Annotated in this window: 79 protein-coding genes and 3 pseudogenes; 40 read left to right on the plus strand and 42 right to left on the minus strand. The window is 72.1% G+C overall.

Going from position 1 to position 95,841, the window contains the following annotated elements; genetic code table 11:
* Positions 1 to 2 precede the first annotated feature (2 nt).
* Complete coding sequence (locus tag ACFWPQ_RS41495) at positions 3 to 893, minus strand: (2Fe-2S)-binding protein (RefSeq protein WP_384047152.1); 891 nt, start codon at positions 891 to 893, stop codon at positions 3 to 5.
* A gap of 163 nt (positions 894 to 1,056) precedes the next feature.
* On the opposite strand from ACFWPQ_RS41495, the gene ACFWPQ_RS41500 reads away from it, so the two are divergent.
* Positions 1,057 to 1,824 (plus strand): GntR family transcriptional regulator, encoded by a 768-nt coding sequence (locus ACFWPQ_RS41500; protein ID WP_384047155.1) that lies wholly within the window; start codon positions 1,057 to 1,059, stop codon positions 1,822 to 1,824.
* Positions 1,825 to 1,980: 156 nt separating this feature from the next.
* On the opposite strand, the gene ACFWPQ_RS41505 is transcribed toward ACFWPQ_RS41500, so the two are convergent.
* Together ACFWPQ_RS41505 and ACFWPQ_RS41510 are read right to left on the minus strand one after the other, a co-directional pair.
* Positions 1,981 to 2,748: a hypothetical protein gene (locus tag ACFWPQ_RS41505; RefSeq protein ID WP_384047158.1), complete on the minus strand. Its 768-nt coding sequence runs from the start codon at positions 2,746 to 2,748 to the stop codon at positions 1,981 to 1,983.
* A 168-nt stretch (positions 2,749 to 2,916) separates the two neighbouring features.
* Positions 2,917 to 4,590, minus strand: a complete 1,674-nt coding sequence (locus ACFWPQ_RS41510; RefSeq protein ID WP_384047162.1) for a PucR family transcriptional regulator — start codon at positions 4,588 to 4,590, stop codon at positions 2,917 to 2,919.
* A 374-nt stretch (positions 4,591 to 4,964) separates the two neighbouring features.
* Here ACFWPQ_RS41510 and ACFWPQ_RS41515 point away from each other — a divergent pair, with 374 nt between their 5' ends.
* The 5 genes from ACFWPQ_RS41515 to ACFWPQ_RS41535 all read left to right on the plus strand — a co-directional run bounded on the left by ACFWPQ_RS41515 (position 4,965) and on the right by ACFWPQ_RS41535 (position 11,691).
* On the plus strand, positions 4,965 to 5,855 hold the full coding sequence (locus tag ACFWPQ_RS41515; protein WP_384047165.1) for an FAD binding domain-containing protein: 891 nt from the start codon (positions 4,965 to 4,967) through the stop codon (positions 5,853 to 5,855).
* The gene (locus ACFWPQ_RS41520) at positions 5,855 to 6,442 is read left to right on the plus strand and encodes a (2Fe-2S)-binding protein (RefSeq protein WP_384047167.1); all 588 of its coding nucleotides are present in this window, start codon (positions 5,855 to 5,857) and stop codon (positions 6,440 to 6,442) included. Before ACFWPQ_RS41515 ends, ACFWPQ_RS41520 begins: the two co-directional genes overlap by 1 nt.
* Before the next feature lie 5 nt (positions 6,443 to 6,447).
* Positions 6,448 to 8,844 carry a xanthine dehydrogenase family protein molybdopterin-binding subunit gene (locus ACFWPQ_RS41525; RefSeq protein ID WP_384047170.1) on the plus strand — a complete coding sequence of 799 codons (2,397 nt, stop codon included), beginning with the start codon at positions 6,448 to 6,450 and terminating at the stop codon, positions 8,842 to 8,844.
* Positions 8,845 to 9,021: 177 nt separating this feature from the next.
* Complete coding sequence (locus ACFWPQ_RS41530) at positions 9,022 to 10,479, plus strand: NCS2 family permease (protein WP_384047173.1); 1,458 nt, start codon at positions 9,022 to 9,024, stop codon at positions 10,477 to 10,479.
* Between the two features lie 54 nt (positions 10,480 to 10,533).
* Positions 10,534 to 11,691, plus strand: a complete 1,158-nt coding sequence (locus tag ACFWPQ_RS41535) for an XdhC family protein (protein WP_384047176.1) — start codon at positions 10,534 to 10,536, stop codon at positions 11,689 to 11,691.
* 216 nt (positions 11,692 to 11,907) lie between these two features.
* Here ACFWPQ_RS41535 and ACFWPQ_RS41540 read toward each other — a convergent pair whose 3' ends face one another.
* Both ACFWPQ_RS41540 and ACFWPQ_RS41545 read right to left on the minus strand, forming a co-directional pair.
* Positions 11,908 to 12,561, minus strand: coding sequence for a Crp/Fnr family transcriptional regulator (locus ACFWPQ_RS41540; protein WP_361301031.1), 654 nt, complete (start codon positions 12,559 to 12,561; stop codon positions 11,908 to 11,910).
* 111 nt (positions 12,562 to 12,672) lie between these two features.
* Positions 12,673 to 13,113 (minus strand): SRPBCC family protein, encoded by a 441-nt coding sequence (locus ACFWPQ_RS41545; RefSeq protein ID WP_384047180.1) that lies wholly within the window; start codon positions 13,111 to 13,113, stop codon positions 12,673 to 12,675.
* A gap of 156 nt (positions 13,114 to 13,269) precedes the next feature.
* Here ACFWPQ_RS41545 and ACFWPQ_RS41550 point away from each other — a divergent pair, with 156 nt between their 5' ends.
* The gene (locus ACFWPQ_RS41550) at positions 13,270 to 14,292 is read left to right on the plus strand and encodes a DUF2278 family protein (protein WP_384047183.1); all 1,023 of its coding nucleotides are present in this window, start codon (positions 13,270 to 13,272) and stop codon (positions 14,290 to 14,292) included.
* Positions 14,293 to 14,383: 91 nt separating this feature from the next.
* The gene (locus ACFWPQ_RS41555) at positions 14,384 to 15,616 is read left to right on the plus strand and encodes a cytochrome P450 (RefSeq protein ID WP_384047186.1); all 1,233 of its coding nucleotides are present in this window, start codon (positions 14,384 to 14,386) and stop codon (positions 15,614 to 15,616) included.
* Between the two features lie 124 nt (positions 15,617 to 15,740).
* Here the strand turns inward: ACFWPQ_RS41555 and ACFWPQ_RS41560 are convergent, their stop codons facing one another.
* The 4 genes from ACFWPQ_RS41560 to ACFWPQ_RS41575 form a co-directional block, all read right to left on the minus strand.
* Positions 15,741 to 17,486 (minus strand): esterase, encoded by a 1,746-nt coding sequence (locus ACFWPQ_RS41560; protein ID WP_384047189.1) that lies wholly within the window; start codon positions 17,484 to 17,486, stop codon positions 15,741 to 15,743.
* 155 nt (positions 17,487 to 17,641) lie between these two features.
* The gene (locus ACFWPQ_RS41565; RefSeq protein ID WP_384047191.1) at positions 17,642 to 18,475 is read right to left on the minus strand and encodes a polysaccharide deacetylase family protein; all 834 of its coding nucleotides are present in this window, start codon (positions 18,473 to 18,475) and stop codon (positions 17,642 to 17,644) included.
* 87 nt (positions 18,476 to 18,562) lie between these two features.
* Entirely contained in the window at positions 18,563 to 19,477 is a 915-nt protein-coding gene (locus tag ACFWPQ_RS41570) for an aldo/keto reductase (protein WP_384047193.1), read from the minus strand.
* 171 nt (positions 19,478 to 19,648) lie between these two features.
* Positions 19,649 to 20,299, minus strand: a complete 651-nt coding sequence (locus ACFWPQ_RS41575; RefSeq protein WP_384047195.1) for a nuclear transport factor 2 family protein — start codon at positions 20,297 to 20,299, stop codon at positions 19,649 to 19,651.
* A 189-nt stretch (positions 20,300 to 20,488) separates the two neighbouring features.
* On the opposite strand from ACFWPQ_RS41575, the gene ACFWPQ_RS41580 reads away from it, so the two are divergent.
* The 4 genes from ACFWPQ_RS41580 (at position 20,489) to ACFWPQ_RS41595 (ending at position 23,539) form a co-directional block, all read left to right on the plus strand.
* Positions 20,489 to 21,127, plus strand: a complete 639-nt coding sequence (locus ACFWPQ_RS41580) for a TetR/AcrR family transcriptional regulator (protein WP_384047198.1) — start codon at positions 20,489 to 20,491, stop codon at positions 21,125 to 21,127.
* 122 nt (positions 21,128 to 21,249) lie between these two features.
* A complete protein-coding gene (locus tag ACFWPQ_RS41585; RefSeq protein WP_384047201.1) occupies positions 21,250 to 21,891 on the plus strand; it encodes a phosphoribosyltransferase in 642 nt (213 codons plus the stop codon).
* A gap of 17 nt (positions 21,892 to 21,908) precedes the next feature.
* Positions 21,909 to 22,328: a TIGR03668 family PPOX class F420-dependent oxidoreductase gene (locus ACFWPQ_RS41590; RefSeq protein WP_384047353.1), complete on the plus strand. Its 420-nt coding sequence runs from the start codon at positions 21,909 to 21,911 to the stop codon at positions 22,326 to 22,328.
* A gap of 251 nt (positions 22,329 to 22,579) precedes the next feature.
* Positions 22,580 to 23,539, plus strand: a complete 960-nt coding sequence (locus ACFWPQ_RS41595; RefSeq protein ID WP_384047203.1) for a serine/threonine-protein kinase — start codon at positions 22,580 to 22,582, stop codon at positions 23,537 to 23,539.
* Positions 23,540 to 23,674: 135 nt separating this feature from the next.
* Here the strand turns inward: ACFWPQ_RS41595 and ACFWPQ_RS41600 are convergent, their stop codons facing one another.
* Positions 23,675 to 26,086, minus strand: coding sequence for a SpoIIE family protein phosphatase (locus tag ACFWPQ_RS41600; protein WP_384047205.1), 2,412 nt, complete (start codon positions 26,084 to 26,086; stop codon positions 23,675 to 23,677).
* Positions 26,087 to 26,331: 245 nt separating this feature from the next.
* Between ACFWPQ_RS41600 and ACFWPQ_RS41605 the strand changes: the two genes are divergently transcribed.
* The 3 genes from ACFWPQ_RS41605 (at position 26,332) to ACFWPQ_RS41615 (ending at position 28,832) form a co-directional block, all read left to right on the plus strand.
* Positions 26,332 to 26,562, plus strand: coding sequence for a helix-turn-helix transcriptional regulator (locus ACFWPQ_RS41605; protein WP_361301067.1), 231 nt, complete (start codon positions 26,332 to 26,334; stop codon positions 26,560 to 26,562).
* 126 nt (positions 26,563 to 26,688) lie between these two features.
* A complete protein-coding gene (locus tag ACFWPQ_RS41610; RefSeq protein WP_384047356.1) occupies positions 26,689 to 27,852 on the plus strand; it encodes an NAD(+)/NADH kinase in 1,164 nt (387 codons plus the stop codon).
* Positions 27,849 to 28,832: a phosphotriesterase gene (locus tag ACFWPQ_RS41615; protein WP_384047209.1), complete on the plus strand. Its 984-nt coding sequence runs from the start codon at positions 27,849 to 27,851 to the stop codon at positions 28,830 to 28,832. Before ACFWPQ_RS41610 ends, ACFWPQ_RS41615 begins: the two co-directional genes overlap by 4 nt.
* Here the strand turns inward: ACFWPQ_RS41615 and ACFWPQ_RS41620 are convergent.
* The 4 genes from ACFWPQ_RS41620 to ACFWPQ_RS41635 form a co-directional block, all read right to left on the minus strand.
* Entirely contained in the window at positions 28,825 to 29,760 is a 936-nt protein-coding gene (locus tag ACFWPQ_RS41620) for an AraC family transcriptional regulator (protein ID WP_384047212.1), read from the minus strand. The genes ACFWPQ_RS41615 and ACFWPQ_RS41620 overlap by 8 nt on opposite strands.
* 129 nt (positions 29,761 to 29,889) lie before the next feature.
* Positions 29,890 to 30,735: a GNAT family N-acetyltransferase gene (locus tag ACFWPQ_RS41625; protein WP_384047215.1), complete on the minus strand. Its 846-nt coding sequence runs from the start codon at positions 30,733 to 30,735 to the stop codon at positions 29,890 to 29,892.
* Positions 30,736 to 30,782: 47 nt separating this feature from the next.
* Positions 30,783 to 31,676: an alpha/beta fold hydrolase gene (locus tag ACFWPQ_RS41630; RefSeq protein WP_384047218.1), complete on the minus strand. Its 894-nt coding sequence runs from the start codon at positions 31,674 to 31,676 to the stop codon at positions 30,783 to 30,785.
* Positions 31,677 to 31,822: 146 nt separating this feature from the next.
* Complete coding sequence (locus ACFWPQ_RS41635; RefSeq protein WP_384047222.1) at positions 31,823 to 32,800, minus strand: aldo/keto reductase; 978 nt, start codon at positions 32,798 to 32,800, stop codon at positions 31,823 to 31,825.
* Between the two features lie 108 nt (positions 32,801 to 32,908).
* On the opposite strand from ACFWPQ_RS41635, the gene ACFWPQ_RS41640 reads away from it, so the two are divergent.
* On the plus strand, positions 32,909 to 33,499 hold the full coding sequence (locus ACFWPQ_RS41640) for a TetR/AcrR family transcriptional regulator (RefSeq protein ID WP_384047225.1): 591 nt from the start codon (positions 32,909 to 32,911) through the stop codon (positions 33,497 to 33,499).
* Between the two features lie 12 nt (positions 33,500 to 33,511).
* Here ACFWPQ_RS41640 and ACFWPQ_RS41645 read toward each other — a convergent pair whose 3' ends face one another.
* Together ACFWPQ_RS41645 and ACFWPQ_RS41650 are read right to left on the minus strand one after the other, a co-directional pair.
* Positions 33,512 to 35,236 (minus strand): hypothetical protein, encoded by a 1,725-nt coding sequence (locus ACFWPQ_RS41645; RefSeq protein ID WP_384047227.1) that lies wholly within the window; start codon positions 35,234 to 35,236, stop codon positions 33,512 to 33,514.
* Between the two features lie 133 nt (positions 35,237 to 35,369).
* The gene (locus tag ACFWPQ_RS41650; RefSeq protein WP_384047230.1) at positions 35,370 to 36,443 is read right to left on the minus strand and encodes a substrate-binding domain-containing protein; all 1,074 of its coding nucleotides are present in this window, start codon (positions 36,441 to 36,443) and stop codon (positions 35,370 to 35,372) included.
* A gap of 111 nt (positions 36,444 to 36,554) precedes the next feature.
* Here ACFWPQ_RS41650 and ACFWPQ_RS41655 point away from each other — a divergent pair, with 111 nt between their 5' ends.
* Positions 36,555 to 37,085, plus strand: coding sequence for a MarR family winged helix-turn-helix transcriptional regulator (locus ACFWPQ_RS41655; protein ID WP_384047233.1), 531 nt, complete (start codon positions 36,555 to 36,557; stop codon positions 37,083 to 37,085).
* A 16-nt stretch (positions 37,086 to 37,101) separates the two neighbouring features.
* Here the strand turns inward: ACFWPQ_RS41655 and ACFWPQ_RS41660 are convergent, their stop codons facing one another.
* Complete coding sequence (locus ACFWPQ_RS41660; protein WP_384047236.1) at positions 37,102 to 37,764, minus strand: LuxR C-terminal-related transcriptional regulator; 663 nt, start codon at positions 37,762 to 37,764, stop codon at positions 37,102 to 37,104.
* Between the two features lie 416 nt (positions 37,765 to 38,180).
* Positions 38,181 to 39,524, minus strand: coding sequence for a hypothetical protein (locus ACFWPQ_RS41665; protein ID WP_384047239.1), 1,344 nt, complete (start codon positions 39,522 to 39,524; stop codon positions 38,181 to 38,183).
* 113 nt (positions 39,525 to 39,637) lie between these two features.
* Between ACFWPQ_RS41665 and ACFWPQ_RS41670 the strand changes: the two genes are divergently transcribed.
* Positions 39,638 to 40,876 (plus strand): molybdopterin-dependent oxidoreductase, encoded by a 1,239-nt coding sequence (locus ACFWPQ_RS41670; protein ID WP_384047242.1) that lies wholly within the window; start codon positions 39,638 to 39,640, stop codon positions 40,874 to 40,876.
* A gap of 319 nt (positions 40,877 to 41,195) precedes the next feature.
* Here the strand turns inward: ACFWPQ_RS41670 and ACFWPQ_RS41675 are convergent, their stop codons facing one another.
* From ACFWPQ_RS41675 to ACFWPQ_RS41685, 3 genes are all read right to left on the minus strand, one after another.
* Positions 41,196 to 41,939 carry a class I SAM-dependent methyltransferase gene (locus ACFWPQ_RS41675; protein ID WP_384047245.1) on the minus strand — a complete coding sequence of 248 codons (744 nt, stop codon included), beginning with the start codon at positions 41,937 to 41,939 and terminating at the stop codon, positions 41,196 to 41,198.
* On the minus strand, positions 41,936 to 42,562 hold the full coding sequence (locus ACFWPQ_RS41680) for a DUF2064 domain-containing protein (protein WP_384047248.1): 627 nt from the start codon (positions 42,560 to 42,562) through the stop codon (positions 41,936 to 41,938). Before ACFWPQ_RS41680 ends, ACFWPQ_RS41675 begins: the two co-directional genes overlap by 4 nt.
* Before the next feature lie 220 nt (positions 42,563 to 42,782).
* Positions 42,783 to 43,505 (minus strand): glycosyltransferase family 2 protein, encoded by a 723-nt coding sequence (locus ACFWPQ_RS41685; RefSeq protein WP_384047250.1) that lies wholly within the window; start codon positions 43,503 to 43,505, stop codon positions 42,783 to 42,785.
* A gap of 180 nt (positions 43,506 to 43,685) precedes the next feature.
* Between ACFWPQ_RS41685 and ACFWPQ_RS41690 the strand changes: the two genes are divergently transcribed.
* Together ACFWPQ_RS41690 and ACFWPQ_RS41695 are read left to right on the plus strand one after the other, a co-directional pair.
* Entirely contained in the window at positions 43,686 to 44,462 is a 777-nt protein-coding gene (locus tag ACFWPQ_RS41690; protein WP_384047253.1) for a response regulator transcription factor, read from the plus strand.
* A gap of 1 nt (position 44,463) precedes the next feature.
* Complete coding sequence (locus tag ACFWPQ_RS41695; RefSeq protein ID WP_384047256.1) at positions 44,464 to 45,576, plus strand: sensor histidine kinase; 1,113 nt, start codon at positions 44,464 to 44,466, stop codon at positions 45,574 to 45,576.
* A gap of 17 nt (positions 45,577 to 45,593) precedes the next feature.
* Here the strand turns inward: ACFWPQ_RS41695 and ACFWPQ_RS41700 are convergent, their stop codons facing one another.
* Positions 45,594 to 46,583 carry an NAD-dependent epimerase/dehydratase family protein gene (locus ACFWPQ_RS41700; RefSeq protein WP_384047259.1) on the minus strand — a complete coding sequence of 330 codons (990 nt, stop codon included), beginning with the start codon at positions 46,581 to 46,583 and terminating at the stop codon, positions 45,594 to 45,596.
* A 93-nt stretch (positions 46,584 to 46,676) separates the two neighbouring features.
* Complete coding sequence (locus ACFWPQ_RS41705) at positions 46,677 to 47,264, minus strand: hypothetical protein (protein ID WP_384047262.1); 588 nt, start codon at positions 47,262 to 47,264, stop codon at positions 46,677 to 46,679.
* Between the two features lie 197 nt (positions 47,265 to 47,461).
* Between ACFWPQ_RS41705 and ACFWPQ_RS41710 the strand changes: the two genes are divergently transcribed.
* The gene (locus ACFWPQ_RS41710; RefSeq protein WP_384047265.1) at positions 47,462 to 48,688 is read left to right on the plus strand and encodes an acyltransferase family protein; all 1,227 of its coding nucleotides are present in this window, start codon (positions 47,462 to 47,464) and stop codon (positions 48,686 to 48,688) included.
* Between the two features lie 9 nt (positions 48,689 to 48,697).
* Here ACFWPQ_RS41710 and ACFWPQ_RS41715 read toward each other — a convergent pair whose 3' ends face one another.
* The 3 genes from ACFWPQ_RS41715 to ACFWPQ_RS41725 form a co-directional block, all read right to left on the minus strand.
* Entirely contained in the window at positions 48,698 to 49,288 is a 591-nt protein-coding gene (locus ACFWPQ_RS41715) for a hypothetical protein (protein ID WP_384047267.1), read from the minus strand.
* Positions 49,289 to 49,440: 152 nt separating this feature from the next.
* The gene (locus tag ACFWPQ_RS41720; protein ID WP_384047270.1) at positions 49,441 to 50,046 is read right to left on the minus strand and encodes a phosphatase PAP2 family protein; all 606 of its coding nucleotides are present in this window, start codon (positions 50,044 to 50,046) and stop codon (positions 49,441 to 49,443) included.
* The gene (locus ACFWPQ_RS41725) at positions 50,043 to 50,198 is read right to left on the minus strand and encodes a hypothetical protein (protein ID WP_384047273.1); all 156 of its coding nucleotides are present in this window, start codon (positions 50,196 to 50,198) and stop codon (positions 50,043 to 50,045) included. The genes ACFWPQ_RS41720 and ACFWPQ_RS41725 overlap by 4 nt, the downstream gene beginning before the upstream one ends.
* Positions 50,199 to 50,514: 316 nt before the next feature.
* Here ACFWPQ_RS41725 and ACFWPQ_RS41730 point away from each other — a divergent pair, with 316 nt between their 5' ends.
* From ACFWPQ_RS41730 to ACFWPQ_RS41760, 7 genes are all read left to right on the plus strand, one after another.
* Positions 50,515 to 52,038 (plus strand): hypothetical protein, encoded by a 1,524-nt coding sequence (locus ACFWPQ_RS41730; RefSeq protein ID WP_384047276.1) that lies wholly within the window; start codon positions 50,515 to 50,517, stop codon positions 52,036 to 52,038.
* A 374-nt stretch (positions 52,039 to 52,412) separates the two neighbouring features.
* On the plus strand, positions 52,413 to 53,351 hold the full coding sequence (locus ACFWPQ_RS41735; RefSeq protein WP_384047279.1) for an ATP-binding cassette domain-containing protein: 939 nt from the start codon (positions 52,413 to 52,415) through the stop codon (positions 53,349 to 53,351).
* Positions 53,348 to 54,193, plus strand: a complete 846-nt coding sequence (locus ACFWPQ_RS41740; RefSeq protein WP_384047282.1) for an ABC transporter permease — start codon at positions 53,348 to 53,350, stop codon at positions 54,191 to 54,193. The genes ACFWPQ_RS41735 and ACFWPQ_RS41740 overlap by 4 nt, the downstream gene beginning before the upstream one ends.
* Before the next feature lie 18 nt (positions 54,194 to 54,211).
* Positions 54,212 to 55,516 (plus strand): sensor histidine kinase, encoded by a 1,305-nt coding sequence (locus ACFWPQ_RS41745; protein ID WP_384047285.1) that lies wholly within the window; start codon positions 54,212 to 54,214, stop codon positions 55,514 to 55,516.
* Positions 55,513 to 56,181, plus strand: a complete 669-nt coding sequence (locus ACFWPQ_RS41750) for a response regulator (protein ID WP_384047288.1) — start codon at positions 55,513 to 55,515, stop codon at positions 56,179 to 56,181. The genes ACFWPQ_RS41745 and ACFWPQ_RS41750 overlap by 4 nt, the downstream gene beginning before the upstream one ends.
* Before the next feature lie 34 nt (positions 56,182 to 56,215).
* On the plus strand, positions 56,216 to 56,788 hold the full coding sequence (locus tag ACFWPQ_RS41755) for a hypothetical protein (RefSeq protein ID WP_384047291.1): 573 nt from the start codon (positions 56,216 to 56,218) through the stop codon (positions 56,786 to 56,788).
* Between the two features lie 152 nt (positions 56,789 to 56,940).
* Positions 56,941 to 57,423 carry a GNAT family N-acetyltransferase gene (locus tag ACFWPQ_RS41760; protein ID WP_384047293.1) on the plus strand — a complete coding sequence of 161 codons (483 nt, stop codon included), beginning with the start codon at positions 56,941 to 56,943 and terminating at the stop codon, positions 57,421 to 57,423.
* Positions 57,424 to 57,462: 39 nt separating this feature from the next.
* On the opposite strand, the gene ACFWPQ_RS41765 is transcribed toward ACFWPQ_RS41760, so the two are convergent.
* The gene (locus tag ACFWPQ_RS41765) at positions 57,463 to 60,381 is read right to left on the minus strand and encodes an alpha-L-rhamnosidase (protein WP_384047295.1); all 2,919 of its coding nucleotides are present in this window, start codon (positions 60,379 to 60,381) and stop codon (positions 57,463 to 57,465) included.
* A 393-nt stretch (positions 60,382 to 60,774) separates the two neighbouring features.
* Between ACFWPQ_RS41765 and ACFWPQ_RS41770 the strand changes: the two genes are divergently transcribed.
* The gene (locus tag ACFWPQ_RS41770; protein ID WP_384047297.1) at positions 60,775 to 62,604 is read left to right on the plus strand and encodes a glycoside hydrolase family 76 protein; all 1,830 of its coding nucleotides are present in this window, start codon (positions 60,775 to 60,777) and stop codon (positions 62,602 to 62,604) included.
* Positions 62,605 to 62,724: 120 nt separating this feature from the next.
* Here ACFWPQ_RS41770 and ACFWPQ_RS41775 read toward each other — a convergent pair whose 3' ends face one another.
* The gene (locus ACFWPQ_RS41775; protein ID WP_384047300.1) at positions 62,725 to 63,465 is read right to left on the minus strand and encodes a hypothetical protein; all 741 of its coding nucleotides are present in this window, start codon (positions 63,463 to 63,465) and stop codon (positions 62,725 to 62,727) included.
* 305 nt (positions 63,466 to 63,770) lie between these two features.
* Between ACFWPQ_RS41775 and ACFWPQ_RS41780 the strand changes: the two genes are divergently transcribed.
* Positions 63,771 to 65,321 carry an SDR family oxidoreductase gene (locus ACFWPQ_RS41780; protein ID WP_384047358.1) on the plus strand — a complete coding sequence of 517 codons (1,551 nt, stop codon included), beginning with the start codon at positions 63,771 to 63,773 and terminating at the stop codon, positions 65,319 to 65,321.
* Positions 65,322 to 65,407: 86 nt separating this feature from the next.
* Here ACFWPQ_RS41780 and ACFWPQ_RS41785 read toward each other — a convergent pair whose 3' ends face one another.
* Together ACFWPQ_RS41785 and ACFWPQ_RS41790 are read right to left on the minus strand one after the other, a co-directional pair.
* Positions 65,408 to 66,088 (minus strand): CBS domain-containing protein, encoded by a 681-nt coding sequence (locus ACFWPQ_RS41785; protein WP_384047302.1) that lies wholly within the window; start codon positions 66,086 to 66,088, stop codon positions 65,408 to 65,410.
* Between the two features lie 31 nt (positions 66,089 to 66,119).
* Positions 66,120 to 66,584 carry a Crp/Fnr family transcriptional regulator gene (locus ACFWPQ_RS41790; RefSeq protein WP_384047305.1) on the minus strand — a complete coding sequence of 155 codons (465 nt, stop codon included), beginning with the start codon at positions 66,582 to 66,584 and terminating at the stop codon, positions 66,120 to 66,122.
* 350 nt (positions 66,585 to 66,934) lie between these two features.
* On the opposite strand from ACFWPQ_RS41790, the pseudogene ACFWPQ_RS41795 reads away from it, so the two are divergent.
* Positions 66,935 to 67,390 (plus strand): annotated as a pseudogene (locus ACFWPQ_RS41795) (universal stress protein); the annotation flags it as partial.
* A 51-nt stretch (positions 67,391 to 67,441) separates the two neighbouring features.
* Here the strand turns inward: ACFWPQ_RS41795 and ACFWPQ_RS41800 are convergent.
* Positions 67,442 to 68,299, minus strand: a complete 858-nt coding sequence (locus ACFWPQ_RS41800) for a CAP domain-containing protein (RefSeq protein ID WP_384047308.1) — start codon at positions 68,297 to 68,299, stop codon at positions 67,442 to 67,444.
* 797 nt (positions 68,300 to 69,096) lie between these two features.
* On the minus strand, positions 69,097 to 70,794 hold the full coding sequence (locus ACFWPQ_RS41805; protein WP_384047310.1) for an esterase: 1,698 nt from the start codon (positions 70,792 to 70,794) through the stop codon (positions 69,097 to 69,099).
* A 679-nt stretch (positions 70,795 to 71,473) separates the two neighbouring features.
* On the opposite strand from ACFWPQ_RS41805, the gene ACFWPQ_RS41810 reads away from it, so the two are divergent.
* Positions 71,474 to 72,121 (plus strand): superoxide dismutase, encoded by a 648-nt coding sequence (locus ACFWPQ_RS41810; protein ID WP_384047360.1) that lies wholly within the window; start codon positions 71,474 to 71,476, stop codon positions 72,119 to 72,121.
* A 478-nt stretch (positions 72,122 to 72,599) separates the two neighbouring features.
* Here the strand turns inward: ACFWPQ_RS41810 and ACFWPQ_RS41815 are convergent.
* A pseudogene (locus tag ACFWPQ_RS41815) lies at positions 72,600 to 72,797 on the minus strand (CorA family divalent cation transporter); the annotation flags it as partial.
* Positions 72,798 to 73,059: 262 nt separating this feature from the next.
* On the opposite strand from ACFWPQ_RS41815, the pseudogene ACFWPQ_RS41820 reads away from it, so the two are divergent.
* Positions 73,060 to 73,428, plus strand: a pseudogene (locus ACFWPQ_RS41820) (DUF5655 domain-containing protein); the annotation flags it as partial.
* Between the two features lie 178 nt (positions 73,429 to 73,606).
* Here the strand turns inward: ACFWPQ_RS41820 and ACFWPQ_RS41825 are convergent.
* On the minus strand, positions 73,607 to 74,221 hold the full coding sequence (locus ACFWPQ_RS41825; protein WP_384047313.1) for a DUF317 domain-containing protein: 615 nt from the start codon (positions 74,219 to 74,221) through the stop codon (positions 73,607 to 73,609).
* Between the two features lie 482 nt (positions 74,222 to 74,703).
* Between ACFWPQ_RS41825 and ACFWPQ_RS41830 the strand changes: the two genes are divergently transcribed.
* A complete protein-coding gene (locus ACFWPQ_RS41830) occupies positions 74,704 to 75,615 on the plus strand; it encodes a DUF3592 domain-containing protein (protein WP_384047316.1) in 912 nt (303 codons plus the stop codon).
* Positions 75,616 to 76,110: 495 nt separating this feature from the next.
* Here ACFWPQ_RS41830 and ACFWPQ_RS41835 read toward each other — a convergent pair whose 3' ends face one another.
* The 3 genes from ACFWPQ_RS41835 to ACFWPQ_RS41845 all read right to left on the minus strand — a co-directional run bounded on the left by ACFWPQ_RS41835 (position 76,111) and on the right by ACFWPQ_RS41845 (position 81,438).
* Positions 76,111 to 79,206 carry an AAA family ATPase gene (locus tag ACFWPQ_RS41835; protein WP_384047319.1) on the minus strand — a complete coding sequence of 1,032 codons (3,096 nt, stop codon included), beginning with the start codon at positions 79,204 to 79,206 and terminating at the stop codon, positions 76,111 to 76,113.
* A gap of 96 nt (positions 79,207 to 79,302) precedes the next feature.
* Positions 79,303 to 79,725, minus strand: a complete 423-nt coding sequence (locus ACFWPQ_RS41840) for a hypothetical protein (RefSeq protein WP_384047322.1) — start codon at positions 79,723 to 79,725, stop codon at positions 79,303 to 79,305.
* Between the two features lie 528 nt (positions 79,726 to 80,253).
* Positions 80,254 to 81,438 (minus strand): magnesium and cobalt transport protein CorA, encoded by a 1,185-nt coding sequence (locus ACFWPQ_RS41845; RefSeq protein WP_384047325.1) that lies wholly within the window; start codon positions 81,436 to 81,438, stop codon positions 80,254 to 80,256.
* Positions 81,439 to 81,665: 227 nt separating this feature from the next.
* Between ACFWPQ_RS41845 and ACFWPQ_RS41850 the strand changes: the two genes are divergently transcribed.
* Positions 81,666 to 82,844 carry a winged helix DNA-binding domain-containing protein gene (locus ACFWPQ_RS41850; protein ID WP_384047328.1) on the plus strand — a complete coding sequence of 393 codons (1,179 nt, stop codon included), beginning with the start codon at positions 81,666 to 81,668 and terminating at the stop codon, positions 82,842 to 82,844.
* A 4-nt stretch (positions 82,845 to 82,848) separates the two neighbouring features.
* Here ACFWPQ_RS41850 and ACFWPQ_RS41855 read toward each other — a convergent pair whose 3' ends face one another.
* Positions 82,849 to 83,496, minus strand: coding sequence for a LysE family translocator (locus ACFWPQ_RS41855; RefSeq protein ID WP_384047331.1), 648 nt, complete (start codon positions 83,494 to 83,496; stop codon positions 82,849 to 82,851).
* 86 nt (positions 83,497 to 83,582) lie between these two features.
* On the opposite strand from ACFWPQ_RS41855, the gene ACFWPQ_RS41860 reads away from it, so the two are divergent.
* Positions 83,583 to 84,449 (plus strand): LysR substrate-binding domain-containing protein, encoded by an 867-nt coding sequence (locus ACFWPQ_RS41860; protein ID WP_384047333.1) that lies wholly within the window; start codon positions 83,583 to 83,585, stop codon positions 84,447 to 84,449.
* Positions 84,450 to 84,465: 16 nt separating this feature from the next.
* Positions 84,466 to 84,759 (plus strand): 4-oxalocrotonate tautomerase DmpI, encoded by a 294-nt coding sequence (dmpI, locus tag ACFWPQ_RS41865; RefSeq protein WP_384047363.1) that lies wholly within the window; start codon positions 84,466 to 84,468, stop codon positions 84,757 to 84,759.
* Between the two features lie 135 nt (positions 84,760 to 84,894).
* On the opposite strand, the gene ACFWPQ_RS41870 is transcribed toward dmpI, so the two are convergent.
* From ACFWPQ_RS41870 to ACFWPQ_RS41880, 3 genes are all read right to left on the minus strand, one after another.
* Complete coding sequence (locus ACFWPQ_RS41870) at positions 84,895 to 85,686, minus strand: serine protease (RefSeq protein ID WP_361293416.1); 792 nt, start codon at positions 85,684 to 85,686, stop codon at positions 84,895 to 84,897.
* A gap of 204 nt (positions 85,687 to 85,890) precedes the next feature.
* Positions 85,891 to 88,692 (minus strand): ATP-binding protein, encoded by a 2,802-nt coding sequence (locus ACFWPQ_RS41875; RefSeq protein WP_384047336.1) that lies wholly within the window; start codon positions 88,690 to 88,692, stop codon positions 85,891 to 85,893.
* Between the two features lie 143 nt (positions 88,693 to 88,835).
* Positions 88,836 to 89,669 (minus strand): response regulator transcription factor, encoded by an 834-nt coding sequence (locus tag ACFWPQ_RS41880; protein ID WP_384047339.1) that lies wholly within the window; start codon positions 89,667 to 89,669, stop codon positions 88,836 to 88,838.
* 128 nt (positions 89,670 to 89,797) lie between these two features.
* On the opposite strand from ACFWPQ_RS41880, the gene ACFWPQ_RS41885 reads away from it, so the two are divergent.
* Positions 89,798 to 91,480 carry an AMP-binding protein gene (locus tag ACFWPQ_RS41885; RefSeq protein ID WP_384047341.1) on the plus strand — a complete coding sequence of 561 codons (1,683 nt, stop codon included), beginning with the start codon at positions 89,798 to 89,800 and terminating at the stop codon, positions 91,478 to 91,480.
* Positions 91,477 to 93,090 carry an AMP-binding protein gene (locus ACFWPQ_RS41890; protein WP_384047344.1) on the plus strand — a complete coding sequence of 538 codons (1,614 nt, stop codon included), beginning with the start codon at positions 91,477 to 91,479 and terminating at the stop codon, positions 93,088 to 93,090. Before ACFWPQ_RS41885 ends, ACFWPQ_RS41890 begins: the two co-directional genes overlap by 4 nt.
* A gap of 69 nt (positions 93,091 to 93,159) precedes the next feature.
* Here the strand turns inward: ACFWPQ_RS41890 and ACFWPQ_RS41895 are convergent, their stop codons facing one another.
* Positions 93,160 to 93,831 (minus strand): hypothetical protein, encoded by a 672-nt coding sequence (locus ACFWPQ_RS41895; protein ID WP_384047347.1) that lies wholly within the window; start codon positions 93,829 to 93,831, stop codon positions 93,160 to 93,162.
* A gap of 208 nt (positions 93,832 to 94,039) precedes the next feature.
* Between ACFWPQ_RS41895 and gcl the strand changes: the two genes are divergently transcribed.
* Entirely contained in the window at positions 94,040 to 95,824 is a 1,785-nt protein-coding gene (gcl, locus tag ACFWPQ_RS41900) for a glyoxylate carboligase (RefSeq protein ID WP_384047350.1), read from the plus strand.
* Positions 95,825 to 95,841 lie beyond the last annotated feature (17 nt).

The following is a 95,841-nucleotide window of genomic DNA, read 5'->3' on the forward strand; positions in this document are numbered from 1 at the left end:
GGCTATATTTGGGTTGGCGGGGGGGGGGTGGGCCCGGGGGGGGGGCACGGGGGCGGCGTGCGGCGCCCCCCGGCGGCCGCGGACGCCGCGAGCTTGGCGATCCGGACGTCGTCGCAGGTACGCGGGCAGGTGGCGCAGGTGTCCTCGGGGCGCAGCGTGTAGTACATGCAGCAGCTCGCCCGGTCCCGGGTGGGCAGCGGCTCCCCGGCCGGTCCTGACAGCACCCGGAAGGCGGCCGAGCCCACGTACGGCTTGGTCGCGCCCGGGAGCAGCTGTTCGAGTTCGCGTACGGCCCGCGTCTCCTCGCCGAGCAGGCCGCCGATGTACCAGAGCCCCTCGACGACCTCGTCGGTCGCCATGCCCCACAGGGCGCGCCCGCGCCGCCGCATCCGCGGTCCGAAGCCGCCGAGGACCGGTTCCAGGTGCTCGGCGACGGCCGCCCGCACCTCGGCCCGCAGCGCCTCCTCGCCGGCCACGACGACCGCGCCGGGCAGCGCCGCCGCCGGGTCGCCCGGGAGGCAGGCGAAGGAGGCGACCCGCACGGCCATCCGGCCCGCCGTGCGGTCGTACGACACCTCGGTCGCGGGCAGGCGGGGGACCCGGCGGTCCAGGAACCAGGGGAGGGTGATCAGGAGGCAGGCGGCCCAGCCGTAGCGGTGCAGGCCGAAGGTCGCCACCACGTCGGGGCGGGCCGGCCTTCCCTCGTCCCGCAGGATCTGGTCCTCGTCCCAGGCCAGGAAGGCGTCCAGACCGGGACCGCCCGCCGCCAGCTCGGCCGCGCAGACCCAGTCGCCGCCCCGGGGTGCCGCGTCGCCCGGCCCCAGCTCCGCGACCGCCAGGTCCGGGCAGACCTCGGTGAGGCGGGCGTAGGAGGCGGAGACGGGGGAGATCATGGGCTACCGCCGATCGGGTGAGGGCCGACTGCCAGATAAGTAAGCCTTACCTTACCCACCCGTTCGGGAATTTGAACCAGCGCCTTGTGCGCCTAAGGTGCTTGACGGACAAGTAACAACCCGCCGTTAATGACCCAAGTGCCGACGAGCCGGAGGAGGACCCGTGAACCAGCGCGCGCACGCGGCTTCCGCCGAGACGGCCAGGGTGCCGGCGCAGTCGCGGTCCGAGGAGACGGCGCGGGAGGCGCCCGGTTTCCCCGCCGGCCCGCCGGCCGCGCGGGGCGAGCACACGCACAGCGAGCGGCCGATCCCGCAGCCGAGGCCCGCCGTGCAGCGGGCGTCCGTACGCGGGCAGATCCTCGACGCGTTGCGCACGGCACTGGTCGGCGGGGAGCTGGCGCCCGGCGAGGTGTACTCGGCGCCGGCGCTGGGGGAGCGGTTCGGGGTCTCCGCGACGCCGGTGCGCGAGGCGATGCAGCAGCTGGCGCTGGAGGGCGCGGTCGAGGTCGTGCCCAACCGCGGCTTCCGGGTCGTCGAGCGGGGCGCTCGCGAGCTCGCGGAACTCGCCGAGGTGCGGGCGCTGATCGAGGCACCGGTGATGCTGCGGCTGGCGCGCAGCGTGCCGACCGAGCGGTGGGCCGCGTTGCGGCCGCTCGCCGAGGAGTCGGTGCGGGCGGCGGCGACGGGGTGCCGGGTGACGTACGCGGAGGCCGACCGGGCGTTCCACCGGGCGGTGCTGGCCCTCGCGGGCAACGAGCAGCTGGTACAGATCGCCGAGGACCTGCACCGCCGTGCGGTTCCGCTGCGCGGGGCCCGGGCCGACCTGATGGCGGACGCGGCCGAGCATGCGGCGCTGCTGGAGGCGTTGGTCTCGGGGGAGCTGGATGTCGTGCGACGGCTGGTGACCGGGCATTTCGCTGCCGCGGGCTGACGGGGGACCGCCGTAGGGGTGCCGACCGTATGCCGGGTGCGGGTGCGTCGTGGCTGGTCGCGCCCACGCGGCGGAGCCGCAAATCAAATACAGCCCCGCGCCCCTTACGGGGCACGACCTGGCTGCGCCGGCAAGTGACACCCCCGCCCCCGGTCGTCACGCCGTTGCCGCTCCCGGGGACGGTGGGGTGAGCTGCTTGGCCAGCCACGTCGGGACGCCGCCCAGGAGGCGGAAGAGGCGGCCTGCCTCCTCGCGCAGGCGGGACGCCTCCGGCTCGGACTCCGTGTCGGCGAGGGAGGCGAGGGCCGGGGCCGTGCCCACGAGGTAGCCCAGTTCCTCCCGGATCCGGAGCGACTCCGCGAAACCGTGCCGGGCCTCCGCCAACTCCCCGTCCCGCAGCGCCAGTCCGGCCAGGTGCCGCCAGGTGAAGGAGAGCAGGAGAGGGTCGGCGTGGGCCGTGGCGGCGGCATGGGCGCGGCGGTAGGCGGCGCGGGCCGCCTGGGGGGAGCGGGTGAGGTTCTCCGCCAGGAGGCCCCGGCGGAAGTCGAGGAGGGCCCGCCCCGACGCCCCCGGAGGGATGAGCGCGGCCGCCCGTCCGAGCGCCGCCCGCGCCTCGTCCGCCCGGTCACGGACACCGTGCAGCGTGGCCGCGTAGGCGAGTTGGCCGCGCTCGCAGGCGGCCGCCCCCCGCTCCTCGTCGGTCCGGGCCACCGCCTCCGCCGTCCGCAGCGCGTCCTCGGCCTCTTCCCAGCCCCGCTCGGTGTACAGGCACCGCTCGACCATCAGCCCCGCCCGCTGCAGGGTGAACGCCGCGGTGTCCGACGGCAGCAAAGCCGCCGCGTCGGCCCAGCAGGCCCGCGAGCGCAGCCGCCATACCGCGGTCTGGAGCGGATCGTCACCAGCGGTCGTTCCGTTCCCAGACATGGCGGAGTACGCCACGTTGCCCTCCCCTAGCGCGCCGTCGAGCAGTGAAGTGGTGGCCGCATTCCAGCACCGATCGCCGCGCGGGGCCAAGAGGGTGGGTGAATAATTTCACAAAGTCGTGGGACGGCGGCGGCACTTGGCGCGAGCCGGTCGCACGCCCGCGTGACCTCAGCTCATCCGCAACGCCAAGAAGAAATCGAGCTTGTCCTCCAGCCGGGACAGGTCCCGGCCCGTCAACTGCTCGATCCTCCCCACGCGATAGCGCAGCGTGTTGACGTGCAGGTGGAGACGGGTGGCACAGCGGGTCCAGGAGCCGTCGCAGTCGAGGAACGCCTCCAGGGTGGGGATCAGCTCGGCACGGTGACGGCGGTCGTAGTCCCGCAGCGGGTCCAGCAGCCGGGCGGTGAAGGCACGGCGGACGTCGTCGGGGACGAAGGGCAGGAGAAGGACGTGCGAGGCCAGCTCCTGGTGGCCGGCCGCGCAGACCCGGCCCGGGCGGGCCGCAGCCACCCGGCGGGCGTGCCGGGCCTCCTCCAGGGCGCCGCGCAGCCCCTCCGCGGAGTGCACGGCCGCGCTGACGCCCAGGGTGACCCGGCCGTCGTCGTCGAGCCCCGCCGCCAGCGGGGCCCGTACAGCCTCCAGAAGGGCGTCTGCATGGATGCCGGACTCGGAGCCGTCGTGCTCGGCGACGACGGCGGGCAGCGGGACCAGGGCGATCGCCTCGTCGCCGGTGTGGGCCACCGCTATCCGGTCGGAGGGCTCCGGGCCGGTCGCCAGCGGGTCGACCAGGATCTCCTCCAGGAGGGACTGGGCCACCGGACCGCCCTCGACCTCCCCGCCGTCCCACTCGACGCGGGCGACGACCACCTGCCAGTGCGGGGCCGCGCCGAGGCCGGGCAGCAGGACCGGGGCGGCCACCCGCAGCCGGGCGGCGATCTCGGCCGGGGCCGCGCCCGTCTGGACCAGTTCGAGGACCTCCTGCGCGAGCCTGCGCCGCACCGTGCGGGCCGCGTCGCGGCGGTCGCGTTCGACGGCGATCAGCTGGGTGACGCCCTGCAGCAGGTCGAGCCGCTCCTCGGGCCAGTCGCCCGCGTCCGCCTCCACGGCCAGCAGCCAGTCCGACAGCACGCTCTCGCGCACGTCCCGGGCACCCTGCGCGGAACGGCCGCTGGAACGGATCGGGAAGAGGGAGTAGGTCGTGCCGTCGAGCAGGACGCGATGCGGGCCGCGGCGGCCGGTGCGGGTCGCGGCCAGGTGCTCGGCGGCCAGCCCGGCGCAGACGTCGGCGGGCAGCGCGGGCCCCGACACCTTGGAGCCCGCGATCAGCCGGCCGGCCGGGGACAGCACCCAGGCGCGCAGGTCGAGGTCCGAGCCGAGCAGGTCCAGGACCACGTCCGGGCCGCCGCCCGCCGGGCCCGAGGTCATCATCCGCCGGTGCCGGTCCACGACCGCCGCCAGGTCCCCGGCCCGCTCACCGCTGACCTGCCGTACGACATGCTCGGTGATCGTCGCGAAGGCCACCGACTCGTGGACCGCGAAGAGCGGGAGGCGGTGCCGCGCGCAGGCCACCACCAGGTCCTCCGGGACGGCGCCCAGCTCCGCCTCACCGGCCGCCAGCGCGACCACCCCGGCCTGCACCAGCAGTCGTACGAACGGCTCGGAGTCCGCCGCGTCCCGGCGCCAGGCCAGGCCCGTCAGCACCAGCTCACCGCCGGAGAGGTAGCGGCTCGGGTCGCGCAGGTCGGTGGTCATGACCCCGCGCACGGTACGGTCCAGCTCGTCCTCGCCGCCGAGCAGCCGCAGGCCCAGCGCATCGGTGTCCAGCAGTGCGCGCAGCCGCATCTCGTCGCCGCCGTTCTGTGTCTCGAAATCTACGATGAATGATGAAGGGTCACGGGTGAGGCGCCCGGACGGGCGGGGCCGCGGGCCGTCACCAGGGGTCGCCGGACCGCAACCGACGGCTGCCAGGGCGTTTCCTGCGTTTCCGCAGGAAGACCAGGAGGTTACTGATGACCCCCGTTCATACGAATCTACAAGATGCCCGTGCTGGCCAGCCAACTCCTTCATGGTTTCAGTGACTGACCCCGCTGGAGCAAGGGGCGGTGTACTGGCGTCATTCCGCGTCAACAGGACATGAACGAGCCGGGCCCGCCGCACACGGATTGGCTCAATCCGCACGACTCACGAGACTCACGAGACGGAGAAGAGAGCCGGTCATGGACTTCCTTCGCCCCGCCAGCTGGGAGGAGGCGCTCGCCGCGAAGGCCGAGCACCCCACCGCAGTGCCGATCGCGGGTGGCACCGATGTGATGGTCGAGATCAACTTCGACCACCGCCGGCCCGAGTACCTCCTCGACCTCAACCGCATCGGTGAACTCTACGAATGGGAGACCGGCGAGGAGAGCGTACGGCTCGGCGCCTCCGTCCCGTACACCCGGATCATGGAGCACCTGCGCGCCGAGCTGCCCGGCCTGGCCCTCGCCTCGCACACCGTCGCCTCCCCGCAGATCCGCAACCGCGGCGGTGTCGGCGGCAACCTCGGCACCGCCTCCCCGGCCGGCGACGCCCACCCCGCGCTGCTCGCGGCGGGCGCCGAGGTCGAGGCCGAGTCGGTACGCGGCACCCGGCTCATCCCCATCGACGACTTCTACACCGGTGTGAAGCGCAACGCCCTCGCGCCCGACGAGCTGATCCGCGCGGTCCACGTGAAGAAGGCCGACGGACCGCAGCAGTACTCGAAGGTCGGCACGCGCAACGCGATGGTGATCGCCGTGTGCGCCTTCGGGCTCGCCCTGCACCCCGAGACGCGGACGGTCCGTACGGGGATCGGTTCGGCCGCCCCGACGCCGGTGCGGGCGAAGACCGCCGAGGACTTCCTGAACGCGGCGCTCGACGAGGGCGGCTTCTGGGACAACGGAAAGATCATCACCCCGTCGGTCGCCAAGCAGTTCGCGGATCTGTGCGCCGCCGCCTGCAACCCGATCGACGACGTCCGGGGCACCGCGAGCTACCGCCGCCACGCGGTCGGCGTGATGGCCCGCCGGACGCTCACCTGGACCTGGGAGTCGTACCGCGGCACCACTTTTCAGAAGGGGAGTGTCGCCTGATGCGCGTCAACTTCACCGTCAACGGACGCCCGCAGGAAGCCGACGACGTGTGGGAGGGCGAGTCCCTGCTGTACGTGCTGCGGGAGCGACTGGGCCTGCCCGGCTCCAAGAACGCCTGCGAACAGGGGGAGTGCGGGTCCTGCACCGTCCGGCTGGACGGCGTGCCCGTGTGCTCGTGTCTGGTCGCGGCCGGACAGGTGGAGGGGCGGGAGGTCGTGACCGTGGAGGGGCTGGCGGAGTTCGCGCGGCAGCGGGCCTGCGGCGGGACGGATGCCTGTGCTATGTCACATGTCACGCGTGACACTTCAAAGAGCTGGCAGCCCAAGCCCCCCTCCGACTCCCAGACCGGCGAACGCACCGAACTCTCCCCCATCCAGCAGGCCTTCATCGACGCCGGCGCCGTCCAGTGCGGCTTCTGCACCCCCGGCCTCCTCGTCGCCGCCGACGAGATGCTCGAACGCAACCCCAACCCGACCGACGCGGACATCCGCGAGGCGCTCTCGGGGAACCTGTGCCGCTGCACCGGCTACGAGAAGATCATGGACGCGGTCCGCCTCGCGGCCGCCCGGCAGGGAGAGGCGGTCTGAACCGGATGCCCACCAACAGCGCCCCCCTCGGCACTCCCACCAAGGTCACCCAGGGTTCCCAGACCAAGGGCGGCATCGGCGAGTCGACCCTCCGCCCGGACGGCACCCTGAAGGTCACCGGCGAGTTCGCGTACTCGTCCGACATGTGGCACGAGGACATGCTCTGGGGCCAGATCCTCCGCTCCACGGTCGCGCACGCCGAGATCGTCTCGATCGACACCGGCGAGGCCCTCGCCCAGCCCGGCGTCTACGCCGTCATGACGTACGACGACCTGCCCACCGAGGTGAAGAACTACGGCCTGGAGATCCAGGACACCCCGGTCCTCGCGCACGGCAAGGTGCGCCACCACGGCGAACCGGTCGCGATCGTCGCCGCCGACCACCCCGAGACCGCCCGCCGCGCGGCCGCGAAGATCAAGGTCGAGTACCGCGAGCTGCCCGTCATCACCGACGAGGCCTCCGCCACCGCCCCGGACGCGATCCACGTCCACGAGAACCGCGCCGACCACCACATCGGCCACGTCCCGCACCCCAACATCGTGCACCGCCAGCCGATCATCCGCGGCAGCGCCGACGAGGCCGCGAAGAAGGCCGACGTCATCGTCAAGGGCGAGTACTACTTCGGCATGCAGGACCAGGCCTTCCTCGGCCCCGAGTCCGGGCTCGCGGTCCCCGAGGAGGACGGCGGCGTCCACCTCTACATCGCCACCCAGTGGCTCCACTCCGACCTGCGCCAGATCGCCCCGGTGCTCGGCCTGCCCGAGGACAAGGTGCGGATGACGCTGTCCGGCGTCGGCGGCGCGTTCGGCGGCCGCGAGGACCTGTCGATGCAGATCCACGCCTGCCTGCTGGCCCTGCGCACCGGCAAGCCGGTGAAGATCGTCTACAACCGCTTCGAGTCGTTCTTCGGCCACGTCCACCGCCACCCGGCCCGGCTCTACTACGAGCACGGGGCAACGCGCGAAGGCAAGCTGACCCACGTCAAGTGCCGGATCGTGCTCGACGGCGGTGCCTACGCCTCCGCCTCCCCGGCCGTCGTCGGCAACGCCTCCTCGCTCGGCATCGGCCCGTACGTCGTCGACGACGTGGAGATCGAGGCCATCGCCCTCTACACCAACAACCCGCCCTGTGGCGCGATGCGCGGCTTCGGCGCGGTCCAGGCGTGCTTCGCCTACGAGGCGCAGATGGACAAGGTCGCCGAGCAACTCGGCATGGACCCGGTGGAGTTCAGGAAGCTGAACGCCATGGAGCAGGGCACCGTCATGCCGACCGGCCAGCCGGTGGACTCGCCGGCCCCGGTCGCCGAACTCCTGCGCCGGGTCAAGGCGATGCCCCTCCCGCCCGAGCGCCAGTGGGAGAGCAGCGAGGGCGCGGACGTACGGCAGCTGCCCGGCGGTCTGTCCAACACCACCCACGGCGAGGGCGTCGTACGCGGCATCGGCTACGCGGTCGGCATCAAGAACGTGGGCTTCTCCGAGGGCTTCGACGACTACTCGACCGCGCGCGTGCGGATGGAGGTCGTCGGCGGCGAGCCCGTGGCCGTCGTGCACACCGCGATGGCGGAGGTCGGGCAGGGCGGGGTGACCGTCCACGCGCAGATCGCGCGCACCGAGCTGGGCGTGGCGCAGGTGACCATCCATCCGGCCAACACCCAGGTGGGCTCGGCGGGTTCGACCTCGGCCTCCCGGCAGACGTACGTCACCGGCGGCGCCGTGAAGAACTCCTGCGAGCTGGTCCGGGAGAAGGTCCTGGAGCTGGGCCGCCGCAAGTTCGGCACGTACCACCCGGCCTGGGCCACCGCCGAGCTGCTCCTTGAGGGTGGCAAGGTCGTCACCGACGGCGGCGAGGTGCTCGCCGACCTGGTGGACGTCCTCGGTGACGAGGCCGTGGAGGTCGAGGCGGAGTGGCGGCACCGCGCGACCGTGCCGTTCGACCTGCACACCGGGCAGGGCAACGGCCACGTCCAGTACAGCTTCGCCGCCCACCGCGCGGTCGTCGAGGTGGACACCGAGCTGGGCCTGGTCAAGGTGATCGAGCTGGCCTGTGCCCAGGACGTCGGCAAGGCGCTCAACCCGCTCTCCGTCGTCGGCCAGATCCAGGGCGGTACGACCCAGGGCCTGGGCATCGCGGTGATGGAGGAGATCATCGTCGACCCGAAGACCGCGAAGGTCAGGAACCCGTCCTTCACGGACTACCTGATCCCGACCATCCTCGACACGCCGACCATCCCGGTCGACGTCCTCGAACTCGCCGACGACCACGCCCCGTACGGGCTCCGCGGCATCGGCGAGGCGCCCACCCTGTCCTCGACCCCGGCGGTCCTCGCGGCGATCCGCAACGCGACCGGGCTCGAGCTCAACCGGACACCGGTCCGCCCGGAACACCTGACGGGCAACGCGTAACACCGCCGGACAACGGCAGCCCGGCGCCGGGCAGTTGCCCAACTCCCCGGCGCCGAACCCACAAGCGTGCACCTCCGGGCCGTCCCCCGGGTCATGCACTTCCCAAATCCCGTACCGCCATGGGCGTTTGCTCAACGGCGGCTGCGGGGGCCCCTGTGAACCTTGGGAGACGGCATCATGACCCAGCAGTCACTCGAACCCAGGGCGACGGCCGAAGACGCGGGAGAAGGCATCCGCGTCCCGGCCGGACGGTCCTGGCTCGACCGGTACTTTCACATATCCCAGCGGGGATCGAGCGTCGCGCGTGAAGTGCGCGGCGGCGTCACCACCTTCATGGCGATGGCGTACATCCTCCTGCTCAACCCCCTGATCCTGTCCGGCAAGGACGCGGCCGGGGACACCCTCGGCCAGAAGGCGCTGATCACCGCGACGGCGTTCGCGGCGGCCTTCACCACGCTGCTGATGGGCTTCGTCGGCAAGGTGCCCCTCGCGCTCGCCGCCGGCCTCTCCGTCTCCGGCGTGCTCTCCTCGCAGGTCGCCCCGGAGATGACCTGGCCGCAGGCGATGGGCATGTGCGTGATGTACGGCGTCGTCATCATGCTCCTGGTCGTCACCGGCCTGCGCGAGATGATCATGAACGCGATCCCGCTCGCGCTCAAGCACGGCATCACCATGGGCATCGGCCTGTTCATCGCCCTGATCGGCTTCTACAAGTCCGGCTTCGTGCACCAGGGCAAGGCCACCCCGGTCACCCTCGGCCCCGCCGGCGAACTGACCGGCTGGCCGGTGCTGCTCTTCGCCGGCACCCTGCTGCTGATCTTCGTGCTGCAGGCCCGGAACGTCCCCGGTGCGATCCTGATCGGCATCATCGGCGGCACGGTCGTGGCGGCCGTGCTGAACGGCCTCGGGGTCGTCGACCCCAGGCAGTGGGCCGACGGCGCTCCCGAACTGCACGGCTCCGCCGTCTCCATGCCGGACTTCTCGCTCTTCGGGCACGTCGCGTTCGGCGGCTGGGGCAAGGTCGGCGCGATGACGGTGGCGATGATCGTCTTCACCCTCGTCCTCGCCGGGTTCTTCGACGCGATGGCCACCATCATCGGCGTCGGCACCGAGGCGAAACTGGCCGACGACAAGGGCCGGATGCCGGGCCTGTCCAAGGCGCTGTTCATCGACGGCGCGGGCGGCGCGATCGGGGGAGTGGCCGGCGGCTCCGGCCAGACGGTCTTCATCGAGTCGGCGACGGGCGTCGGCGAGGGCGCCCGCACGGGCCTCGCCTCGGCCGTGACCGGACTCTTCTTCGCGGCCTGCCTGTTCTTCACCCCGCTCACCGCGATCGTGCCGCAGGAGGTCGCCTCGGCCGCCCTGGTGGTCATCGGCGCGATGATGCTGATGAACGCCCGGCACGTCGACTGGGCCGACCGGGCCACCGCCATTCCGGTGTTCCTGACGGTCGTCCTGATGCCGTTCACCTACACCATCACCACCGGCGTGGCCGCGGGCGTCATCTCGTACACCGCCATCAAGGCAGGTCAGGGCAGGGCACGGGAGATCGGGGCATTCATGTGGGGTCTGACAGGGATCTTCCTGGTCTATTTCGCCCTCAATCCCATTGAGAGCTGGCTGGGCGTGAACTAGCCCGCGGCTCACCGAACCCTCTACACACCCGTTGTTCCGTGAGGAGACCCAGACATGCTCGACATCGCCGAGGAGCTGAACCGGTGGGTCGCCGACGGGCGGGACTTCGCCGTGGCCACCGTGGTGGCGGTCGGCGGCAGTGCGCCGCGGCAGCCCGGTGCCGCCCTCGCGGTGGACGCCGAGGGCACCGCCGTGGGCTCGGTCTCCGGCGGTTGTGTGGAGGGTGCCGTGTACGAGCTGTGCCGGCAGGCGCTGGAGGACGGGGAGACCGTCCTGGAGCGCTTCGGGTACAGCGACGACGACGCCTTCGCCGTCGGCCTGACCTGCGGCGGCGTCATCGACATCCTCGTCGCACCGGTACGGGCGGACGACCCCGTCCGGCCGGTGGTCGCGGCCGCGCTGGCCGCCGCCGTGCACGGGGACGCGGCAGCGGTCGCGCGGATCGTCACCGGGCCGCCGGAACTCCTCGGCCGCGCCCTCCTCGTGGACGCCGACGGCTCCCACGAGGGCGGCTTCGGCGCCCATCCCGAGCTGGACCGCACGGTCGCCGCCGAGGCGGCCGCCTTCCTGGACGCGGGTCGCACCGGCACCCTCGAGATCGGAGAGCAGGGCTCTCGGTGCGGAGCACCGCTCATGGTGCTGGTCGAGTCGTCCGTCCCCCCGCCCCGGATGATCGTCTTCGGCGCGATCGACTTCGCGTCCGCGCTGGTGCGGGTCGGCAAGTTCCTCGGCTACCACGTGACGGTGTGCGACGCCCGCCCCGTCTTCGCCACCAGGGCCCGCTTCCCGGAGGCCGACGAGATCGTCGTCGAGTGGCCCCACCGGTACCTGGAGCGCACACAGGTCGACGGCCGTACCGTCCTGTGCGTTCTCACCCACGACGCCAAGTTCGACGTCCCGCTGCTCCGGCTCGCCCTCCGCCTCCCGGTGGCCTACGTCGGCGCGATGGGCTCCCGCCGCACCCACCTGGACCGCAACGAACGCCTGCGCGAGGTCGGCGTCACCGAGCTGGAGCTGGCCCGCCTCCGCTCGCCCATCGGCCTCGACCTCGGCGCCCGTACGCCCGAGGAGACCGCGCTGTCCATCGCGGCCGAGATCGTCGCGAACCGCCGGGGCGGCAGCGGGGTCGCCCTGACCGGGGCGCACACCCCGATCCACCACGACGTGACGTCTTCGCAGGCCCCGGCGCGGCGGATCGGGTCGGTGGCCTAGCTCCCCCTGTCGGCGGCCGTCCCGGTGTGCTCCCCCGGAGCGCCCGGCCCGTTCCCCCGATCGCCGTACCGGTCCGGGCGCCAGGGGACGATGGAAGCGCCTTCACAGCCGCCGTACAGCGTCAAATGACGCATTCGGCGCCGGGAGTTCCGTTCTCATGCACCCGGAGTGCACGCGGGTTGCACGCGGGTCGCACGGGGCCGCAAGCGCGTCGGTTCAGTCCTCGGCCCAGCGTCGCAGCCCCGCGAGGTCGAGTACGACGGTCCGCCCCCGGCGGGTGGCCACCAGGCCCTCCTGCTGCATGGCCCGCAGGCAGCGCACCACCGACTCCCTGGACGCCCCGGTGGCGGCGGCCAGTTCACGCTGGTTGACCTGCACGGCGACGGCGCCCGGCAGGGTCTCCGGGGCGGCCGACCCGTACTGCACGGCGAGTTTCACGAGCAGCCCGGCGACCCGGGCGCGGGTGGTGCGGGCGCCCTGTTCGGCGCGCAGCCCGTCGGAGTCCCGTAATCGGCCCACGACACTGCGCAGCACCGACAGGCACAGGCCCGGATCGCGCTCCAGGAGCCGCAGGAAGGCCTCCGCGGCGACCACCGTGCCCTCGCTGCGGCGCATCGCGGTGACCGTGGCACCCCGCGGCCGGCCGTCTATGCAGGAGAACTCGCCGAGGAGTTCACCGGGGCCGCGCAGTGCGAGCAGGCTGGTGTAGCCGTTGGCCGAGTCGACCGTCACCTTGACCAGGCCGTCGGTGAGCAGGACGACGGAGTGCGCCTCCTCGCCCTCCCGCATGAGCACCTCGCCGCGGGCCCACCCGCGCGGATGCCCGGCCTCCCGTAACAGCTTCGCTTCCCCGGGCGAGAAGAACGCCACCTTCGAGCCTCCCGGCCGCATCGACCCACGGCGACCGTTCGGCACCGGACGGCCACTGTCCATCCTGCGGCCGGGGTCTGCCAAGGGGACGGCGGTCGTACGGCACCGCGGTCAGGGCCGCCGGAGCAGCGAGTTGACCGCCCGTCCGAACACGGCCCGGGACGTCCGGCGCACCAGCGGGTCGAAGAGCGACGGCAGCCCCCGGATCCGCAGCTCCTCGTGCCAGACCACCCGGGTACGGCCGCCGGGGCCGGGGTGCACCTCCAGTTCGGCCCAGCCGAGCACCACCCGGCCGCGCTTGACCAGCCGGCACCGGCCGGAGCCGCCGTCCCGCGGCGGGTCCCAGACGGTCACCTCCATGGGATCGTCGAACGACAGCGGCCCGAACCCGGAGCGGGCCACGAAGATCGTGCCCTCGTGGGTCGGGGGATCGGTGAGCACGGTGACCCGGGTCAGCGGGACCACGTCGGCGTGCCGGGACCACTCCGTGAGCCGGCGCCACGCCTCGTCGATCGGCAGCGGAGCCGTCCGCTGGAGGAGGAAATTGACCACGGCACGATCGTAGGGAACCGGCCACCGGGCGCGGGTCGCACACGGGATGTTCACATGAACGGCAGATTCGTCCAACCCGGGCCGGCGCCGGTCCGGGACCCGTACGATTCCCGCCATGGCGGGCAAACCGCCTGCCTTCACGGGGAGTTGGTCATCATGCCGTTGAAGACCTATGGCGTACTGATCACCAAGGCGGTTGACACCCGGCGCGAGGGCGCCGCCGACAGCCCGCACTACCAGATCCACCTCGCCGACGACGCCGGCGTCCACTACCGGGCCGCGGTCAACGTCCTCTCGCAGCAGAAGCCCGCCGAACTGCTCTACCTCGTCGACGACGACTTCAAGCACCCGCTCACCGCCCGTCTGGGGGGCCTGGTGAGCGGCTGGAACACGCTGCCGCCCGGGCCCGGCGGCCCGGGCCTCGACTTCGTCCGCGGCAACCTCTTCGACCCGGCGAAGATGCGGGTCCTGCCGGCGGACCGCTCCGGACCCGACAACGACCTGGCCGACCTGCTCGACCACTACGTCCGGCGGGCCGTCGACGACTCCCGCGCCCGCCTGTACCTCTTCGGCGAGCGCTGGGGGCCCGAGACCGGCGTCAAGGACAAGGTGTTCGGCTTCCTGCCCGGCAACGGCGTCCACGACATCCACATGAACCAGGGCAACAGCGGCCGCTTCACCGACGACGACGGGGTCTGGCAGGACGGCGGACTGCTGATCCGCTTCCCGGGCGACGACCAGGCCGCCGAGCGCTGGGTCGGGATCTTCCTCGCCTTCCAGAGCCAGGCCTGGCACACCGACGACGTCACCGGCCACACCCTCCCCGACGTCGACACCTCCCGCCCCGCCCCCGGCGACCGGCCGGTCCGGATCGTCGCCGCGCTGGTCAACCCGGTCGGCCCCGCCCCCGAGGCGGAGACCGTCACCCTCCTCAACGCCTCGTCCGCCCCGGTCGACCTCACCGGCTGGCGCCTTCTCGACCGCATCGGCCAGACCTCCCCGGTCCCGGCCGGCCCCCTCGCCGCCGGCGCCGCCCTCGCCGTGCCGCTCTCCGGCGGCGCCCAACTCGGCAACCACGGCGGCGAGATCACCCTCCTCGACGCCACCGGACTCAAGGCCGACGGGGTGTCGTACACGGCCGAGCAGGCGGCCCGCGAAGGGTGGTGGGTCGTCTTCTGACCGGGGCCGCGCACGGCCCTGTCGCGACGGCACGGCGGTACGGCACCATGAGCGCGGTCCGTACCGCCGTCGTCGTCCCGGGGGGCGTCTCGTGGAACACGAACTGCACGACAGACTCGACGACCTGATGCGCGATCCCTATCCGCAGTACGCGCGGGCACGGGCCGTGGAGGGGCTGGTGCGGGTGCCCGAACTGGACGCCTGGCTGGTGGCCCGGGACGCCGACGTCCGCGAAGTGCTGCGCCGCACGGAGGAGTTCTCGTCGGCGAACGCGTTACGGCCGGACGTCATGCCCTCGCCCGCCGCGCTCGCCGTGCTCGGCGGCGGCTTCGGCGGCCGGCCGGTCGTGGTCACCTCGGACGGCGAACGGCACCAGCGGCTGCGCGCGCCACTGGTGCGGGCGCTGTCACCGGCCCGGGTCGCGGCGGCCGTGCCGTACGCCCGTGACCGCGCCGCCGCCCTCGTCGACGGCTTCGTGACGGACGGCCGGGTGGAGCTGATGTCGGCCTACGCCATGCGGCTGCCCGGCGAGGTCATCGGACGGATCGTCGGTCTCGACCCCGCCGACGTGCCCCTCGTCGTGCACGGCGGGCGCCGCGCCGAGGAGTTGCTGTTCCGGCCGCTGCCGGAGGCCGAGCAGATTGCCGCCGCCGAGGACGTCGTCGCCATGCAGCACGTCCTCGACCGCTGCGCCCGCGACCGCTACACCCACCCACGCGAGGACCTGGCCACGGAGATCGTCGCCTCCGTGACCGAACCCGGCCACACCGAACTGCCCCTGGAACAGCGCCACGAGGCCGTCGCCCACCTGCAGAACCTGCTGATCGCCGGGCACCTGACCACGACCGCGCTGATCGGCACCACCGTCCTGCACCTGCTCGGCCACCGGCGCCCGTGGGACCTGCTCCGCGAGCGGCCCGACCTGATCCCGGCCGCCGTGGAGGAGGCGGCGCGGCACGACGGGGCGCTCCAGGGCTTCCGGCGGGTCACCACCCGCCCGGTCACCCTGGCGGGCACCGAACTCCCGGCCGGGGCCGAGCTGTTCGTCGCCTTCGGGGCGGCCAACCGGGATGCCGCGCGGTACCCCGACCCGGATACGTTCGACATCACCCGGGCCGCCCCCGCCCGCCACCTCGCCTTCGGCTTCGGCGCCCACGCCTGCGTCGGCGCCCAGCTGGCACGCGAGCAACTCCGGGTCACGGTCGAGGAGCTGACCCGCCGGCTCCCGGACCTGCGGCTCGCGGAGGGCCGTCCGGTCACCATGCGGCCGACGATGATCCACCGTTCACCGGAGGAGCTGCACCTCACCTGGCAGGTGTCCTAGACGCGGTCCGGGGTTCGGATCCCGGCGGCGGCGTCGAGCGAGCTGCCGGGGGCGTCTCCGCTCCGGTGCCCGGGCGCTGACCGAGGCTCGTCGGTCGGGCGCCCGGGCCGTCCGGACCGGGGAATTACTTCCTGACGATGGACTCCACCCAGCTGATGAAGTTCGTCGTGGAGTTGCCGGTGCGCTCGGCCTGGGTGTGTCCCTGGGCCCACACGGTGGCGAAGTCGACGTCGCGGATGCCGTAGTTCTGCAGGGCCAGCGCGATGTTGATCTCGGTGGTGTTGGCGGTGTCGCCCTGCATGATGCCGGTGCGGATGCGCCAGTGGCGCGCCGGCTGCGACCGGCGGTAGCCGGCGAAGGCGGGCGAGAGGAAGTACAGCGGGTTGTAGGCGTCGGCCCGCCAGGCCATGTCCTTGCCGACGCTGTCCTTCAGCGCGAAGTCGCTGTCGTACGCCGCGGATCCGTAGTCGGAGCTCCAGTCGGAGTACGTGGCGTACGTCGACTCGTTGGCCGCGATGACGTCACGGGTGAGCGGCGCGAAGTGCGCCGGGGCGTTGAGCCCCATGGCGAAGACGCCGTTCTCGGTCTGCGCGCGGGAGTACCCGTCGAATGCGCCGACCGGCTTGTTCGCGGTCTTCTGGCTGGTGACGAAGCCCTGGAGGCCGGACACCGTGGCGGTGTTGGTCGTGGCGTCGTAGGTGACCCAGGTGCTGTTCGTGTTGAGGTAGGCGATGTAGTCGTCGACGGTCTCGTACGTGGTGGAGGAGCCCGTCTGGCCCGATCCGGGCGGGCCGCCCATCGTCGTGATGGTGTACGGGAAGGTGTTGTCCGCCAGGAAGTTGTTCAGCGAGGTGGTGATCACCTCGATCAGGTGGTCGTAGTAGCTGCCGGCCAGGTAGGTGCCGCTGCCGGACTCGGTCAGCTTCAGGCGCCTGCCCCGCTCGTCGCGCAGACCGAGGCGGTTGACGTACCTGGGCCAGGCCTTCGCGAGGTCCGCCGAGTAGGCGCTGGTCCAGGTGCTGGTCGCGCGGGTGCCCGTCGAGGCGAACTGGCCCATGTTCCACTCGTAGGACAGGTTGGCCTCGTGCAGGCTGGTGATCGGGCACCAGGCCATGACGCCGGCGACCGCGTCGCTGAGGGGGCGGCCCTTGGCGTCCTGCATCGCCGCGCCGATCGTGCGCAGGTAGGGGTGGTACAGAGGGCTGTCGCCGGACGCGCCGGCCACGGTGTCCTGGGCGCCGCCGCCGCTCATGCCGAACAGGACGATGTCGTCCGTGCTGCCGGGCAGGACGTTCCGGTTGTAGCGCAGGAAGCGGACCGCGGCCTTGAGGTCGGTCACGCCCCAGGGGGCCGCGTCGGAACGGGTGCTGGTGGAGCTGTCCCGGCCGCGCAGGCCCGGCCACACGTAGATGTGCCCGGCCGCGAGGTACTGCGACACGCTGCTGTAGCTGTAGGACGTGGCCGGCTTCTGGGCGGCGTAGCCGGGGGTGTTGACCGGGATCACGATCGGCGCGGTGCGTCCCGAGTACGCGCCGACGGTGCCCTTCGGGTTGACCGTCGCGGTGTACGTGGCCCCGTCGCTGTTGGCGGTGGCCGTCAGGTAGGCGCCCGGCACGTAGATCGACAGGTTCTCGATGTCCGTGGCGGCCGGGGCGGTGACGTACACCTTGCCGAGCTGGTAGTACACGTCGTTGGCCGAGTCGTACGACCAGGCGGTGGAGTCGAGCTCCAGCGAGTACGCCGAGGTCGTGGTCGACGAGTCGGCCGACGACGCGGTACCGGCGAACGCCGTGCCCGCCGCGCCCTCGGCGACTCCGAACGCGGCCATGGCTGCGGCGCCCCGGATCACGGTTCTGCGGTTGATCTCCACCCGTGGACCTCCTTGTACAGCGGGTTGCTGTGCGGCTCTGTCGAGTCCCCGACTGTAGGCAAGGAGGCCCAGGATTGTTGACAATTTCGATGATTATTTTGTTAGAAGCTTGCCTGGGGTGCCGGGTGTGCCGAGGCGGAGGCGAGCCGAGGGGGCTAGGGCCGGTACACCTTTCCCGGTTCGGCCTTGCCGGGGGCGAGCAGCTGGGGGACCGTCACGAACACGTACCCGCGCGCCTTGAGGGCGTCGATGATGCCGGGAACGGCGGGCACGGTGCCCTTGTAGAGGTCGTGCAGCAGGATGATGCCGTCCCGGGAGGCCTGGTCCAGGACCCGCTTCTCGATCAGCGCCGAGTCGGTGGTCATGTAGTCCTTCGCGGTCACGCTCCACAGCACCTCGGAGAGGCCCAGCTGCCGGCAGATGCGGTGCACGTTCGCGTCGGTCCGGCCCTGCGGCGGGCGCATCAGTGTGGGCTTGCGCCCGGTGAGGTGCTCGATCGCGTCGTCGGTGCGGGTGAGCTCCTCGCGTATCTGGCGGTCGGATATGCGGGTGAGGATCTTGTGGTCCCAGGTGTGGCTGGCGACCTCGTGTCCCTCCGCCGCCATCCGCTTCACCAGCTGCGGGTACTTCTCGATGTGCCGCTTGCCCAGCAGGAAGAAGGTCGCCGGGACGTGCTTCTCCTTGAGGATGTCGAGCAGTCGTGCCGAGTTCTCGCTGGGCCCCGCGTCGAAGGTGGGCGCGATGCACTTCGCCTCGCGGCAGTCGACGGTCCCGAACCGGGCCTGGGCCGTCGTGCCGGCGTGGTTGCGGGCGTCGGCGGGCGAGGTCGTGTCGACCTGTGCGCAGCCCGCCAGGGCGAGGGTCAGCGACACGGCCGCGGCGGTGAGCGCCGGCAGACGGAAACGGCCGGACCGGGTTCCGGTGGCGGATCGGAACCCGGAGGGCCGTCTTTCCCTCTTCTTGCTCGGAAGCTTGCTCCAAAGTGGCATGCCGGGACTATACACACAGTGTATAGAACGCGTGTACGAATTTTCTGATGATCGGTTCCGAGTGGCGGTGGGCGGCTCCGGTGCTGGTCAGCCGTGTGTGGTGGGGTCCACTTCGCCCCAGGCGATCCCCGCTCCGCGGTCCATGTCGCGTATGCGGTCCAGGTCGGCGTCGTCGATGCGGAACGAGAAGACGTCGAGGTTCTCGCGCATGCGGACCGGGTCGGTGCTCTTGGGAAGCACCGGATAGTCGTTCTGCACGCCCCAGCCGAGCAGGAGCTGCGCCTCGGTCACGCCGTACTTCTCCGCCAGCCTCTTGAAGGGGGAGTCGGGGCGCTCGCCCTCGGCGCGCATCTCCCGCGTCTTCCCACTCAGGTGGCCGGGCGCCGTGCGCCAGGTCGACAGCGGGACCAGGCTGCTGTAGGCGATGGGCGTGATGCCCTTCCGGCGCAGGTGGGCGACGAGCCGGGGCTTCTGCGACCAGGGGTGCAGTTCGATCTGGTCGGCGTGCGGAACGGGAAGCCCCGCCTCGGTCAGCTCGTCGATGTGGGCGGCGTCGAAGTTCGAGACGCCGATCGCGCGCGCCTTGCCGCTCTTGTGGGCCTCGACCAGTGCCTGCCACTGCTCCAGGCGTTGCTCATGCCCGAACGTGGCGTGGACCAGATACAGGTCGACCTGCTCCAGGCCGAGCCGGTCGAGACTCTCGTCGAGGGACCGCAGGGTCTCCTCGCCCGTCTTGCTGCGTTCCTCCGTCAGCGGCCACAGCTTGGTCGTCACGAACACGTCGCCGCGTTCGAGTCCTTCCTGCCGCATGCCGCGCCGCAGTCCTTCGCCGACGCCGCGCTCGTTCCCGTACACCTCGGCCGTGTCGATGTGCCGGTATCCGGCGGCCAGGGCGTTCCCGACGGCGGACGCGGCCTCCTCGTCCGGGATGAGGTAGGTCCCCAAACCGACCAGGGGGACCTTCACCCCGGCGGTCAACTCGTGATCTGGTGCGGTGGTCATCGGAATCTCCTTGCCGGACGGCTTCCTGCTCCGGAAGCGCCGGCGTGACGGAAGTCGGTGTGACGGAAGTCGGTGGGTACGGACATCGGCGATTACGGGAGCCGGCGGGTACACGGAAGCCGGCGGGTGATGTGCGGCCGGTGGCGCCGCGCATCACCCGCCGGAAGCGGCTCAGTGGTTCTTGACGGCCGAGGCCCAGTCGAAGTCGATGCCCATCTGCTTGTACATGGTCGAGTAGCCGACGAAGCAGTTGAACTGCTCGACCTTGCCGTCCTTCAGGTACCAGAAGTCGGCGGTCGGTACGTCGATCTTCGCGCCGTTCGGCTTGACGGTGCCCGCCGGCGACTGCAGCGGCCCCTCGAACGTGCCCTGGATCGACAGTTCGATGCTGATCACGTCGCCGTTCACGGTGATGCGCTTGAGCTCGCGGTGGACGTCGGGGAAGAGGTTGGCCATGTAGGGCAGCACGTTGCCGAGCGCCTCGCCCCGGTAGGCCACGCCGGGGACCATGTCGTTGAAGACGCCGTCCTCGGCGAAGCTGTCGACGAACGTCTTGACGTCGATGCTCTTGCCCTCCGCCACGTGGTAGTCGCGCAGGACGATCGCGAGATTCCGCTTCTCGTGCTTGGTCAGGTGACGGTCCGTGAGCGGCAGCTCCGCCAGCTGGCGGGGGGTCAGGTCCGGGACCGCGGTACTGCTGTGGGCCGCCGCGCCGGTGTGGGCGGGGCTTGCCGCCTGCGACGGGACGGCGGCTATGGACAGACCTCCCAGGACCGCCACTGCGGTGGCGGCGGTGATCGACTTCCGGCTGAGCAGCTTCATGTCGTGTTCCTCCAGGTTCGTTCGCGGGATCCGGGATCGGGATCCGGCGCGACGGCGTCTCTCGCGTCTTGGTTAATCAAACGCTCGATTGACTTTATGGACGGGCCGCGCGAGCTGTCAAGCGACTGTTTGAATTGTGTGTCGCGCGCCGTTTGACAATGAAGTCAAGCGGCTGCTTGACTTCATGGCGTGACAGGGGCGAAAAGGACGGATCTGCGCCGGGAGGCCGGTCAGCGCACCCGGGACGGCCTGCAGACGGCCGCCCTGGAGTTGCTCGCGCAGCGAGGCCAGGAGGGCGTGACACTCCGCGAGATCACGGATCGCGCCGGAGCCAACGTCGCCGCGGTGAGCTATCACTTCGGGTCGCTGAAGGCGCTGTGCGACTCCGCGATAGAGCACGCGCTGGAGCGGTATCTGGACGCGCAGCTCCTGGAGCTCAACGCGCTCGGCTCCGACGCGACACTCCAGGACGTGGCGACGGCGTTCGCCCGGCCGATGATGCGCGCGCTGGCGGCCGGCGGACAGGACCTGGCCATGATGCGGACCGTGGCGCGCGTCGGCATCGACCCGCCCGAGGGATGGGACCGGCTGGCCGCCAAGTTCGACCGGAGCCGCCGGGACGCCCTCCGGGTGCTGACGGCGAACCTTCCCGGGGTCGGCGAGGAGGAACTGATCTTCCGTACGCGGTGCGCGGCCGGCCTGCTGAACTGGCTCGCCCTGGCACCCATCGGCACCGAGCTGGCCGCCCTGTCCGCCGAGCAGATCGAGCGGCAGCTGGTCCCCGTGGTGGCCGGGGCGTTCCGCGGGGACGCCCCCACCGGCCACTGACCGGACCCGTCCGGCGACCGGCGCCCACCGGGCCGTTACCGTCCCACCTCCGATGTCACCCGCCGCCGCACCCGGTGTGACCATGGAGGAGGGGGACCGACCCCGGCCGGAGAGGACGCCCCATGCGCTACCGGGACCGCGCGCACGCAGGCCGCGAACTCGCCGCGGCACTGGCCGGGTTGCGCGACGAGGGCGCCCTGCCCGACCCGATCGTCCTGGCGCTGCCCCGGGGCGGGGTGGCGGTGGCCGCCGAGGTGGCGCGGGAGCTTGTGGCCCCGCTCGACGTGCTCGTCGTACGCAAGATCGGTGCCCCGCACCACGAGGAGTTCGGCGTCGGCGCGATCGCCGGGGACGACCCTCCGCTCCTCGACCCGGCGACCCTGGCCCACCTGGGCCTGACCGAGGACGACCTCGCCCCCGTGGTCGAGCGGGAGCGGCAGGAACTGCGCCGCCGCGAGCGCCGCTACCGGGAGGGCCGTCCGCCGCCCGAACTGCGCGGCCGTACCGTGCTCGTCGTCGACGACGGCCTCGCCACCGGCTCCACCGCCCGCGCCGCACTGCGCCACATCCGGGGCCGGCGCCCCGCACGGACCGTGCTGGCCGTCCCGGTCGGCGCGCCCGACTCCCTGGACGCGCTCGCCGCCGAGGCCGACCTCGTCGTCTGCCCCTGCCGGCCGGCCGTGTTCAGCGCGGTCGGACAGTGGTACGACGACTTCGGGCAACTGACGGACGCCGACGTGCTCGACGTGCTGGGCCGGGTCTGACGGAAGCGGGGTGCGTGGTGTCGGAGCTGGCCGAGGACGAGGCACGGCGCCGGTTCGCCGCGGCCCGGGTGGCACGGCTCGCCACCGTGGACGAGGCCGGCCGGCCCCATCTGGTGCCGGTCGTCTTCGCACGGCACGGCACCGACGGGATCGTCACGGCCGTGGACCACAAGCCCAAGACCACACCCCGCCTCAAGCGGCTGCGCAACATCGCCGCGCGGCCGGCCGTCAGCCTGCTCGTGGACGCGTACGACGAGAACTGGGACCGCCTGTGGTGGGTCCGGGCGGACGGCGAGGCGAGGGTGGTTCCCGCCGACGCGGACGTCGTCGAGCCGCTGCGCGAGAAATACCCGCAGTACCGGGAGCGCCCACCCGGCGGCCCGGTCGTCCTCGTGACCGTGTCGCGCTGGACCGGCTGGCAGGCGACGCCCTCCTGATCGCGGATCTCCCCGTGCCCCGCGCCCGCGCCCGTGCCCCGTGTCAAGTCCCGAACCGTCGGAACGTGCCCCGCTCGAGGGCCGCGGGCCTACTGGAGAGCACGGGGTCGACCACCCCGGGACTGCGGACCGACCAGCAGGGTGGCACGGACGCCGGCCGCGGCGGCGGAGCCGATCAAGCGGCCTCGCGCGTGCACCGCACCCCTGGATACGATTTGGGCAGGTTTCTGGAGCTACGGGGTGGACGGGTGATGGCGACGCGCATCGCGGGCTACGAGGTCCAGGGCGAGATCGGACGCGGCGGCATGGCCGTCGTCTACCGCGCCACGGACCTGCGCCTGGACCGGACCGTCGCCCTGAAGCTGCTGGCCCCCGAGATGGCCCGCAACGACACCTTCCGCCGCCGCTTCACCCACGAGTCACGGGTCGCCGCCGCCATCGACCACCCCCACATCGTGCCGATCTTCGAGGCCGGCGAGACGGACGGCGTGCTGTACATCGCGATGCGCTACGTGTCCGGCCCGGACCTGCGCGCGCTGCTCGACAAGGAGGGCGTGCTGCCGGTGGACGCGGCGCTGCGGATCGCGGGCCAGGTCGCCTCCGCGCTGGACGCGGCGCACGAGCACGACCTCGTGCACCGGGACGTGAAACCCGGCAACGTGCTGGTGGCGCAGGGCACCGACAGCGACCACCCGGAGCACGTCTATCTCACGGACTTCGGCCTCACCAAGAAGTCGCTGTCGCTGACGGGGTTCACGACGGTCGGCGAGTTCGTCGGCACGCTGGACTACGTGGCCCCCGAGCAGATCTCGGGGCGCCCGGTGGACGGCCGCTGCGACCTCTACAGCCTCGCCTGCGTGGTCTTCGAGATGCTCGCCGGCGGCCCGCCGTTCGTCCGGGACGAGGACATCGCGCTGCTGTGGGCGCACCAGTACGACGCCCCGCCCGCGCTCAGCGAGGTGCGGGCGGGGCTGCCGCCGGCGCTCGACGACGTGTTCGCGAGGGCGCTGGCCAAGGTCCCCGAGGACCGGTACGGCTCCTGCCTGGAGTTCGTGGGCGAACTGCGGCTGGCCGCGTACGGCGCCGGTCCGGCGGGGGCGGCGGAGGAGCCGGCCGAGCAGCGGTCGGCCGACGGCCCGCCGACGGTCGGGCGGGACGCGGCCCGCGCCCCACGGCCGCCGGGCTGGGCCCGCCCCGTGTTCCGCCGCTGAGCGCTCCGCCGGGAGGGCCGCCATGCGCCGTTGTTCGTCTGCGGCGCCGTTGTGGCTGGTCGCGCCCACGCGGCGGAGCCGCATATCAGATACAGCCCCGCGCCCCTTCGGGGCGCTGCCGAGCGGCGGCAGACTTCATCCGACCTCGGCAAGGTACTGCTCGGCCCAGACGGTCTTGCCCGTGCCCGCGTGCCGGGTGCCCCAGCGCTGGGTCAGCTGGCCGACCAGGAGGAGACCGCGTCCCCCCTCGTCGTAGGTATGGGCCCGCCGCATGTGCGGGGCGGTGTTGCTGGAGTCGAAGACCTCGCAGGTGAGGGTGTGGTCGTCGTGGATCAGACGGAGCCGGACGGGCGGGCGGCCGTACCGGAACGCGTTGGTGACCATCTCGCTGACGATCAGCTCGGTGATGAACGCGGCCTCCTCCAGGTGCCACGCGGCCAGCTGCTCGGTGGCCAGTTTGCGGGCCTCGGCGACGGCGGCGAGGTCGAAGGGCAGCTCCCAGGTGGTGACCCGGTCGGCGTGCAGGGCCCGGGTGCGGGCGACGAGCAGGGCGATGTCGTCGTCGGGGCGGTGGGTGAGCATGGACGTCAGGACCCGGTCGCAGACGGAGTCGAGGTTCCGGGCGGGGCGGGCGAGCGCGGCGAACATCGTGTCGAGGGCGTCGTCGATGTCGTGCTCGCGGGGTTCGAGCAGACCATTGGTGTAGAGGGCGATCAGGCTGCCCTCGGGGAGTTCCGTCTCGTACGACTCGAAGGGCAGCCCGCCCAGGCCGAGCGGGGGTCCGGCCGGGACGTCGAGGAAGCGGACGCTGCCCGCGGTGACCACGGCGGGCGGCGGGTGGCCGGCCCGGGCGGCGCAGAGCCGCCGGGTGACGGGGTCGTACACGCCGTACAGGCAGGTCGTGCCCACGCCGCCGGCGGTGTCGGCGGAGTTGTCGGCACCGGCCTCCTCGGCGGAGAGATGGACGACCAGGTCGTCGAGGTGGCTGAGGAGTTCGTCGGGCGGCAGGTCGACGTCGGCCAGGGTGCGGACGGCGGTGCGGACCCGGCCCATGGTGGCGGCGGCCCGCATGCCGTGGCCGACGACATCGCCCACCACGAGCGCGACCCGGGTCCCGGACAGCGGGATGACGTCGAACCAGTCGCCGCCCACCCCGGCCTGGCTGACCGACGGCAGATAGCGGGTGGCGATGTCCAGGGCGGCCTGCTCGGGCAGGGTCTGGGGGAGCAGGCTGCGCTGCAGCGTCATCGTGGTCGTGTGCTGCCGCTGGGTGCGTACGGCACCCTGCATGCTGGTGGCCGTACGGGCCGCGAGCTGTTCGGCCAGCCACAGGTCGTCCGCGTCGAACGGCTCGGTGCGCCGGCTCCGCCCGAACAGGGCCGCACCGAAGGTGAGGTCGCCCGCCCTGAGCGGCACCGCCAGCAGTGAGTGCGCCCCGCTCTCCCGGACCCAGGAGGCGGCCTGCGGATCCTCCCGCGCCCAGCGGCCCACGACCTCGTCGCCGGCCGGGTACACCCTGCCGTGCCCCTCGGCCAGGCACCGGCCCGGCGGCGACCACGGCGGGCAGCGCAGCACCTCGCCGGAGGGCCGGGGGAGCGGCGGCCCGTCGGGTGCCGAGCGCACGGCGGCCCGGCGCAGGGCGACGCCGTCGGGCGGCGGTGCGCCGTGCCGGGGAGCGTCCAGCAGGTCCACGGCGCAGACGTCGGCGAACGCGGGGACGGCGACCTCGGCCAGTTCCTGCGCGGTGCGCTGCGCGTCGGAGCCGGTGCCGATGCGCACCCCGGCCTCGCTGAGCAGCAGCATCCGGCGCCGTACCAGCTGCTGGGAGGCGTCGGCGTGGGCCGTCAGGGCCACCGCCCGCACCCGGCCGTCCGCGTCCTTCAGCGGCATGAGCCACGCGTGCCAGGTGCGCTCCGGGTCGGCCGGATCCAGATGGAGGCTGATCTCCTCCGGCCCGGCGCCGTCCAGGACCCGTCGCATGCCGGCCTCGGCCTCGGCGCTGCCCTCGTACGGCACGACGTCCGTCAGCCGCAGCCCCCGCATCATCCCCTCCGCCAGCGACAGCGTGCGCTGCGTCGCGACGCTCGCCCGGGCCAGCCGCAGCCCCTCGTCGAAGACGGCCGCGACGCACGGCGACTGCTGGAAGGCCCACTCGCCGAGCGCCTCGCCCGCGGCGGCCGCCGCCGGGCCGGCCACGGGGGACACCACCAGCCACTCCGTGCCGCCCGGCCGTTCGCCGGAGGGCCTGCGGTGGACCAGGACGTCCAGGTCCAGCCGGTGCCCGTCGCGGTGGCGCAGCGCCGCGGTCCCGCTCCAGCGCGGTCCGGCGGCCGCCTCCCGCCACGCGTCCCGGTCGGGGTCGGCGAGCAGTCTGGCGGCCTGCTGTCCCAGGATCTCGGCGGGCGGGTACCCCAGCAGCAGCCGGGCACCGTCACTCCAGCCGGACACCATGCCCCGCTCGTCGACCGTGACCGTGGCGGTGCGGGCCCCCTGGGGCACGGCGTGCGTCTGCGCCGGTTGGCTGGGAGGGGTGGGACGTCGTTCCATCGCCGCTCATCCTTCGCGGAACCTGCACGGCCGGCTCTCTCCCCAGGATGATCCCGGCCGCCGATGAGCACCAATCCGCCGCCGCTGCCACCCCGGGCGCGTGGCACACCGGCCCCCCAGGTCCCTGTGACGCGCCTGTGACAGTCGGCGGACAGCGTCATGACCTCGCGTTGTCAGGGTTTTGTAAACGGACAAATCGCCCCTATTGGTCAATCTCGGCCGACCTCATGCGAAGGATCCCGCTCATGAGCTTCACCGCAGTCACCCAGCACACCGAGACCGTCGCCGTCGCGCTGGCCCCGCGTGAGCGCGAGACGCTGAAGCACATCGCCGCGGGTTGCACCTACCTCCAGGCGGCCCGGCTGATGGGGCTCTCCCGGCACACGGTCGACGCCTACCTGCGCCGTATCCGCGCCAAGCTCGACATCAACACCACCGCCGAGCTCACCCGGCTGGCCATCTCCCTCGGACTGTGAGCCGGACCCCGATCTGGAGCCCGATCCGGACCCCGATCCGGACTGTGATCCCGCTCCGCCCGACAGATCCGCCCCGCCCGTGACAGCGTGGGAGCAGCAGCCGGCCACGGTGTCCTGGAGGCGGAGATGACGGTGAACGGGCTCGGACTTGTGGTGCACGGCGGGCGCGCGGAGGCGGTGGACGCGGCCTGTGAGGTACGGGCGTGGGCGGCGGAGCACGACGTGCGGTGCACCGACATCGACGTGTGGCACGACGGCGGACGGCACCACTCCGGGGAGGAGGTCGCGGCCGCGGGCGACCCGGACCTGATCGTCACCCTCGGCGGGGACGGCACCTTCCTGCGCGGCGCCCGGCTCGCCGCCCGCAACGACGCGCTGGTCCTCGGCGTCGACCTGGGCCGGGTCGGCTTCCTGACCGAGGTGCCGGTCTGCTCGGTGCGGGAGGCGCTGGACGCGATCCGCGAGGACCGGTACACCGTCGACAGCAGACTGCTGCTCACCATGCGCGCCTCCCGGCGCCTTGAGGTGCCGGCCGACATGGAGCGTCTGATGCAGTACGGCCGCGGGCCGCTGCTGCCGCCGCCCCAGGTACGCACGGACTGTGAGGAGGACACCGACTGGGGCATCCCGCTGCACGTCACCGCCGTCAACGACATCGTGCTGGAGAAGTTGTCCCGGGACCGCCAGGTCTCCGTCGGCGTGTACGTCTCGGGCCGGCTGCTCGCCTCCTACTCCGCCGACGCGCTGCTGGTGGCGACGCCGACCGGCTCGACCGCCTACAGCTTCGCCGCCGGCGGGCCCGTCGTCTCGCCCTGCGCGGAGGGCCTCGTCTTCACCGCGGTCGCCCCGCACATGGCGTTCAACCGCTCGGTCGTCACGGCCGCGAACGAGGCGGTCGGCCTGCGCGTCCTGGAACGCTCCGGGCAGGCCGCGGTCAGCGTCGACGGCCAGGTGCGCGGCGTGCTGGAGCCGGGGGACTGGATCGGCGTGTACGCCGCCCCGACCCGGCTGCGGGTGGTCAGGCTCGCGCCGATGGACTTCTACGGCCGCCTGCGCGAGCGCATGAACCTGACCGACGCCCCGGCCGCGGTCGCCGACGGCACCCCCGCCCCCCTGTGGTCGCTGCGCACACCCCCGCCCGGCGACCTGGGCCATCTCTCGCTGCCGCTCATGTCCGCGGAGTACGCCGAGGCGAAAGAACCGTGCGTCGACGCGAAAGACGGTGTGGCCCCCGCGCTGGAAAAGTCGGTCTTCCCACGTCATGCGCAGGAAGGCGACAACAACCCATGACCACCGACTCCCCGGCCGGGACGGTACCCACGGTCCAGACGGTCCGCGGCCCGGTACCCGCCGACGACCTCGGCACCGTACTGATGCACGAGCACGTCTTCGTGCTCAGCGAGGAGTTCCGGCAGAGCCTCCCGGAGACCTGGGACGAGCAGGAGCGCGTCGACGACGCCGTGACCCGGCTCAAGGCGCTGGCCGCCACCGGCGTCACCACCATCGTCGACCCCACCTGCATCGGTCTCGGCCGCGACGTCGCGCGCGTCGCCCGGGTCAACGAGCAGGTCGACCTCAACATCGTGGCGGCCACCGGCATCTACACCCTGGCCGACGTCCCGGACTACTTCCGCTACCACGGCCCGGGCACCCTGCTCGGCGGTGCCGAGGGCATGACCGAGCTGTTCGTCCGCGAACTCACCGTGGGCATCGCGGGCACCGGGATCCGGGCCGCGTTCCTCAAGTGCGCGATCGAGGACAGGCTCACCCCGGGCGTGGAGCGGGTGCTGCGCGCCGTGGCCCAGGCCCATCTGCGGACCGGCGCCCCGATCACCGTGCACACCAGCGCCACCGCACGCACCGGCCTGGTCGCCCAGGAGATCCTGCGCAGCGAGGGCGCGGACCTCGGCAAGGTGGTCGTCGGGCACAGCGGTGACACCGCCGATCTGGACTACCTGCACGAACTCATCGACAACGGCTCGTACGTCGGCATGGACCGCTTCGGCCTCGACATCCTGCTCCCCGGCGACCAGCGGGTGGCGACCGTCGCGGCCCTCGCCGCCGAGGGGCTCGCCGGGCGGATGGTGCTCTCCCACGACGCGTCCTGCCACATCGACTGGTTCCCGCCCGGCGTGAAGGAGCAGATCGCACCGGACTGGCACTACACCCACCTGCACGACCAGGTCGTCCCGGCCCTGCGCCGAGCAGGCGTCACGGAGGACCAGTTGACCACGATGCTGGTCGACAACCCGCGCCGCTACTTCAGCTAGCGCGTCGCCGCCGGGCCTCGCTCGGGGTCGTCCCGAACTCCGCCCGGAACGCGGTCGCGAACGACGCGTGACTGCCGAAGCCGCAGGAGTGCGCGATCTGCGCGATCGAGTACGACGCCCAGCCCGGCCCGGCCAGCCGTTCGCGGGCCGCGTTCAGCCGTTCGCGGCGGATCAGGTCCCGGGCCGTGGTGCCGGCCTCCTGGAGCACCTGCTGGACATAGCGCACCGACCAGCCGAGCGCCCCCGCGACGGCGACGACGTCCAGGTCCCGTTCGCAGGCGTGCTGCCGTACGTAGCGGCGCACCGCGGCCTCGACCGTCGCCCGCTGACCGGCGGGCGCCGTGTCGGTGCCGCCCTCCGCGGCCAGGCAGACCAGGTCGAGCAGCCGGTCGCAGGCGAGGTCGAAGGTGGTCTCCGACAGTTCCTCGCGCTCCTCGTGGAGCGTGGTCGTCAACTGCCGGACGATCCGGCCCAGTCCGCGCTCGGCCCCGAGCAACTGCGGTTCGCCGGCCGCGATCCGGCTGCGCGCGGAGACGTCCTCGCCGGACATGATGAAGGCGATCGACAGGAAGTCCGCGTCATGTGCGAACTTCATCGGACGGTCGATGTCGCACAGCACCATGCTCCCGGCCCGGATCTCCGCGGCCGACGGCCCCTGTTCCACCCAGGCGGTACCGGCGAGCGGGACGAGGAGTTCGTAGGTGCCCCGCGGGTCGGACCGGATGTGCCGGGTCTCCCGCTGCACCACCTCCCGCCCGCCGCCGCACAGGGCGACGCCGTACGCCGTCGACTGCTGCCACTCCAGGCGGGCGCGCCACGGCGCGTCGTGGTCGGGCACGCTGATCCGGCTGGCGCCGTGCAGGCCGGTGAAGAGCTCGTCCCAGGCGCTCGCCGAGGTCAGGGTGAGGGCTTCACTCCAGGAGTACACGCCTCATCGTAAGTCGCCGGGGCGGACGCGCGGACCGGGTCCGCGCCCGGTCCGCGCCAGGTGCACGGCCGTGCTGCGTGCCGCCGCCGAGGTGGTGGCACGCAGCGTCCGGGCGGCAGGGCCGCCGGATCAGGCGGTCGGTTTCCAGAGCCAGTTGCGGCGCTCGTAGGCCACCTCGAAGCCCAGGCGGAGCATGTTGTGCAGGGAGGGGTTGTGGGTGCCGGGGGTCTCGGCGCCGGTCTCGGCGACGAGTGTCCCGCACCCCAGTTGCTGCGCCCGGCGGGCCCGGGCGGCCAGCAGCGCGGTCTGGCCGCCGCGGTTGCGGGCGTGCGCCGCGACGGAGCCGGCGAAGAACTGGGCCGTCCCGTCGCGGACGTACATCGTGCCCGTGCCGACCAACTCCCCGTCCAGCCAGGCCGCGTGGGGATGCCAGCCGGGCTGCCCCACGCTGCCGGCCGCCATCCGCGCGTAGGGCTCGACCGGCATGCCGAACGCCGTCATCATCACCTCGCCCCATACGTCGGCCTGTCCGGCCTCCACCGGGGCGACGCGGATCCCGTCGGGGGACCGGCCGGACGCGTCGGCGCGGGCGACGGCCTCGTCGACCGGGCAGACGAGTTTCACCCAGGCCGAGCCCGACGCGGTGATGCCCTCCTGCTCGCAGATGTCCGCCCAGTCCTCGGGCAGGAAGGCCGGGGCGATCTGGAGGACGGCCTGCGGGGTGCCCGCCGCGCGGTAGAAGTCGCAGACCTCCTTGACGAGGTCCGCGGTGACGGGGGTGGCGACGCCGAAGCCGAGGGCCTTGCTCCAGAAGTGGGTGACGTCGTCGGTCATCGACAGCACCACTCCGCCGCCGATGCGTGCGGCGCTCATGCCGAGCGCGGTGCGGACGGACTCGGGGGCGCGGGTCTCGAACTGGAAGAGCGCCTCGGCCTCGGACTGTTCGGCGACGGACGGCTCAACGACTCTGCTCATGGCTCCGATTCTCTTTCGGATCGTTCTCTCTCGGGAAGGCGGCTCGCCTAACGGCCGCTCGTCACGAACCCCGTCACCGCCGCCGTGAAGGCCTCCGGCTCCTCGATGTGGCCGAAGTGCCCGCTGTTCTCCAGGATCACCAGCTCCGAGCCGGGGACCAGGCTGTGCAGTTCCTCGGCCCACCGCACCCCGCAGATGAAGTCGTGGCGGCCGGCCAGCACCAGGGTGGGCACGGTGATCTTGCCGAGTCCGGCCCGGTCGTCGAAGACGATCGGGGACAGGTCCTCGTCCACGCCGGAGACGTACGTGGCCCGCACGGCCGCCCGGATGGGCGCGAACTCCTGTTCCCGGCCCCAGTAGTCGGCGAAGTAGGCGGGGAACAGCGCCCGGGCGACGGCGGTCTGCGCCGCGTCGTCGGTGACGGCGGGCATGGCCTGGAAGGCGGCCAGGACCTCGGGGAGCCCGGGGTGGCCGGCATGCCGCGCGGCGAACGCCGCCACCTGGCGCACGGTCTCGTCGGTGTGCTCGGGACCGGTCACCGGCAGGCTCTCGTACAGGATCACCCCGGCGAGCCGCTCGGGATGGTGCAGGGCGTGGTACTGGGCGACGAAGCCGCCGTGCGAGTGGCCCAGCAGGTGCACCTCGGGAACGCCGAGGTGGTCGAGGAGTGCGCCGAGGAACCGGCTGTAGCGGGCCCGCGTGTAGCCGTTGGGGTGGGACGGCAGCCGGCCCGAGGCCCCGCTGCCGATCGGCTCCGGGTAGACGACCGTGAGGTGCCGCTCCAGTTCGGGCATCCGCAGGTACTCCCAGTCGATCCCCGGGCCGCCGGAGTGCGCGACGCACACCGGACCCGTGCCGTGCACGTGGTAGCGCTGCACGAGGCCGTCGATCTCGACGGTGTGCGTTCCGGTGGTCAGGGGATCGGTCAGGGGCGTGGTCATGTTCTTCTCCGTGTCCGGTGGGTTCTTTGGGACATCGGCAGGACGGGGTGGAGCGGGAGAAGTTCGACCCGGGTTGTGTGAGGGCAGTCACACGCGCCGCGGCCTCGGCGCGTGTGCCCTCGCCCCGGTTCCGGCGCCGGTGCCGTTCAGTAGCGGCCGCCCACCGTCCGCGCGGCCAGCCCGTCCAGTGTGGCGGCCTCGTCGGCGGTCAGCTCGATGGCGGCGGCGGCCACGTTCTGCTCCAGCCACTTCACGCGCTTCGTCCCCGGGATCGGCACCACGGGCACCCCGAGGTGTGCACCCCGGGCCCGCACCCAGGCCAGCGCCAGCTGTGCCGGGGTCACGCCCTTGGCCTCCGCCAGGGCGCGGACGGCGTCCGCGATCACGTCGTTGTCCGTCGTCCGGAACCGGGGCAGCCGCCGCCGCGCGTCACTCGCCGGCAGCGCGGTCACGTCGACCGTGCCGGTCAGGAAGCCCCGGCCGAGCGGCGAGTACGCCACCAGGGCCACGCCCAGCTCGCGCAGGGCGTCCCCGACGGTGGTCTCCAGGTCCCGGGACCAGATCGAGTACTCGCTCTGCACCGCCGTGACCGGGTGCACGGCGTGGGCGCGCCGCAGCAGTTCGCCGCTCACCTCGGAGAGGCCGATGTGCCGGATCTTGCCCTCCTTCACCAGCTCCGCCATGGCGCCGACGGACTCCTCGATCTCGGCGTTCTGCGGCGGCCGGTGCAGGTAGTAGAGGTCGATGTGGTCGACGCCGAGCCGCAGCAGGGAGGCGTCGCAGGCGCGCCTGATGTAGCCGGGGTCGCCGCGCAGCGCCCAGGTGTCGCCGCCCATGCGGTCGATGCCGGTCTTCGTGGCGAGCTGGACCTCGTCCCGCCGGCCCGCGATCGCCCGGCCCACCAGCACCTCGTTGTGCCCGAAGGCGTAGGCGTCGGCGGTGTCTATGAGGGTGACCCCGAGGTCGAGGGCCCGGTGGATGGTGGCGATCGCGTCGTCCCAGCTGGTCGGGCCGTATCCCTCGCTCATGCCCATGCAGCCGAGACCCTGGGCGGAGGTGGTGAGGTCACCGAGAGAAACCGTGTCCACGGCATGACTCCGTTCGATGTGCGCAGTGGTTACCATCACTGATACCGGAGGATCCTCCGGTAGCGGAAACGTTAACGGAGGATCCTCCGGTAAGCAAGTGGGCAGGATGCCCGGTACGGTGACCGGCCTGGAGGGGAGTACGGCATGAACGAACAGGGACCCGCACGGCCCGTGCGCGCCCACGCCCGCCGCAACCGCGAGAAGCTGGTGGCGGCGGCGCTGGAGGAGTTCACGCGCACCGGCAAGGACGCGCCGCTGGACGCCATCGCCAGGGCGGCCGGGGTCGGCATCGGCACCCTCTACCGGCACTTCCCGACCCGGGAGTCACTGGTCCTCGCGGCCTACGAGCACGAGGTCGACCAGCTGTGCGCCGACGCGGCGGACCTCCTCGCGACCCTCCCGCCGGACCGGGCGCTGCGCGAGTTCATGGGCCGGCTGGCGGGCCTGCTCGTCACGAAGCAGCACATGTCCCAGGCGCTGCGCTCGGGCGGGGCGGAGGAGTCGTACGCGAAGGTCTACGACACCATCGACGCGCTCTTCACCGCGGGCGTCGCCGCCGGGACGCTCCGAGCCGACATGGAGACGGCCGACGTGGTCCGGGCCATGGGCGGCCTGCTGCGGCTGGACGTGGCCGGCGACTGGAAGGGGCAGGCCGACCGCCAGATCAGGCTCCTGATGGACGGCCTGTACACAGGAGCTCCGGCCCGCGCCGAAGGGCACGGGCCGGAGCGATAGTTCGGGGAGGGGTCAGTCCGCGGACCGCACCGTCGGCATGGCGAGCGCGACCGGACCGGTCTTGCAGGAGTCGTGGCAGTCCTTCTCCAGGCTGCAGCACAGCGAGCAGATCGCCCCCGAGTGGAACGGGCAGTTCGCCACGTCCGGCCGCTCGAAGTCGGTCGCGCACACCGTGCACGTCAGCGTGACCGCCGACGGCAGCCCGTCCGCGTCCAGCAGCGGCTCCGCGAGGTCGTCGACGCGGGCGATGTAGTACTTCCCCTTGGTCAGCACCGCGAACAGCGGCGAGAGCACCATCGCCAGGAACAGCGCGATGAACGGCGAGTACGCCTTGCCGTACTCCCCGAACGCGTTGAAGTACGCGGCGATCGAGACCGCCGACGCGATCAGCATCGAGCCGAAGCCGACCGGGTTGAAGTTGTGCAGGTGGGCCCGCTTGAACTCGATGTACGACGGGCTGAGCTTGAGCGGCTTGTTGATGACCAGGTCGGCGACGACCGCACCGATCCAGGCGATCGCCACGTTCGAGTAGAAGCCGAGGACGGTGTTGAGGAAGCCGAAGACGCCACCCTCCATCAGGGCCAGCGCGATGCCGACGTTGAGGAAGATGTAGACCACGCGCCCGGGGTGACGGTGGGTCAGCCGGGAGAAGAAGTTCGACCAGGACAGCGAACCGGAGTACGCGTTCGTCGAGTTGATCTTTATCTGGGAGAGGATCACGAAGAACGTGGCCAGGCCCAGCGCGACGGGCGCGGCGAACGTCTTGAAGCCGGACACGTACTGCTGGATCGGCTCGTTGGCCTTGGCCAGGCCCACGCTTCCGGCGATGTAGAAGGCGAGGAAGGCGCCGCCGATCTGCTTCGCCGCGCCGAGCACCACCCAGCCGGGACCGGCGGACAGCACCGCACCCCACCACTTCCTGCTGTTCTCGGGCGTCTTGTCCGGCATGAACCGCAGGTAGTCGACCTGCTCACCGATCTGCGCGATCAGCGACAGCGCCACACCGGCGCCCGCGCCCACCCCGAGCATGCTGATGCTCGACCCGGTGGGCGAGTTGCCCGCGAAGTGCGTGAACTCCGAGAACTTGCCCGGCTCCTGGATCGCGATGGACACGAACGGCGCGACCATCAGCACCAGCCAGACCGGCTGCGTCCACACCTGCATCTTCGACAGCGCGGTCATGCCGTAGATCACCAGCGGCAGGATGATGAGGGAGCAGATCAGGTAGCCGACGGCGAGCGGGATGTGCAGGCCCAGCTCCAGGGCCTGCGCCATGATCGAGCCCTCGAGCGCGAAGAAGATGAAGGTGAAGCTGGCGTAGATGACCGAGGTCAGCGTCGAACCGAGGTAGCCGAAGCCCGCGCCCCGGGTCAACAGGTCCATGTCGATGGAGTACTTGGCCGAGTAGTACGAGATCGGGATGCCGGTGAGGAAGATGACCACGGCCGCGGTCAGGATCGCCACCATCGCGCTGGAGAAGCCGTTGGAGATGGCGATCGAACCGCCGATGGCGAAGTCCGCGAGATACGCGATGCCGCCCAGCGCGGTGGTGGCCACCACGTAGGGGGTCCAGCGGCGGAAGGACTTCGGCGCGTACCGCAGCGAGTAGTCCTCCAGCGTGTCGTTCTGCGCCCAGTCGTTGTACGTCCGTTTGCCGTCCGTGCCGCTGCCCGTGCCGCCGTCCGTCCCGCCGTCCGCCACGGCCGGTGGCGCCTCTTTGCCGACGATCTCCGTCACGATCTTCCCTCTCTCGTCCCCGGTCGTTTGCACGGAAGAGTCGCGGCGCGCTGTTTCCCGAACGTTTCACCTGCTTTAAAAGACAAAGCTTGATACTTCCCATGGGAAGTATCGGCAAGTGCCGGGCGCCACCTCAGAGTTGGGCGACGACGTGGAAGTCGAAGGCGTCCGCCCGCGCCAGGTACAGCCGTTGGGCGAGATGGTTGCCGTGCAGCCGTACGACGCCCCGCGGGCCCTCGTACGACACCGCGTCCCCGACCGCGCACATCGCCCGTACGTCCATCGACCGCGCCCGCTCGGCCAGGGCCGCCAGCAGCCGTACCCCCTCGAAGCAGGACTCGCCCAGGCTCCCCATCACCGGGGCGTGCACCCCGAACCGGGCCGCGTGGCGGGCGCCGAAGTCGAGGCTCTCGGCGGTCGCGAGGGTCTCGAAGAAACCGGCCGCCGCCCAGAGCCCGTCGGTGCCGTCCGCGCCGGTGGCCAGCAGGATGTTCTCGTCCATGTGGGTGCTGAGCCGCAGGGACCGCTGGTGCAGCCCGTAGCCGGCGAACGCCCGGTTGAAACGGGCCGCGTCCGCGCCGACCAGCAGCATCAGCACCGCGTCCGCCTCGCACCGCTCGATCCGGCGCAGCACCGGACCGAACTCCTCCGTCCCCAGCGGCACGAACACCTCGTCCCGCACCCGCCCGCCGCACTCCCGCGCGTACGCCCGTGCCGTGCGCGCGGTCACCCGGGGCCACACGTAGTCGTTGCCCACCGTGCACCAGCGTCGCACCCCGGCCGCCTCCGCCAGCACCCGCATCGCGGGCAGCAGTTGGGCCACGTCGGTCTCACCGGTCAGGAAGACGCCGGGAGTCCGCTCGCCGCCCTCGTACTGCGCGGTGTACACGTACGGCACCCGGCCCGCGATCCGGGGCAGCAGCGCCTGCCGTACCGCAGAGGTGTGCCAGCCCACCACCCCGTCCACGGCGCCCAGCGAGACCAGCGCCCCGACCTCGGCCGCCACCCGGGCCGGCGGCGCCCCGCCGTCCACCGTGACCAGCCGGACCTCCCGGCCCAGCACCCCGCCCGCGGCGTTCAGTTCCTCCACGGCCAGCCGCGCGGCCGACTCGCACGACGGCCCGAGGACCCCCGCCGGCCCCTGCAACGGCACGACCAGGGCGAGGAGCAGCGTGCCGCTCCCGTCGTGAGGCGGCGCCGGACGCATCGGACACCTCCGTGCGGGCATGGGGAACGCGGATTCCGGTCCCGGGCCCCGGCGCCCTCGCCAAGACTCGTATTCTGCGCGCACAGTAGACCTACCGGAAGGACACCGGCAATGCCGTCCGTACCCTCCTCGCCGGACCTCGCCCACCTCCTCAGCCATGCCGAGCGGCGGGTGGTGCGGCGGCTGGCCGCGGTGCTGGCCGAGGAGGACTGCACGGTCGAGGAGTGGCGCGTCCTGTCGCTCGTCGGGGACGGCCGTGGGCACCCGATGTCGGAGATCGCCGACCACGCCCTGATGCCGGCGCCGAGCCTGACCAAGCTCGTCGACCGCATGGTCGCGGACAACCTGGTCCACCGCCGCCCCGACCCCCACGACCGCCGTCGTGTCCTGCTGCACCTCACCCCGCGCGGCGAGGACCTCCACCGGCGCACCGCCCAGCGGGTCCACGCCGACCAGGCCCGCCTGCTCGACGAGACGGCCGACGGGGGAGCCCTGGCCCACCTGCTCCTCCGGCTCACGTCGGCGGCCGGGACCCCGCTCGCGGCGATCGCCGCCGACGCCCCGCACCCGGCCGCCGCCGACGTCCCCCAGCCGGCCGCCGCAGACACCCCGCGCACCGCCGCCCGGCACACTTCCGGTTGACCGGTGTGCGGGTCGGTCAGATCTGCCCGCTGCGGATCGCGTAGGCGACCGCGTGGGCGCGGTTGCGCAGCCGGTGCCGCTTGATCATTCCGTAGAGCACGTTCTTGATGGTCCGCTCCGAGTAGCCGAGCTTGTCTCCGATGTGCTGCAACTCATCTCCCTCGGCGACCAGTTGCAGCACCTCCGCCTCCCGCAGGGTGAGCCCGCCGGGGGTCAGGCCAAGGGGTGCGAGCACCTCGTGGTGGGTCCTCGTCACCTGGTCCATCAACTGGCCCTGCAGTGCCGCGGGCAGGTCGCCGTGACCGGCCCGCACCCCCTGCACCGCCTCGCCGAACCGCTCCCAGGTGAACGCCGGGCGGAACAGCACCGCGCGCACGCCCGCCTCCAGCGCGGCGTAGGGATCCACCGACCACTCGCCGTCCACGATCACGACGAGTCGGGCGTCGTCCGCGGCGCCCCGGCGCAGTTGCGCCAGCGTGCGGGCATCGGGGGTGGGCAGGGCCGCGACGACGATGTCGGCGGGGGCGTCCCGGCCGGTCAGCGCCAGGCCTGGCTGTCGTCGGAGGTAACTCACCAGGGCGGACCGGGTGATGGGGTCGGCGGCGTGGACCGCCAGCCGGGCCGCGTCGCCGGGGACCGGGTGCGGGCGGGTGGCACCGCGTGGGGTGGTGCCTGCCATCGGGGTCTCCTCTCCGGTGTCCGGTGCGCGGTTCCGCAGAACCGTGCACCGGGGCCGTCCGCGGATGGGGCGCGGCAAGGCTCCGGCGGCGTACACCGTTGAATTGCAGAACAGTTCTCGACCGGCTCGATTCTTCTCAACGATATCCGGGGCCTGTCAAGCCTCTCCCGGGCGTGGCGTCCTTGCGTGCGCAATAATTTCGCCAATTGTGGCGGGGGAACCGAACGCTCGGGTCGGGAGTCCTGAATCGCTCGACGCTGCGTGAAACGTCAGGTGGCGTACCGGACTTGACACACTCCGGGGAGTGACTGAAGATTCATTCATGCTGTAGTCGGCGTCGAGAAGACCGGAAAGACACGTCAATTACTTCGGTGTCCCGCATTTCCACCGAAACGCGCGGCGCGATACCCGCAGGGTCACCAGCCGGTGAACAGCAGGTGGTTCAGCAGCAGCCCGAGCGCCGCCTGGGCCGTGAGCCAGGCGCGCGGCCGGGGCAGGAGAGCACAGACCGGCAGCAGCCACATCGCGAACGGCAGCCAGATGCGCTCCGTCTCCGCCTTGCTCATCCCGGACAGGTCCGCGATCAGCAGGGCCAGCAGGGCGGTGCCCGCGAGGAAGGCGAGGCGGGTCCGCGCGGTGGGCGCGCTGCGGCGGTGGATCAGCACGGCTCCCGCCCGTCGCAGCCCGGCGACCGTGGCCGGACCCGTGATGACCACGGTGCAGGCCAGGTTGGCCCACACCCAGTAGCCGTACGGCCGGGTCCCGCCGACGCCCTGGTAGTAGCGGGTGACCAGCAGCCGGTACCCCTGCCACCAGTCGAACCCGGCGAACGTGAACACGAGCGGGACGACCGCCGCCCCGGCCACCAGCAGGGCGAGGACGACCGGCCGGGCCCCGACCCGGTGCCGCCCCAGCACCAGCACGGCCGCCCCGATCAGCGCGAAGAGCGTCAGGCCGTACGAGAGATAGCAGGTCAGGCCGTACAGCAGTCCCGCACCCGCCGCCCAGGCCACCGACCGGCCGGTCACCGCCAGCGCCAGCAGGGCCACCGCCCAGGCGGCGACCGCCGCGAAGTACCCGTCGGCCGAGGCGCCCACCCACACCGCGGCCGGCGCCATCACCAGGAAGGGCGCGGCCCGCCGGGCGAGCCGCTCGTCGGCCAGGGCCCGCACCGCGACCAGCACGGCGACACAGGCCGTCGAACCGACGGTGATGCACCAGGCGCCCGCCCAGCCCCCGCCGCCCAGCCCGATCCGGTCCAGGAGGACGAAGGTGAGCGTGGCCGCCGGCGGATGTCCGGCGATGTGGGCCGGCCAGGGGGCCGGGGTGCCGCTGACGATGTGGTGGGTGAAGTCCCGCAGGGTCGCCGGGATGTCGTGGAAGCGGCCGATGACCGTGAGGTACTCGTTGTGGGCGGTGAGCCGGCCGGCCACGCCCCGCTGCCAGCCGTCCACCAGCGCCAGCGCCCACGTCCAGGCCAGACAGGCGCCCCAGGCCGCGCCGAGCAGCCCGCGCCAGGGCAGCCGCAGGGCGAGGTTCGGCCCGTACGCCACCACGGCGGCCGCGACCAGCAGGGCGGCCGGGGTGCCCGGGCCCACGTGCGGATCCCAGTCGGCGAACAGCGGCGGCCAGTGCACGAACAGCACGCGGTAGGCGTCCTGGAGGTGCCGGCCGACGAGTACGGCGACGAGGACGAGCAGGGCGGCGCCGAGGACGGCGAGCAGATCGGCGTACCGATCACGGAGCGGAGCGCGGGTCACACCGGAACGCTAGGTCGGCGACCGCGCGAGAGCGTGGATCAAGCGGCTGACGTCAGACTTTCGTCATGGGTCGCGCACCCTTTCCGGGGGTTTCCCCGGCCTACGGTCGGAGCATGCGACCCGACGACCCACGGCTTCCCACCTCACCCGGCTTCTGGCGCAGCCCGCTGCGCGGCACCTGGTTCACCTCGGTGCTCGGCCTCGTGCTGCTCGTCGGCATCACCGTGCTGTTCGTGACGGGACTGCTGTCGTACGCCGCGTACAACCCGGACCTGGCCCCGGTGAACGACCAGACCCCTGACAAGGGCATCCTCGGCTTCTACCTCTTCTCCTGGCCGACGAACCCCTACTGGCTCTACCGGGTCACCCAGGGCCTGCACGTCACCCTCGGCATCGCCCTGATCCCGGTGCTGCTCGCCAAGCTGTGGTCGGTGGTGCCGAAGCTGTTCACCCTGCCCCCGGCCCGCTCGCTCGCCCACGCCCTGGAGCGGATCTCGCTGCTGCTCCTGGTCGGCGGCGGTCTCTTCGAGTTCACGACCGGCGTCCTCAACGTCCAGCTCGACTACCTCTTCCCCGGCTCCTTCTACCCCCTGCACTTCTACGGCGCCTGGGTGTTCTTCGCCGCGTTCCTCGCGCATGCCGCCCTGAAGACCCCGGCGGCACTCCGGGCCGTTCGCCGACGACGCCTCGACGAAGCGGAGTTGGCGGCACCCCGGCCGGACCCGCCCACCGTCTCGCGGCGCGGGGCGCTGTGGTTCGTGGGCGGCGCCTCCCTGCTGCTGCTCGTCACGACGGCCGGGCAGAGCATCGGCGGCGCGCTGCGGCGCACCGCCCTGCTCGCGCCGCACGGCGGGGCCGACCCCGGCAGCGGACCGAACGGCTTCCAGATCAACAAGACGGCCGCCTACGCCGGGATCGACGCGTTGGAGACCGGGGAGGAGGCGTGGCGGCTCGTCGTCACGGGCCGCGGCGGCAGAACGGTCCGCCTCAGCCGCGCCCAGCTTCTCCAACTACCCCAGCACAGCGCCGCGTTGCCCATCGCCTGCGTCGAGGGCTGGTCGACCGCCGACCAGTGGTGGCGCGGGGTGCGGCTGCGCGACCTCGCCGCGCTCGTCGGCTACGACGGCGACCCGCCGGACGTGTTCGTCGAGTCGATCCAGCGGCACGGCGCCTTCCGCCGCGCGGCCCTGCGCGCCAACCAGGTCGCCGACCCCCGCTCCCTGCTCGCCCTCCAGGTGAACGGCGAGGACCTGACCCCCGACCACGGCTACCCGGCGCGCGTGATCGTGCCCGCCGCACCCGGTGTCCTCAACACCAAGTGGGTGGCCCGGATGACCTTCGGAGACCTGTGATGCGCCCCAGTCTGCGCCCGGCAGCCGGCAGCCCCTTCCAGATCCTCCTGCTGGCCTGCTCGTTCGCGCTCGCCGGCTACGCCGGCGTACGGCTGCTCTCCGGCGACTGGCTCGGCGTGGCGCTGTGGGTGGTCGGGGCGGCGCTGCTGCACGACCTCGTCCTGCTGCCGCTGTACGCGCTGGCCGACCGGGCGGTGGCCCGGGGGCTGGGCGCCGCCGGCCGCAGGGAGTGGGCGATGTACGTCCGGGTCCCGGCCGCGCTCTCCGCGCTGCTCCTGCTGGTGTGGTTCCCGCTGATCAGCGGCGCGGTGGCCGGCCACTACCGGTCGGCCACCGGCCAGTCCGCGGACGGCTTCCTGGCCCGCTGGCTGCTGATCACCGCCGTACTCTTCGGCGGCTCGGCGCTGCTGCTGGCGCGTCGGCTGCGCAGGGCGACGAAGCGGCGCCCGCCGGCCACCCACTGAGCCTCCCGCTCCCAGCCCCGCGCGTACCGCAGCAGGGCCGGGGTGCCGAGCCGCGCCCACAGGAAGGGGGCGCCGACCGCCTCCTGGGCGTCGGTGAGGTGGACGTCGACGCGTTCGTCGACGTCCACCTCGGTCGTCTCGGCGATCAACAGCCCGCCGGGGGCGAGGAGCCGGGCCACCCGGCCGAGCAGGGCGTGCGGGTCGCCGCCGATGCCGACGTTGCCGTCCATGAGCAGGACGGTGCCCCAGCGGCCCTCGCCGGGCAGCGGCTCGAAGACCGAGCGGCGCAGGGCCTGCCCGCCGAGCCGCACGGCGTGGTCGACGGCGGCCGCGCTGACGTCGATGCCGAGGACGGTACGGCCCCGGGCGGCGAGTTCGGCGACCAGCCGCCCGGGGCCGCAGCCCACGTCCAGGACCGCGCCCTCGCAGCGGTCGAGGACCGCCCGGTCGACCGGGTCGGCCCGCGCGCACCAGCGCTCCACGTCCAGGGGCAGCAGCCAGCCGTCGGTGCGGCGCAGGAACAGCGGGCCGTGCCCGGCGTCCAGGGCGGCGGCGTAGGGGTCGGGGCCGGTCCAGGGGACGGCCGGCGAGGTGGTCATCGGCGGCCCGTTCCGCCGTGTGCCGTGCACCGGGCCAGCCGGGCGGCGAAACGGCCGCGCGGGGCGAGAGCGGCGACGGCGGCCGCGTCGGCCGCGGTGTCCACGTCCCGCAGCCGCGGCAGGTCGCGCACGCGCAGCCCGGCGGCGACGAGGCGCCGCCGCTGGACGGCGCCGGTCTCCGGCGTGGACATCGGCACCCCGAGCAGCAGGGCCGGGTCCGGGTCGGCCAGCCCCAGCGCCCAGAACCCGCCGTCCTCGGCTCCACCGAAGTACGCGTCGCACTCCGCGAAGTCCACGGTGAGCAGGGCCGGGGTGACCTGGGGGGTGTCCATGCCGACGAGGAGGGCCGGGCCGGAGCAGTGCGCGAAGGCGTCCGCGAGCCGCTCGTCCAGCCCGCCGGCGCACTGCGGCACGACGTCGAAGCCGGGCGGCAGCCAGGGGCCGGGAGTGCCGTCGAGGACGAGGACGCGGCGGGTGGCGGGGGCCGCGGCCACGGCGTCCAGGGTGTCGGCGAGGGACGCCTCGGCGAGGGCGGCGGCCTGCTCGGGGGAGAACGGCGGGGTGAGCCGGGTCTTGACCCTGCCGGGGCGGGGTTCCTTGGCGATGACGAGGAGGGTGGTCATGGGGGTCCTTGGGTGGTGCGGGTGGGGGTGGTGCGGGGGTGAGGACGCTCACCGGCGCTGGCCGGGTGCCTCCCCCAGCCTTCGGCCGGGGGGACCCCCAGCGCCCACCCGTGCCGCCCCAGCGGCACGCCTGCCCGCAGCTGGGTAGCTGCGACGCTGCCCGCGGCTGGGGAGATGCGGCGGGCGTAGCGCCCCGTAAGGGGCGCGGGGAACTGCGCGCTCAGCCCCCACCGGCCCGCACCCGAGGTGACTCGTGCAGCACCCGGCTCATGTCCCGCACCGCCTGCCACGTGCCGAGCCAGGTGCCGGTCACCTTGGACTTGCCGGTGCGCGGCCGGTACGGCACCTCGTGCTCGGCGATCCGCCACCCCGCGTCCGCCGCCCGCACCACCATCTGCAACGGATACCCACTGCGCCGGTCGTCGAGGTCCAGCCCGAGCAGCGCCTCGCGGCGAGCGGCCCGCAGCGGACCGAGGTCGTGCAGCCGCAGCCCCGTACGGCGCCGCAGCATCCGCGCCAGCGCCAGATTCCCCGCGCGGGCATGCGCGGGCCACGCGCCCCGCCCCTGCGGACGCCGCCGGCCCAGCACCAGGTCCGCCTCGCCGTCCAGGACTTCCCGCACGAACGGCACGAGGAGTCCCGGGTCCAGCGAGGCGTCGCAGTCGCAGAAGCAGACGACGTCGGCGGTCGCGGCGGTCAGCCCCGCGTGGCACGCCGCGCCGAAGCCGCGCCGCGCCTCGTGGACGACGGTCGCCCCGTGCGCCCGGGCGATGTCCGCCGAGCCGTCGGTGGAGCCGTTGTCCACCACGAGGGCCCGCCAGCCCGCCGGGATCCGGCCGAGCACCCACGGCAGGGCCGCCGCCTCGTTCAGGCAGGGGAGGACGACGTCCACGTCCGTCGCCGGGAAAGCCGCCGGGAAAGGGGAAGAAGGTGAGGTGGTCACGGCTTCACCCTACGAACGCGAACCGGGCATATCGGGCCCCGACTGCTTACGAAACGCGGACGTCGGCGCCGGGCGGCGCAGGGGTCCCCGCCTCCCGGGTTTCTTACGAAACGCGAACGTCCCACCCCGGGCCCACCCTCGGCCGCGACACCCGCGACGGCCCGGTGCGAGGGTGGAGGCATGCAGCAGCCGTACGAGCTCACCGAGGCCGGGGCCACCGCCGGTGGCGCCGCCCGGGTCCTGGTCGTGGACGACGATCCGACCGTCGCCGAGATCGTCGCCGGGTACCTGGACCGCGCCGGGTACCTGGTCGACCACGCCGGCGACGGCCCCACCGCCCTCACCCGCGCCGCCGCCCACTGGCCCGACCTGGTCGTGCTCGACCTGATGCTGCCCGGCATGGACGGCCTGGAGGTCTGCCGGCGGCTGCGCGGCCACGCCCCCGTCCCGGTCATCATGCTCACCGCACGCGGCGACGAGGACGACCGGATCCTCGGCCTGGAGGTCGGCGCCGACGACTACGTCACCAAGCCCTTCAGCCCCCGGGAACTGGTCCTGCGGGTGGAGTCGGTGCTGCGCCGCAGCCGCCCCGCCCCCGCCGACCGGTCCTTCTCCTCCGCCGGACTCACCCTCGACCCCGGAGCCCGCCGCGCCACCAAGGACGGCGCCGAACTCGCCCTCACCCTGCGCGAGTTCGACCTCCTCGCCTTCTTCCTGCGGCACCCCGGTCGGGCGTACGGCAGGGAGGACCTGATGCGTGCCGTGTGGGGCTGGGACTTCGGTGACCTGTCCACCGTCACGGTCCATGTCCGCAGGCTGCGCGCCAAGGTCGAGGACGACCCGGCCCGGCCGCGCCTGATCCAGACGGTGTGGGGCGTCGGCTACCGCTTCGAGCCGAGCGGGCAGGGCGGACTGGACGGACTGGACGGGCAGAGCGGACCGGAAGGGGCGGTCTGACATGCGCGACACCCTCCTCATCGCCCTGTACGCCTTCGCCGGCGCGGCCGGCACCGGACTGCTCGGCGCGGCCGCGCTGCGCCTGCTGCGCCGCCGCTCGCTGACCGCGTCCCTCGCCGTGGTCGCCACCGTCGGCGTGGTCGCGATGCTCGCCGGCACCCTGGCCGTCGCCTGGGCGATGTTCCTCTCCTCGCACGACCTGTCGGTGGTGACGACGGTCGTCGCGATGGCGGCCGTGGTGTCCCTCGCGACCGCGCTGATACTGGGCCGCTGGGTCGTCGCCCGCAGCCGTGAACTCGTCCTCGCGGCACGCTCGTTCGGCGAGGACGGCGACTTCGCCGCGCCCCCGGTCCCGGCCACCGCCGAACTGGCCGAGGTGAGCCGGGAGCTGGCGGCGACCAGCGCGAAGCTCGCCGAGTCCCGGGAGCGGGAGCGGGCGTTGGAGACCTCGCGCCGGGAGCTCGTCGCCTGGATCTCGCACGACCTGCGCACCCCGCTGGCCGGTCTGCGCGCCATGTCGGAGGCCCTGGAGGACGGCGTCGCCACCGACCCCGGGCGCTATCACAAGCAGATCCGCACCGAGGTCGAGCGCCTCAACGCCATGGTCGGAGACCTCTTCGAACTCTCCCGCATCCACGCCGGCACGCTGGCGCTGAGCCCGAGCCGGATGTCCCTGTACGACCTCGTCGGCGACGCCCTCGCGGGCGCCGACCCGCTGGCCCGCGAGCACGGCGTACGGCTGGTCGGCGACCGGGTGGAGCCGGTGCCCGTCGAGGTGGACGGCAAGGAGATGAGCCGGGTGCTGGGCAACCTGCTGGTGAACGCCATCCGCCGGACGCCCCCCGACGGCACGGTCGCGGTCGCCGCCGAGCGGTCGGCCGAGGGGGCCGTCGTGCTGTCCGTCACGGACGGCTGCGGCGGCATCCCCGACGAGGACCTGCCCCGTGTCTTCGACACCGGCTGGCGCGGCAGCCACGCCCGGACGCCGCCGGCCGGGGCCGGGCTCGGCCTCGCCATCGTGCGCGGAATCGTCGAGGCCCACCAGGGCCGGGCCACCGTGCACAACATCCCGGGCGGCTGCCGCTTCGAGGTCACCCTGCCGACGGCGCCGTAACGCCGCGCACTCCGCGCTCACTCGGCGCGCGCGAACTCCCGCATCCCCTCCGCGAACCCGACCTCGGGCTTCCAGCCCAGTTCGGCCCGCAGCCGCGAGGAGTCGGCCGTGATGTGCCGTACGTCGCCCAGCCGGTACTCCCCGGTGACCACCGGCAGCGGCCCGCCGTGCGCCTCGGCCAGCGCGCGGGCCATCTCGCCGACGGTGTGCGGCTCGCCGCTGCCGGTGTTGTACGCGGTCAGCGCACCCGGCGCGGAGCCCGCCTCCAGCGCCACCGCGTTGGCGGCGGCCACGTCCCGGACGTGCACGAAGTCCCGGCGCTGCCGCCCGTCCTCGTACACCCGGGGCGCCTCGCCCCGGGCGAGCGCGGAACGGAAGAAGGAGGCCACGCCCGCGTAGGGGGTGTCACGGGGCATCCGGGGCCCGTACACGTTGTGGTAGCGCAGCGACACCGCCGACCCGCCCGTCGACCGGGCCCACGCGGCGGCCAGATGCTCCTGGGCCAGCTTGGTCGTGGCGTACACGTTGCGCGGATCGGCGGGGGCGTCCTCGCCGACCAGCCCGGGCGCCAACTCGGCACCGCACACCGGGCAGTTCGGCTCGAACCGGCCCGCGTCCAGATCGGCGACCGCACGCGGTCCCGGCCGTACGACGCCGTGGCGCGGGCACTCGTACCGGCCCTCCCCGTACACGACCATCGACCCGGCCAGCACCAGGTGCCGTACCCCCGCCTCGGCCATCGTGGAGAGCAGCACGGCCGTACCGAGGTCGTTGCGCGAGACGTACTCCGCCGCGTCGCCGAACCCGACGCCGAGGCCGACCATCGCGGCCTGGTGGCAGACCACGTCCACGCCCGCCAGGGCCCGCCCCACCGCCACCGGACTGCGCACGTCGGCGCCCGGATCGTCCCGCACGTCGAACACGACCGCCTCGTGCCCGCGCGCCGTCAGCGCCTCGACGACATGGGACCCGATGAACCCGGCACCGCCGGTGACCAGTACACGCATACGGCCACGCTAGGCGTGCGCGGCCCCGGGACCACGCGCCCACGCCCGCACGTCACGACTCCGTAAGGCGTCCCGTCGTACGCGCTCACCCGCTCACTTCATGTCGAGCGCGTACTCGCAGTGCACCTCCTGGGTGTACCTGTTGCCGCCCTGGGTGTAGTTCACGCGGCAGCCGCTGAGGTGCTCCGCGATGTGGCCTACGATCCTGACCCTGACCATGGCGTAGTAGTCGCCGCTGTCGTGGTGGCCGCGTATCACGATGGGTCTGCCGGCGTGGTCCGGCATCGTCGTCATGTCCCGGGAGCCCGGGACGTTCTTGTCCCCCTCCTCGCTGTCGAGGATGTAGCCGTTCGTGTCCTGCGCGGAGTAGACCGGGTATCCCTCGACCCGTGCCCCGGACGGAACGTGGTCCAGCCGCACCGACGTGATCCGGACCGTCGTCCCCGAGTTGTTGACGAACAGCGGGAAGGCGAATCTCCAGACCGTTCCGATCTTCGCGTGGGGATAGCCCAGGATCCCGAACGCGACCGGACCGGCCGCGGTGAGGGCGTCCCCGGTCGCGGGCGGCGTACGCATCGATGCCGACGCGGCCGTCGAACTCGGGAAGAAGCCCAGCACGACGGCGGCGACAGCCACCGGCAGCAGGCGGCTGCCACGAGTGAAATGCGCAGGTCCTGCCATGGATTGTCCCCCGCTCCCCGGTCGGAGGATCGTAAGGATCACTTACTTAAACAATCAACGATTTTCGGTTCAAGAGGGCACCAAGCCCTGCGACCCGGCATCATGCGGGCGCTGCTGTTGAACGGCCCGGCCGGGGGTCACGTACCTGTCGTTGGGGGCGGCGCCGTGCAGCCCGGAGGAAGGGCTGAACGATTTCCGTGGATGCGAGTCGCCCGGCCGGAGACACGCTCGATCCGGTCGTCCCCGCGCAGCGGGGGGAGAGCGGGAACGGCGACGGGGGGCAGGTCCGTCGGCAGGTGCAGGGCCTGGACGGTCTCCGTGGCCTGGCGGCGCTGTACGTGGTCCTGTTCCACTGCTGGCTGTACACCTTCCCGGGCTATCCCCGCAGTTCGGCACCGGAATGGCTGGGCGGGCTGATGTTCGGGCGCCTGGCCGTCGTCTTCTTCCTGGTGCTGTCCGGGTTCTCCCTGGCGATCTCCCCTGCGCGGCACGGCTGGCGGTCGGCCGGTGTCCGCGAGTTCCTGCGCCGACGAGCCTGGCGCATCCTTCCCCCGTACTGGGCGGCGCTGGCCCTGAGCCTGGTGATCTCGTGGTTCGTGGTGCCGGCCTCGCACTTCGGGCCGCCCACCGGCGCGACGGTCCTGGTGTTCGGCCTCGTCGCCCAGGACGTGGTCACCGCCCCGACGCCGAACGGCGCGTTCTGGTCGATAGGGGTGGAGGCCGAGCTCTATCTCCTCTTCCCGCTCCTGCTGTTCGTCCGCCGGCGCTGGGGCGCCGTGGTGCTGGCCGTGTGCGTGACGCTCCCGGTGGTCGCCGGCGGTCTGACGGCGCCCGGCGGGACCCCCGTGGAGGGCGACAACTGGCTCGCTCCCCATCTGGCGCCGGTGTTCGCCGCGGGGGTCGTCGGCGCGGGCGTCGTCGCCGCGTCGGACCGGGTGCGACGCCTGCCGTGGGGATGGTTCGCCGTCCTGGCCGCACTGCCGGTCCTGGCGCTCGGTGCCGTCCGGGGTCCGGTCTGGACGGTGAACCACTACTTCTGGATAGACCTCGCCATCGCTCCGGCCATGGCGATGCTGCTGGCCGCCGTCGCCACCGGAAAACCCGCCGTCCTCGTGCGGCTTCTGACGGCACGCCCCGTCCACGGCCTCGGCAATTTCTCCTACAGCCTCTATCTGATCCATCTTCCGATCGTCATGGCCGTGATACGCCGAATCGCCCCGCATTTCGTGTCGCGGGGACTGCCCACGTTCTGGTTCACGCTGGCGGTCGGCCTGCCGGTCTCGATACTCGCGGCGTGGATTTTCTCCAGGCTCTTCGAAATTCCGTTCAAAAAGAACAGGTCCTGGAAGTCGATCGTCGCGGCTCGTTCCGGCGTCGTGGCCCGAACGCCGGGCGTCAGCCGTACGCGGGGAGTCAGCCCGTGACGCCGGGAGTCAGCCCGTGACGCCGGACTTCTGGCCGGCGGGGGTGACGGCGTACCACTCCCCGTCCTTCCCCTGGCCGTTCGTCTGCCCGGCCGCCGTGTCGCCCACGTACCGGTAGAGCGGCCAGCCGGCGAGCGTGAGTTGTGTCTCGCCGTTCCGGTGGACCGTGCCGAGCAGGCTCTTCTCCACCCCTGAGGTCTGCACGGACTCCGGCACGATCACGGGCAGCCAGGTCTTGGTGCACGTGCCGGAGCACGTCCACTTCGAGGGATTCGGCTGGTCCTCGTCGTAGCGGTAGAGGGTCAGTCCCTTGTCGTCCGTGACGATGCTCGCCAGGCCCTGGGCCGACCCCGCCAGCACGGCGGCGGTCGTCGCCGTCTGCCCGTTCGCGGGGCTGGTGCCCGCGACCGGCGTCGAGGCCGCGGGTGCCGAGGTCGCCGGGGCCGACGTGGCCGGGGCCACCGGGGCGGCGCCGGCGGTGCCGCTGTCGTTCGAGGAGCCGCACGCCGCCAGCAGGAAAGCGCAGGCGAGCCCTGCGGCGAGGCTCGGACCGATGCGTCGCGGGATCAAGGAGGTGCCCTTCGTCGGAGTCGCGTCCACCTGCTCCCTGAGTACGTCGGCCGGCTCCCGTCCGCTCAGCCGCCGAGATCATGTGACGCACTCTTGACCATCGCGCGCGAGGTGCGGCCGAAGCCCGGACGGCTGCCGCGGCCGTGAGCGGTATCGGCCGGAATGCGCTGGTGATATGCGCCTCACGAAGGTGCCAGCAACGGACGCAGGCGGGTCGCGGTCAGCCGCCCGGCCAGAGTGTCCGCGTGCCTGCGCAGTACCGGCATGACGAGCAGGACGGTGAGGGCGCCCACCGCGATCCCCGCCAGCACGTCGTGGGGGTAGTGCGCGCCGACCCAGATCCGTGCGGCCGCCATCGCGGCGGCGGCCACCGCGGCCACGATGCCGAGCCGCCGGGAGACGTACAGCAGGGCGACGGCCGCCGCGGCGGCGATGGCCGCGTGGTTGCTGGGGAAGGACCAGTCGCCGGGCGCCGGACACGCCTCCAGCGTGGTCACGCGCAGGCTCTGGCAGGGTCGGTCCTCGCGCACCAGGAGCTTCAGCACCGAGTCCACCCCGAACGCCGAGAGGACGGCGAACGGCACGGCGAGCGCCGTCACCGACGCGCCGGCGCTCGCCCGCCGGGCCCGCCACCAGCCGACGGCCATGAGCACCGCGAAAAAGGCCGGCCCGTACGTCGACCACGCCGTCACCGTGAAATTCAGCCAAGCGGGAGCATGCCGGGCGAGGTTCACCACATCGGTGTAGGCGGGACCGTCGAGCGACGAGCCGTCGAACGCGAGGATCATCCGCGAGCCTCCTTCGCCATCGCCGCCCGGCCCGAGCGGAATCCCCAGGTGACAAGCGGAATCGCCGAGAAGCCAACGACGACGGCGACTGCCCTGCGCGGATACCGCCGGGCGTCCGGCAACTGCGGCGACGGGTGCACGGCCGTGGTCATCGTCGGGATCTCCTTTGTGACTACAGTTCTGTAGACGGTCTACGTCACTGTAGACGAAGGTGTGGAGCTCGGCGTTCCGTGTCCGACGCAAGGAGATGCACAAGACCGTCCGGTGAATTCAAGACGTCCTGCGGTGTTCGCCGACGGGGGTGCCGTCCGGCTGGAAGGCTGGCCGAGTGGCCGTCCTGCCCCGGTTCGCCGCCCGGCTTGCCCCTTGATCCGCCCTTCTCGCCCGCGCCCCGTCGCCACCCTCGCTTCGACCCTACGACCTGTAGGGTTGCCCTGGCCCTACAGGCTGTAGGGGGAGGGATGCGAGATGAGCGACGGCACACAGGTCACGGACAGCGCGCCGGTCACGTCGACCGGCCCACGCCGGCCCGGCCCGTCCACGGCCGGCCGTGCCGCCCGGCGATTCCGCGGGGAGCGGGCGTCGGCGGTCGTGGCCGCCGTCTTCACGCTGGCCCAGCTCCTCCTCGTACGACCGGGGTTGGGCCTCGGCTGGGACGAGTCGGTGTACGTCAGCCAGGTGGCCGCCCACGCGCCCCCTGCGTTCTTCAGCGCCCCGCGCGCCCGCGGCGTCCCGCTGCTGGTGGCGCCGGTCGCCGCCTGGTCGTCGTCCACCGCACTGCTGCGGATCTACCTGGCCGTCCTGTCCGGCCTCGCGCTCTTCCTCGCGCTCCGCGCCTGGCGGGGCCTCTTCCCGGCCCGCGTGCGGGCGACCGCGGGCGCCCTCTTCGCCACCCTGTGGGTGACGCTGTACTACGGCCCCCAGGCCATGCCCAACTACTGGGTCGCCGTCGGCGCCCTGGCCTGCACGGGATGCTTCCTGCGCGCCCAGGCGGACCGCTTCGACCGCCCGGCCCTGTGGGGCGTGGGCCTGAGCGCCGCCGTGATGGGCTGGATGCGGCCGGTGGACGCGGTCTGGGCGACCCTGCCCCTGCTCGCCCTGCTGGTGGGCGTACGGCGATGGCGACGCCCCGCGCTGCTGGCGACCCTGCTCGGCGGCCTCGCCGCCGGTGCCGCCGAGTGGGTGATCGAGGCCTACGTCTCCTACGGCGGCCTGGCGCAGCGCCTGTCCGACGCGTCCCGCATCCAGGGCGGCCTCGGCTGGCACGTCGCCGTCACCGACCAGCTGCGCGCGCTGGGCGGACGTACACTCTGCCGCCCGTGCACCGGTGCCCTGCCCCCCGCCCCGGTGACCCTGTGGTGGTACGCGCTCCCGGTGCTCGCCGTCGTCGCCGCCGTGGTCGCGATCCGTGCCCGGCGCGCCCCCGCCACGCTGGTGGCGCTGGCCTGCGCCGCCTCGGCGGCCTTCCCCTACCTCTTCCTGATCGGCTACGCGGCACCGCGCTTCCTGCTGCCCGCCTACGCCCTGCTCGCCGTCCCGGTCGCCGATCTCCTGGTGCGCCTGGCCCGGGCCCCCGGACGGATCCGCCGGCCGCTGACCGCGACACTGCTGACCCTCGCCCTGGCCGGTCATCTGGCCGTGCAGTTCGTGGTCCTGGAGCACACCGTGCACGGCGCCACCGCCACCCACCGCGAGTGGGCGCGCGTCGCCGACGGACTGAACCGGCTGGGCGTCCGCCCGCCCTGCCTGGTCACCGGGAACAACTACGCCCCGATCGGCTACTACGCGGGCTGCGCCTCGGCGGCGACCGGCGGCCACGACGAATCCACCACGCCCGCGGAAATCAGACGGACCGCCCGCCGGCTGCCCACCGCCACGCTCCTGGCACCCGGCGCCCGCCCGCCCGGCTACGCCCGCTCCTGGACCCCCCACACGGTGGCCGGCGTGCGCGTCTACGTCGCACCTGCCCCGGACCGGGGAGGACGTCGGTGAGCAGCACCGGCGTACCGCTGTCCCGCGGCCTCGGCCGGACTGGCAGCCCGCCGGCACCACGGCCGCGACGGGGGCGGCCTGCCGACCGCCGTTCCTTCCCGGCCTGTCGGCTGCCGTTCCTTCCCGGTCTGCTGGCTGCGTTCCTCCCCGGCCTGCCGGTACGGGCGCTGCTGACCCGCCGTTCCGTCCTGTGAGCCGGGCCCGGCGCCGCCCGGACAAACGGCGCCGTCGCAGCTCAGCCGCGTAGTACCGGGGTACCACGCGCCCGGCGCAGGTCAGCCTCCCGGTACCACGGGACGGCGTGATCGCGCGCCTAGCGTTGCCGTGAGGCGCCGCACACGAGGGACGCCGAAGGCCGACAGAAAGACACGCGCATGATCGACGCACGGCAGCTGACCAAGAGATACGGCGAGAAGACCGCCGTCGACAGCCTCGACTTCGTCGTCAAGCCCGGCACGGTGACCGGCTTCCTCGGGCCCAACGGCGCGGGCAAGTCCACGACCATGCGCATGATCGTCGGACTCGACGCACCGACGAGCGGCTCCGTCACCGTGAACGGCCGCCCCTACGCCCGCCACGAGGCGCCGCTCCAGGAGGTCGGCGCCCTGCTGGAGGCGAAGTCGATCCACCCGGGCCGCTCGGCCCACAACCACCTGCGGGCCCTCGCGCTGACCCACGGCATTCCGCGCCGCCGGGTCGAGGAGGTCATCGAGCTGGCCGGCCTCGGCAGCGTGGCGAAGAAGCGGGCCGGTGCCTTCTCCCTCGGCATGGGGCAGCGGCTGGGCATCGCGGCGGCGCTGCTGGGCGATCCGCAGACGGTGATGCTGGACGAGCCGGTCAACGGCCTGGACCCGGAGGGCGTCCTCTGGATCCGCAACCTGCTCAAGACGCTCGCCGACGAGGGCCGGACCGTGTTCGTGTCCTCGCACCTGATGAGCGAGATGGCCCTGGTGGCGGACCACCTGATCATCGTGGGCCGCGGGCGGCTGCTGGCCGACACCACCGTCGGCGACCTGATCCGCGAGGCGGGCGGGGACACCGTGACGGTGGTGACACAGGATCCGGCGCGGCTGCGGGACGTCCTGGCCGGGCCGGGCGTCGACATCACCGGCCGGATCGGCTCCGAGGAACTGCAGGTGACCGGGGTGACCGCCCGCGAGATCGGGCTGAAGGCGGCCGAGCACGGCATCGCGCTGTTCGAGCTGAGTTCGCGGAGCGTGTCGCTGGAGGAGGCGTTCATGGACCTGACCAGGGATGCCGTGGAGTACCACGGCTCCACGACCGCCGTCGAGTCCCTCGGGAGGCCGGCATGAGCACCCTCACCGCGACCACCGAGGAAGAACCCCGGACCACCACCCGGGAGCGCCCCGCCTACCGGGTGACCGGCCGCCGCGTGCTCTCCTCGGAGTGGGCCAAGCTGTGGTCCCTGCGCTCCACCTGGATCACCCTGGGCCTCGGCCTGCTCTTCCTGGTGGCCTTCGGCGTGATCGCCGCGAGCCACTACAAGTCGGGGCTCAACTCCGGCCACCAGGACCGTGACTTCGCCACCGCCACGGCCGTCAGCCTCTCCCTCTTCGGCACGAACTTCGCCCAGCTCGCCCTGGGCGTGCTCGGCGTGCTGGTCACGGCGGGGGAGTACTCGACGGGCATGATCCGCTCGACCCTCGCCGCGGTGCCCCGCAGGCTGCCCGTGCTGTGGTCCAAGGCGGCCGTGTTCGGGCTGGTCGCGCTGGCGGTGGGCACACTGGGCGCGTTCGTCGCCTTCCTCGTCGGCAGCGGGATCGTCTCCGGCACGCCCGCCGCCATGGGCCTCTCCCACGCGGGTGTCCTGCGCAGCCTGCTGGGCGCCGGGCTCTACCTCGGCCTGGTCGGGGTGATCGGCGTCGCCCTGGGCGCGCTGCTGCGTTCGGTGGCCGGCGGGATCTCGGTCCTGGTGGCCTCCCTGATGCTGATCCCGGGCCTGATCTCCCTGCTGCCGAGCTCCTGGCAGGACAACATCAGCCCCTACCTGCCGTCCAACGCGGGCGAGTCGATGTTCGCCCTCACCCACGACGCCACCACCCTGTCGCCGGGCGCCGGACTGCTGGTCTTCCTCGGCTGGACGGCACTGGCGCTGGCCGGCGCCGCCTACCGGCTCGTGCGCAGCGACGTCTGACACCCGCACCATGGCAGCGTGACGTTCGTGACGATCGATGACATCAGCGGAACGGGACCGCTGGTCGCCCGGCTCTCCCGGGGCGGCCAGCGGTTGCGGCAGGCCGACCGGGCCCACCCCTGGGTGCTGGACACCGGGGTCGTGGTCCTGGTCTTCCTGATGTTCTGCCTGCCCGACCTCTTCCACCACGGCGACGGGGACGGCGACGGCGAGCGCGCCCGCCACTTCCGGCTCGCCTTCACCCAGCTCCCCGTCGCGGGCATGCTGGCGGTGCAGCTCGGCCTGGTGCTGCCCCTGCTGTGGCGGCGGCGCAGACCCGAGGTGGCCTTCGGTGTCATCGCCGCGGTGTTCGTCGTCCAGTGGGCCGTGGGCGCGGCGCTGCGCGCGGACGTCGCGCTCTTCGTCGCCCTGTACAGCCTGACCCTGCACGGGCGACTGCGCCGGCTGCCGTGGGCGTGCGGGGTCATGGCGGGCGCCATGGCGCTGGTGGCGGTGCGGGTCTCCCCGGCCGTCTCCGTCTGGGACGCCCTGTTCTTCCTGCTGAGCACGGCGACCGCGGCCCTCGCGCTCGGCCTGATGGTCCGGATCCGCCGGGCCCAGCTCGCCGGACTGCGGGAGCGCGCCGCCCAGCTGGAGATCGAACGTGACCAGCGCAGCCGACTGGCCACGGCCACCGAACGCACCCGCGTCGCCCGCGAGATGCACGACATCGTCGGCCACAACCTCTCCGTGATCATCACGCTCGCCGACGCCGGCGCCTACGCCACCGACACCGCCCCCGAACGGGGCAAGGAGGCCCTCCAGCTCATCGGCGACACCGGCCGGCAGGCCCTGGGCGAGCTGCGGCGGGTGCTCGGCGTGCTGCGCGAGGCGGCGGACGGCCCCACGGGCGGCCCCGAACTCAGCCCGCAGCCCGGCATCGCCGACCTCGACGCGCTCTGCGCGAAGGTGCGGGCCGCCGGACTGGAGGTCGTCTACCGCACCTCCGGTGACGTGGACGCCCTGGACGGCGGGGTGCAGCTGACCGTGTACCGCATCGTCCAGGAAGCCCTCACCAACACCCTGAAGCACGCCGACACGGACGCCGACACCCGGGTCCACCTGGCGATCCTCGCCGAGGACGGCAGACTGACCATCCGGGTCCAGGACACCGGCCGGACCGCACCGGCCGGACCGCCGAACGAGGAAGGACACGGACTGGTGGGCATGAGGGAACGAGCGGCTCTGTACGGGGGCACCGTCAGCGCGGGTCCGGTGCGCGGCGGGGGATGGCGGGTCGAGGCCGTCCTCGACCTCACCCCGCAGAGCGGCGGTGGCCGATGACCACCGTGCTCATCGTCGACGACCAGCCGCTGCAGCGCTACGGCTTCCGCATGCTGCTGGAGTCCGTCCCGGAGACCGAGGTCGTGGGCGAGGCCGCGCACGGCGCCGACGCCGTCCGCAAGGCGGCCGAACTGCGCCCGGACGTCGTCCTGATGGACGTCCGCATGCCCGGCATGGACGGCATCGAGGCCACCCGCCGGATCGTCGCCGCGGGCGAGCGCTCCCGGGTCCTCGTCCTCACCACCTTCGACCTCGACGAGTACGTCCACGCCGCCCTGCGCGCCGGTGCCAGCGGCTTCCTCCTCAAGGACGCGCACGCCGAGGAACTCCTCGCCGGCATCCGGGCCGTCGCCGCCGGGGACGCCGTCATCGCGCCGGCCCTCACCCGCCGCATCCTCGACGAGTTCACCCGCTACGTCCCCGCCCGCAGCGGCGACCGCGACGAGGACCCGAGACTCGGCTCCCTCACCGACCGCGAGCGTGAGATCCTCGTCGCCATCGGCAAGGGCTGGAGCAACGGCGAGATCGCCACCCGGTTCGTCGTGACCGAGTCCACCGTCAAGACCCACGTCGGCCGCGTCCTCGCCAAGATCGGCGCCCGGGACCGCGTCCAGGCCGTGATCTTCGCCTACGACCACGGCCTCGCCCGCCCCAACGCGGACTGACCCGACGAGGCGCGACGGCCGACGGTCCGGCACCATGGCCGTGCCCCATACCGGTGGAGGGGAGAGCGCCTTGGCTCATCGCCAACCCGACCGCGAAGCGAGCGGAACGCCCGTCGGCCTGTCGCGCTTCCAGGACAGGCGGTTCAACGGCTACTTGGGAGTCAGGATCCCGCACGAACTGGACACCGAGGTCGAGGCCTTCGTGACCGCGTACGTGAGCGGCCCGCAGCCGCTCAGGCGAACGGTGCTCGACGGCGTGGGCCGACGTGCCGCAGCGGTACTGAGTGCCTATGGTCAGCGCATGGCGTCGGTGGCGGTCCGCACCCGGTCCCCCGAACCGCTGCGACACGGACTCGTCGCCGCGGGCCTGGCAGAGGTCCGTCTGGAAGAGCCGCGCAACAACCTGTACGTGCTCGCCGCGATCAATGACAGCGCATCCCTGACCGGCACTTCGCTGCAACGCCTCATCGCCGAAGTGTCCCCATTTCTCCCGCCGGCCGGCGTGGCGGCGCTGCGTGCGTTCGACCGACGCGAGGACCGCCACAAATCCATCGAATCCATGGGGATCAGGCGAACCGGATCCGGCGAGACCTTCCGCTACCGGTAGCCGGCATCCGATCATCTGCCCATGAGACCCGAGGTACAGACGTTCGTCGCAGGCGGCCCGCTCCCCGCCCTGATCACCGGCCCCCGGCCCGACGCCGGCGAGTGGCACCGGCGGCTCTGCGGACGTGCCAGGTGCATCGCGAGGATGGCTGCATGAACGCGCAGCAGGTGATCCTGCGGAAGATGACTCCGGCGGAGTACGGTGCCGCGACCGAGCACCGCGAGGCCGAGTCGGTGCGGGTACTGAGCAGGCTCATGCCGGAAGAGGTCGCACGTGAGCGGGTCCGGCGTGGCACGGCCACGTTCCTGCCCGACGGGCTCGACACGGCCGGTCATCATCTCCTGACGGCGGAGAACGCGGCCGGCGATGCGGTGGGCAACGCATGGGTCGGCCCGGATCCCCACCAGGCTTCGGGCAGCGCGAGCTCCGCATGGCTGTACGACATCCATGTCTTCGTGCCGTTCAGGCGTCTCGGGTACGGATCCGCCATCCTCACGGCCGCCGAGGCACTCGTCGCCCGCGAGGGCAGGACGGCGTTGGGTCTGAACGTCGTCGGGGACAACGAGGCGGCGATCGCCCTGTACCGCCGCCTCGGATACGACGTGACCTCGATGTCCCTGCGCAAGACGATCTAAGGGCACCGCACGCCCGTGCCGGCGCGCGCCGCCCGGATTTCAGGGGGTGAGGTAACAGCCCTTCCGGACACCCGGCAGCGGGTCCGTGCCGCCGAACGCCGCCGTCGTGCAGCCGACTCCGCCGGTGAACGTTCTGTAGACGAAGGCGCCCCGGGCGCCGTACGCCACGGTCTGCTGCCCGCTGAACGCGCAAGTCCCGGTCTCGTCCGAGCAGTTCGTGGCGTAACCGGCCGGACCGCCGACGGCGGTGTAACAGGCTTTCGACTCGCCGGGGATCGGGTCGCCGAACTTCGCGTCCGTGCACGGCGTGTCGCCGGTGGCCCGCAGGGTGGTGAACGCTCCGAACGCGCCGTACATCACCGGCTGTCCGGCGGCGGCCGGGCAAGTGCCGTTCTGGTCGGCGCACTTGGTCCAGCCGCCGGCCGGTGCTCCGGCGGACGGCAGGTAGCAGGACTTGGCGACACCGTCGACGGGATCGCCGAAGTGGGCGTTGGAGCAGGCTACGGAGCCGTTGGTGACCTGGTGCACGAAGTTGCCGTTGGCGCCGTAGACGACGTCACGGTTGTAACCGGGTACGGCGCAGGTGCCGTTCTCGGCCGCGCAGACGGTGTAGCCGGGCGGGCCGCCCGCGTCGGCGACGTAGCAGGACTTCACGAGGTTCGGCGCCGGGTCGCCGCCGAAGGAGTCGTTGCCGCAGGCGGTGCTGTCGGTCACGGTCTTGTACGTGTAGGTCCCGGCGCCGTAGGCCACCGAGCGGGTGCCGCTGAAGGAGCAGGTGCCGCCCTCGCCGGCGCACCGGGTGTAACCCGCGCGCAGCGCACCGGTGGTGGCGGGGTCGGCGGGTGCGGCGGGGTTGCCGAGGCCGGTCGCGGTCACGGTGTAGCTGCCCGGGGCGACGCCGGTGAGGTAGACGTAGGCGCCGTCCTGGCTCGCGCCGGTGATGCCGGCGGCGGGTGTGAAGGATCCGCCGTGCCAGACGACCGTGCCGTTCACGGACACCGAGACGTCGCCGCCGCCGAACTTCGGGACGCCGATACGGCCGGTGCTGCCGGACGGGCTGGTCAGGTGTGCCGAGTAGGTGCCGGCGGCGGGATCGCGGGACCAGGAGGCGTCGACGGCGCCCTGGGGCATGGTGATGCGGCCCTCGGCGCTGGTCAGGTCGCCGGGGTGGGGCACGAAGCGGTAGGCGCCGCTCGCCGACTCCGGTGCGGTGCCGAGCACGTCGAAGGTGAGCGTGGAGGTGGGCGCGGAGGACCAGCCGTGGGCCAGGCTCATGAACGAACCGCCGTAGGCGAGGCCGCCGTCGGCCTTGAGGCCCTCCCAGAAGGTGCTTCCGGTGCCGATGTCACTGTCGAGCATGTGACCCCAGGTCCGGCGGATCTGGTCCAGCGCGGTGTAGTCGTCGTTCGCCGTGAAGCGGGCGTTGAGTTCCATGCCGCCCGCGAACGGCGAGACGTTGCCGCCCCATTCGGGGGTGGTGGGGCCGTACGCGCCCCAGTTCTTCCCGAGCCCCGCGACGACGCTCGCCGCCTTGGCCGCGGAGTCGGTCAACCCGTACCAGACCGCTAGGGAGTTGCCGTCCTGCGGATACAGACCGCTGGCGGGGTTGTCCTTGTACATGCCCTTCGAGGCGTCCCACAGAAGGGAGTTGGCCGCCGTCTTGATCGCGTCCGCCCTGCCGGTCCAGCTCGCGGCGAGCGCGCTGTCGCCCTCCACTGCGGCCAGGGTGGCGCCACCCCTGAGCGCGGCGTACAGCAGCGCGTTGGCGGAGATGTTCTCACCGCCCTGACCGACCCGGGCCCAGTCCTGGGTGCGGGTCACGTCGAGCAGGCCGTTGCCGTCGATCTTGCCGGTGATGAAGGCCATCCCGCGCTTGTAGTTGCCCCATTCGGAGTCCAGCCAGGCCCGGTCGCCGGTGTACGTGTAGTACGTCGACGTGCCCAGCAGCGTCCAGGTGTGGTAGGTGTCCGAGCCGGTGAGGTTGAACGGCGGCCCGGACCAGGGGATCTCGCCCTCCGCCGACTGGGCGTCGTACATCGTCGTGAGCGCGTTGCGGGTCGAGGTGAGGTCGGCCGAGTACGCGTACTGCGTGGGCACGGCGATGCCCATGTCGCCGGGCCACACCGTGCGGTCGCGCTTGGCGCCGTCGACCAGGACGGAATCGCCCACCCCGACGGTCGCGCCGTTGTCCCACGCCGAGGCCGGCGGGGGCCAGGCGCGGCCCTGGTCCGAGGCGATCGTGTCGAGCTGCACCGTGTAGGCCCCGGCGTACCAGACGCGGTTGAGCAGGTCGTCGCTGGAGTGGAAGTAGTTGGGGTAGTCGGCGGGGTCGGACTTCCCGGGGGCCGCGGTGAAGGCGAGGCTCACGCCCTTGAGATCCACCCAGCCCGAGGTGTCCAGGAAGACGGTCAGATAGCGGAAGCCGCCGCGGAGTTGGGCGGTGGGCATCGTGTACGTGCCGTTGGCGGAGGCCGTGGCGTAGAGGGCCCCGTCCTCGCCGCCACGGCCGCTGCTGCGGTCGCTGTCGTTGCCCACGTACAGGGACGACTCGCTGAAGGCCAGCCCGACCCGCTGACCGCTGTCGCTCACACTCCCCAAGGACAACGTTGCCAGGCCGCCGACCTCCTTGCCGAAGTCGAGGGTGACGGCCGACTGCGAGCCGGAGATCCGGGTCGGCTGTCCGCTCAGCACGTTCTGCGGGTTCGCGACGCTGCCGGACGTCCGGTGGACGGCGGTAGGCGTCAGGGTGCGTGAGGTCGGCGAGTAGTTGAGGGGGTCGACCGCCGCCGCCCGGGCCCCCGTCGAGGCCGCCCCGACGGATGCCGGCACGACGGATGCGGGCACGACGGTGTCGGCGGACGGGACGGGACTCGCGGTGAGCGCGGTGGCCGCGACGACGGCCAGGCCGACCAGATGATGCCGGCCCGGCGGTCTGCTCAGCGGTGAACGACGGCGCATGGAGACCTCCTGGGGTGGGGGGTGCGGGTGCCGGGGAATCCGGCCGATGGTTGCCTGAAACGATTCAAAACCGCGCCGCACGAGGCCCGGTGCCGGTTGCGACAGGTGGATGCACGAGGAGCCTCGCCGAAGTTCCACCGATGATGGGCGCCCGAAATCCGGGTGTCAACCCGTCTCGGCCGCCTCTCAACTCCCTTGGAACAGGGTGCCCTTGATGCATTGACAGGGCCTCGCCGAGCCGGTTCACTGCCTCGTTGACAGGTATGGACCAGTGCCCGATTCCGGCCCGGCTCGACCGGAGCCGCCGGCCCCCGTCACGTGCGCCGACCGTCGTCCCCCATCGCGAAATCGAGGCGAGTCCCGGTGTCCTCACGTCGTTCAGACATCGTTGTCATGCGCCGTCTTCTCGGCTTCCTGCTGTCGGCCGCGCTCGCGTTCGCCGTCCTCGCCCCGGCGGCGGCGCCCGCGTCCGCCGCCACCCAGGTCTGCGTCCTCGCCTGCGACACGCTCGACCCCTCGCAGGCCCGCCAGGAGACCTTCCCGGTGCCGGACAAGGATCTCGACGGCCGTCGCCTGGAACTGCACGTGTCCGACGCGGACGACATGGCGTGGGCCAGCATCGACGACGGCGTGACCGGGGACTCGGTGTGGCTGGACCGGTCCTGGGACGGCGGCGCCACCTGGGAGGGGCTGCTCGGCAAGGCGAGCATCCCGGGCACCTGGACCGGCACCAGGACGCTGATGTACAACATCACCGACCCCCGCGGCCACCGCCGAGGGCTGGTCCGGGCCTGCGGCGACGCGGCCGGGGTCGGCTGCACGAACTGGGTCTACCCCACCGTCTGCGACACCCTCTGCGACGGCACGAGCGCCGACCGGGCGGCCGGCGACGACCAGCCGGTACCGTCCACCACCCTCTACGGCCGCACCATCCGGCTCCACGTCGACCAGCGGAACTCCATGGCCTGGGCGAGCATCGACAGCGGCGGCGCCGGTGACGAGATCTGGCTCGACCGCTCCTGGGACGGTGGCTCGACCTGGCCGGACGGCTCCTCCCTCGGCCGTACCGGCACCCCGTCCGGAGCCACCGGCACCCGTACCGCGATGTACGCCGTCCGCGACCCGCGCGGCCTCCTCTACGGCGGCGCGGTCCGCGCCTGCGGCCGGGAGGCGAGCCACAACGAGGGCAGCTGCACCGCATGGGTCAGGCCCGCACCGACCAGGGCGCGCGCGGCGGCGGACGCGCTGATGACCTCGTACGACCCCTACAACGGCTGGTGGCCCAGCAGTTGGTGGAACTCGGCGGCCACCCTCACCGCCCTCGTCGACTTCGCGAGGACCACCGGCACGCACGACTACGACTGGGTCGTCGCGCGCACCTTCGACCGGAACAAGGGCGCCTTCGCCGCCGGGGTGCGCGGTACGGACGCGATCGAGGGCGACTTCATCAGCCGTTCCATCGACGACTCGGGCTGGTGGGCCATCGCGTGGATCGACGCGTACGACTACACCGGCGACTCCCGGTATCTCAATGAGGCCGTGACCATCGCGAACTACGTCCAGCAGTACTGGGACACCGGCACCTGCGGCGGTGGCGTGTGGTGGGACCGCGAGCGGACCTACAAGAACGCGGTGACGAACGGGCAGTACCTGTGGCTGACCACCGCACTGCACCAGCGCATCCCGGGCGACACGGTATGGCTCCAGCGGGCGAAGACGTCCGCCGCCTGGTACCGGGCCGGCGGGCTGATCGACTCCTCGGGCCTGGTGAACGACGGCCTGACCGCCGCCTGCGCCGACAACGGCTCCACCGTGTGGAGTTACAACCAGGGGCTGGCCATCGGCGGCTTCACCGAACTGTGGAGGTCGACCGGAGACAGCTCCCTGCTGACCACCGCGCGGGCCCTCGCCGACGCCGCGATCGGCAACTCGGCGCTGACCGTCGGCGGAGTGCTCACCGAGTCCTGCGACGTCGGCTCGGCGTCCTGCGACGACAACCAGAAGCAGTTCAAGGGCATCTTCATGCGGAACCTCGCCGACCTGGCGACCGCCACCGGCGCCGGAACGTACCGGAGTTACATCCAGCAGCAGGCGGACACCCTGTGGGCACAGGACCGGACCGCCCTCAACGCCCTCGGCGAACGCTGGGCCGGCACCAGCCCCAACCAGAGCGACTGGCGGACCCAGGCGAGCGCCCTGGGGGCGCTCACCGCCGCGGGATGACACCGAGGCCGAGGATTCCGTCGAGGCCGAGGACGGCGCGCGCGGTCGAGGATGCCGTCCTCGGCCCAGCGCAGGGCCGCGCAGGACGGCATTGCCTAAAGTCGGTCCACGGGAGCGGCACTAGGCCGTCGAGACATGGAAGTTCATGACGTCGATCTTGCTGATCGCCCGCCAGTCGTCCGCGCTGTATCCGTCCCAGTCCTTCGCCTTGCGGTCGGCCGGGAACTTCGCCGCCTGGTCGGAACCGACGAGGACGAGCAGGTAGGTCTCACTGATCCCCTCGACGCCGGGGTAGCCGACCGAGTGGTTGTCGTCCTCCCAGCAGCCGTCGGACGTGGGGCTGACGGGTGTGCCCGGGTAGAAACGGCCGCTTCCCGGGTGTCCGTACTCGTCCTTCGAGTCGGGGTCGGGCCGGGTGACGAGATAGAGGACCTGGCCCGCCGGGATGTTCAGGTTCATCTGCCCCTTGACGCTGATCTCGGGGCTCCTCGCGGGGCCGCCCACCTGGGTGTAGACGCGGGGTGCGTCGTGGTTCGCGAAGAGCGTCTCGTTGTAGCGCTGTGACGGCGGCTGATTCCAGGAGTCGGCGAGCCGTTGCAGATCGCAGGGGTCGTCGGTCTCGATCGCGGGTGAGACGGGTGAGACGGGTGAGACGGGTGAGGCGACCGGGGAGCCCTTGGATGGCCCCTGGGTGCCGCCGGTCTGGGCGAACAGGGCTCCGGCGGTTGCGGCGGCGACCGCCGCGACTGCGCCGATGGACGCGATGAGGATCTTGGTCCTGTTGTCGCTCCTGCCGCTGCCCTCGCCCTGCGGTTCGTCGCCCGTGGTGGCGTCGTCGGAGCCTGTGTCAGTGTGTGTCACTTTCGTCCCCCTTGTGCAGGAGTCCGTACTATCAGCGCTTTGTGTGCCCGGTAAGGGAGTGTTGAAGTGAGGAGGGGCGTGCGGCGGTCGGCCCGTGCGCCGTTGGGGCGACTGCCCCCGGCGCCTCCCCGGCCTGGACGGACGTGCCGTGCGAGAGTTCCGCGTCACCCGGATGCCGCAGTCGCCCGGCGCATCAGGACAGGCGGGCGGCACCGTAGAGGTATCGGGGCGAGGGGCGCGAGGGCGCACGGACGACGGCCGAGGCGGTGCGCGTGGCGGACGAGACGGCCGGGACGACCACGAACGTGAACGGAACCGGTGCCACGGGTCCGCGCACCTGTCTGGTGACCGGTGCCAGCGGCTACATCGGCGGGCGGCTGGTGCCGGAGCTGCTGGACGCCGGGTATCGGGTGCGCTGCCTGGTGCGCACGCCCCCGAAGCTGCGTGACCAGCCGTGGGCCGGGCGGGTGGAGGTCGTACCGGGCGACGTCACCGACGCGGACTCGGTGGCGGCGGCGATGGCGGGCGTCGATGTCGCCTACCACCTGGTGCACGCCCTCGGCACCGGCCGCGACTTCGAGCGCACCGACCGGCAGGCGGCCCGGGTCTTCGGCGAGCAGGCCCGCAGGGCCGGCGTCGGCCGCCTGATCTACCTGGGCGGCCTGACCCCGGCCGACGTGCCCGAGCGGGAACTGTCGCCGCACCTGCGCTCCCGCGCCGAGGTGGGCAGGATCCTCCTCGACTCGGGCGTGCCGACGGCCGTGCTGCGGGCCGCGGTCATCATCGGGTCCGGCTCGGCCGGCTTCGAGATGCTGCGCTACCTGACCGAGCGGCTGCCGGTGATGGTCACACCGCGCTGGGTGCACACCCGCATCCAGCCGATCGCCGTACGGGACGTGCTGCGCGTCCTGGTGGGGTGCGCCGGCCTGCCGCCCGACGTCAGCCGAGCCTTCGACATCGGCGGCCCCGAGGTGCTCACCTACCTCGAGATGATGCAGGGGTACGCCGCCGTCGCCGGGCTGCCCCGGCGGCTCATCGTGCCCGTGCCGGTGCTCACGCCCGGCCTGTCCAGTCACTGGGTCGGCCTGGTGACCCCCGTGCCGGCCGCCATCGCCCGCCCACTGACGGAGTCGCTGCGCCACGAAGTGGTGTGCCGGGAACGGGACATCGAGCGGTACGTGCCCAGCCCGCCGGGCCACCCGGTCGGTTTCGACCGCGCCGTCTCCCTCGCGCTGCAACGCGTGCGGGACGCCCAGGTCGTCACCCGCTGGTCCTCCGCCGCCGTGCCGGGCGCCCCCAGCGACCCGCTGCCCACCGACCCGGAGTGGGCCGGCGGCAGCCTCTACACCGACGTACGCGAACGCCATGCCGAGGCGACCCCCGACGCACTGTGGGAGGTGGTCGAGGGCATCGGCGGCGAGAACGGCTGGTACTCCTTCCCGCTGGCCTGGGCGGTACGCGGCTGGCTCGACCGCCTCTCCGGCGGGGTGGGCCTGCGCCGGGGGCGACGTGACGCGCGGCGCCTGCGGGTCGGTGACTCACTGGACTTCTGGCGGGTGGAGGAGATCGACCGCGGGCGGCTGCTGCGCCTGCGCGCCGAGATGCGGCTGCCTGGGCTGGCCTGGCTGGAGATGTACGTCGACGAGGCGGGGGCCGGCGGCGCGTGCTACCGGCAGCGGGCCCTCTTCCACCCGCACGGACTGCTCGGCCAGCTCTACTGGTGGAGCGTGTCGCCGTTTCACGCGGTCGTCTTCGGCGGCATGGCCCGCAACATCGTCCGCGCCGCCGAACGCACCCCGGCCGCGCCCGACAGCACCGCCCGTACCGACCGCCGCCCTGCCCGACCGGAAAGCTGAACCGCCGCACACCCCGCCCGTTCTTCCGGTCCGGACCGACGCGAGCGCGCCGTCCAGGGGCGGGGCGCTGCCGCCGGTACCCCCGGTCAGGTGGCCCCCCTGCCCGGCGGGCCGTCCGGGGCTCGACCGCCGTCCAACTCGAAGTCCACGTCCACGACGCCCTCGACGGCGCGGACCAGGCGGGCGGCCACGGGGACCAGGGACGTGTCTCTGACGCGGCCGGCGAGTTTCACCACTCCGTCGTGCACCTCGACCCGGATCGCCGAGACCGGGGCCGGGAAGAGACAGGGCACCACCTCGCGGCTGACCTCCTCGGCGATCTCCTCGTCACCGCGGAGGAACACCTTGAGCAGGTCGGCCCTGCTGACGATGCCCTCCAGCATGCCGAGCCCGTCGACCACGGGCAGGCGCTTGACCTTGGCGTGCGCCATGGCGCGGGCGGCCTGGGCGAGGGTCGCGTCGGGGCTCGTGGTGAGCGCGGGGGAGGTCATGAGTTCCTCCGCGGTGATCGCGCCGGCCTTCGCCAGGTCGGGCAGGCGCCGCAGCTGGGTGTACCGGTCGGGGTCGCTGTCGCGGAACTCCTCCTTCGGCAGCAGGTCGGCCTCGGAGACGACGCCGACGACGCGGCCCTCGCCTTCGAGGACGGGCAGGGCGCTGACCTTCCAGTCCTGCATCAGCTGCACGATGTCCTTGAAGGCGGCCTTGCGGCCGACGGCGGCGACGGTGTGGGTCATGACGTCGCTGACGATGTGCGGGGTGCCGTGCATGGTGGTGCTCCCTCTCGGGGTGGCCCGGAGCTCAGACGACGGTGCCGGCGCCGTACGGGGCGTACAGGTCCAGCAGCCGGGTCCGGGTGGAGCGGAGGCGGTGGGCGAGGATGCTCCCCATCCACAGGGCGACGGCGTTGCCCAGCGCGGGGTCCTCCTCGCACATCAGGCGGACGGCGGTCGCGTCGAACTCGTACGCCCGCACCGGGGTCGTCGCCTCGGCGCCCAGGTGCCAGGCGTGCGGCGCGAACAGCCAGGACCAGCCGACGAGTTCGCTGTGCCGGAGGGTCTCGATGACGGCCGCCTGCCGGCCGGGTACGTGCATGTCGAGCTCGACGGTGCCCGAGCGGATGATCCAGAACCGGTCGGCCCTGCCGCCCTCGTCGAACAGCCGCGTCCCCTGCGGAAAACTCACCTCGCGGGCGACGCGCATGAGCCGCTCGCGGTGCTCGGCGGGCAGGGCGCGCAGCATGCTGGGGGTGGGCGCGGTGATCATGGCGTGCCTCCCGGAAGAAGTGTCGGAACTGCCATGTCCAGCGTCCTTTCGACGACTGCCGGCGGGCCATGGGCCACCCGGCCCCTCGACCGGGCCGCCCGGCACCGGCGGAGAGCCGTTCGGCACCCTGCGGCCACCCCGGCCCCGCCGTTCGAGCAGGGTGCGAGACGACCTGCCCACTGGAGGGGTGGGCACTGCGGGGTGCTTCACGGACGTCCGCCGGGCGCCTCGTCCGAGGGCAAAGCTCGAACCGGCACCCCGCCCCGTCGCCGTCGTAGCCCACGGCTGACCCCGAGGAGAGAACAGATCATGAAGGCAGCGGTCGTACGAGCCTTCGGCGAGCCCCTTGCGGCAACCACGACAACCGGGCCGGCTCCGCCACCCAGGGCCGTGTCGTCGTGGGCGTCGGCGACAGGCCGACCGGCTCCGCGGCCATGCGGTTCGCCTTCGAGGAAGCGCGCCGGCGCGGGGTGCCGGTGGAGGCCGTACGAGCCTGGCGGTGCCCCGCGCACGAGACCACCGACCACCCCCTCCTCGCCGGCGAGCCCGCGCGCCTGCACGAGCAGCAGGCGGTGGATTGCCTGAAGGCGGCCCTCCAGGACGCCCCCGTCGACATCGAATCGACCAGCCACACGGTCGAGGGCCACACCCGGGACGTCCTCGTGGACGCCTCGCACGACGCCGGCCTCCTGGTCGTCGGAGCCAGGCGCCGCCCCGGCCACTTCGGGCTCCAGCTGGGCCGCGTGGCCCACGGGGTACTGCACCACTCCGCCTGCCCCGTCGCCGTCGTACCCGAGCCGACGTGACCGCGACGGCGTGACCGCGACGACGTGACCGCGACGGCAGGCGGCGCCCGCTCAACGGGCGGTGGCGAAGTCCTGGGTCCAGTAGTCGTCGGGCTGTGCGTGACCGACGCCGATCTCCTTGAACGTGCAGTTGAGGATGTTGGCCTTGTGGCCGGGGCTGGCCATCCAGGCAGCCATGACCTGCTCGGGAGATGCGTAACCGTAGGCGACGTTCTCGCCGTAGGCGCTCCAGGTGTATCCGGCGCTGGTGATCCGGTCTCCGGGGGAGGAGCCGTCGGACCCGGAGTGCGACATGTTCTGGTGGAGCGCCATGTCCTCGCTGTGTGCCTGTGCGACCTTGGTCAGGGTCGTGTTCAGGGTCAGGGCCGAACAGCCGACCTTGCTGCGCTCGGCATTGACGAGCGACACGATGCGAGCGACGACTCCGGACGCCGTGGCGGTGGCCTTCGGGGTGCTCGACGGCTTGGGGGCCGCGGAAGTGGCGGCGGCGGTGGTGGTGGTCCGGGGGCTGGGCGACGCGGTGGTGATGGGCCTGGGCGCGGTCGTCCGGACGGTGTGCCGGCGCGGTGTGGCCTTCGGCCTGGGCACGGTGGTCTTCCTGGCGCTCGCCGAGGTGCGAGAAGTCTTCGCGGCGTTTGCGGAGGCACTCGGAGTCTTCGTGGCGCTCGGCGCCGCCGATGTCGTCGACGACGGCTCGTCGGCCTGGCTGGTGGCGTTCCAGGGGCGGCCCCAGCTCGCGTCGTTCCACCAGCCCTTCGTCGTGGTGTTCTCGGCGCCGTCGGACCGGCGTCCGCCGCTGTCGGGCCAATTGGTACAGGCCATGGCGGCGGACGGTATGCCCACGGCGCCCACGGCGACGGCGGCGATGACTATCCGCCGGTAATGCGTGTTCTTGCGATGTCTACCCATGCGTAACCCGCTCCTGAGCTGCGGCGGTGTCCTGCGGGCCGTCATTCTTATGAAGCCTTCACACGGAGCGCAAAGGGCCTCGGTACTAGCCCGCTTCGTAGGCTCCGGCGGCCCTCGCCGCGGCAGCGGGGTGCACTGGTCCGGCTGCCGGGACCTCTGCGGGATTCTGCCGACCCGTCAGAATCCCTGCGTGCGTGCAGAACGGGCGGCGGTTGCTTGCAGGCGGAAAGCCGTGAATCCAGGCGTGGCGCATGCGCACCCCAAGACGGACAAGTCCCATATATCGCCAGAGCGTCCTCTACTATCCGGCACGCCTAGGTCCCAGGTTCGCTGTGACGGACTTCACGGAATCACGTGTTCCGGTTCTGGCCCGGCCTGGATGCGGCCGATCAGGGCGCGGAGTGGGCGAAGCGCGGCGGGCAAGCCCCCACGGCAGGGGCGCGACGGCCGGGAAACCGGCCACCAGTACGCTGCTGGACAAGGCAGGGCCCGGCGGCCGTCTGGTTCAGCCGGTGAGCCCGCAGATGCCGTCGACCGTGATGATGAGACCGAGCACGGTCACGACGGTTGCGGAGACCGTGGGCAGCCATTGCACCAGTCGGCCGGACCCGCGCTTGCGGAGACCGGCACTACCACCCGGACAACGTGGTGGTGTTCGCGAGCATGACCGGGGTCGCCCGGGCGCCGGCCCGGGCGGTGCGGGAGGTCGGGCCGGCGGGAGCGTCTCCGCTCCGGTGCCGGGGGCCCGGCCGGCGAGTGTCGGCCGGGCCCCCGGACTGTTCGGACGACCGGGGGAACTACCCGAGGACGGACTCCACCCAGCTGATGAAGTTCGTCGTCGAGTCGCCGGTGCGCTCGGCTTCGGTGTGTCCCTGGCCCCACACGGTGGCGAAGTCGACGTCGCTGACGCCGTCGTAGCTCTGCAGGGCCAGCGCGACGTTGATCTCGGTCGTGTTGGCGGTGTCGCCCTGCATGATGCCGGTGCGGATGCGCCAGTGGGGCGCCACCGTCGACTGCTGGTAGCCGTCGAAGGCGGAGGAGAGGAAGTACAGCGGGTTGTACGCGTCGGTCCGCCAGGCCATCTCCTCGCCGACGCTGTCCGTCTCGGCGAAGTCGCTGTCGTACGACGAGGAGCCGTAGTCGGAGTCCCAGTCGGAGTACGTGGCGTACGTCGACTCGTTGGCCGCGACGACGTCACGCGTGAGCGGCGCGAAGTGCGCCGGCGAGTCGAGCCCCATCCCGAAGACGTTGTTCTCGGTCTGCCCGCGGGAGTACCCGTCGAACGCGCCGACCGGCTTGCTCGCGGTCTTCTGACTGGTGACGAAGCCTTCGAGGCCGGACACCGTCGCGGTGTTGGCCGATGAGTCGTAGGTGACCCAGGTGCTGTCGGTGTTGAGGTAGGCGATGTAGTCGTCGGCCGTCTCGTACGTGGTCCCGGACGACGTGTACGGGAAGGTGGTGTCGGACAGGAAGTTGTTCAGCGAGGTGGTGATCACCTCGACCACGTGGTCGTAGTAGCTGCCGGCCAGGTAGACGCCGCTGTCGGACTCGGTCAGCTCCAGGGTGTTGCCGTCGCTGTCGGTCAGACCCAGGCTGTTGAGGTACGTGGGCCAGGCCTTCGCGAGGTCCGTCGAGTAGGCGCTGGTCCAGGTCCCGGACGCGCGGGTGCTCGTCGAGGCGAACTGGCCCATGTTCCACTCGTAGGACAGGTTGGCCTCGTTGAGGTTGGTGATCGGGCACCAGGCCATGACGGCGGCGACCGCGTCGCTGAGGGTGTTGCCGTCGGCGTCCTCGGTCGCCGCGCCGATGGCGGTCAGGTAGGGGTCGTACAGGGAGCTGTCGCCGGACGCGCCGGCCACGGTGTCCTGGGCGCCGCCGCCGCTCATGCCGAACAGGACGATGTCGTCCGTGCTGCCGGGCAGGAGGCTCTGGTTGTACCGGAGGAAGCGGACTGCGGCCTTGAGGTCGGTCACGCCCCAGGGGGCTGCGTCGGAGCGGCTGCTGGTGGAGCTGTCCCGGCCGCGCAGGCCCGGCCACACGTAGACGAGACCGGCCTCGAGGTATTCCGAGACGCTGCTGTAGCTGTAGGACGTGGCCGGCGACTGCGCGGCGTAGCCAGGGGTGTTGACGGGGATCACGATCGGCGCGGTGCTTCCCGTGTACGAGCCGACGGTGCCGCCGGCGTTGACCGTCGCGGTGTACGTGGTCCCGTCGCTGTTCACGGTGGCCGTCAGATAGGCGCCCGGCACGTAGACCGACAGGTTCTCGTAGTCCGTGGCGGCCGGGTCGGTGCAGTACATCGTCCCGATCTGGTAGTACACGTCGTTGGTCGAGTCGTACGACCAGGCGGTGGAGTCGAACTCCAGCGAGTACGTGGAGGACGTGCTCGACGACGACGAAGCGGCGGCGAAGGCTGTGCCTGCCGCGCTCTCGGCGATTCCTAACGCGGCTATGGCCGCGGCGCCCCGGAGAACGGCTCGGCGGTTGATGTCCACCAGTAGACCTCCTTGTGCGGTGGGTTGCGTGGTCACAGCCGTACCTGTGCACCTCCTGGGCGACACCGTGGGTAGGCGGGCTGTGCGGCTCGTTCGAGTCCCAGACCGTAGGCAAGGAGTCCAGGGATTGGCCCAGGATTACCTCTGGATTGTTGGCGATTTCGGTGACGATTTGGTCAGGAGTTCTCGTCGGGGCGCAGGGGGCGGAGCGGAGGGGTGAGGCGAGCAAGGCCGGGATCTGGTCTCCGGGGCGGAGTTGCGCCGAATTCCTGACAGGGCGTCAGATGGTGCTCGGCGGGGGCCGATCCGGGCCGCCGCCCTGGGGATGCTGCGCCCGGTGGCCGCTGTCAGCTCCCGCAGGGTGGCCCCTTCCGTGACTCGCCGGCGGAGCCACGCCCTGATGTCCTGGGCGCCGACGCATCCACTCGCCGCCCGACTTCCGCCGTCGAGGGCGGGCGCTCCGAACCGGAGAGCGGGGCGAGTATCCGCAGCCGGTCCGGAGTGCGGCGCGGGCCGCGCACCCGGAGCAGTTCGCGCGCCCCTGGCTGTGCCGTAATGCCGCTGTTGATGTGCGCGACACGGCAGGGGTCCTAGGACCCCTGCCTGATCGGCGCCTTACAGTTCCTGCTGGTAGCCTGCAGTTGCATATTAGTCGCAATAACGTCGGAGGATGTTCGACATGCCGGTGTACACGCTCCCGGAGCTCCCGTACGACTACTCGGCGCTCGCCCCGGTCATCAGCCCCGAGATCATCGAGCTGCACCACGACAAGCACCATGCGGCCTACGTGAAGGGCGCCAATGACGCGCTGGAGCAGCTGGCGGAGGCGCGGGACAAGGAGACCTGGGGCTCGATCAACGGCCTGGAGAAGAACCTGGCCTTCCACCTCTCCGGCCACATCCTGCACAGCATCTACTGGCAGAACATGACCGGCCCGAAGGGCGGCGGCGGCGAGCCGCTGGCCGCGGACGGCGTGGGTGACCTGGCCGACGCGATCGCCGAGTCCTTCGGTTCCTTCGCGGGCTTCAAGGCCCAGCTGACCAAGGCGGCGGCCACCACTCAGGGCTCCGGCTGGGGCGTCCTCGCCTACGAGCCGGTCATCGGCCGCCTGATCGTCGAGCAGGTGTACGACCACCAGGGCAACGTCGGGCAGGGCTCCACCCCGGTCCTGGTCTTCGACGCCTGGGAGCACGCCTTCTACCTCCAGTACAAGAACCAGAAGGTCGACTTCATCGACGCCATGTGGGCGGTCGTCAACTGGCAGGACGTGGCCCGCCGTTACGCCGCCGCCAAGGAGCGCGGCGACAGCCTGTTCCTCCGCCCCTGACGCCCTGCCCCCCCCGAGCGTCCTGCCTCGTGATCGTCTTCTCACCCTTCACGACGGCAGGCGGAACAAGGGAGGGCTCCCGCAGGCCGGATGCCTGCGGGAGCCCTTCTGTGAGGGCAGGCCCGCCAAGTGGACCGGCAGGGCGTACAGCTGATGCTCGCGGGCGTCGCGCCGAGGGCTCGGAATGCGCAGCCGGCGCAGCAGCGTGCCCCCGGCCCGGAGTTCGCAGCTCTACTGCGACCTTCTCCACCGGTTTTCCCGTGACGCCCCCCTCAGCCCGGGACTGCTTACTCTCCGTCCCGAACGAGCGCTTCGTCGGCGGCGGTGCGGAAGTGTCGTCAAGAGCGAGTGGCTCCGGGGCTGGGGAGGGTCGGCCGAAGCGGCGCGCGTCTCGTTCTCCCCGGCGGCCTTCGGCGGGCCTTCTGGCGTCTACCTCGGCTCCCGCGCGGCCTGGCACGGACCCCCAGCGGCCGGTTGCTCAGAGCCAGTCCTTCCGCTTGAAGATGAAGTACAGACTGGTGCACACGACCGCCATCAGCACGATGGCGAAGGGGTATCCGAGCACCCAGTGCAACTCCGGCATCGCCCGGAAGTTCATGCCGTAGATCGTGCCGACCAGGGTCGGGGCGAAGAGGATGGCGGCCCAGGAGGAGATCTTCTTGAAGTCGTCTACCTGGTGGCGCTGACCTGCGGTGATGCTGCTGGGAACCTCTCTGGCCTGGGCTGATCCGTCTTTCCGGGCCTTTCACGCTCGTGCCCGGTTACGCAGTCGATTCTCCCCACGCGCTCCCCAGCGCCGCTTATACCCCCCAGATTCTCCCCAGGGAATGGCCGCGAGCGGGGTCGGTGGGGTGTGCTGGCAAAGCTGCTCCGGTGAGTCCGATGATCACAGGCGGTTGCTGCCGAGGGTTGAGACGAAAGCCGTCGGCAGTCGCTGCCGCCTGGCACGGCGCCAGCCGGTTGCCCGAGCGGTGGCCGACGTCCAGGGCGCGGCGATGATGGAGTTGACGGGCGCGGTCGACGAGGTTCTGCTCGGGCTCGGTGACGGCGTGAACCGGGTTGAGCGCAAGAGCTACCGGGCCTGTCAGCGGCTGCGGAACTTCGCCTGCCTGTGCCCGCCGCAGCGCACCAAGCTGCTGGTCCACCTGAAGGCCGACCCGAAGGACGTCGACCTCCCTCCGGGCTTCACCCGGGACGTGTCCGGTCTCGGTCACCGCGGGACGGGCGATCTGGAGGTGCAGATCCGTACGCCGAGGGACGTGGAGCGGGCGCAGGATCTGTTCCGGGCGAGCTGCGCCGCGGCGTGATCGGATGCCGCCGTCCGTCTCCTGGTGGGCTGCGCTCCGTGTTGTGTCTGAGGTCGTGGGCGGGGGCCTTTCGACGGTCGGGCAGGGGGTGGCGGTGGACTGACTACGGTCCGCGGGATCGCCGGTTCGGCCAACCGGCGATCCCGCGCCCTGTTGCCCCGCTCGTGTGGGCCGATGATCAGCGTGAACGGCTGCCGGGGCGGCCGGCCGTGACCGCCGGAGCTGCCGGCGAACTGGCGGCGAGGCGGGTCTTGTGCTCGCGGCCCGGCTGGGCCTGGCGCGTGCCGGACTCGTGGGCGAGGGATTCGCAGAGATCGGTCGGCAGCCAACGCGGGGTGTGCGGGGACGCGGTGATGACCCAGGTGGGCCGGTCCGGACCGGGTCCGGCCCAGACGGTCCCGGTGGCCAGGTTCTGATTCGGGTGCTGTGCGGTGAAAGCGTCGAACTGGACGCAGGCGTCCTCGTCGGGGGACGTCCGGCGGAGCCATCGCCCGTCCACGGTGTGCTTCCATCCGGCGTCGGAGAGCGGCCGGGTGACTGTGGTGACCTTCTTCTCGTCCACCGGGGCGCCGATGGCGGTGTCCCAGCCGTAGCCGTCGGCGAGGTGGGTGAGCAGATCCTGCAGCACCGGGGCGGGGGTGGAGCCGGTCGCGGTGAGGACCCACATGCGGTCGGAGACGGGTGTCTCGTAGGCGGCTACGGTCCAGGCGGTCTCGATGGCGGGGGCTTCGTGGACGCGTTCGATGCACAGGGTCTGCGACTCGTGGATGGCGTGGGCCGTGTCATCCGACATGGTCCGTTCCCTGTCAAGTTCCGCATGATGAGCTGCTGTTGGACTGCGCCGCTGGCCCATGGCTTTGGCAGCGGTTCGTGGCCCACCTGGCAATCCGGGCTGGATCCAACGGTGTTGACGGCAGGGGGTGTGCGGGAGTTTTGGCTCCGGCGTCGACTCTGCTACTCAATTCGGCCGTGCAGCAGAATCCGGCCGGGGAGACCGTAGTCATCGCCTCGTCATTGCGGGACACCAGGAAGAAGAACCGGACGGAATACCGGAAGTTTTACGGAACAAACCAAGAGCGCGGGCCCCATGCTCCTGGTCACGCGCCACCGACCGCGATCAGACCGCGGGATCCTTGCGCATATTTCGGTCGGAACGCGCACACCAAAGGGTGACCACGGCTGAAGGACCGAAGTTGACGCCGGGATTCGGCGCAGGGTAAGACTCCTGACGATTCGAGGGATTGACGTTGAGGGGCAGTTATGTGGTTGATATTCGTGCTATTGCCGCTAGCCGGCCTGCTGGCCGTCGATATCGGCGCCTTCCTGTGGTGGGCACGCCGGAGTCAGCTGCTGAAGAGCGGCGTGCCCACGACCGGCGAGGTCGTGCGGATCAACATCACGGTGACCCATCACGTCGACACGGCCACGCAGTTGAGCTCCTCCTCCACCACGATTCGCCCGGTGGTGCGCTTCACCACGCAGACCGGTGAGCTGATCACCGCCTCACCGATGCGCAGCGCGGTCGACAAACTCCTGATCCCCGGCGATCCGGTCAACATCCGCTACAGCGCGGGGAACCCGATGCGCTGCGTGGTGGACCAACGCGGCGCCAAGCAGGGCACCGTGCCCATGCTGGCGGGCCTGGTCTTCCTGAACATCTTCCTGATCGGCTTCGCCTCCGTGGGCGGGCGCATCGCCGGGGAGTTGCAGAGCGACGACCAGTCGCTTACACCACCGTCCATCGCCCAGGGGCTCGGCCAGTCGGCCGGTTCCGGGACCGGAAGCCGGACGACGTCCCCCACACCGCTCCCCGCCGCGACGGCCACCGGCGCGTGGTCCGCCGCCGACGGCGCCCTGACCATGACCGTCGTCAAGGTCGTCAACGCGGGCGGGAACGTCAGTCTGACGGTCAGCGCGCACGACGGCGCCGCCGCATCGGTGACCCTGCCGATTTTTTCCAACTTCACCGCGACCGATGGTCAAGGCAACTCCTACACGGCACACCCGCTCGCACCGATCACCGTGCCGGCCGGCGGCACCGTCTCCGACACGCTGACGCTGGATCAGACCGTACCGACATCGGCGCGGAGCCTGAAGGTCGCGTGGACCCATGTCTTCTCCCAAGATCTGGCACTGAACGGCTCGCTCACCGTCACGGGAGTTCCGCTGCCACATCACTCAGGTTGAACGCACGTCCAGCAGTCCGAGGCACCGGGCGAGAAAGGAGGCCTGGTGCGCCGGATGCCGGCTCGGCGCAGCCGGCCTGGGCACCGACGATCTCACCTGCTCTGTCCCGGGTGTGGATGGTCGGCGTCGTCACGGTTGATCTGGTCCCGCTCACTCGTGTCGGTCACTCGGTACACGAGCGACCACGCCGTCTCGCAGCTGACAGGCGCGGCTCACAGTCCCACCCCAGGCCCACATGACAGTCGGCATCACCACCAACGGCCTTCGGCCGAATGGGCGACGGACGCCATCGGGCCGAACCACAAGATCGACAACAAGCGGCTTTTTGGGCCTACCACGAGCCCCCAGAGGGCCCTTGAGGTAATCGGGAGCGTGAGCCAGAAGCGCACACCTCCGGCGACGTCCGGTTCCAGGCTCCCCGGCGACCGTGACATCCAGGTCCTGGGTAAGCCGACTGGGGTGTGGCGGGAAGCCCGCTCTCGAGCCCCGCGGTACCTACCGGGCGTGGCCGGCTCCCGCCAGGCGTACCAGTTCCGACCGGTTGGTCACCCCCAGCGTGCGGCCCACTCGCTCCACCAGGCCGGTCACGTCCTGCGGAGTCAGCAGCAGTGCCTGGGCGACCTGACGGTCGCTGTAGTCGGCGCCTACCAGCTCCAGTACCCGGTGCTCGGTCAGCGACAGACTCGGGGCGACTGCCGGCGCGGCTCTCGGGCGCACCCCCAGTTCGGTCAGCGCCCGGCGGACCCGGCTCGCCAGGAGGACACTGCCGCAGGCATCGGCGAGGTCCAGCGCCTGGGTGAGAACCTGGCCGCTCTGGTGGGTCTCTCCTCTGCGCGACAGTGCGACGCCCAGCTCGTACCGGGTCCGGGCCAGTTCGAGGCGGGCCGGAGACCGCTCCAGCACGGCGACGGCCTCGCGGAGGAGGGCCTCCCCCTCGGCGCCGCCCGTGACGACACCCAGGCAACGCGACGCCAGGCCGATCACTCGCTCGGTGCCCCAGCGGTGGGCCAGCTCCAGTTCCTCGGTGGCCAGTTGAAGTGCGTCGGTGCGCTGTCCGAGCGCCAGGTGCAGCAGCGCCGCCTGCGACCGCCAGGGCGCCCCGGTGAGGTTCGTGACCCGCGTCCGCTTCTCCTGCGCACCGTACTCCAGCAGGACCGTGAGGGCGGCGGCCCGGTTGCCCCGCGCGGCGTACACGCGGCTGCGGGCGAGGAGCATCGGTCCCTGCCACACCCAGCCGCCCCGGTCGGTGTCGGCGTCCGGCACCAGCAGCCGTGCGGCCGAGGCCAGGTCGCCCCGCTCGATCAGCGATTCGCCCACCTGGGCCATCAGCGCCAGCCGTGCCCGCGGCTCCAGACCCTCGTCGTCCGTGACGGCGGGATGTCCGAAGTCCGCCGTGAGTGCCAGCTGTCGGCCGCGGCGCGCGTGGACCCTGAGCTGCCAGATCAGCGCCGTCGACACCATGAGGAACACGCCCCACCGCGCACCGATGTCGGCGATCTGCGCGAACCGCGCGGCCGCGTCGTCGAGACGGTCCGTGGTCAGGAAGACCGTCCCGGCCAGACTCACGAGCATCTGCGACTGGTCCATGGCCGCCAACCCGCCGCGCAGAGCCCGGTCCAGAAGGCTGTTGGCGACCTCGGCGCCGGCATCCCCGGCGACGGCCGAGGCGGCCAGCGCGGCCAGGACCGCGCATTCCCCCGGGGTGTCACCGGCCAGCTTGTGACCCCACAGCCGGTCGGCGAGTTTCCGGGCCGCGGGGAGAGTGGACAGCTGATCATAGCCGATCAGGAGCAGCTGGGCCTGCAGAAACCATGACACCTCACGGGCCGCCCCGGTGCCGTCGTCGGCCTGCCGCAGGTCCTCCACCGCGCGGGCGAGCACCTCGACGGCGTCCGCGTGCTCATGCCCGAGGAACAGCGCGTTGGCGAGCAGATAGGCCGCATGGGCGCGGGAGTACGGGTCCGTCAACACCGCGGATGCCTGCGTCAGATGATGCCGCGCGGCGCCGACATCGAGCTGCAACTCGTCGCTGCCCAACTCCAGCAGCAGCGGACCGCGTTCCTTGCCGGACATCGGCTCCCGCAGCGCCCGGCGCAGATAGCCCGCGGTGACCTCCGGGGCGCCTCGGCCACGCGTGGCCCGCGCCGCCTGCCGCAGGGCCTCGACCCGCCAGGGCTCACCGCTCGGTTCGGCCAGCAGCAGGTGGGCTGCGACCAGGTCGCCGGCCGCCCCCTCGCGCCGCAGCAGTTCGGCCGCCCGCGCGTGTCCGGCGGCCAGCTCCACCGGTCCGACGACGGACTCGGCGATCGCGGCACGGACCAGGGGATGATCGAACCGCACCGGCTCACCGGGTGCCAGCACACCGATCCGCCGCAGCCGGCGCCCGTGCTCACGGGCCTGCGCCTCGCCCAACTCCGACAGTTCGGCCGCCAGATGCCAGTCAGTTCCGTCCCCCAGCACCACCAGGGCCTCGGCCAGACGCCGGGTCGGCTCCGGCTGGCCCGTCAGCCGCTTGACCACGGTGTCCGCCAGGATCCGGCCGCGGAACTCCTCGACCAGATGCGTCTGGTCGCCGACGGGCCTGACACCCTTGCCGGCAAGGGTGCGGAGCAACTCGCGCAGCAGCAGGGGGTTGCCCTGGGTCGCCTCGGCGCAGGCGGCGACGAACCGTGGTTCGGCGTCCTGCCCCAGACTCGCCCGCACCAGCCCCGCCACGCTGTCGACGCCCAGCGCCGGCAACCCGACCCGCACGCAGTGCGGCTGGGCGGCGATCCGCTCCAGCAGCGGCTCTGCCCCGGTTCCGCTGTCCGGCCGTGCCGTCAGCACCAGCAGCAACGGCAGACCACGCAGACGCCGCGCCAGGTACTCCAGCCACCGTAGGGACGGGCCGTCGGCCCAGTGCGCGTCATCGACCACCAGAGCGACCGGCCCGTCGTCCGTGACATGCACCATCAGCCAGTACAGGCTGTGCAGCAGGCCCTGAGACGCCTCCGCCGACAGGCCTCCGGCGTCACCGAGTCCAGCCACCCGCAGGGCGTGCGATGCCGGCTCCGCCGGACCCGAGAGCAGCCGCTCCCGCCCGGCCCGACCGGCCCGGGCCAGCAGCGGCTCGGCCAACTGCCGCAGTACCGAGAAGGCGAAGTCCTGCTCCAGCTCCGCCCCGCTGCCCCGCACCACCCTGATCCCCCGCGGCTGCTCGGCCTCCGCCCAGGCGTTCACCAGGGAGGTCTTCCCCATCCCCGCGCCCGCCCGCACCAGCACCACCGCACCCCGGCCGGCCCGCGCCTCACCGGCCACGCGGTCAAGTACCGCCAGCTGACGGCGACGATCGAGCAGACCTGATTCGGTGGCGCTGTCATCGGCCGGAGGACCGCCCTGCCGACCGGAACGGTCCGCGGCAAGCAGCGCGTCGGCGTCGGTCAGTCCCAACGCCGTCACCAGCAGCTCCAGCGTGCGGCGCTGCGGCCGCTGCCGGCGGCCCCGCTCCAGATCCCTGATCGACCTGGCCGTCAGCCCGGCGGCCTGGGCGAGCTCCTCCTGTGTCAGCCCTGAAGCCCGGCGCAGATCCCGCAACTTCTCACCGAAGGTCATCACACGCCCCCACAGCCAGCCCAGAACGCCGACCACCGAGAAGACGTGACGGTATGTCGTCGTGCCAATACTGATCATCAACGTCTGGGCAGAACCCTACCGGGGGACCACGAGGCCTGCGAGCACGACGTCCGGTGTCCGGGATCCACTGGAGGTGTTTGGTGAACTTTTGCTCCCTGTATGCCAGTTGCTCTCGCAGGTCAGGCCGGCCTCGGCCAAGGCGTCGATGATGCGGTGAGTGCAGGCCGCCTTGATGTCGTTCCCGGTTCCGGGCAGTTCGGCGTAGGCCCGCAACAGGCGGCCGAACGGGTCGGCGAGGGCTTGGACATGCATGCCGTGCTTGCGGTGCCTGCCCGAGTGGAAGGGCCGGTCGGTGGCGATCCGGTCACTGGGCAGCCGGGTGTCGTCCAGGATTACGAACGCCTCGGATGCCGCGTGATCGAGGTCCTGTTGAAGTGTGGGAACCAGCGTGGCCAGGAGGCCCACGGCCTCGCGGATGCAGCGGTGGACCGTGGCCACACCCTTGCCGAAGGAGGCCGCGAGCCGGGTGCAGGTGTCCCCGGCTCGCCGGGGGAGGACCTGCCTGAGACGTACGGTTCGTGGAAGGGCGTGGACAACCGGCTGCGGGCGTGGGCGATCGACGGCATCTGGCAGACGGTGTTCACCGCCCTGACGGCGCAGGCCGACGCGCGATCTCGACGTGTCTCCCTCAGCCGCCTCGGTCTTGGCGGAGTGTCTCCTTGAGTTCCCCGCCATCGAGGTGGAGCTCCCCTGGGGCGGTCCGGAGGACGACCGAGAGGAAGAAGTTCCCGCTCTGTCTTCGGCGTTCCGGTCCCGAAGTGCGGTTGCCCTCCGTGATGCTCGGCGTCTGCCTTTGATGTTGATGCCCCAAGTTTCGGCAGGACCGTTGGCCCGTGGCGGGGAGAACCGGCCGACATGGAGTACATCTCGTTCTCCCCGGATTCTCCCCAGCGGCCTTGGGCGGCCCTTCTGGCGACCACCTCGGCTCTCTCGCGGCCCCGGCGTCGGTCCTCAGCAGCCGGTTGCTCAGAGCCAGTCCTTCCGCTTGAAGATGAAGTACAGACTGGTGCACACGACCGCCATCAGGACGATGGCGAAGGGATATCCCCACACCCAGTGCAGCTCCGGCATCTCCCGGAAGTTCATGCCGTAGATCGTGCCGACCAGGGTCGGCGCGAAGAGGATGGCCGCCCAGGAGGAGATCTTTTTGATCTCCTCGTTCTGTTCGAAGCCCGCCTCCGCCAACGCCCGCATCTCCGCGTTCTGTTGCTGGGTGACCAGGGTCGCGTTGACCGTGAGGATCTCCGTGAGGGCCTGGCGGAAGCCGTCGACGCGTTCGCTGATGTGGGTGACGTGGTCGGCGACGTCCCGGAGGTAGCGCTGGAGTTCCTCGTCGGTCTCGTACTTGGTGAAGCCGGCCATCAGGCCGTGCAGCATGCCGACGAGGGGGCGCGTGGCGCGCTGGAACTCGACCATCTCGCGGGAGAGTTCGTAGATACGGCGGGACACCGACGGGTCGCCGCGGAAGACCTCCGTCTCGATCTCGTCGATGTCGTTCTGGACGCCCTCCACGACCGGGGCGTAGCCGTCGACCACCGCGTCGAGTATCGCGTAGAGGACCGCCTCCGGGCCGAGCTTCAGGAGGTCGGGGGAGTCCTCCATGCGGCGGCGGACCGCCGAGAGGTCCGGGGCCGCGCCGTGCCGCACCGTGATCACGAAGTCGGGGCCGACGAACACGTGCAGCTCGGCGAAGTCGACCTCCTCCGGTGTGTCCAGGTAGCGGGCGGCGCTCAGGACGACGAAGAGCGTGTCGCCGTATCGCTCCAGCTTCGGGCGCTGGTGGGCCTCCATCGCGTCCTCGACCGCGAGTGGGTGCAGGTCGAACTCGGCGGCCAGGGAGAGGAGTTCGTCCGAGGTGGGGCGGGCCAGGCCGATCCATGCCATGCCCGACGGCGTGCCGCGCAGTTCGCGGTAGGTCTCGGCGAGCGTCGTCGGCGTCGAGACGCGCACCCCGTCCTGGTACAGCGCCGCCTCCACGATGCTGGGCGGCTCGGCGGACTCCCCGCCCGCCGCGGATCCGGGCTCCGGCAGCGCGGCCGTGTCGTCATGCTCCGCCGGCAGGGCGCGGCGCCAGACGGACCTTCTGCCGCCGCGGCCGTTCCTGCCGTTGCCGGAGTTCTTCGCGGCCGGGCTGGGGCGTCGCTCGGACATCGCGGCCGCCTCTCGGTGGATCCTGCATCGGCGTGATCTGCATGATCTGCGTGATCTGCGTGATCTATGTAATCGGTGTGATCCGCGTGGGCCAGGTGATTACGCGTGATCGGTGAGTCTCGGAGCAGGATATACGGGGCATACGAGCCCGGCGGAGGGAATCGAGGACGGGATTCGGTGAGAGATGCGGACAGAAGCTGTCCTCATTCGGCGCTAGCGTGCCCGGCATGACGAAGCAGCCGCCCGCCCCGGTCCTCGGCACCCGCGCCCTCAACCGTGCCACCCTCGACCGTCAGCTCCTGCTGCGCCGCTCGTCCCGGTCGGCGAAGGAGGCCGTGGCCCACCTCGTCGGCCTCCAGGCGCAGAACGTCAAGCCTCCTTACTACGCCCTCGCCGCCCGCCTCGACGGCTTCGCTCCCGAGCAGCTCTCCGGGCTGATGGCCGATCGGGACGTGGTCCGGATCGTCACCCTGCGCTCCACCATCCACACCCATACCGCCGCCGACGCGCTCACCCTGCGCCCGCTCGTCCAGCCCGCCCGGACCCGGGAGCTGACCGCCTTCCGCAAGGGCCTGGCCGGGGTCGACCTCGACCGGCTCGCCGCGCTCGCCCGGGACCTGGTCGAGGCCGAGCCGCGCACCATGGCCGGGCTGCGCGAGGCACTGCGCGCCGAGTGGCCCGACGCCGACCCGCAGTCCCTCGCCGTCGCCGCCCGCTGCACCCTGCCCCTCGTCCAGGTCACCCCGCGCGGACTGTGGGGGCGGTCCGGGCAGGTCGCCCTCACCACCGCCGAGCACTGGCTCGGCCGCCCCGTCGAGTCGGCGTCGGCCCTCGACGCCACGGGAGCCTCGGATGCCACGGATGCCACGGATGCCACGGACGCCACGGTCCTGCGATACCTCGCCGCCTTCGGTCCGGCCTCCGTCAAGGACATGCAGACCTGGGCCGGACTGACCCGGCTCCGCGACGCCTTCGAGCGGCTGCGGCCCCGCCTCCTCACCTTCCGGGACGAGGGCGGCGTCGAGCTCTTCGACCTGCCCGACGCGCCCCGCCCCGACCCCGCGACCCCGGCCCCGCCCCGCTTCCTCCCCGAGTTCGACAACCTTCTCCTCTCCCACGCCGACCGCACCCGCGTCGTCCCGCCCGAGCTGCGGGGCCGCGCCTGGCAGGGCAACCAGGCGTACCGCACCCTGCTCGTCGACGGTTTCCTCGCCGGTGTGTGGAAGCTGACGGAGGACGCCCTGGTCATCGAGACCTTCGGGCAGGGGGAGGAGGAGAGGGAAAGGAGCCTCGCGGCGGAGCGGGACGCGATCCTGGCGGAAGGTGAACGGATGCTGGCCACCCTGCACCCGGGTGCGTCCTACGACATCCGTTTCGGAACCGTGCTGCCCCGAATCGGCCGGTGAGCGTTCAGTCCGCCCGGCCCGTCACCGCCACCGTCACGCCCAGCCCGATCATCGTGACACCGCCCGCGCCGCCGATCAGGGACAGGCGACGGTCGGACCGGGCGAACCAGGTGCGGGCCGCTGACGCCGTCAGGCCCCACAGCGTGTCCGTGACCAGGCCGATGGAGATCGGGACCAGGCCGAGCAGCAGCATCTGAACGGGGAGACGGCCCGCCGAGTGGTCGACGAACTGGGGGAGGACGGCGGCGAAGAAGACCACGCCCTTGGGGTTGGTGGCACCCACCAGCGCGCCGTCAAGCACGGTGCGCAGATCGCCGCGCGGTTCGCCCGCCGGGGCTCGCCGGACCGCGGTGGCCGTCAGCTCCTTGCGGTGCCGGAAGGCCTGGACGCCCAGGTACACCAGGTAGGCCGCGCCCAGCAGCTTGACCGTCAGGTACACCGTCACCGACCGCTCCACCAGCGAGCCGATGCCGACCGCCACCGCCACCACCAGGAGATACGAGCCGAAGACGTTGCCGACCGCGGTGGCCACGGCGGTGCGGCGGCCGTGGGCGAGCGCCCGGCCGATCACGAACAGCACGCTCGGCCCCGGGGTCGCGATGACCAGCAGTGACATCGCGGCGAACGCCAGGACCCGGTCCGTCGACACCATGTGCAGCACCTGCACCACCCCTCCCGCGACACCCGTACGGAGCCCATTGAAACAGCCTGTTCGGACCGGGCTCTAGAGTCGGGGCCATGGAACTGCGGCAGCTCAGCTACTTCGTGGCCGTCGCCGAGGAGCTGCACTTCGGGCGGGCCGCCGACCGGCTGCACATCGTGCAGTCGGCGGTCAGCCAGCAGATACAGCGCCTCGAACGGGAGCTGGGTGCCGAGCTGTTCGACCGCTCGCCGCGCCGGGTCCGGCTCACCGGCGCGGGGGAGCGGCTGCTGCCCGAGGCACGGGCGGTGCTGGCGGCGGCCGAGCGGGCCCGGGCCGCGGTCGCCCCGCCGGCCGGGCTGCGGATCGGCACCAGTACGGGGCTCGGCGTGCACTTGGACCGCGTACTGGCCGCGTTCGCGCGCCGGGCGCCGGACGTGCCCGTCGAGCTCTTCTCGCTGCCGGCCGCCGAAAGGCTGGCCCGGGTCGCGGGCGGCGGCCTGGACGCCGCCTTCGTCCGGGCCGTCGAGCCCGTGCCCGGCGTGCGGGTCCATCCGCTGTGGGCCGACCCCCTGGTGGCCGCCCTCCCCGCCGGCCACCCCCTCGCCGGCCGCACCGAGATCGGCGTCGACGAGCTGGCCGGCCTGCCCCTCGCGCTCACCGAGCGCCGCACCAACCCCGCCCTCGTCGACCTGGTCGTCGGCGCCTGCCGCGACGCCGGCTTCGAGCCGCTGCCCGGACCGTCGCCCGGCTCCCTCCAGGACACCCTCGCCAGCATCGGCACCCGCCCGCTCTGGACGGTCGTGTACGCGTCCCACGCGCGCGTGCTGCACAGCCCCCGGGTGGCCTTCGTACCGTTCCGCGCTCCGGGGCTGACCCTGCCGACGGGCCTCGCCGTGCCCGCCGTCGCACCCTCCCCGCACCTGGCCACGCTGATCCTGGCCTGCGACGATCACGAAAGCTGATCGCTGCGGTCGGGATCTGCTTCTTGGTCGCGGACGTCCGGCGCGATGGACTGGACCCACCGAACAGGACCCCGAACGGGCCCGGAACAGGACCCCGAACGGGACACCCACTCGAAGGAGTGCAGCGATGCCGATCGTCACCATCCAGCAGGGACCCCGCGACCCCGAACTCAAGCGGGACCTCGTCAAGCGGGTCACCGACGCGTTCGTCGACGCGTACAGGATCCCCGCCGAGACCGTACAGGTCTGGATCCACGAGGTCCCGGCCGACAGCTGGGGCGCGGCCGGGAAGCTCGCCGCCGACAAGTAGCCGACAAGTAGCCGACAAACAGCCGGCAGGCAGCGGGCAGCCAGCGGGCATGGATAGGGGGCGCTGCGGGCTGCTCGTGGTAGCCCGCAACGCCCCCTGGTCACTCACCTGAGGGATGCTCAGGAGTTCTTCTGGTTACGAGTTGACCTGCGTGGTCACCAGGTTCGAGAAGGTGGTCAGCCGGGTGTAGACACCCGGGTAACCGGCCTCCGCGCACCCCTCTCCCCAGGAAGTGATCCCTGCCAGGACGCCCCCGATGAGCAGGGGACCGCCGCTGTCGCCCTGGCAGGTGTCTACGCCACCGGACGTGTATCCGGCGCAAACCATGTCGGTCTGGACGAAGTCCGAACCGTAGGAGCTCTTGCAGCTGGTGTCGGACACGATCGGGACGGTCGCGGTCCGCAGCGTGTTGGAGGAGCTGCCGTTCTCCGAGGTGGTGCCCCAGCCGAGGATGCGGGCCGTGGTGCCGGCCGCGTACACGCTCGTCTGGGAGGACGTCACGTACGACGCCGGGGTGTACGACATCGCCGTCGACAGCGTCAGGACGGAGACGTCGTCGCCGTTGGTGGCGTCCGTGTAGTCCGGGTTGATCCAGATCTTGCTGACCCGGCTCACCGTGCCGTTGGTGCCGTTCAGGTTCGTGCGGCCGCCGACCACGCGGACGCTGCTGGTGGACTCGCCCTCCATACAGTGCGCGGCGGTCACCACCTTGGTGGCCGACACCAGGGTGCCGCCGCAGAACTGGCTGCCGGACGCGTCCGTGATCTGCATCATGAACGGGTACGCGGTCGTGGTGGTCGTGGTGCCGCCGACGATCGGCTGGGGGGCGGCTGACGCGGTGGGGGACGCGATCAGCGCGGTCGCCGCGGCTGCGGCGGCGGCCACCAGGACTGCGGCGGTCTTTCTTGCGCGGTGGTGCCCGAACATGAGTCTCCTCAGTGGGGGTTGCCGGTGGGGGTCGCGCGGGTGTGGGGGGTGCAGCACGGGGGTCGCGGGACCGACCCCCGTATGCCCGGGCGAGCGGCACATCCATAAGCTAGGACCCGGAACCCCACCCTCCCAATGAGGGAACCCCCTAGGGGGATGGGGGAGGGAAAACCCTCGGTCCGCCTCAGTTAACCGGGAGCGCTCTCACTTCGCGCGCCGCCCTGCGGCCAAACGGACTATGTCCACGCGCGATCGGATGCCCAGCTTGCGGTAGACCCGGGTCAGTGTCGCCTCGACCGTCTTGACGCTGATGAACAGCCGGGCGGCGATCTCCCGGTTGGTGGCGCCCTCCATGACCAGCGCGGCCACCTGACGCTCCATCGCGGCCAGCCCGTCCAGGACGGCCGGTTCGGCCGGCGTCTCCACCGGGGGCTCCGGTGCCGAGACGGCCTCGTCCACCTGGCGCAGCCACGGCAGCGCCCGGCACCGCCGGAACAGCCGGGTGGCCTCGTCGAACGCCGTCGGGGAGCGCCGGTCGCGCAGCGAGGCCAGCGCGAACGCGGCCCGGGCCTCCTCCAGGCCGCAGCCCAGTTTGGCGAACCGGTCCTGAGCCGAGGTCAGCTGGGCGACGGCCGCGTCGTGTTCCCCGTGCGCCGCGCGGACCAGGGCCTCCGCCCGGTCGAGTACGGCGAGAACGCTCTCCCGGCCGAGCCGCAGCGCGTGTTCCCGGGTGACGTCGATGACGTCCTGCGCCTCGGCCGGTTCACCCACCCGGACGAGTGCCTCGGCCAGGTCCCCCTGCCAGCGGCCCCGTGCCGGGTCGGTGATGCCGAGGCTCTGCTCCAGCTCCCGCACCCGGCGCAGCGAGCGGACGGTGCCCGCCGGGTCGCCGGCCACCAACTGGGCGTATCCGAGTGCGCCCAGGGCCCGGGACAGGTACATCGTGTCGCCGTCCTGCTCGGCGTGCTCGACCGCCTCCCGGGCCAGCGCCAGGCCCCGGTCCACGTCGCCGCCCGACGCCTCGGCCAGCGAGGTGAGCATCGCGGAGGCGGTCTCGCCGATCCCGCAGTCGTGAGCGAGGTGCAGGCCCTCCCGGGCCAGGTCCAGCGCCCGGCCGCAGTGCCCGGAGCGCAGCTCGGTCTCGGCGAGCCCGCGCAGGAAGTGCACCTCGCTCTCCACCTGTCCGCGCCGGCGCACCTCGCGCAGCAGCGCGGTCACGGTCGCGCGTGCCTCGGCCAGCTGGTCGCCCATCACCAGCCAGCGGAACCTGGCGCTGCCGGCCCCGTTGTGATGGCAGGCCACGGTCGGGTCCTGCGGCTCCTTCAGGGCGCGCTTGATGGTGGCGGGTGCCGCCGGATGGCCCATCAGGGTCTCGACCTGGGCCTGCAGTGACAGCGCGAGGAGTTCGGTGCGCCGGTCGCCGCCCTCGGCCGCGAGGTCGGCGGAGTGCGCCGCCGCCTGCCGGGCCTCGGTGAAGTCGCCGCCCACGATCAGGGCCCGCCAGGCCAGCTGGTAGTGGACCTTGCCGAGCAGCCGCGGGTCGTCGCCCGCGTCGGCGAGGGCGTGCGGGAAGGCCGCGTCGACCTCGGTCATGGTGTGGCCGGCGGAGTCGATCACCAGGATCCAGGCCCGCACCCGGTCCGCCGGACGGGTGGCGTGGGTGAGCACCTCGCGGGCGATGTCCTGGGCGAGGTCGATCTCGCCCGCGCCGGTCGCGTCCTCCGCCGCCTGGAGCCGTCGCTCGTCCGGGGAGGGGGTGTGGTCGCCGGGGGTGTGCCGGGCGGCGAGCAGGCCGATCTGCGCGGCCACCGAGGGCGCGCCCCGGTCCCGGGCCTCGGTCGCGGCCTCGGCGAGCCGGTCGGCGACCTCCGGGTCGGTGCCGGTGGTGGCCAGGGCCAGGTGCCGGGCCCGCTCGATCGGGTCGGAGGCGGCCGTGGACAGTGCCGCGTGCGCGGCCCGGCGCTCCTGCGCGGGCGCCTCCGCGTACAGCGCGGCGGAGATGAGGGGGTGCGCGAAGCGTACGGCGGGACCCTCCGGCTCGGTCGCCAGCAGCCCCAGTTCGGCCGCCTGGGCGCACTCGGCCTCGGCGTTCTCCCGGCCGGCCGCGCGCAGCAGGGCCTGGGTGGGTCGGGCGCCGGCGCTGGCCACCAGCAGGGTGCGGCGGGCCTCGACGGAGAGCATGTCGAGGCGGCTGAGCACGAGGGCGCGCAGCGAGGTCGGCACCGGCAGCGGCTCGCCCGGGCGGGGCGGGGTCGGGTTCTCGGCGAGGGCGCGGCCGAGCTCGAGGGCGAACAGCGGGTTCCCGCCGCTGGTGCGGTGGATCTCCCGGACCGTGGAACGGGTCAGCCCGGTGTGGCCGCGGTGGTCGAGGAGTTCGGAGACCTGCCCGCGGGTGAGCGGGCCGAGGCGGACGGCGACGGTGTCCGGGGGCGACGCGCGTAGGTGGCGGTCGTACTCCTGGCCCTCCGTGCGGACCGCGCAGAGCAGTTGGACCGGGGTGCCGCCGAGCCGCCGGGCGGCGAAGCCGAGGAGTTCGGCGCTGGCAGGATCCAGCCACTGGAGGTCGTCGGCGACGATCAGGACGGGCCCCTCGGCGGCCAGCACGCGCAGCGCGGACAGCACCGCGAGGCGCAGGGCCAGGCCGTCGCGCTGGAGGGTGGACTCGCCGCGGCCGGTGAGCGCCGACTCCAGGGCGGTGCGCTGGGCGCCGGGCAGATGGGGGGAGACGTCGTCGAGGACCAGGCCGAAGAGGTCGGCGAGGGCGAGGAAGGGAAGGTGGGATTCGGACTCGGTCGCCGAGCAGCGCAACACGGTGCGGGCGGTGCCGGCGTATTCCGCGTCCAGCGCCCGCAGGACGGTCGATTTACCTATTCCGGCGGGCCCGTGCAGGAGGACGCTGCCGCCCGAGGCGAGCTGCTCCCTGGCGGCCGCGACCAGCTCCGCCCGGCCGATGACCAGGTCGGGGCGGATTCTGGCAGGCTCCTGGAAGTCCCGTCGCACGGTCACCGCTCCCCTCGTGTGTCGTGTCCAAACCAAATTCTAGGCAATGAACCCTGAAATCCGGCCGGACGACATGGTGAGGGAAATAACAGGGGCTTGGCATATGGAAATTCATAGCGCGTCCGCATGAATGGAATGGGTCCCCTCCGCTATGGCAACAACCCCGTCCGACGAGCCGCCGACACCGCCTCCCCCCGGGTGTGCGCGCCCAGCTTCCGCATCGCCGAGCGCAGGTAGCCCTTGACCGTCTCGGGCCGCAGCCCCAGCCGCTCGGCCACCGCCGCGTTGGTCGCCCCGGCCGCCACCCACGTCAGCACATCCAGCTCCCGGGGCGCCAGCACCGCTTCGGCCGCCGCCGCCGGGGTGGTCAACAGGCCGCAGGCCGCGAGCAGTTCGGCGCGCAGTCGCGGGTCGGTGATCCGCGGCGCCAAGGCCCGCAGCGCGGCATGCGCCTCCCGCACCTGCTCCCAGGCGGCCCCTGGATCCGGTACGACGGCGGGTGCCGGCCGCGCCGCCGCCAGCAGCCCCCTGGCCTCGTCCTGGACGACCAGCGCCTGCTCCACGTCCCGGGCCGCCGCCACCGCCGCGCCCAGCGTGCGGTCGCCCAGCGGCTGGGCGGTGCGCAGCGCGCCGTACAGCACGCCCCGCACCCGGCGCCGTACCACCACCGGCACCGCGAGCACCGAGCGGAGACCCTCGGCCGCCACCGGGATGTCGTACTCGTGGCTGATCTGCAGGGAGGCCGAATAGTCGACGACCGCGCAGGGACGGGCCAGGGCGACCGCCTTGCCGCCCAGGCCGTTCCCGGAGGTGACCGCGAGCGAGCGCAGCGACGCCGTGTTGGTGCCGGTCAGCTCGCTGATCCGGACCTGTGTCCGGCCGGCCTCGACCAGCCCGCCGAAGGCGATCGGCAGCCCGGTGGTGCGCCGGAGTCTGGACAGCGCACCGCGAATCTCCACCGCCCCCGCGACCTCTGCTGCCACCTGTCCTGCCCCTTCGACCCCGGTCCTGTGCTGTCCACACCCCCGTTCGGGGGTAGTGAGACCTGCATCACGGATTACACGATGCCAGAGAGCCGCCCGGTAATGGTCCGGTACTGAAGGAGACGCGTATGACGAGTGCGACGGAGGACTTCCGCAGGGCACGGGACTTCCTGCTGGAACACCGTGCGGACTACGCCACCGCCTACGAGGGATTCGCCTGGCCGCGTCCGGACCACTTCAACTGGGCGCTGGACTGGTTCGACGTCATCGCCGCGGGCAACGACCGCACCGCCCTGCACATCGTCGAGGAGGACGGCTCGCAGACGAGGCTGTCCTTCGCCGAGCTGTCCGAGCGCTCCGACCGGATCGCCAACCACCTGCGCGCGCGAGGCGTCCAGCCGGAGGACCGCATCCTGGTCATGCTCGGCAACCAGGCCGAGCTGTGGGAGACGGCGCTGGCAGCGATGAAGCTGCGCGCCGTGGTCATCCCGGCGACCCCGCTGCTCGGCCCGGCGGACCTGCGGGACCGGGTCGACCGGGGCCGGGTGAGGCACGTGGTCGTGCGGGCGGAGGACGCCGTCAAGTTCGCCGAGGTGCCCGGTGAGTACACCCGGATCGCGGTCGGTGGCCTGCCGCCGGCGGAGGCCGGCACCTGGGAGCCGTACGAGGACGCGTACACCGCCTCCGCCGACTTCGTGCCGGACGGGCCCACCCTGGCCGACGACCCGTTGATGCTCTACTTCACCTCGGGCACCACCGCCCACCCCAAGCTGGTCGAGCACACCCACACCTCGTACCCGATCGGGCACCTGGCCACCATGTACTGGATCGGCCTCGAACCCGGTGACGTGCACCTGAACATCTCCTCGCCGGGCTGGGCGAAGCACGCCTGGTCGAACCTCTTCGCGCCCTGGAACGCGGAGGCGACCGTCTTCATCCACAACTACAGCCGCTTCGACGCGGGTCGGCTGATGGCCCAGATGGACCGGCACGGCGTGACGTCCTTCTGCGCCCCGCCGACGGTGTGGCGGATGCTGATCCAGGCCGACCTGACGCAGCTGCGGACGCCGCCGCGTGAGGTGGTGGCGGCGGGCGAGCCGCTCAACCCGGAGGTGATCGAGCAGGTCCGGCGGGCGTGGCACGTCACGATCCGGGACGGGTTCGGGCAGACGGAGACGGCCGTGCAGGTCTCCAACAGCCCCGGCCAGCCGCTGAAGACGGGGTCGATGGGGCGTCCCAGCCCCGGGTACCGGGTGGAGCTCCTGGACCCGGTCAGCGGCGCTCCCGGCGCGGCGGAGGGCGAGATCGCGCTGGATCTGTCGGTGCTGCCGGTCGGTCTGATGACCGGCTACCACGGCGACGCCGACCGTACGGCGGAGGCGATGGCCGGCGGCTACTACCGCACCGGCGACATCGGCTCCCGCGACGAGGACGGCTACATCACCTACGTCGGGCGCGCGGACGACGTGTTCAAGGCCTCCGACTACAAGATCAGCCCGTTCGAGCTGGAGAGCGCGCTGCTGGAGCACGAGGCGGTGGCCGAGGCGGCCGTCGTCCCGGCGCCGGACGACCTGCGCCTCGCCGTGCCCAAGGCGTACATCGTGCTCGCGGCGGGCTGGGAGGCGGGCCCGGACACGGCGAAGGTGCTCTTCGAGCACTCCCGGCAGGTTCTCGCGCCGTACAAGCGGATCCGGCGACTGGAGTTCGCCCCGTTGCCCAAGACGATCTCCGGGAAGATCCGGCGGATCGAGCTGCGCGAGGCCACGGCCGCCGGCTCGGCCGACGAATACCGCGAGGAGGACTTCCGGTGAGTTCGTCGTACACGCACGGCACGAGCGGCACCACGCTGCTCGGCGACACCATCGGGGCCAACCTGGACCGCGCGGTCGCGGCCTGGCCGGACCGCGAGGCGCTGGTGGACGTACCGACCGGCAGACGCTGGACCTACGCCGAATTCGCCGCCGACGTCGACCGGTTGGCCTGCGCGCTGCTCGCGAGCGGGGTCGCCAAGGGCGACCGGGTGGGCATCTGGGCGGTCAACTGCGCCGAATGGGTCCTGGTGCAGTACGCCACCGCCCGGATCGGCGCGATCATGGTCAACATCAACCCGGCCTACCGCACCCACGAGGTCGAGTACGTCCTCAACCAGGCCGGGATCTCCCTGCTGTTCGCCTCGCTCCGGCACAAGACCAGCGACTACCGGGCGATGGTCGAGGAAGTGCGGGGCAGGTGCCCAGAGTTGCGGGAGACCGTGTACATCGGGGACCCGAGCTGGGACGCGCTGACCGCGCGCGGCACGGCCGACAGGGCCCGCGAACTGGCAGCCCGCGCAGCGGAGTTGTCCTGCGACGACCCCATCAACATCCAGTACACCTCGGGCACGACCGGGTTCCCGAAGGGGGCCACCCTCTCCCACCACAACATCCTCAACAACGGGTACTTCGTGGGTGAGTCGATCGCCTACACCGAGCAGGACCGGATCTGCATCCCGGTCCCCTTCTACCACTGCTTCGGCATGGTGATGGGGAATCTGGCCGCCACCTCGCACGGCGCCTGCATGGTGATCCCGGCCCCGTCCTTCGAGCCGAAGGCCACCCTGGAGGCGGTCCAGCAGGAGCGCTGCACCTCGCTGTACGGCGTCCCGACCATGTTCATCGCCGAACTGAACCTCGCCGACTTCGCGTCGTACGACCTGTCGTCGCTGCGCACCGGCATCATGGCGGGCTCGCCCTGTCCGGTCGAGGTGATGAAGCGGGTGGTCGCCGAGATGCACATGGCGGAGGTCTCCATCTGCTACGGCATGACGGAGACGTCCCCGGTCTCGCTCCAGACCCGGATCGAGGACGACCTGGAACACCGCACCGGCACGGTCGGCCGGGTGCTGCCGCACCTGGAGGTCAAGGTCGTCGACCCGGCCACCGGGGTCACTCGACCCCGAGGCGCGGCGGGTGAGTTGTGCACCCGTGGCTACAGCGTGATGCTCGGCTACTGGAACGAGCCCGAGAAGACCGCGGAGGCCGTCGACCCCGGGCGCTGGATGCACACCGGCGACCTGGCGATGATGCGGGAGGACGGGTACGTCGAGATCGTCGGCCGCATCAAGGACATGATCATCCGGGGCGGCGAGAACATCTACCCGCGCGAGATCGAGGAGTTCCTCTACGCCCACCCCAAGATCCGGGACGTCCAGGTGGTCGGGGTACCGCACGAGAGGTACGGCGAGGAGGTCCTGGCCTGCGTCATCCCGCATGACCCGGCCGACCCGCCGACCCTGGAGGACCTCCGTACCTTCTGCGAGGGCCGCCTGGCCCACTACAAGGTGCCGAGCCGACTCCAGATCCTGACCGACTTCCCGATGACGGTGTCGGGCAAGGTCCGCAAGATCGAACTGAGGGAGACGTACAGCGTCAGCGCCCCGTAGGGGCGCGGGGCTGTATTGATCTGCGGCTCCGCCGCGTGGGCGCGACAAGCCCCATCGGCCCGCAGGTGCTCACGTACCTGAACCGTGCAGTTGGTCGGCGTGCCCATTCACGGGCTGGGGTGTCCCAGTGAAGTCCAGGACAAACAGGGGCACCCCCAATGCGTCGGCCCGCTCCCGCGCCTCCTCGGCGTACCCCGCAAGGGAGAAGTACACGCACCCCGAGTCCTCCGTCATCGCCGTCAGCCACAGGCACTCCACGTCCCGCAGCGAGGCCGGCTGCACGGTCGGGTCGACGTGGGCCACGAGCCCCCGGGCGGCGAGCCCGATCCCGGACGGCGGCCGCTGGTCGGCGCGGCGGATGTCCCGGTAGCCGAGCCAGCGCAGATAGAGCGCGGCCGCGGTGACCGCGTCGCGGACGGTGCGGATCGTCACGGGATGGAAGGCGGGCCGCGGCTCGGGGGCCGGCGGGGGCGCGGACGCCGGGCCGGCGACCGCGATACGCAGCACCGCCCCGCACGGGCAGCCCAGCTCCGGCTGCGGCCACTGGTCACGGCGGCCGCAGGAGCCGCAGCACACCGTCACCCAGTCGGCGTCCCAGGCGCGGTGCGCCACCGGCGTCGGCCCGGCCCTGTCGTCGAGGCTCGGGGTGACCGGCGCGCCGCAGGCGCAGGGATAGGACGGCGCGGTGTAGACGTGCTCGCGCCGACAGGCCGGACAGCGCACCGGCACGCTCTCGGACATGGCCCCACCTCAGGCGTCGCGTCGGTTCAGCCGTCCCATGGTGCTCCTGCCGGGGCCGGGTTGTCCGTCCCTTGACGACGTTCGCCCCCACACCTACATTGATTCCAGATAGTAGAAGTTAGTTTCCGTAATGCGGAAATTTGAAGACGATGCTCACCGCGGGGCGCGACGGGAGCAGGCATCCGACAGCCGAAAGCAGGAGTTCTCGATGGCTCGTATGACCGCTGCCCGCGCGGCAGTTGAGATCCTCAGGCGCGAGGGAGTCACCGATGCGTTCGGTGTGCCCGGCGCGGCGATCAACCCCTTCTACGCGGCGCTCAAGGCCTCCGGCGGCATCCACCACACCCTCGCCCGTCATGTCGAGGGCGCCTCGCACATGGCCGAGGGCTACACCCGTACGCACCCCGGGAACATCGGCGTCTGCATCGGCACCTCCGGCCCGGCCGGCACCGACATGATCACCGGCCTGTACTCGGCCACCGGTGACTCCATCCCGATCCTCTGCATCACCGGCCAGGCCCCGACCGCGGTGATCCACAAGGAGGACTTCCAGGCCGTCGACATCGCCTCGATCGCCGGGCCGGTCACGAAGATGGCGGTCACCGTGCTGGAGGCGGCCCAGGTCCCGGGCGTCTTCCAGCAGGCCTTCCACCTGATGCGCTCCGGCCGCCCGGGCCCCGTCCTGATCGACCTGCCGATCGACGTGCAGCTCACCGAGATCGAGTTCGACCCGGAGACCTACGCACCGCTCCCGGTCTACAAGCCGGCCGCCACCCGCGCCCAGATCGAGAAGGCGATCGGGATGCTGAACGCGTCCGAGCGCCCGCTGATCGTCGCCGGCGGCGGAGTCATCAACGCGGATGCCGCCGAACTCCTCGTCGAATTCGCCGAGTTGACGGGCACTCCGGTCGTTCCGACCCTGATGGGCTGGGGCGTCCTCCCCGACGACCACGAGCTGAACGCCGGTCTGGTGGGCCTGCAGACCTCGCACCGCTACGGCAACGCGACCTTCCTGGAGTCCGACTTCGTCCTCGGTATCGGCAACCGCTGGGCCAACCGCCACACCGGAAAACTGGACGTCTACACGGCCGGCCGCACCTTCGTCCACGTCGACATCGAGCCCACCCAGATCGGCCGGATCTTCGCCCCCGACTACGGCATCGCGTCCGACGCCCGGGCGGCCCTGGAGCTGTTCGTCGAGGTGGCGCTGGAGCTGAAGACGACCGGCGGGCTGCCCGACCGCTCCGCCTGGGCCGCCGCGGCACAGGAGAGGAAGGCGACCCTCCAGCGCCGTACGCACTTCGACGACATCCCGATCAAGCCGCAGCGCGTCTACGAGGAGATGAACAAGGCGTTCGGCCCGGAGACCCGGTACGTCTCCACGATCGGCCTCTCGCAGATCGCCGGCGCCCAGATGCTGCACGTCTTCAGGCCCCGGCACTGGATCAACTGCGGACAGGCGGGCCCCCTCGGCTGGACGGTCCCGGCCGCGCTGGGCGTCGCCAAGGCCGACCCGGAGGCGCCCGTCGTCGCCCTCTCCGGCGACTACGACTTCCAGTTCATGATCGAGGAGCTGGCGGTCGGCGCGCAGCACAAGATCCCCTACGTCCACGTCCTCGTCAACAACTCCTACCTGGGCCTGATCCGGCAGGCGCAGCGGGCGTTCGACATCGACTTCCAGGTCAAGCTGGAGTTCGAGAACATCAACTCGCCCGAGCTGGGCGTCTACGGCGTCGACCACGTCAAGGTCGCGGAGGGCCTGGGCTGCAAGGCGATCCGGGTGACGGACCCGGCGGAGCTGGGCGCCGCCTTCGAGGAGGCCAAGAAGCTGGCCGCCGAGCACCGGGTGCCGGTCGTCGTGGAGGCGATCCTGGAACGGGTCACCAACATCTCCATGTCGACCACCAACGACATCTCCGACGTCGTCGAGTTCGAGGAGATCGCCACCGAGCCGGGACATGCCCCGACCTCGATCAGGACGCTGAAGGTCTGAGCCGGCGCGAACAGGAG

This window comes from Streptomyces sp. NPDC058464, assembly GCF_042721035.1.
In the GTDB taxonomy this organism is placed as follows: domain Bacteria; phylum Actinomycetota; class Actinomycetes; order Streptomycetales; family Streptomycetaceae; genus Streptomyces.

Excerpts from the sequence above, each read along its gene's own strand:
- ACFWPQ_RS41495 (WP_384047152.1), bottom strand. The coding sequence starts at position 893 with ATGATCTCCCCCGTCTCCGCCTCCTACGCCCGCCTCACCGAGGTCTGC.
- ACFWPQ_RS41505 (WP_384047158.1), bottom strand. The coding sequence starts at position 2,748 with ATGTCTGGGAACGGAACGACCGCTGGTGACGATCCGCTCCAGACCGCG.
- ACFWPQ_RS41510 (WP_384047162.1), bottom strand. The coding sequence starts at position 4,590 with ATGCGGCTGCGCGCACTGCTGGACACCGATGCGCTGGGCCTGCGGCTG.
- ACFWPQ_RS41515 (WP_384047165.1), top strand. The coding sequence starts at position 4,965 with ATGGACTTCCTTCGCCCCGCCAGCTGGGAGGAGGCGCTCGCCGCGAAG.
- ACFWPQ_RS41520 (WP_384047167.1), top strand. The coding sequence starts at position 5,855 with ATGCGCGTCAACTTCACCGTCAACGGACGCCCGCAGGAAGCCGACGAC.
- ACFWPQ_RS41525 (WP_384047170.1), top strand. The coding sequence starts at position 6,448 with ATGCCCACCAACAGCGCCCCCCTCGGCACTCCCACCAAGGTCACCCAG.
- ACFWPQ_RS41530 (WP_384047173.1), top strand. The coding sequence starts at position 9,022 with ATGACCCAGCAGTCACTCGAACCCAGGGCGACGGCCGAAGACGCGGGA.
- ACFWPQ_RS41535 (WP_384047176.1), top strand. The coding sequence starts at position 10,534 with ATGCTCGACATCGCCGAGGAGCTGAACCGGTGGGTCGCCGACGGGCGG.
- ACFWPQ_RS41550 (WP_384047183.1), top strand. The coding sequence starts at position 13,270 with ATGCCGTTGAAGACCTATGGCGTACTGATCACCAAGGCGGTTGACACC.
- ACFWPQ_RS41565 (WP_384047191.1), bottom strand. The coding sequence starts at position 18,475 with ATGCCACTTTGGAGCAAGCTTCCGAGCAAGAAGAGGGAAAGACGGCCC.
- ACFWPQ_RS41570 (WP_384047193.1), bottom strand. The coding sequence starts at position 19,477 with ATGACCACCGCACCAGATCACGAGTTGACCGCCGGGGTGAAGGTCCCC.
- ACFWPQ_RS41575 (WP_384047195.1), bottom strand. The coding sequence starts at position 20,299 with ATGAAGCTGCTCAGCCGGAAGTCGATCACCGCCGCCACCGCAGTGGCG.
- ACFWPQ_RS41585 (WP_384047201.1), top strand. The coding sequence starts at position 21,250 with ATGCGCTACCGGGACCGCGCGCACGCAGGCCGCGAACTCGCCGCGGCA.
- ACFWPQ_RS41595 (WP_384047203.1), top strand. The coding sequence starts at position 22,580 with ATGGCGACGCGCATCGCGGGCTACGAGGTCCAGGGCGAGATCGGACGC.
- ACFWPQ_RS41600 (WP_384047205.1), bottom strand. The coding sequence starts at position 26,086 with ATGGAACGACGTCCCACCCCTCCCAGCCAACCGGCGCAGACGCACGCC.
- ACFWPQ_RS41605 (WP_361301067.1), top strand. The coding sequence starts at position 26,332 with ATGAGCTTCACCGCAGTCACCCAGCACACCGAGACCGTCGCCGTCGCG.
- ACFWPQ_RS41610 (WP_384047356.1), top strand. The coding sequence starts at position 26,689 with ATGACGGTGAACGGGCTCGGACTTGTGGTGCACGGCGGGCGCGCGGAG.
- ACFWPQ_RS41615 (WP_384047209.1), top strand. The coding sequence starts at position 27,849 with ATGACCACCGACTCCCCGGCCGGGACGGTACCCACGGTCCAGACGGTC.
- ACFWPQ_RS41625 (WP_384047215.1), bottom strand. The coding sequence starts at position 30,735 with ATGAGCAGAGTCGTTGAGCCGTCCGTCGCCGAACAGTCCGAGGCCGAG.
- ACFWPQ_RS41630 (WP_384047218.1), bottom strand. The coding sequence starts at position 31,676 with ATGACCACGCCCCTGACCGATCCCCTGACCACCGGAACGCACACCGTC.
- ACFWPQ_RS41635 (WP_384047222.1), bottom strand. The coding sequence starts at position 32,800 with ATGGTAACCACTGCGCACATCGAACGGAGTCATGCCGTGGACACGGTT.
- ACFWPQ_RS41640 (WP_384047225.1), top strand. The coding sequence starts at position 32,909 with ATGAACGAACAGGGACCCGCACGGCCCGTGCGCGCCCACGCCCGCCGC.
- ACFWPQ_RS41650 (WP_384047230.1), bottom strand. The coding sequence starts at position 36,443 with ATGCGTCCGGCGCCGCCTCACGACGGGAGCGGCACGCTGCTCCTCGCC.
- ACFWPQ_RS41655 (WP_384047233.1), top strand. The coding sequence starts at position 36,555 with ATGCCGTCCGTACCCTCCTCGCCGGACCTCGCCCACCTCCTCAGCCAT.
- ACFWPQ_RS41660 (WP_384047236.1), bottom strand. The coding sequence starts at position 37,764 with ATGGCAGGCACCACCCCACGCGGTGCCACCCGCCCGCACCCGGTCCCC.
- ACFWPQ_RS41670 (WP_384047242.1), top strand. The coding sequence starts at position 39,638 with ATGCGACCCGACGACCCACGGCTTCCCACCTCACCCGGCTTCTGGCGC.
- ACFWPQ_RS41675 (WP_384047245.1), bottom strand. The coding sequence starts at position 41,939 with ATGACCACCTCGCCGGCCGTCCCCTGGACCGGCCCCGACCCCTACGCC.
- ACFWPQ_RS41680 (WP_384047248.1), bottom strand. The coding sequence starts at position 42,562 with ATGACCACCCTCCTCGTCATCGCCAAGGAACCCCGCCCCGGCAGGGTC.
- ACFWPQ_RS41690 (WP_384047253.1), top strand. The coding sequence starts at position 43,686 with ATGCAGCAGCCGTACGAGCTCACCGAGGCCGGGGCCACCGCCGGTGGC.
- ACFWPQ_RS41695 (WP_384047256.1), top strand. The coding sequence starts at position 44,464 with ATGCGCGACACCCTCCTCATCGCCCTGTACGCCTTCGCCGGCGCGGCC.
- ACFWPQ_RS41700 (WP_384047259.1), bottom strand. The coding sequence starts at position 46,583 with ATGCGTGTACTGGTCACCGGCGGTGCCGGGTTCATCGGGTCCCATGTC.
- ACFWPQ_RS41705 (WP_384047262.1), bottom strand. The coding sequence starts at position 47,264 with ATGGCAGGACCTGCGCATTTCACTCGTGGCAGCCGCCTGCTGCCGGTG.
- ACFWPQ_RS41720 (WP_384047270.1), bottom strand. The coding sequence starts at position 50,046 with ATGATCCTCGCGTTCGACGGCTCGTCGCTCGACGGTCCCGCCTACACC.
- ACFWPQ_RS41725 (WP_384047273.1), bottom strand. The coding sequence starts at position 50,198 with ATGACCACGGCCGTGCACCCGTCGCCGCAGTTGCCGGACGCCCGGCGG.
- ACFWPQ_RS41730 (WP_384047276.1), top strand. The coding sequence starts at position 50,515 with ATGAGCGACGGCACACAGGTCACGGACAGCGCGCCGGTCACGTCGACC.
- ACFWPQ_RS41735 (WP_384047279.1), top strand. The coding sequence starts at position 52,413 with ATGATCGACGCACGGCAGCTGACCAAGAGATACGGCGAGAAGACCGCC.
- ACFWPQ_RS41740 (WP_384047282.1), top strand. The coding sequence starts at position 53,348 with ATGAGCACCCTCACCGCGACCACCGAGGAAGAACCCCGGACCACCACC.
- ACFWPQ_RS41750 (WP_384047288.1), top strand. The coding sequence starts at position 55,513 with ATGACCACCGTGCTCATCGTCGACGACCAGCCGCTGCAGCGCTACGGC.
- ACFWPQ_RS41755 (WP_384047291.1), top strand. The coding sequence starts at position 56,216 with ATGGCCGTGCCCCATACCGGTGGAGGGGAGAGCGCCTTGGCTCATCGC.
- ACFWPQ_RS41760 (WP_384047293.1), top strand. The coding sequence starts at position 56,941 with ATGAACGCGCAGCAGGTGATCCTGCGGAAGATGACTCCGGCGGAGTAC.
- ACFWPQ_RS41765 (WP_384047295.1), bottom strand. The coding sequence starts at position 60,381 with ATGCGCCGTCGTTCACCGCTGAGCAGACCGCCGGGCCGGCATCATCTG.
- ACFWPQ_RS41770 (WP_384047297.1), top strand. The coding sequence starts at position 60,775 with ATGCGCCGTCTTCTCGGCTTCCTGCTGTCGGCCGCGCTCGCGTTCGCC.
- ACFWPQ_RS41785 (WP_384047302.1), bottom strand. The coding sequence starts at position 66,088 with ATGCACGGCACCCCGCACATCGTCAGCGACGTCATGACCCACACCGTC.
- ACFWPQ_RS41790 (WP_384047305.1), bottom strand. The coding sequence starts at position 66,584 with ATGATCACCGCGCCCACCCCCAGCATGCTGCGCGCCCTGCCCGCCGAG.
- ACFWPQ_RS41800 (WP_384047308.1), bottom strand. The coding sequence starts at position 68,299 with ATGGGTAGACATCGCAAGAACACGCATTACCGGCGGATAGTCATCGCC.
- ACFWPQ_RS41810 (WP_384047360.1), top strand. The coding sequence starts at position 71,474 with ATGCCGGTGTACACGCTCCCGGAGCTCCCGTACGACTACTCGGCGCTC.
- ACFWPQ_RS41825 (WP_384047313.1), bottom strand. The coding sequence starts at position 74,221 with ATGTCGGATGACACGGCCCACGCCATCCACGAGTCGCAGACCCTGTGC.
- ACFWPQ_RS41835 (WP_384047319.1), bottom strand. The coding sequence starts at position 79,206 with ATGACCTTCGGTGAGAAGTTGCGGGATCTGCGCCGGGCTTCAGGGCTG.
- ACFWPQ_RS41845 (WP_384047325.1), bottom strand. The coding sequence starts at position 81,438 with ATGTCCGAGCGACGCCCCAGCCCGGCCGCGAAGAACTCCGGCAACGGC.
- ACFWPQ_RS41850 (WP_384047328.1), top strand. The coding sequence starts at position 81,666 with ATGACGAAGCAGCCGCCCGCCCCGGTCCTCGGCACCCGCGCCCTCAAC.
- ACFWPQ_RS41855 (WP_384047331.1), bottom strand. The coding sequence starts at position 83,496 with ATGGTGTCGACGGACCGGGTCCTGGCGTTCGCCGCGATGTCACTGCTG.
- ACFWPQ_RS41860 (WP_384047333.1), top strand. The coding sequence starts at position 83,583 with ATGGAACTGCGGCAGCTCAGCTACTTCGTGGCCGTCGCCGAGGAGCTG.
- ACFWPQ_RS41870 (WP_361293416.1), bottom strand. The coding sequence starts at position 85,686 with ATGTTCGGGCACCACCGCGCAAGAAAGACCGCCGCAGTCCTGGTGGCC.
- ACFWPQ_RS41885 (WP_384047341.1), top strand. The coding sequence starts at position 89,798 with ATGACGAGTGCGACGGAGGACTTCCGCAGGGCACGGGACTTCCTGCTG.
- ACFWPQ_RS41895 (WP_384047347.1), bottom strand. The coding sequence starts at position 93,831 with ATGTCCGAGAGCGTGCCGGTGCGCTGTCCGGCCTGTCGGCGCGAGCAC.
- gcl (WP_384047350.1), top strand. The coding sequence starts at position 94,040 with ATGGCTCGTATGACCGCTGCCCGCGCGGCAGTTGAGATCCTCAGGCGC.